Raw genomic sequence first — 113593 nt, forward strand, 5'->3', positions numbered from 1 at the left:
ATGCCCTCGCGGAACGCAAGTCGGACATCGTCAACGCCGTCGCCTACACCAACGCAGCCACCGGATCGGTTGCCGAACTGCTGCACCAGATCCGGCCGCCGACCCGACAGGTGCTACGCGAAACCGACCGCGTCGCAGCTAATGTGCTGCGCGACCACGAGTATTTCGATCAAATACTCAACACGCTGCCGGACAGCTACCGGATGCTCAACCGCCAAGGTATCTACGGCGACTATTTCAGCTTCTACTTCTGCGACGTCGTGCTCAAGCTGAACGGCAAAGGCGGCCAACCGGTCTACGTCAAGGTCGCGGGACAGAGCAGCGGGCGGTGCACACCAAGATGAGGATGAAAAAGCCTTTCTCGCAACGAAACCCGTTGGTGCTCGGCGCCCTCGGCATGCTAGTGGTCGTTGCGATCACCGCCGCCGCGTTGGGCAACCAGATGCTGCCGGTAGTCAAGCAGAGCAACGACTACGCGGCGTATTTCGTTGACGCAGGAGGATTGTTCGAAGGCGCGATCGTGCAGATCTCAGGCTTTCCGGTAGGGAAGGTCTCCTCGATCACGCTGCGGGACAACGGTGTTCTCGTCGGCTTCGATGTACCCAAAGACATCCACATGGGTGACCGAAGCGAGGCTGCGATTCGGACCAAGGGACTGCTGGGCACCAAGGAACTCGATGTCACACCACGCGGCGACGGCGAGCTCACCGAGCCGATTCCCATGCAAAGGACGACCTCGCCGTACCAGTTGCCCGAGGCGCTCGGCGACCTCGCCACCACGATCAGCGGCCTGAATACCAACCAGTTGTCCGACTCGCTGGCCACCCTGGCCCAGACGTTCTCCGACACACCACCGCAGCTGCGGGAGGCCGTACAGGGTGTCGCGCGGTTCGCCGGAACCCTGAACAACCGCGACAAGCAACTACGCAACCTGCTGGAGAACGCCGCCAAAGCCACCGGTGTGCTGGCCAGACGAACGGACCGGATTGTCAGCCTTGTCCGCGACACCAATGCGCTGCTCGCCCAGTTGCGTACGCAAAGCGCCGCGCTGGATCAGCTGGCCGGCCACATCTCCACGCTGGCAACGCAATTGAAGGCGTTCATCGCCGAGAACCGCCAGCAGTTAAAACCAGCGCTGGACAAGCTCAACGGTGTCCTGACCATCGTCGACAATCGCAAGGATCGAATCAAGGAAGCGATCAAGGGGCTGAGTACCTACTCCATGTCGCTGGGTGAAACGATCTCCTCGGGGCCGTTCTTCAAGGCCTACGTCGTGAACTTGCTGCCCGGCCAATTCGTCCAGCCCTTCGTCGACGCCGCATTCTCCGATCTGGGACTGGACCCAGCGACGTTGGCGCCATCTCGGCAGAGCGATCCACAGACCGGTCAGCCTGCCACACCGCCCCTGCCGGTGCCCTACCCGCGCACCGGCCAGGGAGGTGAGCCGCGCCGCACCCTGCCCGACGCCATCACCGGCAACCCCGGCGATCAGGGCTGCGGGCCGCCCGGATTGGCATTGCCCGGCCCCACCGGGTGTTACCCCTACGTCGAGCCGCTGCCGGCGCCGCCGCCGGGCGGGCCGCCTCCGGGGCCGCCCGGCCCGGCCCCGACCCAAGCCGCTGCACCTACCGGAGCCCAACCGTGACAGAACGAATCCGCGGCGCGCGGCCCATGTTGGTGACGGTACTGGTCGGTCTGTTGATCGCCGGGGTGGTGCTGGTGATCGACATCGGCGACCACACCGCGAAGACGATCGTGGTCGGATACTTCGACAACAGCACCGGCCTGTTCGTCGGTGACGACGTCCGCATTCGAGGGGTCCCGGTCGGGAAGGTGGACAAGATCGAACCAGAACCACTGCGCACCAAGATCACCTTCTGGTTCGACCGTAAGTACAAGGTCCCGGCCGACGCCCACGCGGTGATCTTGTCTCCGCAGCTGGTGACCGGCCGCGCCATCCAGCTCACCCCGCCCTACGCAGGCGGGCCGGTGATGCGCAGTACGACGGTCATCCCCCAGGACCGCACCGCGGTACCGGTGGAGTGGGACGCCATTCGCTCGCAGTTGGAGCGCTTGACCGACATGCTGCAACCCACCGAGCCCGGGGGAGTCAGCACGCTCGGTGCGTTGATCAACACCGCGGCCGACAACCTGCGCGGTCAGGGACCCGCCATCCGGGAGACGGTCATCAAGTTGTCGCAGACGGTGTCCGCGCTGGGCGATCACAGCAAGGACATCTTCGGCAGCATCAAGAATCTCTCGACGCTGGTCACCGCACTTCAGGACAGCGGGCATCTGCTGCGCCAGCTCAATGTCAACCTGGCACAGGTATTGGGCGCGTTGGCCGATGACCCGACCGCAGTAGGACAGGCTGTGCATGATCTGGCCGCGGTGGTAGACGATGTACAGAGCTTCGTCGCAGAAAACCGGGAACCGATCGGCGTTGCCACAGAAAGGCTTACGTCGATCTCCAACGCCGTAACGGCCAGCCTCGAAGATCTCAAGCAGACGCTGCACAGCATCCCCACCGTGATGGCCGATTTCAACAACATCTACGAACCTGCCAACGGATCGCTCACCGGTGAACTGATGATCAACAACTTCGCGAATCCGATCCAGTTCCTCTGCGGCGCAATCCAGGCGGCCTCCCGGCTGGGGGCCGAACAGGCCTCGAAGCTGTGTGTGCAATATCTGGCGCCCATCGTGAAGAACCGGCAGTACAACTTCCCGCCCCTGGGTGAGGACCTACTGGTCGGAGCGCAGGCGCGGCCTAACGAGGTGACCTACAGCGAGGACTGGATGCGACCGGATTTCGTTTCACCAGAACCGATTTCGCCTCCGTCGAATTCGCACGCGCCCGCAACCGCCGGCTTGCCGGCCGAGGCGCCCCCCGCCCCGCCGACCTTCACCGATCCTGCCGCCGGCCTGGCCGGTTTGATGGCTCCCCCACGAGGAGGCTCATGAAAATGCCTCCGTGGCAACGTATCGCGGCCGGGATCCTGAGCGTCGCGGCGATCGCCATGACATCGGGCTGTGGCTGGCGCGGCGTGAACTCGTTGCCGCTGCCCGGCACCGAGGGCAACGGCCCCGGGGCCTACGACGTGCAAGCGCAAATGCCCGATGTGAGTAACGTCCAACCGAATTCGCGAGTCCGGGTGGGCGACGTGACGGTGGGTCACGTTTCGAGGATCGAACTACAGGGCGAACACGCGCTGGTCACCATGCGGCTCAACGGTGACGTAGTGCTACCGGCCAACGCGACGGTGAAGATCGGCATGACCACCATCTTCGGTTCCCTGCACCTCGAACTGGCCCCACCCACCGACCAGCCGTCCCAAGGACGGCTGCACGCGGGCTCGGTGATCCCGTTGTCGCGTGCCGGCGCCTACCCGACTCCCGAACAGACGCTCGCCGCGCTGTCACTGGTGTTGAATGGCGGCGGGGTGGGCCAGGTGGGCGACATCACCGAAGCGCTCAGCACGGCCTTTCGCGGGCGTCAGGGTGATCTACGCAACCTTGTGCAGCAATCGAACACCTTCGCCACGAACCTCAACCAGCAGAGCGCCGACATCATTGCGGCCACCGACAGTCTCAACAATCTGGTCGGAACCTTCGCCGAACAGCAACCGGTGCTCGACCGAGCGGTCGCCACCATTCCCGACGCGTTGGCCGTACTCAACGACCAACGCGGCAACTTGGTCGAAGCCGCCGGCCAACTCGGCAAGTTCAGCGCCCTGACCACCCTGACCGTCAATGAGAGCAAGCAGAATCTCGTCGCAGAACTGCAGCAACTCGGTCCGGTACTGGAGGCATTGGCCAATGCGGGACCGAGTTTGACCAAATCGCTTGGCCTGATTCCCACTTACCCGTTTCCCAACGCCGACATCGCAAAGTGGCAGCGCGGCGACTACGCGAACCTGACCGCGGTGATCGACCTGACCCTCAGCCGCCTCGACGCCGGCCTGTTCACCGGTACGCGGTGGGAGTGCCACCTGACCTGGCTGGAGTTGCAGTGGGGCCGCACCATCGGGCAGTTCCCCAGTCCGTGCATGGCAGGCGGTCCGGGCAACGTCAGCAATCCGCTCACCGCGCCCTATCACGTGGACCAGGGGCGATGACGTGCACTTGAATCGACAAGCACGGATTCAGCTGGCCATCTTCACAGTGGTAGCGCTCGTCGCGCTGGCGCTGATGACCGTGCATTACATGAAGCTACCGGCCAAACTGTTCGGCATCGGGCACTACAAGATCACCATGCAACTACCGGTCACCGGGGGGCTGTACGCCAGTAGCAACGTCACCTACCGGGGAATGGAAGTGGGGCGGGTGGAGTCAGTGCACCTCACCGATTCCGGGGTGGTCGCGTCGCTGTCGTTGCGGTCCGGAATCGACATACCCAGTGACTTGCGGGCCGAAGTGCACAGCCAGTCGGCGATTGGCGAACAGTACGTGGAGTTGTTGCCGCGCAGCAGTTCTGCGCGACCACTGCGGGACGGCGACGTGATCGCACTGCAGGACACCTCGGTGCCGCGCGATATCAACACTCTGCTCGACAGCCTCAAGACCGGACTGCAAGCAGTGCCTCGGGCCAACTTGCGCACCGTCGTCGACGAGTCCTACGCCGCCGTCGGAGGACTCGGGCCCGAGCTGACCAAGATCGTCCAAGGTGGCACCGACCTGTCCATCGAGGCCCGCGAGAATCTGGATCCTCTTCTCGCGCTGCTCGACAACGCCAAACCCGTGCTGGACTCGCAGACCCAAAGCTCGGGAGCAATCCAGGACTGGGCCGCGCACCTGGCCACCGTGACGCGCGAGCTGCAGACCCATGACAGCGATGTAGCCGTCGTAATCGACCGGACCGCACCGGCATTGGCCGAGGCGCGCCAGCTAGTCGACCGGCTCCAGCCCACCATCCCGATCCTGATGGCCAACCTGCTCAGCGTCGGCAAAGTTGGACTGGCCTACCACAACGATCTCGAGCAGATCCTGGTGCTGCTGCCGCAACTGGTGTCCATCGAGCAGGGCTCGCTGGCCGCGAATGTCAACACCAAACAGGCGTACCAGGGTGCTTACCTGAGTTTCAACCTCAACCTCAATTTGCCGCCTCCGTGCACCACCGGATACCTGCCGGCGCAGCAGCGCCGGAGCGCGGCCCTCACCGACTACCCGGATCGCGTCCCCGGAGATCTGTATTGCCGTGTGCCGCAGGACTCCCCGTTGGGCGTGCGCGGTGCCCGCAACACCCCGTGCGAGACGGTGCCGGGCAAGCGCGCGGCGACGGTCAGAGAATGCGAAAGTGACCGGCAATACGTGCCGCTCAACGACGGATTCAACTGGAAGGGCGATCCGAACGCCACCTACAGCGGGCAGGGCGTGCCCGAGCTGCGGCCGGGCCAGCCGACACCGCCGCCCATCGCCGTCGCCTACTACGACCCCGCAACCGGCGCCTATGTCGGTCCCGACGGAAATCTGTATCAACAATCCGACCTCGCCCAAACCGCGCCGAAGGACAAGACATGGCAAACGATGCTGCTTCCGCCGGGATCATGACGCTGACCGCGGACGCCGAGGACAGTGCACTCGACGACTACGTCGCCGAGGAAGACACGAATGACGTTGAGCCACCGGCGTTCAGCGGTAGACCGTTTCGACGACGACGGCACCCGGTGGCTTTCGGAGTGGTCGCCGTTGTGGCCTTGTCCTTGCTGGTCGGCTGGCTGGGATGGCAGAACTGGCAGGCTCGGCACGCGCAGCAGGCACGCGCCCGGTATCTACAGACCGCCCGGCAGGCGGCACTGAATCTCACCACCATCGACTGGCAACACGTCGACGCCGACGTGCGCCGCATCATGGACAACTCGACCGGGGAGTTCCAGGACGAGTTCGCACAACGGTCGGCGCCGTTCATCGAAGTGGTGAAGCAGGCCAAGTCGTCGTCGGTGGGCACGGTGACCGAAGCCGCGATGGAGTCCCAGACGGCGGAGGCGGCCAAAGTGATCGTCGCCGCGTCGGTCAAGACGTCCGATGCCAACGGGACTGAACCGGTTCCCCGTGCGTGGCGGATGCGCATCTCGATCCAGCGGATCGGCGACCAGTTCAAAATCTCGAGGGTGGAGTTTGTGCCATGACACTGGTGAAATCTGTTGAGCCCGAGGCCGACGACGAAACCGTCGATGTCGAAACGGCCCAGCCTGAAGATCGGGCGCGGCGGCGAAGGCGGCGCCGGCCTGGGTGGAAGACGACGGTGACCTACGCGGTACTACCCGCGCTGACGATGCTGCTGGCTGTCGGCGCGGGATACCTGAAATGGCAGACCGGCGTTACGGTGCAAGACCAAGCCGCCCAATCCGAAGCGGTCCGTGCGGCCACCGACGGGACGGTCGCGATCCTGTCGTATCGCCCAGAGACGGTGCAAAAGGACCTCGACGCCGCCCGCAGCCGGTTGACGGGCCAGTTCCTCGATGCGTACACCTCGCTGACCCGTGCGGTGGTCATCCCCGGCGCTCAGCAGAAGCAGATCGCTGCCACGGCGACTGTTCCCGCCGCCGCTCCGGTGTCGGCCACGGCAACGCACGCCGTCGTGCTGGTATTCGTCAACCAGACCGTCACCGTGGGTGACAACACGCCCGCCACCTCGGCCTCCCGTGTCCGGGTAATCCTCGACAAGGACGACAACCATTGGCTCATATCGCATTTCGACCCGCTGTGACGCTGACAGCCCCTCGAAGGATACGAAGGATCAGGATGTCGAGCCGGACACTGGCGACCGTGGCAACCGTCTGCATCCTCGCCTCTGTAGCGCCATGCGCGCGCGCCGACGACGACAACAACACATTGGTACCGAACAACAAGCGCCTCAACGACGGTGTCGTCGCCAACGTCTTCACCGTGCAGCACCAAGCCGGCTGCACCAACGACGTAAAGATCGATAAACGGCTGCAACTTGCTGCGCAGTGGCACACTGACGACGTACTGCACAACCGCGATCTGGACGGCGACATCGGTTCGGACGGGTCCACCGCGCAGTCGCGGGCCAATGCCGCCGGGTACCGCGGTGCGGTGGCGCAAACGGTCGCGATCGTTCCCGCCTTGGCCATCAACGGAGTTCAGGTCATCGACCAGTGGTACTACGACCCGATCGACTACGCAGTGATGTCCGACTGCGCCTACACGCAGATAGGCGTCTGGTCGGCGAACAGTCTGGACCGCAGCGTGCTGGTGGCCGTCTATGGAGCGCCCCGGTGAGCTGACGCCTTTGCCCGGCACGGGGGAAGGCCGCGGAATGGGGACGGGCGCGAACGACTGCGTGTTACGGTCGCCTGGTTGGGGCGCCCGACTGGGAGGCGTAATTGGTCCAAGACCTCGCGCGTATGGCAGCGCAGGAGGCGGCCGCGGTAGCGGCGGCCGTCGATGTTGCGGATCTGGCCGAGCGCATCGGTTTGCGCGCGGTCGAGGTGATCGCCGAATTGCATGTCCCCGGGGATAAGCCCCTGGTGCAGCTGACCATCGAAGCCGCGCTGAGCAACGTGCATGCGGTACTGCGCGGCTTCTCCGCCGCGGAGTTGGCGGCGGCCGCCCAGCCCCCCGAACCCACCCTGCGTTGGGTGTCGACACTGGCCCAGCGCGGCATCTCGGTAGCCGCGATCCCACGCTGCTACGTGATCGGACTCGGGCTGTGCGATGCGGCGCTCCGCGAAGCAGTACGCCGCTCGGATGCTCCCGAGAAGGTCAAGTGGCAGCTGGCAACCTCAGCCTCGCAGTACCTGTTCGGTTTTTGCGAGAAAGTGTCGGGTGACCTCGTCGACTACTACGAGCGCGAACGGGAGTTGTGGGTGCGTGGCGCGGACTCGGTGCGCGCCGAACTGGTGATGGCGATCGTGTCCGGCCGTCCCGTCGACCTGCACGCGACCAGCGCGGCGCTCGGGTACAACCTCGACCGGGCCCACGTCGCCGTGGTGGTGTGGAGCGACCCACTCAGCCAGGACAAGCCGCCACTGCAGGCGCTCAAACGCGCCGCGGCCGAGATTGCGCACCACCTCAACGGCATGGAGTTGCTTGCTGTCCCCGGCGGCGCATCCGTTGTGTGGGCGTGGATCAGCGGCCCGAATGTCACTGATCGCTCGCCCGTGGAGTTGTCGGTGGATGCCCCGTTGATGGCCGCGGTCGGCGGAGTCGCCCACGGGCTGGACGGCTTCGTCCGGTCCCACCGGCAGGCGTGCGACGGTCTACGCATGGGTGCGGTGTTGTCTCGCCCCGCAGGCTCGGTCACTGTATACCGAGACGTCGCGCTCGACGCGCTGCTGACACAGGATCTGGCTGCGGCGGGGTTGTTCGTCCGGGACGAGCTCGGAGAACTCGGCTCGGACTCCGAGCGCAGTCGCCGGCTCCGCACGACGCTGACCGCGTTCTTCGAGGAAGGCCAGAGCTGGGGGCGAACCGCTGAGCGTCTGGGTGTGCATCAGAACACGGTGATGTACCGGGTGGCGCAGGCCAAAGACCTGCTCGGACGTCAGCTGACCGAACGCCGATTGGAGTTGGAGGTGGCGCTGCGCCTGGCCGAGGCCGAGGCCAATCTGAGCCCGGGCGCGCTGGCCAGTGCGGGGTTACCCGAGCCGCAGCGGTCGGTGAACGGCCTGTGATCTGACTCCGGGGGGGCTGGATCTCATTCCGCCGTAATGGAATTCGCGGTCCAGATCGACGGCGTACAGGGCGCGGCTGCCCGACCGCTCAGCGAAAGCGGACGTTCATCGTCGCCAGGCCGAAGATCTTTCTGCCGCCGGACTTCGCGCCGAGGATGATGACCCCTTCGCGCGTGGCCGGATCCAATGCCTTGACGCGCCCGCTGAATTCGATGTCGCAGCCCTCGGCGGCCGACACTATCGCGGGCTGCGACAACCGCACCGCGTAGCGGGTGACCGCGCCCGGGTCGCCCGACCACGCGGAGTGAAAGCCGGCGCCCAAACCCATCGTGAGCATCCCGTGGGCGATGACGTCGGGCAGCCCAGCCAGTTTGGCGAGTTGTTCGTCCCAGTGAATCGGGTTGGCGTCGCCGGCGACGCCGGCGTAATTCACCAGGTCGCCACGCGACAGCCGGGTGTGGTGCGCCGGCAGCTCGTCGCCGACTGCGAGATCGTCGAAATTGCGGCTGCCGGGTCTGCGGGCGCTGTCCTCGGCGATGCGTACCTCGCCCTGCGGGCGCACCGTCTTCACGTAGGCGGCGTTGGTTTCACCGATGTCGAGAATGTTGAAGTCGTGCATCATCGCGTTCTGCACGGCCTCCTTGGTGGTCGCACCGATGTCCTCGGCGGTGACCCCGACCACGGTGGTGTGCAGGGTGTGCACGCGCTCGCCGGCGGCGTCGGTGAAGGTGTTGGTCACGGTGATCAGGTCCCTGCCGGCGACCCTGCGTACCGAGGTCAGTTCGACGTCGACCACCAGTTCGTCGCCCTCGACGATCGGACGGTGTTGCTCGAAGACCTCTTCGGTCTGCACATAGGTGTCGTAACCGATGACCACCGATTCGAACATGCGGCGATTGCAGGCCATGCCCGGCGCCGAGGTGAACGTTATCGGCGCCACCAACCCCGAATAGCCCAGCTCCGCGGCGGCGCCGGCGTCCCAGTGCGCGGGGTGGTAGTCCTGTACCGCACGGGCGTACTCACGTACCTTTTCCCGGCCTACCAAGTACGTGCCGTCCATCTGGTAGTGGTGGCCGACCCGTTCTTCGAGGACGGACGCTTCTGCTGCTGCGGTCATGGATTGTCCAACTTTTCTATCGGCCTGTTCACTGTGCACGGCTGGGGCCGACCACAGCACAGTAACGCGCGGGACCGTTGGTGCTGCTTTCCGCCGCGGATGACGCAGCCGTGAGATGGAAATCGGGCGCCGTCGCGAACAGTTCGATGTGGACCAGGGCCAGGCCGTTCGCCCGGCTTCGGTTGCGTTCGTGTGGGGAGTCGGACCGCTTCGCGCCGGCAAACTCATCGCCGACGGCATAGCCCGGCAGATGAACGGGTAGAACGGTAAACGCCGTCACATCAACGCAGATGCCACGAGGGAGCGCCACCATGCAGTCAGTCAGCGGACTCAATGTCCTGGTCACCGGCGCCGCCATGGGCCTTGGCAAGTTGTTCGCCACCTACGCCGTCAAGGAAGGCGCAGCGTCGGTAGTGCTGTGGGACGCCAACGAGGCCGCGCTGAAGGACACCGCGGCAGAGCTGGAAGCGGCCGGCGGCACGATCCATTACGAGATCGTGGACGTGACGTCGCAGGAACGGGTCGCCGAGGCCGCAGAGCAGGCGCGTAGGACCGTCGGCACGGTGCAGGTGCTGTTCAACAATGCCGGCATCGTGCGCGGCAACGGGTACTTCTGGGAGAACGAGCCGCGCGACTTCATGCCCACGATGGAGGTCAACTCCATCGGCCCGATGCTGGTCGCCCGGGAGTTCCTGCCGGCGATGATCGAGTCCGGTACCGACTGTCGCCTGGTCAACATCGCGTCCTCGGCCGGCCTCAACGCCATCCCCCGCATGGCGGCCTACGCCGCGTCCAAGTGGGCGGCGATCGGCTTCTCCGACTCTGTGCGCCTCGAGCTCGAACAAGCGGGCCACGACCGGGTCAAGGTCACCACCGTCTGCCCCACCTACATCAACACTGGCATGTTCGACGGCGCCAAGGGAATCCTGTTCACGCCGATGCTCGAGCAGGAGGACGTCGTCGACCAGACGTGGGCGGCGATGCTGAAGGGCGATCCGTTCGTCGTCATCCCGTGGACCTCGAAGTTGAACAAGGTGCTCAGCGCGGTGCTGCCGATCCGGGCGCGGGACGCCTACCTGCGGCGGGTTGGCGTCTACAACTCCATGGACGAGTTCACCGGGCACTGAAGTTTGCCGGGCGAATCGCCGGGCTAATCAGCGATTCCACGTACACCCCGGTGCCCAGGAGGTCCGATGCTTCACCAACTCGTATTGGCTGCCCAGGACAATCCCCAGGCGGCGGGTTTCATCCTCAAAGGCATCAAGGGCATCTTCGTGGCCATCGGCAGCGTGATCGCCGCGATTGTCGTCGCCCTGATCGCCGGCATGAAGGGGCGCAATCCGCTCGGCTGGGGGCTCCTGGGGCTGTTCTTCAGCATCCTGACGTTGATCGTGATCATCGTCATTCCCAGCAAGAAGAGTTAGCGCCGGCCCCGCCGGTAACCGCTGAGCAGCGATTACGCCGTTCCGTTACCAATTCTTGACGTTCGGCACTATTTTGCTTTCGTGATGTTCTCAGCTGCCGGGGCTCTCGCCCGTACCTTCGTTCCGTTGCTGGCCGTTGCGGCCCTTGTCGTAGGCATCGAGTCGGTGCACAGCGCGCCGGCGATGCGGTTGGTCGATTCCGGGAACCCGTTGGCCGGTCAGCCCTTCTATGTCGACCCCGCCTCGGCGGCCATGTCGGCGCACAACGCCAATCCGGGTAGCGCACAGCTGGCCGCGATAGCCGGGACGCCCCAGGCTTACTGGCTTGACCAGGCGTTCCCGGCCGGTTCGGTCGGTGGCAGGGTCGCCAGCTACGCCGGGGCGGCGCAGGCCGCCGGCAGCATGCCGATCTTCGCCCTCTACGCCCTGCCGCACCGCGACTGCGGAAGTTACGCGGCTGGCGGGTTCTCGTCGGGCGCGGACTACCGCGCCTGGATCGACAGCATCTCCTCGGGCCTGGGTGGCTCACCCGCGGCGGTCATCATCGAACCCGACGCCCTGGACATGGCCGACTGCCTCTCGGCCGACCAGCGCCAGGAGCGCTTCGATCTGATCCGCTACGCGGTCGACACGCTGACCCGCGACCCGGCCGCCGCCGTGTACGTCGACGGTGGCCACTCGCGCTGGCTGAGCGCCGAGGAGATCGCCAACCGGCTCAACCAGGTCGACGTGGGCCGCGCGCGCGGCTTCAGCCTCAACGTCTCGAACTTCTTCACCACCGATGAGGAAATCGGCTACGGCGAGGCGATCTCGGGCATGACGAACGGCGCGCACTACGTCATCGACACCGGGCGCAACGGAGCCGGCGCCGCCGGTGATTCCGCCGCCAACTGGTGCAACCCCAGCGGCCGGGCGCTGGGCACCCCGCCCACCACGGCGACCGCGGGCGCCCACGCCGACGCCTACCTGTGGATCAAGCGTCCCGGTGAGTCCGACGGATCCTGCAACGGCGGCCCCTCGGCGGGCCACTTCGTCAGCCAGTACGCCATCGAGCTGGGCCAGAACGCCGGGCAGTAGGTACCCGCTGACGTCCCCGCAGCCGGACATCGATCTCACCGACGGACGTTTCTACGCCGACGGCGGGGCGCGTCGCGCGTATCGCTGGATGCGCCAGAACCGACCGGTATTCCGGGACCGCAACGGGCTGGCCGCGGCGGCAACCTACCGGGCGGTGATCGAGGCCGAACGGGACCCGGGGCTGTTCTCCAATGCCGGCGGTATCCGGCCGCACACTCCACCGCTGCTGCACATGATCGATATGGACGATCCCGCTCATCTACTGCGCCGCAAGCTCGTCAATCACGGATTCACCCGGAAACGTGTTGCCGCACAAGTTGATTCGATTCAAGCAATGTGTGATGCGCTGGTCGACGCGGTCTGCGAGCGCGGCACGTGCGACTTCGTGGCAGACATCGCCGCACCGCTGCCGATGGCGGTGATCGGCGACATGCTCGGCGTGGCGCCCGCGGAGCGCGACATGTTCCTGGCCTGGTCCGACGACATGGTGGTGGCGTTGAGTTCGACGGCGTCACCGGAACTGCTGGCCCGTTCGGTGGCCTCGCTGACCGCCTACAACGAGCACATGCACGCACTGATCGGTCAGCGCCGCAGCAATCCCGGCGACGACCTGGTCAGCGTTCTGGTGGCGGCCGAGGTCGACGGGCGCCGGCTGTCCGACGACGAGATCGCCGCCGAAACCCTGCTGATCCTCATCGGCGGGGACGAGACCACCCGGCACACATTGTCCGGCGGGGTTGCCGCGCTGCTGCAGCGGCCCGAGCAGTGGGAAGCGCTGCGCGCCGACCCCAAGCTGCTCGGCGGCGCGATCGAAGAGATGCTGCGCTGGACGTCGCCGGTGAAGAACATGTGCCGAATCCTGACCGCGGACACCGACTTTCACGGCACCCGGTTGCACGCCGGGGAGAAGATCATGCTGCTGTTCGAGTCGGCAAACTTCGACGAAGCGGTTTTCGTGGCGCCCGACGATTTCGATATCCACCGAAACCCGAACAACCACTTGGCATTCGGCTTCGGCACCCATTTCTGCCTGGGCAATCAGCTTGCTCGAATGGAGCTGACCACCATGGTCGGCACCATCCTGCGCCGCCTGCCGGATTTGTCCCTGCCGGACGGTGCGCAGCTCCCGCTGCGCCCGGCGAACTTCGTGAGCGGGCTCGAGTCGATGCCGGTCACCTTCTCACCTGTGTTCGCCTGAGCAACCTCGCCGCGGGCATGTGGTAAGGCTTAACCCACCATGGCCGGCAGAAGCGCACGTCGTACCAACGCACAGCGGCTCGGTGGTGTGCTCGAGAAGGTCACCAGGCAAAGTGGGCACCTCGCGCCCACACCGGACTACGGATCCTGGGTGCTGGGTCGCGTCTCCGACAGCCCGCGCCGTCGCCGGATCCGCATCCAGGTGGTGCTCACCACGTTCGTGTTGATCGCCAACCTGATCGGGATCGGGGTCGCGCTGCTCGTCGTGACGGTGATCTTCCCGTCGCCCAGCGTTTTCGACCACCGGGTCTGGTGGATCACGTTCGTGGTCGCGCCGGCCTACATCGCCACCGCGCTGCTGGTCGGCGTGATCTGGGCTACTAATCGAGTGATGAACAACGTCCGTTGGTCGATCGAGCAGCGCGAGCCCACCGTGGAAGACCAGCGCAACACGTTTTTCGCGCCCTGGCATTTGACGCGGGTGCTGCTGATCTTGTGGAGCGTGGGGGCGGCGCTGCTCACCTTGCTGCACGGTCTGGTGGATGCCGAGTACGTTCCGAAGGTCCTGATCGGGGTCAGCTTCAGCGGGATCGTGGTGTCCGGCAGCTGCTATCTGTTCACCGAGTTCGCCCTCCGTCCGGTGGCCGCCCAGGCGCTCGAGGTCGGGCCGCCGCCGCGCCGGCTTGCCCCCGGAATCATGGGACGCACGCTGCTGGTGTGGGCGGTCGGTTCGGGCGTCCCGGTACTCGGCATTCTGCTCGCCGGGGTGCTGACGCTGACGCTGCGCAACCTCACGCCCACGCAGTTCGCCGTTGCAGTGGTGGTGTTGGCGATCTTCGCGCTGGTATTCGGGTTCATCCTGATATGGCTGCTGTCCTGGTTCACCGCGACCCCGGTGCGGGTGGTCCGGGAGGCGTTGCAGCGGGTGGAGCGCGGCGATCTCGACACCGACCTGGTGGTCTTCGATGGCACCGAATTGGGCCAGCTGCAGCGCGGCTTCAACCGGATGGTGCACGGCTTGCGCGAGCGCGAACGGGTGCGGGACCTGTTCGGGCGGCACGTGGGTCGCGAGGTCGCAGCGCTGGCCGAACAGGAACAGCCCGAGCTCGGCGGCGAGGAGCGGCATGCGGCGGTCGTCTTCGTCGACATCATCGGTTCCACGAAGATGGCCAATTCTCGGCCGCCGAAAGAGATCGTCGCGATCCTCAACCGCTTCTTCGACGTCGTGGTCGACGAGGTCGAGAAACACCACGGAATGGTCAACAAGTTCGAGGGCGACGCGGCGCTGGCCATCTTCGGTGCCCCCCTCTCACTGGAAAACCCTGACGCGGAAGCGCTTTCGGCGGCCCGCGCGATGTCCGCGCGGCTTCGCGACGAAGTGACCGAGTGCGAAGCGGGCATCGGAGTGTCCTCCGGTGTGGTGGTGGCCGGCAACGTCGGCGCCAAGGAGCGCTTCGAGTACACGGTCATCGGCGGGCCGGTGAACGCCGCGGCCCGGCTGTGCGAGCTGGCCAAGGAGGTGCCCGGCCGGCTAGTGGCCACGGCGAGCACGGTCGAACGGGCCGGCGAACCGGAAAGCGGCCGTTGGGAATTGGGGGACTCCACCACTCTTCGCGGCTTCGACGGGCCCACCCAGCTCGCCGTACCGGCTGATTAGACCCAGTCAGACCGGACGTCGCCGTCGACGTAGAGCCAACGACCCTTTTCCCGGGTGAACCTGCTGCGCTCGCGCATGATGTGCCGTTTGCCGCGGTGAACGTACTGAGCACGAAACTCGACAACGCCGTTGGTGTCGTCGCGGGTACCGGCCTCGGTGTCGACGATCTGCAGCCGCCGCCAGGCGACGTCGCTGTCCAGCTCGACCCGTCGCGGCCGCGTGCTCGGATGCCAGGTCGCCAGCAGGTAGCTTTCGTCGCCGACCGCGAACGCGGTGAAGCGCGAACGCATCAGAGCCAGGGCGGTTTCGGCGGCACGTTCGCCGCGGTGCAGTGGCCGGCAGCATTCGAAGTAGCCGGCACCCGAGCCACAGGGACAAGGTCCGTCGTCGGGCGCCCCCTGGTCCATCGGGCAATTCTCTCAGCCCCGACGATCCCGTTCCGCCGCGAGTGCCACGGCGCCGCCTATCGGCCGAGGCCGCAGCTGCGCTAAGCGCTGCAGTCGGTGAGTACCGGCGGGGAGAACGTCACCGAACCCACACCGCCGAGCGTCATACCGTTGTCCGCCAGAGTCATCGTGGTGGTGTACGGGCACGTCTGAATTCCCGTCAGCCCGGTCAGGAATTGGACTTCGTAGGCGTAGAGGAATGAACGCACCAGCTGATTCGGGTCCCACGGCACGTCCAGCGCGAACCCGAGGGATGACGCCGATCTCGCCCCGAGTATCCGCGGGCCTACCTCGCCGATGCCCGGTGTCAGTAAGAAGGGGCTGCCGTCGAGCTTGGTTCCCGACACGCTGGTGCTACGAATCCGGTATCCGGTCGCACCCGAGGGAACCAGCGGGCCACGCGAGATCCTGGTGCTGAACAGGATCGAGTAGTTGGTACCGCCCGCGATCGCGGTCGTGCTGAAGCTGGTCGACGTGAATTGCTGGGGCAGTTGCGCCGCGCAATTACCGACCATGCCGGACGGATCGCTGCACTCGGCGGGCTCCGCTGTTGCGACCGGCGCGACGATCGCGGCGCCCAGAACGGGTACCGACAGCACGGCCCCGCGCACGAATGCGCGACGGGAAACGGCGCGCCCGGAAATCCTTATCAAGGCAGCCTCCCATGGGTTCGGGCGGATCGGCGCCCACCGACGCGACGTGCCGCCATACCGAGAACCTACGCGCACCGGGCGCATCGCTCGACCGCACTGCGGGCAGGGACAAGAAGGGCACCGGCCGAGGCCCGAAAGACCGTGGGCTACGCTTCGCCGATAATCCGCCGCTACGACGCCTAGGCCGGTAACCCATGGATCTGCAGTGGTCAACGGACGAGCTGGACTTCCAGGCCGAGGTCCGGGCCTTCCTCGCCGAAAAGCTGACCCCCGAACTCCGCCGCGCGGGGCGACTGATGACCAGCGTCTACGCCGACCACGAGGCGAGCATGGCGTGGCAGGCGATCCTGCACGAGCGCGGCTGGGCGGCCCCGGCGTGGCCCGTCGAGTTCGGGGGCTGCGACTGGACCCTGACGCAGCACTACATCTTCAGCAGGGAGTCGACGCTGGCGGGTGCGCCGTCGCTGTCCCCGATGGGCATCCGGATGGTCGCGCACGCGATCATCCGGTTCGGCACCGATGCGCAGAAAGAGTATTTCCTGCCGCGGATCCTGACCGGCGAGGTCTTCTTCTGCCAGGGCTACTCCGAACCGGAGGCCGGCTCGGACCTGGCCGCCCTGTCGATGGCCGCCGTCTCCGACGGCGACGACCTGGTGTGCACCGGCGGCAAGATCTGGACAACCCATGCCAGGGAAGCGAATTGGATGTTCGCGCTGGTGCGTACCTCCCGGACGGGCAAGAAACAGCAGGGCATCACCTTCGTGCTCATCGACATGACCTCGCCCGGGATCGAGATTCGCCCGCTGGTGATGACCTCGGGCGAAGAGGTGCAGAACCAGGTGTTCTTCGACGAGGTCCGGGTGCCCAAGGCCAACGTCCTCGGGGAGATCGACGACGGCTGGACGGTCGCCAAGTACCTGTTGGAATTCGAGCGCGGCGGTGGCGCGGTGTCGCCCGCTCTGCAAGTGCTGGCCGAGGAGATCGGCACGGTGGCGGCGAGCCAGCCCGGACCCGGCGGCGGGCGGCTGGCCGACGATCCGGCGTTCGCGCACAAGTTGGCCGATGCGCGGATCCGCGCGGAAGTATTGGAGATCCTCGAATACCGGGTGCTGGCCGCGGTGGCGCAGGGGGGCAACCCGGGAGCGTCGTCGTCGATGCTCAAGGTGCTCGGTACCGAACTGAGCCAGGCGCTCACCGAACTGGCACTGGAGGCGGCCGGCCCGTGGGGTCGCGCCTATCAGCCGCACGTCACCGTGCCCGGCGGCCCCGTCACCGAATTCGAGCCGCCCGCCGACGGTTACGCCTGCGGCGAGCCGTGGCAGGCGGTGGCGCCGCTGCGGTACTTCAACGACCGTGCCGGGTCAATCTATGCCGGCAGCAACGAAATTCAGCGAAATATTCTCGCCAAAGCGGCACTGGGGCTGTAAATGGACTTCAATCTGAGCGAAGAGCAGGACCTGCTGCGCGATGGGCTGGGAAAGTTTCTCGCCGTGCGTTACGACCTGGAGAAGAGTCGCGCCGCGGCGAAGACCGGCGTCGGGTGGCAGCCCGAGATCTGGCGCGGTCTGGCCACCGAACTGGGCATCCTGGGGGCCACCCTTCCCGAGGATGTCGGCGGAATCGGTGGCGGCCCAATCGAACTCATGATCATCGCCGAGTCGCTGGGACACGCGTTGGTGATCGAACCGTACGTCGACACCGTCGTGGTCTGCGGTGGGTTGCTGCACCGCGCCGGCGGGGCGGCGGCGACTGAACTGCTGGGCAGGATCATCGACGGTACCGCGATCGTCGCACTGGCGGCCGCGGAGCCGGAGTCGGGCGACCGCTGGCAGGACGTGTCGACCCAGGCGGCACCCGACGGCGATGGTTGGCTGGTGAACGGCCGTAAGCTGATGGTCATGGCCGCTCCACTGGCCACCCACCTGCTGGTCACCGCGCGCAACCCGGACGACAATTCAATCTCGTTGTTCCGCACCGAAATCAATGCCCCGGGCATCGAAATCCATCCGTACCGCACCATCGACGACCGGCGTGCCGCCGACATCACGTTCAACGACGTGCGACTGTCGGGCGCGGCGCTGCTGGGCGATGCGGGCCAGGCGTGGCCCTCGCTGAGCCGGGCGCGTGACGAGGGCGCCGCGGCGGTCTGCGCCGAAGCGGTGGGATGTATGCGAAAAGTGCTGGCGGACACCGTCGAATATTGCAAGCAGCGCCAGCAGTTCGGGCAGCCGATCGGCAGCTTCCAGGTGCTGCAGCATCGCATGGTGGACATGTACATGGAACTCGAGCAGGCCGTCGCCGCGGTTTATCTCGCGGTACTCAAACTCGACGCCGACGAGGCGACCCGCGCCCGCGCGGTGTCGGCCGCCAAAGCGACCGTCGGCCGGGCCGCGCGGTTCATCGGCCAGCAGGCGGTGCAGCTGCACGGCGGCATGGGGATGACCGAGGAGTTGGCCATCGGCCACTACTTCAAGCGGCTCACCGCGATGCAGTACGAATTCGGCAGCACCGCCCAGCACATCGCGCGATACGCCGAGCTGACCCGAGCCTAGGACCTGGGCGTCCGAAATGCCGGAACCAGCTCGCCCGCAGCGGGTTTCGCTGCTGGGCAGGCAACTGACGGTGCTTGTCTCGACGTTCTACCGGCTGCTGCCGGGCCGGTTGTCGGACGCGGCGGCAGCCGTCACGGCTCGCTTTCTGTATTGGAAGGGGCACGCCCTGCATTCGCAGGTGCTGCAGGACTTCCGCGACAACGTCGACCCCACCGCGCAGCTCTCGTCGCGCAAATGGCACCCGGTCCGGGCCATGTATCGCGCCGTGGTCCGCAATGCCGCCGACGGCATCTGGTTCGTCACCGCATCGCACACGGCGGTGCTGCGCCGCTTCCGGCTCACCGACATCGGCCCCATCGCCAACGCCCTGGAGGTGGGGCGGCAGTCCGGCGTCGGCGTGATCGTCGCCTTCCCGCATCTGGGTTCCTACGCGGCGCTGCCGGTGGTGCTGGCTATCAACGGCGTGCCGACGACCGTGGTGGCGAACCGGCAGCCCGGGTTGATGCAGTGGGTGATCGACCGCGGGGCGCACAAGGCGGGTTTGGAGTTGGTTGCCGTCGACCGCGAGAAGGGCGCCAGTATCACCGCCGAACTGGAGGCCGCGATCCGGCGGGGTCGCGTCGTGGTGATCGCCGGTGACTACTTTCGCTCCCGCGACGAGGCCAGCAAAGGTGTCGAGGTGAACCTGGCCGGCACCCGCCGAACCGTCGGCGCCGGACCGGCGCTGCTGGCGCTGCGGACCGGTGCGCCGATCGTGCCCGGCACGGTGCTGCAGGACGGTTCGCGTCGCGAACCGGTACTGGGGCAGCCGATCTTCGCCGGCGGCCCGATCGGCCGCGACGACCCGCGGCTGGGCGACCTGGTGCAGGTGACGTCGCAGCGCATCGCCGACGCGATGGCGCAGTTCATCAAGCGCGCTCCGGATCAGTGGGTGATGCCCGGTGGGCTGGTGTCGAACTCGATGGGCCGCCGGCCGCACCGCCCCGCTGCGTGAGAAGGCCAACCCCTGCTGCGTCGAGCGGCCCCATATTGCCGGTCGAGGGGGGGTTCGAGCGCACATTTGAGGACGCTCGGCCGAACCCCACGGCTCAGCGCGTGCTTTCGTCCGCGATCTCGTCGTGCGATTGCTGGGAACCCGGCGCGGCCGGGTCGTCACCCTGGTGCTCCAGCAATTCCTCCTGCTCCCGCTGCTCGGGGGTTGCCTCCCGGGCGTCCTTGGGCACCGGCGCCGGGCTGCCGTCTGACTGCTTATCCATGCGAGACCTCCTCGGGGCACTGGAAACGCTCCGGAACCAAATGCCCGAATAACAGCATGCGAAACGGGCTCGCGATCGCGGCGGCATTACGGTCGGAGGATGGACTTCGACGAGTATCGCGGCTACGACGCCACCGGACTGGCCGAACTCGTCGCCGACAAGCAGGTGACCGCGGCCGAACTGCTCACCCTGGCCAAAGAGCGCGCCGAAGCGGTGAACCCCCGGATCAACGCGATCGTGCGCGACATCGAGGCCGATCCCGCCGATCCGCGCACCGGTCCGTTCGCCGGCGTGCCCTTCCTGATCAAGGACCTCGCCCAGGACTATGCCGGGTTGCCCACGTCGCAGGGATCGCGCGCGCTGCAGTCGACGCCGGTGGCGCAACACGCGACCGTCGTCCGCCGCTGGATCGACGCCGGGCTGGTCATCTTCGGCAAGACCAACCTGCCGGAATTCGGCGCGAAGGCGATCACCGAACCCGTGGCGTGGGGGCCGGCGCGCAACCCGTGGAACCTCAACCGCACCCCGGGCGGCTCGTCGGGCGGGTCGGCCGCCGCGGTCGCCGCCGGCATCGTGCCGTGCGCGGGCGCCAACGACGGCGGCGGGTCGATCCGCATTCCGGCGGCCTGCTGCGGGCTGGTGGGTCTCAAACCGGGCCGGGGCCTGACCCCGTTGGGTCCGGCGAGCGGCGAGATGATGCACGGCGCCGCCGTGCAGGGCGTGGTATCCCGGACCGTGCGCGACACCGCGTCGATGCTCGATGTCATCTGCGGCGGCGAGCCGTCTGGTCCGTACCAGCCGGCCGCGCCCGCCGCGCCGTTCGCGTCGTGTGTGGGCGAGGATCCGGGCAGGCTGCGCATCGGGGTTCGGGTACCGTCGGCGATCAATGCCAAACCGCATCCGGAAGCGTTCGCGGCTGTCGAGGCGGCGGTGGGTGCGCTGTCCGAACTCGGCCACCACGTCGACGAACTACCGCAGGCGCCCTTCGACGACGCCGCCCTGGCCCGCGACTTCCTGCTCACCTGGTTCGTCTACCTGGCTTGGGACGTCGATCAGGCCAAGCGGCTGACCGGCGCCGGCGACGAGGCGTTCGAGCGCGACACGCTGATCATGGCGGCGCTGGGCCGCGCCACCAGCAGCGTCGATTATGTGGACGCGGTCGAGCGCCGCCACGAGCACACCCGCCGGCTCACCGACTTCTTCGAGTCCTACGACCTGCTGTTGACACCCACGTTGGCGACGCCACCGCCCGCGATCGGTGAATTCGATCTGCCGATCGCCCTGCAGCGGGCCTCGGACGTACTGATCAAGACCAGAACCGCCAGGCTGCTGCGCTACACCAAGATCATCGACGACATGGTCGAGCAGAATCTCGGCTGGGTCCCGTACACGCAGCTGGCGAATCTCACTGGGCGTCCGGCGGTCTCGCTCCCGCTGCACTGGACCACCGACTCGCTGCCACTGGGTGTGCAGTTCGTGGCCCCGTTGGGTGGCGAGTCGCTGCTGATCCGGCTGGCGGCTCAACTCGAGCAGGCCGTCCCGTGGGCTGAGCGGTCTGCGCCGATCTGAGAACGGTTACGCCTCCGTGGCCGATGCGATATCGGCGTTAAGTTCAGGTTCGCCGTCGACGGGGTATGTCTCCGAAATGCGTTCGCTGGGGGCAGTCATGGGCGAAGTCCGCGAGATGAATTGTGTCGGCGCCGCCGACGCCACCACCGCGGGCAAGTTGCGCCGGGACCTGCAGCGGTGGCTATCGGACGTGATCGACGAATCGGCCGAAGTCACCGACATTGTGCTGAGCGTCAACGAAGCGTTGGCCAACTGTGTCGAGCATGCCTACCGCACCCACGACCGGGTGGGCCAGATCAGGATGCAAGCCAGCTACGACCCCTCGGTGCGGCAGCTGCGTATCTGCGTCAGCGACCGCGGGACTTGGCGCCCCCCGGTATCGCGGCCCCGCACTGACGCCATGGCGTCGCGCGGCATCACGCTGATGCACGCCCTCGCCGAGCGGTGCACCATCAACGTGTGCCCGGAGGGAACGACGGTGTGCATGGATTACGCCCCGCGCGCTGGAACGGACACCTCGGACGGCTAGCCGGCCCGGCGCGAGCGGTAGCCGGGAAGCTCGCGTGTCGGGTCGGTGATTCAGTGTTTGAACTAAACCTGGTTGTGACCGATTAGTCTGCTACCGATGGCGTCGGTAGCGGCGCCATGCGAAGCGACGCTTCGTCCTCGACCTCGGTGGTAGCGATTAAGAGTCAGCAGTGACTACGGTTTTCAGCCGGTGGCGGCGGGGTGATCAGTTCGACTGGCTGTCCGGCTACCTGGCCACGCGCGGGATCAGCGGCGCCACCCGGGCCGTGATGGCGTTCATCGCGGCCTCGATGGTGTTGTGCCTGGTCGCGCTGCTGGTCGGTTCGGACGGTCCGCGGGGGCAAGTGCCGGTCACGATGACATGGATCGCCGTCGCCGCCGGGGTAGGAGGGGCGCTGCTGTGGGTCTGGCGCTGGCCGAACCGCGCGCAGTCGATCATCTTCGCGGTCGCCTGTAACAGCGCGGTCGCGTTGGCCTGCCTGGCCCACCCGAATCCGCTGGCCGCGCTGATCGGGTGCATCGCCTTTGCGACCTTCGGCGCCTATATAGCGTTCTTCCACACCACGGCGTTCGTGCTGTACAACTTCGCGGTGGCCGCCGGCGTCGGGGTCTACGAGGCGAGTCGGCTGGCCCGGTCGGGGCACTTGGCGCTGGCCGGGGTCGACCTGTGGCTGGTGCTCGAGGTCAACATCGCCCTGCCCTTGGCGATCGGCATCCTGGTCCGCGCCTTGGCGGGCGACCTGCTGCGCGCGGACCGCGATCCACTGACCGGCCTGCTGAACCGGCGGGCGTTTCAGCACCACGCCCTGGGCATGATGCTGGCGCATCGCGGCCTCGACGGCCACCTGGTGGTGCTGGTGATCGACCTGGACAACTTCAAGGGGCTCAACGACCGGCGCGGCCACGCTGCCGGCGACAACGCCCTGGTCCAGGTAGCTCAGGCCCTGCTGGCCGCCGCCGACGGGCAGGCGGTGGTGGCGCGCAGCGGCGGCGAGGAGTTCCTGGTGGCCGGCACGTCGGTGGTATGCAACGCCGAGTACCTGGCGGAGCGCATGTGCAAAGCCATCGAAGCCTCGGCCGCAGGGGTGACGGCCAGCATCGGCACCGCCTGCACGCAGCTCGACCACACCCCGCCCGGTGACCAGCAGACACTGCTGGACGCATTGGTCAGTGCCTCCGACGCCGCCATGTACCAGGCGAAGCGTCGCGGCGGCAATCAGGTGCACCACCATCAAGTGTGTTGAACACCGGCGCCCCGTGCCCGCGGCCGGATGGTTGTGCGCTGCGGTGCCGCGGGCATGTGCGACGATCGCATGCGTGGCTGACACTGTCGTCGAGATGATGAACGCGGGTTTGGAATCGACCATTCCGATCGCCGCCCGAATGGGCTTGCGGGTGGTCGAGGCCCGGCGCGGTTTCGCCGCGGCCAGTGTTCCGGCGGAGGGCAACGGTAACCACTTCGGGGTGATATACGCCGGTGTCCAGTTCACCGTCGCCGAAATCCTCGGCGGCATCATCGCTTTGACGAGTTTCGACGCGAGCAAGTACTACCCGCTGGTGAAGAACGTCGACATCAAGTTCGTCGGCATGGCCACCAGCGAATTGCGCGCTGAAGCGACGATCGACGACGAGACGATCGCGCGGGTGGAGGCCGAGGCCGCCGATCGGGGCAAGGCCGATTACACCCTCGATGCGGTGGTCACCGACGCCGCGGGCAACGTCGTCGCCACCACCCACGGTCTGTATCAGCTTCGCGCACAACGTAATTGACGTCGGTTGGCTAGCGGGACGCGGTGCTGCCCAGGTGATCGTCCACGCACCGGATGAAGGCCTGGCAGGCGACCGAGCGGAGCTGAAGTTGCGGGGCCACCAGATGTACCTGGCGGTGCATGTCGGCGCCCGCCACCGGCCGCAGTGCCAATGCCGGATCGGCGCCCGCCCGACTGCGGGCCACCGATTCGGGTAGCAGGGCCACCCCCAGGCCGTTGCGGACGAATTGAATCACCTCGTCCACGCGGGTGACCTCGAAGGCCACTCGGCGGGGAACGCCGGCGAAGCCGCGATCCGTCTCGTGGCGAAGTCCGTACCCGGGCGGAAAATCGATGAACGGTAACCCGGCCAGATCGACCACAGCTACCGACGGATGGTTGGTCAGCGGGTGACGAGCGGGAAGCACCGCGACCAGAGATTCGCTGAACAGGTGAGTGAAGGTCAGCCGGTCGTGGGCCCGGGAAACGTTGGCGCCCACGATCGCCACGTCGAGTGTGCGCTCCCTGACCGCCTTCACCAGTACGTCGCTGCCCCCGCTGCGCAGCGTCACGCTCACGTCGGGGAAGCGGGCGTGAAAGTTCGCCATCAGCGCCGCCACATCGAGGCCCTCCGACGGAACCTCCATCATCCCGACGGTGAGTCGGCCGACAACTGTGCCGCGCAGCGCTTGCGCGTCGAACGTGATCTGGTCGATGCCGGCCACGACTCGATGCAGCAGCGGCAGCAGCGACTCGCCGGCGAGCGTGAGTGACACCGTCCGTGTCGTCCGCTCGAACAACTGCACGCCGAGTTCTTGCTCGAGGCGGCGCACCTGCTGACTGAGCGCGGACTGGACGACGAACATCTTCTCGGCCGCCTTGGTGAAGCTCTTGGCCTCCGCGAGAGCGACGGCGTACCGCAACTGTTGCAGATTCACAACTCATCACCACACATGATGAATCAGATCATATCTATTCGTTGGACTCCTAGGTGGCCGGTCGAGCAGGATGGGTCCATGTCAGGGCACGGCCGGGAAGTGGAGTTACGCGCGCAACACCCGTTGGCTGCCCACGATTGCTCCGTGGCAGCCGTGCGCGACGCAATCACGGCGGAGTTCGACACGTTGCCGTTTCTCGGCGAGCTGGAGTGTTCACATCAGCGGGTCGTCGCCGGTTCGGTCGCCGAGATCGTCTTCACCTACACCGTCGGACGTTCCGGAATCGCGGACAGCGGCTGGCTCAAGTTGTGTTTCCGCTACTACTCCGACTGGGATCTACAGACGTCCGAGCCCGACGGCCGCGATTACGCGTCGGCCCGGCTGGTGCACCGGTCACTGATCGGCGGGGCCTCGGCGGACGGAGCGGCCACCGTCCAGCAGTTGCAGACCCGCTACGACGTGAAGGGCGGGGAACGGCCGTTCCAGAAGTCGTTGCTGATTCATGCGGTCGACGGCTACCTGCGGCCGGGCGATGTAGTCGAAATCCGTTGGGGAGATCGCCGTTTCGGCGGCCCGGGCACCCGCGTGCAGACGTTCGTCGAAGACGCGTTCGAGGTGCAGCTCTTCGTCGATCCGCTGGGCACCTCACGCATGGCCCGCGCGGCGGTCAACCGGATCGCCGTCGTACCCGGCGAGCCCCATCACCTCGTCGTGCACGGTCCACGGTTGGTGCGCCGCGGCACGACGTCGGTCCAGCTGCACGCCCACCTGGAAGACCGGTGGGGCAATGCGTGCAACGGGATCGCCGCCACTGTGCGTGCCAGTCGGGACGGCACTCTGCTTGCCGACGGACCCACTGCGGCGACCGGCTGGGCCCGTGCTCGCCTTGAGATCCCCGCTGTCCCCGGCGTCGTCGAGGTCGTCGCCGAAACCGGGGACGCGGTGCTCAGCGAATCGACGAGGATCGACGTCGTCGACGACTTTCCCGGTTCGCGCGCGTACTTCTGCGACCTGCACGTGCATTCCAACGACACCGTCGGCACCCAGGACACCGACTGGAACCTCAGGTACGGACGCGATATCGGGGCGCTCGACGTGCTGGGCTATACCGCCAACGACTTCCAGATCACCGACGAGTCGTGGTTCGACGTGGTGGCCGCGTGCAGATCGGCTTCCCAGGACGGCACTTTCGTGTGCTTTCCCGGCGTCGAGTGGTGTGGAACCGCCGGCGCCGGTGGTGATCACAACGTTGTCTTCCTCGGCGAGGACACCACCTTGGCGCGCTCGCTGGAATGGCATCAAGGGATGACGGGCAACGCCCCCACTCCGCAAACCTGGCCGGTGACCGAGTTGTTCGCCGCCTACGAAAAGGACCCCGAGTCGTATCTGTTGATCCCGCACGTCGGCGGTCGTCGCGCCATCCTCGATTGGCATCACCCTGATTTGGAACGCCTCATCGAGGTCCATTCGACGTGGGGCAGCAGCCCCTGGTTCCTCCAGGACGCCCTGGCGCGAGGTCTTCGGCTCGGTGCCAGCGCGGCCAGTGACGAGCACCGCGGCAGGCCCGGTGGCGGTGCACCAGGAGCCAACATATTCGGCGGCTTCGGCGGCCTGACCGGCGTGCTGGCTCCCACGCTGACGGCGGGTGACGTCGGTCGTGGGCTGCGGGCGCGACGCACCTGGGCTACCACCGGTGTTCGGGCGGTCGGGCTGCTGCGCAGCGGGGGACACTGGATGGGCGACGAAATCCATTGTGACACTGATGAATTGACCGCCGGTTATGCGCTGTACGGCACCACGGGGTGGGACGAGCTGACACTGTACGACAGCACCGGAGCGGTGTGGCGCCGCGATTTCCACACCGAGGCAGGTTTGTCGGAAAACCTGGTCAGAATCCGCTGGGGGGGTGCTCGGCACCGCGACCGGTACCGGTGGGCGAGCTGGCACGGCGGCATCTCGATCGCGGGAACCGCCGTGCACGATATAACGCCTTGGGCCGCAACGCATCCCGAGCAGACCATCGAGGTTGCCGGGAATACCGCCGAATGGCGGACCATGACCTATGGTTCCGACATCGGCATCGTGGTCCGACTCGACGACCTGCGCCGCGCGCGTTTGCAACTGGAAACGACGGTAGTGGAGGACAACCTGACCGCAGGCGTCGAACTCAGTGGCGCCGACCTGATCGCCGAGGGATCTCGCGACCTGACGGTGGGCGGACTCAACCTGCGGATCCGTTTCGAACGTGTCGCCGAACCCACTTCGCTACCGGACACTGTCGTCGGCGAGCTGAAGCTGCAGCTTCCACTGGGCAACAGCGCCGTGTATGCGCACGCACGTCAATTCGACGGACATCAAGTGTGGACCAGTCCGTTGTTCGTGACCCGTGCCGGTGAGAAGGCGCGTTGATCCGGCGCACTCTGACCCGTCGGCTGCATATCGACCTGCAGCGTGTGACGTGCGCGGCCTGTACCGCGCCGACGCCGCGCAGCTGACCACTTTCCCCTCAGATCGCTTCGACCTGCCGAGCGGCGGCGCCACCGCCGATCTCCGCATCCCATTAGGAACCCCATGGCACACCATCGATTCATCATCAAGGCGCTGGCCGCCGCGGTCCTGCTGACCACGATCGGCCTCTCGGACGGATGCTCCCGCGCATCCAACTCCTCGTCCTCGGGCTTGCCGTTACGCCTGGGATATCTGACGCGGATCACGCACGCGTCCGCGCTGGTCGGCATCACCGACGGACTGTTCGCCACCGAACTCGGGCCCAAAGTCAAGCTCTCCACCCAGCCGTTCAGCCAGGGCACCGAGGAGGTGACTGCACTGCTGTCCGGACAGCTCGACGCGGCGTACATCGGGCCCAATCCCGTGTTCAACGCCTGGCAGCGATCCGGCGGCACGGCGATCAAGATCGTGTCCGGCGCGGCCAGCGGCGGCACGTCGATGGTCGTCAAGCCCGGCATCAACTCCGCTCAGGACCTGCGCGGCAGGACGGTCGCCGACCCCGCGCTCGGCGGAACCCAGGACGTCAGCCTGCGGGACTGGCTGGCAAGAAACGGTTTGAACGTCAATACCCAAGGCGGAGGGGATGTTTCGATCAAGCCGACCAGCCCCGAATCGGCCATAGTGCAGCAGTTCGTCTCCAACCAGATCGCCGGCGCCATCGACTCGGCACCGTTCGACGTGCAGCTGATCAAGGCCGGCGGGGTGCGACTGTGGTCGGATCCCAACACCATCACGGTGCTGGTGGTACGCCAAGACTTTCTGGCTGCGCACCCGGACGCCGTTGCCGCGCTACTGCGTGCGCAGGTGCAGGCCAACGACAGGATCGCGCGTGATCCGGCGGCGGCCGCGCGGTCGGCCAACACCGCGTTGACCCAATCGCTGGGCAAGGGGCTGGAGCCCGACGTGTTGACCGCGTCGTTCCAGGAGACGACGTTCACCAACGACCCGGGCATGGCCTCGCTGCGCGACCAGGTCAACAAAGCGGTGGCGATCGGCTTACTCAAGCCGCTGGACATCAACGGCTTGTTCGACCAGGGGCCACTCAACGCGGTGCTCGCCGCATCCGGCCGGCCCCAGGTCGCCACATGAACCGGCTCTCTCACCGCACCGGTCTGGCCGTGGTCGAGTCCGCATCCCCGCCCGCCGTGCAGTTGCTCGACGTCACCAAGGGATACCGAACGGGTTCATCGGCGACGCTGGCCCTCGATCGGATCTCACTGTTGGTGCGCAGCGGCGAATTCCTCTGTGTCGTCGGGGCATCCGGCTGCGGCAAGAGCACCCTGCTTTCGCTGATCGCTGGTCTGGACCAGCCGTCGGGCGGGCAGATCGCCACCCGGGGGCGCCGGGTGGCGCTGATGTTTCAGGAACCGGCGCTGTTTCCCTGGCTGACCGCGGCCGGCAATGTCGAGCTGGTGTTGCGCGCGCGCAATCAGCCACGCGCACAACGTAAACAACGAGTGGCGCAACTGCTGGCGACGGTGGGGCTCAGCGACTTCGCCAGGAGCCGACCGCATCAACTGTCCGGCGGGATGCGGCAGCGCGTTGCCCTGGCCCGCGCGCTGGCCCAGGACGCGGATGTGCTCTTGATGGACGAGCCGTTCGGAGCGTTGGATGCGCTGACCCGCGACCGGCTGCACGCGGAACTCGAACACATTGTCGCAGCAAGGGGTCTGACTGTTGTCTTCGTCACGCACAACGTTCGGGAGGCGGTGCGGCTGGCCGATCGGGTGGTGGTGCTCAGTGCAAGACCGGGGCGCATTGTGGCGGAGTTCGAGGTCCCGGTGACACGACCGCGCGAGATCAACACCGCAGCGGTCGCCGAACTCGCTGCACGAATCACCGCACGGCTTCGCGAGGAAGGAGAAAGCTCCGATGGTTGACGCGATGACGCGTGGACATGCCGCAGCGGTGTACGCGTTGCAGGGCAATTGGTTTCGCGGAATGATGTCGTCGCTGCGCGCTAAATTGCTTGCCGTCGCGCTGATTTTGGTGACGTGGCAGATCCTTTACCTCAGCGGCTGGAAATCGCCGGTCGTACTTCCCGGCCCGGCGGCGGTGGTGGCGAACCTGTGCCAGCAGGTGCAGGAACCCCTGCTGTGGCAGGCTGTCTGGACGACGCTGAACCGGGCGCTGCTCGGATTCGGCCTGGCCCTGCTGATCGGAGCAATTGCCGGAGCTCTGGTTGCACGAAATGGTCTGCTGCGGGCCGCGCTCGGCCCGATCATCACCGGCTTGCAGACCATGCCCGCGATCGCGTGGTTCCCCTTCGCCATCATCTTCTTCGGGCTGAACACGTCGGCGATCCTGTTCGTGATCGTCATCGGCGCGGCCCCCTCGGTCGCCATCGGCGTGATGGCCGGCGCCGATCACATCCCGCCGTTGCTGCTGCGTGCCGCCAAGACGATGGAACTGACCGGCGTCGCGCTGTACCGGCACGTGATCGTGCCCGCCTCACTGCCCATGTTCGTCAGCGGACTTCGACAAGGGTGGGCATTCGCGTGGCGCAGCCTGATGGCCGGTGAGCTGGTGGTGCTGGTGAGCAACACCGCCTCGATCGGCGTGCTGCTGGAGAATGCCCAGAACATGGCCGACATGCCGGCGGCGATCGCAATCATGATCGTCATCCTGCTGATCGGCATCGTGATGGATTCCGCCTTCGGCGCCGCCGACCGGCTGATCCGTCGCCGCTGGGGACTGCTGGTGACCGAGCATGGCTGACCCATTCCGGATCTGGGCGTTCGGCGATGCCCATGTGGGAACGGACAAGGCCCACGGCAGAGCGAGCTTGGCCGAGGCGATCTCGCAGTCCGAGTACGGCGGCAACGAAGGTGGGCCGCCGTTCGACTGGGACATCGCGATCGACGTCGGTGACATGTCGGGGGCGCATCATCAGCTACCCGACGATGCCGAAGGTCGGGAGTTGCGCAGGCAGTTCGCGGTCCTGCGGCGCCACCGCCGCGAGGACATCTACAGTGTGTGCGGCAACCACGACCGCAGCGGACTCGACGAACCCGAAGCCTGGTGGTGGCGCAAATGGGTGGATCCATTGGGCGAGCACACCGAATTTTCCGGGGTCGACCCGCGGGCGCGACGCTACCCCGTCCAGGGTGCCTGGCAGCACTACTCGTTTCGCGTCGGCAATCTGCTGTTTCTGATGCTCAGCGACCGCAACGAACCCACCCAGACCGTTGGACGCGGAACTCTGGGCGGCAATCCCGGCGGCGTGGTCAGCGGCGAGACGTTCCGTTGGTGGAAGCGCATGGTGCTGACCAATCCCGACGCGATCGTCGTCACCGTGCACCACTACGTCCTGAAGGACACCACGGTCGCGTCCGGCGAATGGGAAGGAGTGCGCAAGGGACCCGAGGGACGGTGGCGCGAGCACTACCACCGCCCTTTCGAGCAGGGCACCCCACAGGGGGCCTCGTATCTGTATTGGGTTGACAGCCGGCCGGATTCCGGGGTGTTCGAGCGTTTTCTCGCCGAACACCCAGGCCGGGTGGCGTTATGGATCGCCGGACACACCCATACCAATCCCGACGACGACTTCGGTGGCAAGACCCACATCGAACGGCGTTGGGGGACCTGGTTTGTCAACGCGGCTTCGCTGAGCCGCCACCACATGCCGATCACCACGCTGCCGTTGAGCAGACGGTTGACCTTTGTCCCCGGAAGTCGTGAGGTGCGCATCCAGTGCTATCTGCACACCAGCCAGTACGCTCCGCAGGGGTGGTATCCGAAGGCGGAGAAGACCGTCACGCTCAGCACCGAATTCGCCGGACCCGTCGCCGAACCCGTCGCAGGTGCACTGCGCTGAGTCATGATTGACCCGTGCCGGTACGGAAGCTGCGTGACGTCCTGGGTGTCGGTGACTTCGAGCGAACCTTCGAAACGGAGTTGGCCGCACGGTATGAAATCGTGAGGCTGCCCGGCGGAGAACACCGGGCCGCGTATCTGGCCGAGCATGGCCCCGGCGTTCGCGTCGCGCTGACTTCCGGTCCCCCGGGCCTGGATGCCGACACCATGGCCGCGCTGCCCGATCTCGAGGTGATCGTCAACAACGGCGCCGGGGTGGATGCCATCGATCTGGAGGCGGCTCGCCGCCTCGGCATCGGCGTGAGCAACACCCCAGACGTGCTGTCCGACACCGTCGCCGATACCGCGCTGGGCCTGATCCTGATGGCGCTGCGCCGGTTCGGTGCCGCCGACCGGTACGTGCGGGCGGGCCGTTGGGCCGCCGAGGGCCCCTTCCCGTACGCGCGGGACGTCAGCGGGGTCCGAATCGGAATCCTCGGCCTGGGCCGTATCGGCTCGGCCATCGCGACCAGGCTGGCCGGATTCGGTTGCGCCATCGGGTATCACAATCGCCATCGGATCGACGGGTCGGCGTACCGGTATGCCGATTCCCCGGCGCAGTTGGCGCAGTGGGCCGACGTGCTGGTGGTTGCCACCACCGGCGGTCACGGCAACCGCAACCTGGTGGACCGCGCCGTCCTGGACGCGTTGGGCCCCGAGGGCTACCTGGTCAACATCGCCCGCGGCAGCGTCGTCGACGAGGACGCGTTGGTGGAACGGCTGACCAGCGGCCGACTGGCCGGCGCCGGACTCGACGTCTTCGCCGACGAACCCAACGTGCCGCCCGAATTGCTCGACTTGGACAACGTGGTGCTGTTTCCGCACATCGGTAGCGCCACCGCAGAGACCCGGAAAGCGATGGCACTGCTGGCAATCCGCAACCTGGACAGCTACCTGGAAACCGGTGAGCTGGTGACGCCGGTGCTACCGCCACGTCGGTGAGCACGCTTGCCCGAGCCCATCTATGGGTACCCGCCGGGCGAGAACGGATTCGCGGAGGGACGAGATGTCGATATCGGCGGACTGTCCGAAGCGAATGACATTCGGACCCTGCGGCGGCGTGCGACCCGACGGCCAATGCGAAATGCGGGCTGGCGACTGCGCATTCGAGGACGTGGTGCCGTGGACGGGCCCGGTGCCGCGCGCCCGACGCCGTGCGGACGCGGTGCGTGCCCCGTTGATTCTCACCGATTTCAGTTGCACCCCGTTCGATCGCGACGACATCGCCGCGACCGCCGCGCTGCTGGCGCCCGCGTGCGACGCGGTGCTGGTCGGGGAGCATCAGAACAAACCGGATTTTCCGCCGACCCTGATGGGCTCTTTGCTGCTCGACGCCGGCGTGTCTCCGTGGATCACTTTGTCCTGCCGCGATCGCAACCGAGTGGTCCTCGAGCAGGAGCTGAAAGGGTTGCGCAGCATCGGGGTTGACACGGTGCTGTGCGTGACCGGCGACGGACGCGGCTACGACGTACGACCGGACGTCACCCAGACATTCGATCTCGACGGGCCGCGGTTGGTTGCGCTGGCCGCCTCGGTCGGCATGATCGCCGCGGTGCCCGAGACGCCGACGGCTCCGCCCGTTCCGCAGCGACCGGCCCGGCTGGTGCACAAGCAGCGGGCCGGAGCCGACGTGGCGGTGCTCAACCATGTTCCGTACCCGGACATGATCGCCGAGTTCATGAAGTCGGCCCGCTCGGCGGGGCTGTCGATTCCAGTGATCGCGGCCGTGGCGGTGTTCACCGACAGCGTTTCAGCGGCCGTGTTGGAAGGCCTGCCCGGCCTGCGGCTCGACCAATCGGTGACCAGGCAGGTGCTCAACGCCGCCGATCCGGTGGCCGCGGGAATCGCCGCCGCGGTCGAGGAGGCGCGGGCACTGTTGGCCATCGAGGGTGTCGAGGGCGTCAACGTTTCCGGGTTGGCGTCGTCGTCGGGTGCCCGGGTGGGCGCCGAGATCAAGGCGGAGGTCGGCAGGCGAATCAGGGAGGAGGTGGCGTGACCGAGGCGATGGCGGCCGAGTTCGACACGGTCGCGGAATGGACAGCGCAGGTGGCGGTGGATCTCGGACCCGACCACTACGTGCCCGCGGGTTGCCGGGGAAGCGGGAGTCCCGCCGCACTAAATTGGCTGCTCGAGCACATGCGGCTGCCTGCGGACGGGATGCTGCTGGACTCCGGCGCGGGGGTGGGAGGACCCGCGGCCTACGCCGCGCGTGCCCGCTCGCTGCGCCCCGTGCTCGTCGAACCGGAAGCCGGAGCCTGCCGCGCGGCCAAGCGGCTGTTCGGCTACCCGGTGGTGCGCGCCTCCGGATCGGCGCTGCCGATGGCCGACTCGAGCGTGGATGCCGCCTGGTCGCTGGGGGTGCTGTGTACGACGGCCGATCAACTCGATTTCCTCGTCGAGTTGCGCCGCGTGGTCCGGCCGGCCGGGCCGATTGGATTGCTCACCTTCGTCGCCCGCCGGGAATTGCCGGATGGGCAACTCGACGGCAACTACTTTCCGACCGCAGACCGGCTGCGCGAACTCGCCGACAACGCTTCGCTGCGCATCGAGCAATGGCTGACCACGGCGGACCTGCCCGCCATTCCCGACGGCTGGAACGACCGCGTCGACACCGTCACCAGTGTGCTCGGCGAGCGGTACGGGCATACCGAAGCGTGGCAGCTCGCCGAGCGGCAGAGCTCGGCGATCGGCGGGCTGCTCGAAGACGGGTCCCTGACCGGCGAACTGCTGGTGCTGCGTCGCCGGTGAGTGTCACAGCCGACCGAGCAGTTCGGCTTTCTTCGCGGCGAACTCCTCGTCGGACAGGATTCCCCGTTGGTGCAGCCCGGCGAGGGATTCGATCGCCGCGACGATGGCGCCGGGATCGGTGCCCGACGCGGTCGCGGGGGACTGCTGCGGTGGCGCGGTTTGGGGCGCCGGGGCGGGGGAGGCGTGCCGGGGAGCCGCCGGGGCGGCATGGGCCGCCTGGGCGGCGGGGGCAGCGGGGGCAGCCGTCGGCGTCTCGGCCACCTGCTGCGCACCGAGTTCACGCAGACTCGACACGTCGAAGGTGCCGAATTGGCTGGTGAACTGCACCGTGCCGGTGCCACGCCCCTGCTGTTGTTGCACACCGGTGATCTGGTGGTCACCAGTGTCGAAAACCCTTACCGCGCCGTTGATTTGGATGGCCAGACGCCTGGTGTTCGGGAACACCGCGTACCTGGTGTCGTTCTGCCCGCCGGCCGAACTGGGCACGCCCAGGTCCGCCGGCCACCAGTTCGACGAGGTGAACCCGGCCTGGGCGCCCGTGGCTGAGCCACGAAACACGGTGGTGGTGGCGATCAGCTGGGACAGCTCGTTGCACAGCGCGTCGACGCGCGCTTTGAGCGCGTTGTCGAACATGTTGCCCACCATCGTCATCCCGCCCCGCATCCACTGCCCGGTCCCGCCGAGCTCGGGGATGGAGAACTGTGCCATGGTGCCGCCGCCGGTGTGGATGGCGAACAGCATGGCCAGCACCGCTTCGCGGGACAGTCCGTGGCGCTGGGCGATCTCGGTGATGGCGCTTTCGGCTTCCGGGGTGACCGTTGCCTGCATAATCGTGAATCTTTCGTCTTCGTGCGTGGTCGGGGATTCGCTGTGAAGCCTAGATACCCATTTCGCTGACCGCACACGCCACCGAACTCAGACGGCTGATTTCTCCAGCACATGGACGCCGCAGGCCGAGCCGAGGCCGATCACGTGGGCCAGTCCGACCTTGGCGTTCTCGATCTGGCGGTCGCCGGCCTCACCACGCAGGTGGTGACAAACCTCCCAGATGTTGGCGATACCGGTAGCCGCGATCGGGTGACCTTTGGACTGCAGACCACCGGAGACGTTCACCGGCGTCGAGCCGTCGCGCCAGGTGGCGCCGGACTCGAAAAACGCTGCGGCGCCACCCTCTTCGCACAACATCAGGTTGTCGTAGTGCACCAGCTCGGCGGTGGCGAAGCAGTCGTGCAACTCCACCAGGTCCAAGTCCTCGGGGCCGATACCGGCCTGTTCGTAGGCGGTTTTGGCGGCGTTGCGGGTCAGCGTGTTGACGTTGGGCAGCACCTGGCAGCCCGGTTCGTAGGGGTCGGTGGTCAGCACCGACGCGGACACCTTCACCGCGCGGCGGCGCTGTTCGAGCGACAGCGACTTCAGCGTCTCCCCGTTGCACACGATCGCGGCCGCGGCGCCGTCGCAGTTGGCCGAGCACATCGCCCGGGTGTTCGGATAGGCGATCATCACGTCGTTCATGATCTGCTCGAGGGTGAACCGTTTCTGGTATGCCGCAAGCGGATTCAGCGTCGAGTGGGCGTGGTTCTTCTCGCTGATCCTGGCGAACAGTTCGAAACTGGTGCCGCCGTACTTGTGGCCGTACTCGGTGCCGATCTGGGCGAACACCCCGGGCATCGCCTCGGTGCCGATCCGCCCGTCCACGGGTGCGACCGCGCCATAACGGCCCTTGGGCGCCCAAACGTCGGAGTCTGCCTTTTTCGCCCCGCCCGCGCCGAGCAGGCCGGCGCCGGAGAGCTTCTCCACGCCGACGGCCATGCCGTAGGTGACCTCGCCGGCTTTGACGGCCATGATGGCGGTCCGCAGCGCGGTCGCCCCCGTCGCGCACGCGTTGGCCACGTTGTACACCGGGATGCCGGTCTGGCCTATCTGTTTCTGCAGCTGTTGACCGATCCCGGCGTTGGCCGCCATCAGGTTGCCGGCCGCCAGCACGCCGATGTCGGCCATGGTCAGGCCGGCATCGGCGAGCGCCCCGGTGGCGGCCTGTGCCGCAAGGTCGACGGTGTCCAGATCCGGGTGCTTTCCGAACTTGGTCATCGTGATTCCGAGGATCCAGATTTCGTCGCTGGCGCCCATCATCGCTCCTTCGTCAGATGTCGAGATCTATGCGGGCTCGAACCCGAAGCCGATCGCCTCGGTGCCCGCGGAATCGGTGCCGACCGGATAGGTGGTCAGGCGCACCTTCATCCCGTCGCGGACATGCTGGGGATCGGGTTCGACGTTCACCAGGTTGGCGCGGACCTGCGTCCCGTCGCAGTCCACGACGGACGCGACGAAGGGCGTGGGGATCCCCGGGGCGGCGAAGGTGACGATGGTGAAAGTCCGTACCGTGCCCTCGGTTGCGACCGGGACGGTCTTGAACTCGTTCTTGAAGCAGCCGGCGCAGGCATTGCGGCGGTCGAAGTACCGGGCGCCACAGCCGGCGCATTCCTGTGCGACGAGATGAGGCTCGCCCTCGTCGAGCACCAGATAGTCGACCAGCGGGATTTGTGTAGCCATGAAAACCTCCGTCAACGTCCCGGGTCGACCGTGCCGGTCATTCGCCCGAATGCAGCGTACAAATCGTTGCGACCAGCGATACCGGCGCCCCGGGACGCCACTCCGACGCGACTGGACGAATTGCATAAAGCGTCTAGTCATGCTGTATAATCAGCGGGAATCGCGTGTGTGGCGCGGACCAGTCGCGACGATCCGTGGGATCCGAACGCTTACCGGAACGCGAGAGGCTGGGGATGGATGACAACGTGGCACGGGCCGGCGTCTTCCACGGGATCGACCGTGATGTCCTGGCTGAACTCGACAAATCGCTGCCGTGGGTGACGTTCGCCCGGCGACAGACGATCTTCGTGGAAGGTCAGGCGGGCGACTGCCTGTACATCATCGCCGAGGGCAAGGTGAAGATCGGCTGCAAGGGCCGCGACGGCCGTCAGACCCTCATCACCCTGCTGGGCCCGTCGGACATGCTCGGTGAACTGTCGATCTTCGACCCGGCGCCGCGATCCTCCACCGCCGTAGCCCTGACCCGGGTGCGCGCCGTCGTCATGGCGGGCGACACGCTACGGGCGTGGGTCGGGGAGCGTCCGGAGATCGCCGACCAACTGCTGCGACTGCTGGCCCGCCGGATACGGCGAACCAACGATATCGTCTCGGATCTGGTCTTCAACGACGTACCGGGGCGGGTGGCGCAGCAATTGCTGTTGCTGACAAAGCGATTCGGTGTCCGCGCCGGAACTTCCTGGCGGGTCGACCACGGGCTGTCCCAGGAGGAGATCGCCCAGCTGGCCGGCACATCACGCGAGACGGCGAACAAGGCCCTGACGGATTTCGTCGAGTCGGGTTGGATCACGATCGAGAGCAAGTCCGTCCTGATCCACGATTTCGAGCAACTGGCCGCCCGGGCGAGCAGCACCGTCTCGCCGGTGCGCGGTGCTTGAGGCGAACCGGGCGAGCGCCGTTAAGTCTTGACCGCCGTCAGGTAGCCCGAAGCCTCGCCGAATGACGCAAGATCGTCGTCGGGAACCGTGAAACCCTCTGCGGCATAAGCCTGTTCGGTGGTTTTGACAGTCACCCGCCAGCCGTGCCCGGTGAGGTAGTCGGCGGCCGTGTTGCGGTCACCGGTGTAGAACAGCGAGGCCAGATCGATGTTCGAGCCGATCCGCCGCGAGCGCTCGGTGAGCTTATCGGCCCAGTTCGGCGCGATCCGGCTGAAGTCCATGTGCTCGGTTGCCAGCCGGCTGCCGGGCGCCGACAACGCGGAAACGTTGTCGAACAAGCGATCCTGCGCCTCGGCGGGCAGATAGACCAGCAGGCCCTCGGCGATCCAAGCCGTCGGCCGGCCGGTGTCGAATCCCGCTTCCCGCAAGGCCGACGGCCAGTCTTCGCGCAGATCGATCGCCACCGTGGTGCGCAGCGCGGCGGGTTCCGCACCGAGGTCGGCCAGCGTGCGGGTCTTGAATTCGACGACCTCGGGCTGGTCGATCTCGTACACGGCGGTGCCGGCCGGCCACGGCAGTCGATAGGCTCGCGTATCCAGGCCGGAGGCCAGGATCACCACCTGCCGGACTCCGGCCTGGGTCGCCTCGATGAAGAAGTCGTCGAAAAACCGGGTGCGGACGGTGATCTGTTCGGTTATCGCCGTCCGATTCAGCAGCGGATCGTCGGCGCCGTCGATCTCTCCGTCGACAAGCTTGACGAACGTGTCGACGCCTACCGCGCGCACCAGCGGGGCAGCCCACGGGTCGTTCAGCAGTGGCTGTGGGCCCTGCGATGCGATGGCACGCGATGCGGCGACCGCCGTCGCGGTGGCGCCCACGCTCGATGCCAGATCCCAGGTGTCGTTGTCAGTTCGGGCCATGATCCCACCCCTCTCGCGGACAGTACCGCTTAGTTAGCTCATTTAACTTCTCTTTCCACCCTACGCCGGTGTGCGCCGGCGCGTGGTCTGGTGCCAAGGTGGTCAGGTAGACAAGGCACACAGGGAAGGCTTGCAGTGACGTCCAATCTGTTGTCCCGGCGCGATCTCGAGTTCCTGCTCTTCGAATGGCTGGCAGTGGAGAACCTGACCACCCGGGACCGCTTCACCGAGCATTCCCCGCAGACGTTCGACGCGCTGCTCGACCTCTGCGAAGACCTGGCGACCCGCTACTTCGCGCCGCACAACAAGAAGAACGACGCCAACGAGCCCACGTTCGACGGCGAACGGGTCACCGTCATACCCGAGGTGCAGCAGGCGCTGGAGGCCTTCGCCAAGGCCGACCTGCTGGCCATGAGCATGGATCATGCGCTGGACGGATGGCAGCTGCCGACGGTCGTCGCCGGGGCCGGGCTGGCGTTCTTTCACGCGGCGAACGTGGCGACGGCCGGGTACGTGCTGCTCAGCCTGGCCAACGCGAACCTGTTGGCGCACTACGGCACCGCGGACCAGATCGAGCGGTTCGTCAAGCCGACGCTGACCGGCCGCTTCACCGGAACCATGTGTCTGTCCGAGCCGCAGGCGGGTTCGTCGCTGGCCGACATCACCACCCGCGCCGAACCGCAGGACGACGGCAGCTATCGCCTGTTCGGCGCCAAGATGTGGATCTCCGGTGGAGATCACGAACTCTCGGAGAACATCGTGCATCTGGTGTTGGCCAAGATTGCCGGTGCACCACCCGGGACCCGAGGAATCTCGTTGTTCATCGTTCCGAAATTCCTTGTCGGCGAAGATGGTTCGGTCGGTGAGCGCAACGACGTCGTACTCGCCGGACTGAACCACAAGATGGGCTTTCGCGGCATCACCAACACCGCGCTGAACTTCGGCGAGGGCCGTCATCAACCCGGCGGTCGACCGGGAGCAGTGGGTTACCTTGTCGGGCAAGAACATCGCGGCTTGACCTACATGTTCCACATGATGAACGAGGCACGGCTCGGCGTCGGGCTGGGTGCGATCGCCCTGGGTTACACCGGGTATCTGAAGGCGCTGCGGTACGCGCGGGAGCGTCCACAGGGCCGGCCGGTGACCGCGAAGGACCCGGCACTGCCGCAGGTGCCGATCATCGATCATCCCGATGTCAAACGAATGTTGTTGGCGCAGAAGTCTTATGTGGAAGGGGCGCTCGCGCTGGCACTCTACTGTGCCCGCCTGGTAGACGTGCAGGCCAGCCCGGAATCGGGGGCCGAGTCCGAAGCTGCGGGGCTGCTGCTGGACATCCTGACCCCGGTGGCCAAGAGTTGGCCCTCACAGTGGTGCCTGGAAGCCAACAACCTGGCGATCCAGGTACACGGCGGGTACGGATACACCCGCGAGTACGACGTAGAGCAGCACTACCGGGACAACCGCCTCAACCCGATCCACGAAGGCACCCACGGCATTCAGAGCCTGGACCTACTGGGCCGCAAGGTAACTCAGCACGGCGGCGCCAGTCTGGTGGAGCTGACGAAGGTCGTTTCCGCGACGGTGGCCAGCGCGGCCGCGCTGGCCGGCGAGGCGGCCGACCTGGCGACGCAACTCGACCGGGCCTGGCAGCGCCTGGTGGACGTCACCGCGTCGATGTTCGCAGCGGGCGATGTGGAAGCGGCCCTGGCCAACAGTGCGGTCTACCTCGAAGCCTTCGGGCATCTCGTCATCGCCTGGACCTGGCTCGAACAGCTGGTTGCCGCGCACGGTCGTGACGGCGACTTCTACGAAGGCAAGCGGCAGGCGGCCCGCTACTTCTTCCGCTACGAATTGCCCAGAACCGGGCCGCAACTGGACCTGCTGGCCAGTCTGGATCGCACCACGCTGGAGATGCGGGACGCCTGGTTCTGAGGTCAGGATGAGCAGCATGTCGAACGGATTCGACGTACGCGGCCGCGAGCTGCGCGCCGGCGAACTCGCCGCTTGGCTGTCCGAACACAGTCTGGGTAATCGATTCGGCCTGGATGTGCTGGGCAGCACGCCGAACCACGACTCTGAAGCCGTCGCGCTGGCGATCGTCGCCGCCGACGGCGAGGGCCGCTACATCGAGGTCAGCACGCTGACCCCCGATGACGAGGCAGCGCTGTCGTCGTGGCTGGCCGATCTGGGGCCACCGAAGGCCGTGCACGACGTCAAGGCGGCGATGCACGCGCTGGCCGGCCGCGGGTGGACGCTGCGCGGTGTCACCTCGGACACCATGCTGGCGGCGCACCTGCTCCATCCGGAGCGCCGTGGCCCGGCGCTCAACGACCTGCTGATGCGCCACATGCGCTGCGCCTTGCCCGCCGCGGCGGCCGAACCGGACCGTTCGGATGCCGGCCCGCCCGAGGCGTTGATCCTGCGGACCTGCGCCGTGCTCGACCTCGCCGACGTGCTGGACGAGGAGTTGGCGCGTATCGACTCGTCCGCACTGCTGGGCCGGGTCGCACTGCCGGTACAGCGGGTACTGGCCGGTATGGAGCGCACCGGCATCGCGGTGGATCACGCCTCGCTGGCCCGCGGCGCAGCGGCCATGCCGCCGAATTCGGTTGCCCCCGATGGTCGTATCCATGCCACGTTCGATCAGACCGGCACGGTCACCGGCGCCGTCACGTCGACCGACCCCGACCTGCGCGCCGTCACCCGCGAGGCGTTGGTACCCGGACCCGGGTATGCCGAACTGATGAGCGCCGGCTACCGCGAACTCGAGAGCCGCATCATCGGCCAGCTGAGCGGGGGTGCGGACGATCAGGCCGACCAGGCGCGCGAGGCGGGTTACGCCGCCACGCTACTGGGCCGCAGGCGCTACCTGCCCGACCTAAACAGCCGCGACCCCGCGGCACGGCAGGCCGCCGAACGCGACGCGCTGGCGATGGTCGTCCAGGGCAGCGCGGCCGACATCGTCAACACCGCGATGGTCGACATCGACGAGGCGCTCACCGCCATGGGCCTGAGTTCCCGCCTGCTGCTGCAGGTGGACCAAACACTGGTCTTCGAGGTCGCCGACGGCGAGCGTGACGCACTGACCGAGCATGTCCGCGAATGTCTGGCCGGGTCGTACTCTTTCGATGCGCCGCTTGATGTTTCGATCGGATGCGGATTGACCTGGGCCGCCGCTGATTCCGGCAGGTTGGCGAGGTAATCCCCCGCACTTTCAACCTATACCGCAGGTGGGGGCTTGCGGCAAGACCCGGTTGATAATGCAAACTCGCTGGCCGAGAGCAGAACTGAAGCAACCGGGGGGTTGAAGAATGCGAGTTTGGCAGCACCGGGGTCGAGCGTGCGACCACGCGGTGATCATTGTCGGAGCGGGTCCGACCGGGCTGATGCTGGCCGGTGAACTGGCATTGGCCGGTGTGGATGTCGCCGTTGTCGAACGACGTGCAAACCAGGAGTTGGTTGAATCGCGGGCGGGCGGCTTGCATTCGCGCAGCTTGGAGATCCTGGATCAGCGCGGCATCGTCGACCGGTTTCTCAGCGTCGGCCAGGTATCCCAACTGGCTGGGTACGCGCAGATTCGCCTGGAAATCGGCGATTTACCAACTCCGCATCCGTATGGGCTTGCATTGTGGCAGCGGGAGATCGAGCGCATCCTCGCCGAATGGGTGGATGAGCTCGCGGTACCGATCCGGCGTGGCAGCGACGTGACCGGTGTCGCCCAGCACGGCACCGGGGTCGACGTTCGACTATGCGATGGAACCATGCTGCGTGCGCAGTACGTCGTAGGGTGCGATGGCGGTCGCAGTGCGATTCGCCGCGCCGCCGGAATCGAGTTTCCGGGTTGGGACCCGACGACGAGCTACCTGATCGCCGAGGCCGAGCTGGCCCCTGGTGCCCAACCGCCGTGGGGTATCCACCGCGACGCGCTGGGCATCCACGCGTTGAGCCGCACCGGCGACGCGGGACCCGCGCGGATCATGGTGACGGAGCCCAGGATCGGTGCTTCCTCCGGGCCGACCCTTGCTGACCTGCGCGAGGGCCTGGTGGCGGTGTTCGGCTCAGATTACGGAATCCACAGCATCCGTTGGATTTCCAGATTCAGCGACCTGGCCCGGCAGGCTGCGGCATACCGCGACGAGCGAATTCTGTTGGCCGGAGACGCCGCGCACGTGCACCATCCGATCGGCGGGCAGGGCCTCAACACTGGTCTGCAGGACGCCGTGAACCTGGGCTGGAAGCTGGCCCAGGTGGTCAACGGGGTGGCCTCCGATACGCTGCTGGATACCTATCACAGCGAACGGCATCCGGTAGCGGCGCGGGTGCTGCGCAACGCGGTGGCGCAGATGGCATTGCTACGCCAAGACGACCGCACCCGCGCCGTGTACGACACCGTGTCCGACCTGCTCTCAATCGACCAGGCCCGCAAACAATTCGGCGCGATGATGTCAGGACTCGACATACGCTACGACCTCGGCGAGGGGCACCCGCTGCTGGGCCGGCGCATGCCCGACCTCGAATTGCGCACCGGCGGCGGCCGAACGCGGCTCTTCACGCTGCTACACGACGCGCGGCCGGTCCTGCTCAACCTGGGCGACCCGGGCGAGGTCGGCCAAGCGTCGCATCGCGTGCGGCTGGTACACGCGAAAAGCGATGTAAATTGCGAACTTCCGGTGCTCGGCAGGGTCGAGTCACCCACCGCCGTACTGATCCGTCCCGACGGACACGTCGCCTGGGTGGGTATGGGCTCCGATCGCGGTCTGGTGGCCGCAGTCAGCCGTTGGTTCGGGACGGGCTAACCGGCGCCCATCTGATCGAGCACCGCGACCTCGACGGGCACCCCGGTCAGCCAGGACATGCCGGCCAGTGCCTCGAGGTCCGCGGGGTTGCTGGACGTCAGTTGGTTGACGTTGGCACCGCCGGCCCGGTTGGCCAATTGCCAGCTGCCGGTGCCCTTGTGGCCCCAGCCGTGGGGCACGGCGACGGTGCCGGGGACGAGGTCGGTGGTCACGGTGACCGCGATGGCGATCTGCCCGAAAGGCGAACGCACCGTCACGGTGTCGCCCTCGCCGATCCCCCGCCGCGCCGCGTCGTCGGCGTGCATGAGCGCCCGCTGAGACCGGTTGCCGCGCATCAGCAGTGGCGAGTTGTGCAGCCACGAATTCTCCGAGCGGGATTCGCGCATCCCGATGAGCCGCAGCGGGTAGTCCGGCGACCAGGTACGCCGCGACATCGCGACCAGCTCGGATTCGACGTCGTTGTGGTGCAGACGTATTCGGCCGTTACCGTATGCCACCACCTCGTTGAGCACGCCGGTGCGCAGGTGCGGTGCCACGACCACCCCGTGGGGATGCCGCTCGGCGAGGCGCCGGAAAGTCAGGCCACTGCGGCGAAGGCCGAACCTGTTCCCGCCTTCGGACATCCGAATCATCATGTCGACAACCGGTCGTGGCTGCATCTGCCTGCCCACGGCGGCCAGCGTGCGCCGCAGCGTGGACAGTGCGGCGAAGGCGGGGGTGCGGGCCGGTATCCGGCTGATCAGGTCGGTGATGATGTCCCATTCGGTACGGGCCTGACCCACCGGTTCGACTACCGCCTCGGTGACTTGGCGAAACGGTGTGGCCTGGAACGTCTGGAAGGTGAGGGCGAAGTCGTCGCGCTCGTACATGGTGGTGACGGGCAGAACGTAGTCACAGTGTGCGGTCGTCTCGTTGACGTACAAATCGAGGCCGACCATCAAATCCAGCTCGTCGACCGCGCGCTCCAGTTCGTCGCCGTTGGGCACCGACAACACCGGGTTACCCGCTCCGACGAACAGCGCGCGGATCTGCCGCGTGCCGGGAGTAGTAATTTCCTTGGCCATCAGCGCAGCCGGTTCCGCCCCGATTGCAGTGCCGAACCCGCCGACACGGGTGCGGTTGCGCTGGTAGGAACGCCGCAGCGACCAGCCCATCAGCTTCAGGCCCCACTTTTGTCCCGGCATGCCCAGGGTGCCGAAGACGCTGCCGCCGGGACGGTCGAGGTTGCCGGCGATCAGGTTGACCGCATCGATGAGGTAGGTAGTGAGCGTGCCCTGCCGGCCCACGCAGGTGCCCAGGCGCCCGTACAACGCAGCCCGCGGTGTGTTCGCCAGTGTCCTGGCCAGGTTTCGCACCGTCGCGGGAGGGATTCCGGTGCGGGACTCAGTTTGTTCGGGGGTGAACGGCGCAGCTTGCGCCCGCAACCAGTCGACGCCGTCGGCCCGAGTGGCGACGTCGTCGGCCAGTCCTTCGGTGAACATCACCTGCAGCAGGGACAGCAACAGGTACGCGTCGGAATCCGGAACGATCCCCAACCATTCGAACTGCGCCGCGGTCTCCGAGCGGCGAGGGTCGACCACGATCACCCGACCACCGCGCTTGACGATGTCGTGCAAGCGGTCATTGATGCGCGGCGCGGTCAGGAAACTACCATGCGACACAATGGGATTCGCGCCCATCAGGACCAGCAGATCGGTGCGCGTCAAGTCGGGGATCGGCACCGACATCGGCGATCCGTAGAGCAACTGGCTGGCGATGAGCCGGCTGCTGGTGTCCTGCGACGACGAGGTGAAGAAGTGGCTGTGCCGGCCGATGCCCTTGATGAACGACATCGCCCCGAACAGATGCGAGTAGCTGAACGCGGCCGGATTGCCCAGGTACCACCCGAACGCCCCGGAACCATGCCGGCGGTGGATCGCTGCCACCCGGGCGGCGATGTCGTCCAGCGCGGTCTCCCATGTCACCGGCTCGAAGCCGGAAGCGGTGCGGCGTAACGGGGTCTGCACGCGGTCGGGGTCGTTGACGACTTCGGTAAAGGCGATGCCCTTCTGGCAGGCGAAGCCGGCGGACAACGGATGCTGTTTGTCGGGTCGCAGCGACACCAGCTTGCCGTCCTCGACCGTGGCCACCATGCCGCACAAGGGTTCGCAGATGCGGCAGAACGTGGGTTTGTGGACGCCCTGGCCAGCCATCCTCGGAATCGTACTGTATGTATTACAGTATTTCCGCTGGTCCCGCCGGGTCCAGCGCCCCGGCGGCCAGCGCGGCCGCGTTGATCTCGACGAGAACCTCACGCAGGTGGTCGAGTTCGGTGAGTTCGACGCCGAGGCGTTCGACGACGGCCGCCGGAACGTGCAGCGCCTGCCGGCGCAGCTCGCGGCCCTGACGGGTCAGCTCCACCTGGGTGGCCCGTTCGTCGGTAGCGCTGCGGGTGCGAGTGATCAGGCCTTGGGCCTGCAGTCGTTTGAGCATCGGCGACAAGGTGGCCGAGTCCATCTGCAGCAGCGCCGCGATGTCTTTGACGGACAGCGGGTTTCCGTCGGACTTGGCGTTGTCCCACAGCGTGAGCATCACCAGGTACTGCGGATGCGTCAGGCCGAGCGGCTCGAGCAGCGGTCGGTACACCGCCAGGACGGCGCGGTTGGTGACCGCCAGCGCAAAGCAGACCTGACGTTCCAGCGACAGCGGGTCGATGTCGGCGACTTTCGCAGCCATGTGGGTGGCCCTTCTCACTGTCAGAACGGGCTGCTGTTCGCCTGCCACTCGGCCGACTCCGGTCGGGGTCCGTAGCGTCGCACGTAGTCCTCGTGAATACGAGCGTCCTTCTCGCGCTTGAGCACATCGACCAGGTTGGGGTCGAGTCCGTGCTGGAGCAACCGGTGCCGCCGCCACACCTTGTTCAACGCGAATGCGATCAGCAGGGCCCAGATGTAGATCGGGACCGTCATCTCCGTGTGTACGTACAGCGACGCCGGCAGGAGCCAGAACGGGGCGAGCACGAAGAGCGGCGGAATCGCCATCCGGATCATGTGACGGCGAACGGCACCCTTGCCGGACAGGTCATTTGCCACCCAATCCCCCATGGAGTCGGGCAGCACCCGCCCGTATGAATACCCGAGGTATTGCCAGAAATTGGGGCGGGCGGAGGCCATGATCGCTCCTGCGGCTCGGTGACGGTGGATACCACTCATTGTATGCCATTAGTTAGGGCACTAACTATATTGCTCGCGTCACATGCCTAGTAGACGTCGCGCAGGTAGCGGTGATCCTTGATCAATTGGTTGACATACGCATGGGCCGCGTCGGTGTCGAGATTGCCGCACCGAGCCACGATGCCGTGCAGCGCCGCGTCGACGTCCTTGGCCATCCGCTCGGCATCGCCGCACACGTAAACATGTGCGCCGTCTTGCAACCAATCGAAGAGTTCAATGGCGTTCTCCCACATACGTTGCTGCACATACATTTTCGGGCAGCCGGCACGGCCCTCGCGGGAGAACGCCAGGTCCAGGCGGGTCAGCGTGCCCGAGTCGCGGAACCCCTCCAGTTCCTCGCCGTAGAGAAAGCTGGTGGCGCGTCGACGATCCCCGAAGAACAGCCACGACCGTCCCGTCGCGCCTGCTGCTTGGCGCTCTTGCAGAAACGCGCGGAATGGGGCGACGCCCGTGCCGGGACCGATCATGATGATCGGCACGTCGCCGGCGGGCAGTCGGAATGTGTGGTTGGGGCGTAGGTGGACTTGCACCTCGCCGCCGCGGTCCGATAGAAACGTCGACGCCACCCCGCCGTACTCGCGATCGGCTAGGTGATAGCGCACGGTGGCCACCGTCAGGTGGATGTGGTCGGGGTGGACCAGTGGGCTGGAAGCGATGGAGTAGTCGCGGAATTGCAGCGGACGCAGGGTGTCGAGGACGTCGTCCACCGACAGCCCGCCGAGCCGGATCAAGTCGAGCACATCCTTGCCGTACCACCACGAACCGGGGATGGGGACGGCATCAGCGCTGAGCGCGACCGCCGCGTCGAGGTCCGGTATGCGCGCGGCCGCCAGCGTGCGCAGCGCCCGCGACGGTGTCCGGATTTCCAGCGCCCCGCCGAGCAGCGCACCGAGCGGTTGGTCGCCGTCGAGAACCGGGTAATCGGCACCGACCCCGAGTTCGGCGAGAATCGCTTTGACCAGGCTGGGATCGTTGGTGGCGTGCACGGCCAGCGAATCGCCTGCGGTGTAAGCGATCTCAGATCCGGTCAGGTCCAGCTCATAGTGGCGGACTTCCTTGTCCGAACCCGGCGCGGTGAGTACCCGGTTGACAACCAGGCGCGCGCTGACGGGTGCATGGCTGCGGTCGCGTCGGCTCGTCTCGACGGCTTCCGAGACTGGCGGCTCGGGTCCGGACACCACCGTGCCGGCGTCCTCGGAGGCCAGCAATTTGACCAGGTCGGCGGTCCACGCGGCGGCGGGTTGCTCGTAGGGACCGTCGATGTCGACGCGTTCGGCCAGTCGGCTTCCGCCCAGGGTCGCGAGGCGCTCGTCGAGCAATCGGCCGGCGTTGCAGAACAATTCGTAGCCGCTGTCGCCCAACGCCAGCACCGCGAACTTCAGATGCTCGAGCCGGTCGGCGTCATCGGCGCTGATGGCCTCCCAGAATAGTGTTGCGTTGTCCGGGAATTCGCCTTCCCCGAAGGTCGAGGTGACCACCACGAAATGGGTGGCGGACTGCAGGTCGCCCACCTCGATCTGGTTGAGTTCGATCGCGGTGACGCCGGTGCCGACTGCGTCCTCGAGCGCCTCGGCGAACGACAGGGCGGCGTCCTCGGCGTTGCCCATGTCGCTGCCGTACCCGATGACGATCGTGAAGTCTGCGGCCATGCCCGGTAGCCTATATTAGGTAAGGCTAACCACACTAGGCCGGGTTACGCCAGGTCGGCGGCTACCTGCTCCAGGGCCTTCAGATGGGCGTCGACGCCGACCAAGCCGGCGCGCATGGTGTTCACCGAGACGTGCGTGGCACCCGCGGCCTGCCACGCGGCGAGGTCGGTGGCCGCCTTATCGCGGTCGCCGGACCAGCTGACCCGGCCCTCCATCCCCAGGTCCGCGGCGGTCCGGCCGGCCGCCGCTGCGGCACGCTCCACCCGTTCCCGCGCCTGGTCGAGCGATGGCCCGGGCTCCAGCATCGGGAACCAGCCGTCCGCGAGCCGCCCGGCGCGCTCGTAGGCGCGATCGCTGGCCGCACCGAACCACACCGGGATGGGTTGCTGGGTGGGCAGCGGCGCCAAGCCGGCGCCGGTGACCGTGTGATACTGACCTTCGAATGTGACCGTTCGTTGCGTCCAGAGCTGTCGCATCAATTCGACCTGCTCCTCCGAGCGCCTGCCGCGGTTGGTGAAACGCTCGCCGAGGGCCTCGTATTCTACTGTATTCCAACCTAATCCGACGCCCAGCCGAAACCTGCCGCCGGTCAGCAAGTCAACCTCGGCCGCCTGCTTGGCCACCAGCGCCGTCTGCCGCTGCGGCAGGATTATGACGCCGGTGACGAGCTCCAGCGAAGTGATCGCGGCCAGATAACCGAAGACGACGAACGGCTCGTGAAATGTCGAGTCGATGTCGTACGGGCCCTGCCAGCCCTGGTGCACCGTTGGGTCGGCGCCCAGCACATGGTCGTAGGCGAGGATGTGGGTGAACCCCAGTTCCTCGACGCGTTGACCATAGGCACGGATAGCGGCCGGATCTCCGCCGAGTTCGGTTTGCGGTAAGACGACTCCAATACGCATTCCGCGTGCAACCTCGTCGCACCGCATATCCTTCCCGCGCAACCCAAGTACCCCCCGCGCAACCTCACTGGGGCGGCCTGCGCGCGAATTGCGGCGCACGTTCGGACCGTAGACCAACCCCGACGGCGTAGGCGGGCACCGCCGACAGCGCCGGAAACCGGCCGAACACCGCGGCGACCGCACGCTGCGCCCGCGGAGATAACTCCGGCACCTCGCCCTTGAGCACGATATTGCTCAGCGCCCGGTGCGCCAGGAGCTGGATGGACTGGGTGACGACCGCCGGCAGGTTGCGCCGGCGCTGCACGGCGGCCAAGTCGGATTCGCGTACCCGATGGGCGGCCAGCGGCGCGGCCAGAATGCCGGCGGCGGCCACCGCGTCGGCCACGGCGAGATTGATGCCGACCCCGCCGGCCGGCGACATGGCGTGGGCTGCGTCTCCGATGCACAGCAATCCGGGCCGGTGCCAACGACGCAGCCGGTTGACCCGGACGTCGAGGATCTTGACGTCGTCCCAGGACTTCAGGGAGTCCGCCGACGCTTCGGGCACGAGCTCGGCGACCTCGGAACGGAAGGTATCCAGTCCGCGGGCGTGCAGCTGCTGCTCCCCGCCTTTAGGTAGGAAGCAGCCCGCCTGGAAGTATCCTTCGCGCGGGATGAGGATCAATGCCCGGCCCGGCGAAACACGCGGTGTCAGTTGGTAATTGATCTCGGCGACGGCGTCGAGCCGAAACCAGCCCACATCGAACGGTACGGCGAATTCCCGGGGAACCAGGCCGGCTTCGCGGCGCACGTCGGAGGTACGGCCATCGCACGCGACCGTCAGATCGGCCCGAAGTTCGCCGTCGCCGTCGGGACCCCGGTAGCGCACACCGGTGACCGTGTTCCCGTCTTTGAGCAGTCCGGTCACCTCGGTGCTCATCCGCAGCGTGAACGACGGCTCGGCTCGACCTGCGTCGGCCAGCAAATTGAGCAGGTCCCACTGCGGAACCAGTGCGATGTATGGATGCGGTTGCCGCAGCCGGCGGAAGTCGACGACCGTGACGGTGCGGCCACCGAAGTCGAAGGCCGCCTTTTCCAGTTTGCTGTGGCGCAGTGCGTCGAATCGGGGAAACAAGCCGAGGTCGTCGAGCAGGCGCAGGGTGACCGGGTGGACGGTGTCGCCACGGAAGTCGCGCAGGAAGTCGGCGTGCTTCTCGAACACGGTGACCTCGATGCCGGCCCGGGCCAGCAGCAGTCCCAGCACCATGCCGGCTGGTCCGCCGCCGGCGATCGCGCAGGTCGTCGTTGCAGTTGGCGTCATGGCTCGTTCCATTTCTCTCGGGTTGCGGCGGCACGGACGAACGCGTCGGCGAATACCTCGCACACCACGTCCAGGTTGGGCAGGTCGATGAGGTCGGTGCGCTCGGCCAGTGGGCGCATGAACAGGTGAATCATCATCGGGGCCATGAGTTGCTGAATCAGCAGCGGCAGCGGCAGATCACGAAGGCGCCCCGCGGCGACTTCGGCGGACAGCCATCCGCCGAGTAGTCCCAGCATGCGCGGAAAGGCATGGCTGGTAAGGGCTTTGACGGCGGGGCTGGACGGGCGTGCGAAGACTTCGGCGAACATGGCGGGCACCACGCGCGGGCGCCGGGCCAGCGCACGGGCCAGCACGGTGTAGAGGCCCAGTACCCTATCGCGCAGGCCGCCTTCGGCCGGCCGGGCGAAGAATTCCTCGAGGTCCGCGACGGGACTGTGCCGCTCGAAGACCGCACGCAGCAGGCCGTCGCGGGTGCCGAAGTTGGCGTAAAGGCTGGGCACTGAGCAATGTGCGCGCAGTGCGATAGCTTCCAAAGTGGCTGCCGCCAAGCCGTTTTCCTCGATGAGCGCCGCGGCTGCGTCCGTGGCGCGAATGCGGATCGGAACGCCGCCGGGGTCCACGCCGCGGCTACGGACGGCCTCGTCCAGTGTGGCGCGCGAACCACCCAACCGGCGCAGCAAGGTGCTGCGCGACATCCCGGCGTGCCGGGCGATTACCGCGACCGGAATGTCGGCGACGCCTTTGCCGAGCTCCTCGGATGCGCGCAGCGCGGCTTCGATCGCGGCCCTGGGAATCGGCGCGGTCGGTTCGGGTTCGCCGCGCATCGTTGCACCCACTCCATCGAATGAAACACAAATATATTGTGCTCTTATTAGAGTATCAGACTTATCTGGTCGGAGGCGCGGGCGTCCGTCGGGCCTATGGTCGGATGGTGACGATCAGCTACGACGATGCGCTGCGCGTGCAGATCCGAGCGCGGTTGGCTCAGCACGACCGGCGCGTGGTGACCGATCCCACCAAGCGGCATGCGGCTGTGGCGGTGGTGCTCGTCGACTCCGAGTTGGGTGAGGACCGGGTGGATCCGGCGCCGGTGGATGATTGGATCGCCGATCGGCCGATGCCCGGCGGGCTGGACGGCCATATGGTCGACGTGGCAGGAGGCGCCTCTTTTCTGTTGTGCCGCCGAACATCTCGGCTGTCGTCGCACGCGGCGCAGTGGGCTCTACCGGGCGGCCGGCTCGATCCCGGTGAGACCGCGATCGATGCGGCGTTGCGCGAATTGGACGAGGAGCTTGGAGTCAGGCTTTCCGAATCGTCGGTATTGGGCCTGCTCGACGACTACCCGACGCGGTCAGGTTACGTGATCACCCCGGTGGTGCTGTGGGGTGGCGGCCGGGTCGAACTGCATCCCGCTCCCGACGAGGTGGTGGCGGTCTACCGGGTGGGTTTGCACCAGTTGCTGCGTGAGGATTCCCCGCGTTTCATCACGATCCCGGAGAGCCCGCGGCCTGTCGTCCAAATCCCGCTCGGCAACGACTTGATCCACGCCCCCACGGGTGCGGTGCTGCTGCAGCTGCGGTGGTTGGGTCTGGAGGGTCGGCACGACCCGGTCGACGAGCTCGAGCAGCCGTTGTTCGCCTGGAAATAGGCGGCGACACCTAGTTTGTCGCTGGTGGTGGTTGGGGTTGGAAGGGTGGGTACCACCACCAGCTGGCGCGTTCGCCGGTGGTTCCGATGCAGGGTTTCACCACAGGTGGTGGAGTGGTGGGGGTCCGGGCCAGCGATCCTGCGGGCAGGGTCGGTGTGGGCGGGGCCGGTCAGGGTGATGACGCCGTGGTGGTGCAGCCGGTGGTGGTACGGGACAGACCACAGCTCCTCACGCTCGATCTCAGCCACGATCTGCACCACCCGCCCATCGATGGCATTGCGCTGCCCGGTCAGCTCCGCCAACTCCTCAAACAACCCCTCCAAACGCTGCGCAGGAGTGACCGCCACAGGCTCAACAAGGGTCGACGAAGACATAACCCCATCAAAACAGGGGGCACCGACAACCAAGGCTGAGCTGCATCTGAGCCGCGCACCAGGTACGTGCCGTGGCCCTCGACGACCAGATCGCCGCTGAACCGCAGGACTTCGCTGACCAGACCGTCGTCCTGGTTCCGGTCTGGTGGCGCAACCCGGTGAGCAATGTGTGCGGTGGGATCTTGACGAACGACCCGAGCTCCCGCGCGGTCCGCCCGGGACGCCTGACCGGGTTGCGGCGGCCCGCGGCAGCACCGCCGACCGGGTGCTGTAGAAACACTTTGTGCAGGCCAACCCGCAGGACGGCGCCTCGACGCGGCGTCGCCGTACTTCGTTCGCGACGAAAACAGTTATGTACCAACGGCAATCGCACGAGGCGGCTGGGGTCCCTCGCTCAGTGGCCACGTCGTCGGTGGACTGCTCGGCTGGGCGGCCGAACGCGCCGTCGACGATCCGCAGTTCCACCCCGCGCGCTTGACCGTCGACCTGCCCCGGCCCACCGTGTTCCAGCCGATCGAGGTGCACACCCGGGTGCTGCAGGATCGCCGCCGGCTGAGACTCATCGAGGCGGTGCTCACCCAGGACGGCAACACTGTGGCACAGGCGAGCGCGCTGTTCTTGAGGCGTGGCCCACAACCGGATGGCGAGGTGTGGTCGATGCCGGTGCAAATGCCGGCGCTGCCTGCCGGAAGAGACGACGTCCAGTCGTTGTTCATCCGCACCTACGGCTGGGGTAGCGAGATTCAGAATCCCGATCCCGGCTGGACGGACGAACTGGGGCCGAAATACACCTGGCTGCAGGAAACCCGACCGCTGCTCGACGCCGAACCGATGACCGCCTTCACACGGGCGGCGATGGCCGGCGACATCACCGCCTCGATCGCCAACTGGGGCAGCAGGGGTTTGCAGTTCATCAACGTCGACTACACCCTCACCTTGAGTCGGCTGCCGCGAGGATCCGAGCTCGGGCTGGCCTCGGTTACGCATTACAGCGAAGACGGCGTAGCCACCGGGTCGACGGTACTCGTCGACCGCGATGGCCCGATCGGCAACGGCGTTTCGATCGCCATCGCCCAGTCCGGCTTTCGCCCAAGCTCCGGACCGGTCGTAGCTTGACGACGATCTTGGCAGGTAACGTCCAAATCAGCTTTGGCGGTGCTGGTTTCGGCGTAGCCGCAGCGCCCGGCCGGCCGCGACGACCGTCGCCAGCACTGCCAGGACGGCAAGCACGGCCGACGCAGCAGACAACCCGATCTCGGTCAGTAGTAGCGGCAATCCGAAGCCAATGTAGGTCACCGCGTAGAAAGCGCCCGTCAGCGCGCCCCGATTGTGTTGTGGCGCTGCGGCTTCCAAGTCGATGAGACCTTCGCGAAGACACAGTCCTGATGCACAGCCGAGCAGCACCAGCAGCGACAATCCCAGAGCCACGGGAATATTCGGCGGTGCCGCGGCCAGAGTGGCGTAGCCGAGCGCGGCAAGCAACGCACCGGCGGTCCCGGCTTGCGGACCCCACCGCCGCCCCCGGGCGACCAACTGACTGATACCGCTCACTCCGTTGGTGATCAAAGCGGCAATCCCGGCCACCATGGTGGCGGCCAGCCCGGTGTGAATCCGAGTGGGAATCGTGACGAAAGCGAGTGTCGCCGAGGCGAACACCCACGGTGCCAGCGGCATCGCCCAGCTCAGCGCCAGGCCGGTGCTCTGGCCTTCGCCCGGTCCGGCGGGGCGGCCGCGCACCGGTCCGGGCGATGCGGAACGACGCAGCGCCAGCGCGACGACGACGATCGCCGTCCCAACCAGGCCGGCGGCCGTTGCGAACGAGACCCCGATCGCGGAGGGGCAAACAGCGGTGATGACACCGGAGACGAAAGGCCCCACCGCGAATCCGGCAATCAACACCGCTCCGGCAACGGCCGCGCCTGGCGGACCGTTCAGATCCGAAGCCCACGCCGTGCACGAGCTCATGGCGAGGCCCACTCCGACACCGACGACGAGGCGTCCCGCCAGCAGCACGTCGGACTGCTGTGACAAGAGCATCGGGATCGTTCCGGCCAGGACGGTTGCCGCCCCCGTCAGCGCGATCGACGGGCGGCCGAACGCATCCGAGGCGCGCCCACCGAGCAGCAAGCCAGGCAGCAGACCTACCGCGTAAATCCCGAATATCGCGTCCAGCAGGGACGCACTGAGGTGTTGCGCGTCGCTGATCGCCGGAATCAAGGCCGCAAAGTGGTTGGCGGCCCAGCCGGTTGCCAGCAGAATAGCCAGCACACCGGCGAATACCTCCGGCTTCCCGCGGGACTGCCTAGGCTGTTCGCCTTCCGGTGCTGATCGAAGCGGAGGCGCGTCGGTGCACACCCCGTTCGATTTCATCGGTCCGTTCCCTCCCTGGTGGCCCTCCGGCGTCCGCCGGTGGAAAGACAGTGCAACTCCAACCGATATTCCCGGTCGAGACCTATCTCACTCAGGCCGGTTGGATTGCAGGCACAACACGGTCCATAGCTGCCACAGGAAGATCGCATATACCGACCCGCGTTCCCAGACGCCGATTGCGGATATGTGCATCGATCCGCCCGCTGCGCCGACCGCGAATACCGATAAGCAGATAAACCCGAGTACGGCAATCACTTTCGATACGACGCGGTAGCCGCCGCGCCGGCGGGCCGGGGCTATCGCGGAGGAACCTGCCAACGTGGCGGCGTTACCGGCGGTCAGGGCCAGCGCCGCGCCTATGCCATGTAAGCCTCCACCGGGGAACGCACCCACCAGGGTGTTGCCGACGGCGTTCGCCGCGGCCAGCGCCAGGAATACGCGAGTCGTGCTGCGACGGAAAGACCCCGAAACGAGTACCGCCCCCAGCAGATAGGCCACGCCCTGCAGATAGAACCCCAGGTGCATCAGGTACGTGAGCGGCCCGTGGGCGCCGAGTTCGCTGATGTAGTTGTCGGCGTAGCTGTAGTGGGGTTGGTACCCGCGCGCGGCGGCCGCTTCGAGTAGCAGGAACCCGGCCACCCCGATCAGCCACACAGCGCCGCCGCAGATCCGCCTCCCGGCGGACAGTTGCGGCGCGGGCCGGCTCAGTTGGCTATCTCCACATGGATGTTCCTGGCCCCCACCACATTTCGCAGTCCGGAGCAGTTCACGCACCCGATACATCCAACACAGTCGGTGCAGCGCACGCACGCAATGCATCCGACACACCGGAGGCACGCGATGCAGCCCAGGCACGCCACGCAGTCGCGGACGGCCACACATATCAAGGCGAGCAGACTGGTGATCACCCCGACGCTTCCCGCGGTGGCCGCCGATGCCGCGACCGCGATACTGCCGGCGGTCGCGACCGAGCCGGCGACCGCGATCGACCCGGCCGCAGTCGTCGAGCCGGCGACCGCGACGCTTCCCCCGACGGCCGCGGACCCGGCGACGGCCGCGCTGTCCTGCACGGCGATCGATCCGACAATGGAATCAGTGTCGTGCGAATCCCAAGGCAGTGCCATGGAAGTCATCATGGCAGTTCGGCAACCGAAGCTGAAGCCCGCGCCGGCCGGTCGCTGCGATATCGACCGTCGGAGTGGGATCATGGGTGCCGGCCCAGGACCTGCCCGGAAAGGTTAGCCACGTGGACCTCGATCGCATCACCCACCCGCTGCGACTGGCGCGCGGCTCGCATCAGCCGGGATCGGCTAAAGGCTGTGCCATGAACGTCATTTCGTTCATCAACGGTGACGAGCAGATCACCGATTTCCCGGCGACCTCGGCCCGCCCGCTGGCCGCGTTCGTACACTTGTGCAACGACCAGCTCGCCGGGCCGGATGGCTACCTGGCGCCGGACGACGCCGTCATAGCCCTGGATCTGGGCTGGCTGACCGTGGGAACCGCGTGTGACGGAGCCGTCGCCGACCGCGTCGTCCGTGCCTGGGTGTCCAAGCTGTTGATGAGCCCGCCTTGGGGCGTGATCCGCTACGCCGGAGGTGCCGCAGCCGAGGTGATCTCCGGGATCGGGGAGTTGCATCGCACGCTGGCGCCGGGTGAGCTGCCCGACATCGCCGTCTGGGACGGCGCCGCCCGCGCCGCGCGCGAGATCAGCGCGTCGATGGCCCCGGGGGCGCAGCGCTACGCCGTTCGGGCCGCATACCAGTCGACGGCGTTGGCCGACACCGACAAGTGGGAGACGCTGGATGCGGTGACCGGTAACGCCTTACGCGCCCACCGGTTGGCCAACCTGGACGGGGGAGCGGACCGGATCGTGGCGGTGACCCGGCACGCCATCCGGTCCTGGCGGCGCCTCGCCGGACTCAGCGTCGTCGGCAACGGCTCCGTCCCGGTTGCGACGGCGGCACGCCGCAAGGGTGCCGCGTGGCAGGTGGCATGACCGCGGTCAGCGGATGGCCAGCCCCGTCAGCGCCCGCGAGATCACCAGACGCTGAATCTCGCTGGTGCCCTCGAAGATGGTGAAAATCTTTGCGTCGCGGTGCATCCGCTCCACGGGGTAGTCCCGGGTGTAGCCGTTGCCGCCGAGAATCTGGATGGCTTCGTCGGTGACGTAGACCGCCGTCTCACTGGCCACCAGTTTGGCCATCGAGCCCTCGGCGGAGTCGAAGTTCTGGTTGTTGCGCGCCATCCATCCTGCCCGCCACACCAGCAGCCGGGCCGCGTCGATGCGGCTCTTCATGTCGGCCAGCTTGAACGCCACGGCCTGGAACTCACCGATCTTGCGGCCGAATTGCTCACGCTGGCAGGCATAGTCGAGCGCGTACTCGTAGGCGGCGCGGGCCACGCCGACGGCCATGGCGCCGACGGTGGGCCGGGTGCGCTCGAAGGTCTTCATGGCCGCCTGACCGCCCGCCGAGGCGCCGGATTTCACTCGCGCGATCCGCTTTTCGAACTTCTCGCGGCCACCGAGAATCGCGTCCTCGGGCAGGCGCACGTTGTCGAGCACGACCTCGGCGGTGTGCGACGCGCGGATGCCGTGCTTTTTGAACTTCTGCCCCTGAGCCAGGCCTTTGGTGTCCGGTCCGATGACGAAGCTGGCCTGGCCGCGGGTGCCGAGCTCCGGATAGACCGAAGCGACCACGATGTGCACGTTGGCGATGCCGCCGTTGGTGGCCCAGGTCTTGGTGCCGTTGAGCACCCACTCGTTGCTGGCCTCGTCGAAGCGGGCACGGGTGCGGATGCCGCCGACGTCGGAGCCGGCGTCAGGCTCCGACGAGCAGAATGCACCGAGCTTGGGTTCGGCCGCGGTACCGAACATCTCGGGCAGCCACTGGCCGAGTTGTTCGGGTGTCCCGTTGCCCGCCAGCGCCGCCGCCGCCAGTCCGGTGCCCATGATGGACAGCGCGATTCCGGCGTCGCCCCAGAACATCTCCTCGAACGCGGTGAGCATGCCCAGTCCGGTCTCTTCGGCGGCCTGCTGGGCGAAGAAGTCCGGGGAATACAGCCCTACCTTGGCGGCCTCCTGGATGACCGGCCACGGCGTTTCCTCGCGCTCGTCCCACTCGGCGGCCGCCGGGCGGATGACGTCGGCGGCGAACTTGTGCACCCAGTCGCGCACCTCGATTACATCGTCGGAGAGCTGCATCGAGAATGTCATCTGTTATCTCCTGAAATAGGTTGGCGTGACGTCGTTTTCGGAGTTCTATATTGTGTGAGCACACTGAGCGTCTGATTGACCCAGGCTTCGAAATAGCGGTCTTCGTCGATGTTGCCGGGTAGTCGCCCGGTGAGCGCTTGCAGCGTCGACGCATAGGACAATGACCCGATGGCGGCGGCCGCGGCCGCTTCGGGATCGGGGATGCAGGTGCGACCGGAGCGATTGGACGCGGCCAGTTCGTCGGCGAACCGCTGGTAGGCGTTGTCGGTGATCACCTGCCAGGTTTTCTCGTCGAGATCGCCGAGCTCCTCAGGTTCGCGCAGCATGACCTTGAGCAGGTCTTCGCTCTGTTTGAGGTTGCTCCAGATCAGCTCTCCTGCGGTGCGCACCGCGTGTTCTACGCTTTCGGGTTCTCTTGCGTCGTACTGCTCGCGTGCGGCAACGACGCTGCTGATGCGGTGCTCGACCGCGGCTTCCAGCAGTTCGCGCTTGGAGCCGAAGTGCTTGTAGAGCGCGCCCGAACCCGGTGCCAGGCCGGCAGCACGTTGAATGTCGGCGACCGACGTCGCCGCATAGCCCTTGGCAGCGAACAACTTCAACGCCTCTGCCAACAGCCGGTCGCGTCCGCGGGCAGCTTCGGCAGGCATGGTGAGAGAGTAATCACTCACCAACGCAGGAGGCAAATTTCGCCGATGTGGGTTGGCACACACTGCCGCGGCCGGCTGCCTACACCGTGCTGGACCGGACACCGCTAGATGTTCACCAGATCACTCGATGGTTCGTCGTTCAACACCGATTGGGCTAGCAGTTCGCCCAGCAGGGGGCCGAACTTCATCAGGTTGCTGCCGACGAACGCGGTCACGGCGCCACGGCGCGTGAGCCGCCAACCGTCACCGCCGGCGTCGAGCCATGATGCGCTCGCGGTGACGCAGTCGACCCGGCTCACCGGGGTCAACGAGGGGAACAATGTTTGCACCACCGCCGGATCCGGCACATCCTGGCCGAAGGCCCAGAGTCCAGTGCTGCCGACCGGCAGTCCGTAACCCTCGGGTGCCGAAAGGCAGGCGGCGCCAACGGCATCGGCGCCTTGATAAGTGAAACGAGTGTGGGGCGCGAACTCGATGCCGAGCGAGCCGAACAGGGCCGTCGTCTGTACCCCGGCGCAGATCAGGATGTGATCGGCACGAAGGAAAGTCCCGTCCGACAACGCCGCTGAGCCGTCGTCGGCGACCGACATGACCTCGTCGCGCCGGATGGTCACCCGCCGCGACAAGGCCACCAAGGCCCGACGGATCCAAAGGCTGCCGCCTAGAGGGTCGAAAATCCCGGTCTGCCAGGGTGCTTGAAGGAACGGTATGCGCGCGGTGATGCCGTCCCGATCGAGCCGGGAAAACGTGGCTCCGGCGGCGGTCATCGCTGCCGCGGTGTCGTCGCAGTCGCCCGCCGCGACGAATCCCTCGGTCCCCAACAAGCGGCCGATGCCGAACTCGGATTCCCATCGCCGCCAGCCGACACGGGCTTCGAGGGCGAGCCGGCACAACGTCGGGCGCCGGTGGGCGATCCGGAAGATCCGGGCCAGCCCCGCCGACTGCTCGGCGAACGGTTCGCCGCGCTCCAACACCACTACATCGACGCCACGTTGGGATAGCGCGTAAGCCGTTGCAAGCCCGCATATTCCGGCACCGACGATAACGATCATCGTTAGAAGAAAAACCCGGCATGCGGTGCGCGGGGCACCGCGAAGAGCCGATCGGCGGCCACCAGTGCCGCGGGTTCGCCGACGTGGGCCAGCCCGGCGACGGCGAGCGCCTGCCAGGGCGTGCCGCCCAGTAGCACCGCGGCGAGCCCGGCCGCGTCGACGTGCAGCTGGGGGCGCTGGTCGGTCGGTTCCGCGCCGTCGGGCGTGACGGCGTAGGTCGCCGAATTATGCTGCAAGATCGGGTCATTGACCGCGATGGTGATCCGGTCGCCGTCGGCGTACCGGCGAGCGGCCAGTGCCGCACGGACATCGACCACGCGCAGCCAGGTTTCGTCGTAGACTGCGGTCACCTTCGCGGCGCGCCGATCGAGCAGCAGCAAGGGCAGCGGATCGTCGAGCGGCAGCATCCAGAACACCACTCGGTCAATAAGATCCAGGCCGAACAGAAACCGCAGCAGGCCCAGGTACGCATCGGCGGTGGGGGCAAAGAAGTCCTCGACCACGATGGTGCGCTGGTCGCTGACGAACCACCTCTCGGTGTTGATCGGGCGGTACCGGGCGAAGCCGGATTCGGCCCCGGGTTCGCCGTGCACCGCCACATACGCAGGCCCCGGAGCCGCCTGGTGGCGCAGGCGCAGGCTGCGCCACCACACGGGTGACCGGTCGACGGTGCCGGGCCGCGACGGACGATTCTGAGAGTAGATGCGCGGCAACACTTCCCAAGCCTCGGCGGGATCGAGCAGTCGCACCGGTCCGCCGGATCCGACGCCGGCACGCAGCGCCGCCCGTGCCGTCACCACCTCCACGCTCTGGGTCGAACTGGCCACGCCGTAGCCGTAGCGCTCGTAGATCGTCGCTTCCGAGGCCCGTAGCGACGCGACCACCTCACCGCGGGCGGCGAAGTCCCGCAGTTGATGCTGCACCAGCTCGGAGGCGATGCCCTGGCGGGTGAACGACGGCAACACCCCGATGTGGGTCACCGCGGCGTGCTCTACGACGGCGCCACCGGGCAGGGTCAGCCCTCCGGAAACGGCGTCGGCGGTGCCGACGAGCCGTCCGTCGACGAACGCGCCGATGGTACGGCCGGGTTCGAGCAGGGTGGTGATCTGGCCGGGCTGCAGGCTCAGCGGCGGGAAGCCGATCATGGCGGTGCGAAACACGTTCGACGCGGCGATCAGATCTTCCTCGGCGTCGAGCACGCGGATGTCGGTGGTCACCCCGCCATCATGACCTGCGTTGCCGGCGGCGCCGGGTCGCGGGGGGACCGCGGTCCGGGCGATTCCGGGCGGGCCTTACGTTGGGAAAGTGGTCGACGGTGTTGATGCTCGCGCGGATCCGGTGTCGGCCGGACGTGTGGGTCGTCCGGCGCCGCTGATCGCCGCGATGTGCCTGGCGGTGCTCACCGTCGCGGTGCTGCAGACCGCGGTGGTTCCCGTGCTCGGCGTGATCGCCCACCAACTGCAGGCCACGCCGACGGCGGTGAGCTGGGTTGTCACCGCCAATCTGCTCAGCGCCGCCGCCGCCACCCCGCTGGTGGGCCGGTTGGCGGACCGCTACAGCAAGAGAGCCGTGCTGCTGGCGGTTCTGGGCGTCGTTCTGGCCGGGTCGTTGCTGGCCGCGGCGACGACCTCGCTTGCGCTGCTGGTGGCCGGCCGGGTGTTGCAGGGCGCCTCGTTTGCGCTCTACCCGGTTGGTGTAGCGATTCTGCGCGCCGAGTTCCCCGAGCCGGTGGTGGTGCGAGCGCTCGCGGTGCTTTCGGCGACGCTCGGGTTCGGCGGCGGGATGGGGCTGGTGGTGACGGGGCTGCTGATGTCCGGCAACGCGGGCTACCACCGGGTGTTCTGGCTGGCAACGGTGTTCGTCGTGGTGGTCATCGGTGCGGTGGCCGCATTGGTTCCCGGCCGGCCGGGTGCGGGGGACGGCTCCATCGACTGGCTGGGCGCGGCGGGCCTGGCCGCTGGACTCACCGGCGTGATCCTGGTGGTGACACAGGGCAGTCACTGGGGGTGGTTCGCCCCGCGCACGATCGTGGTGGCATCGGCGGGACTCGCCATCCTGGTGGCGTGGTGGCAGTGGGAACGCCGTCGGCGCCACCCGCTGGTGTCCACCGCGATGCTGACCCGACGGACGATGCTGCTGACGAACTTGTCGACCGTTCTTGTCGGAGTCGGCCTGTACATTTCGTTCCTGGGCTTGACGCAGTTCGTTCAGATGTCGCGCGCGGCGGCGGGTTACGGCTTCTCGGCGACGGTGCTGTACTCCAGCGTCGTGTTCCTGCTGCCCGGAGCGCTGGCCGGGATGGTGATGGCCACCGCCAGCGGCCGCTTCATCGACCGCTTCGGTGCGCAGTCGGTCCTGGTCGCGGGGGCGGTGGTCGGTGCGCTCGGGTTCGCGTTGCTGGCCATTGCCCACGACGCGAGGTGGCAGGTGATCGTGGCGGGGGTGTGTATGAACGTCTACGTCAGCCTGGCCTACGGTGCGTTGCCTGCCGTCGTCGTCAGCGAGGCAGGACCCGACGAGACCGGGGTTGCCACCGGCATCAACGCGATCGCCCGCACGATCGGCAGTTCGATTGCGGCGGCAATGGTCGCGGGGGTGCTCGCGGCGTCTCACGGACGGCAAGGAATGCCCACCGAGTCGGCGTTCGTGTCGCTGTTCGTCCTGGGGGCGGTGACGGCCGCGGCGGTGGCCGTGCTGATCGCGGTGTCGGGGGTGCGAAGCCGTACGGGTGGGTCTTCGGCCGGTCGCGTGGACGCCCAGGCGCTCAATCACGAGTGGGGCTGATGGCGCGCCTGGTGAGCTTGGTGCCCGGCCTGTACCGATCCGGTCCACCGGGTGAGCGCGGCCGCCCATCCGGGTCACGCGGGTCGCCGGCCGATGCGATGTAGCCGTCCGGCCGGATCGAGATGGACGACGCGACGCTGACCGAATGGTTGCGGCCGGTGCTCGCGCACTACCTGGCCGGCAGCATTCAGCGGAGCTCGAAGTGGGCCGGCTCCGGTTCGGCCAGCATGGCCGTCAGCGTCTTGCGGTCATACGGCCAGAGGTCGACGGTGTTGTTCTCGGTCAGGTACCACGAGTTGCAGCCGGTGCTCCAGACGGTCGGCGTCATCGCTTCTGCCACAGCGGCATTGAACTCGTCGGTGGCATCCTCGGTCACCTCGATCGAGGTCGCCGCGCCGTCGCGCAGCATCTCCAGGAACTGCGCGATGTAGTGGGCGGTTCGTTCCGCCGAATACTGCAGCGAGATCGATCCGGTGGGAGAGTTGGGACCCAGTACCGTGAACAGGTTGGGAAAGCCCGGAATCGCCGTCATCCGGTAGGCCCGCGGGCCGCCGGACCAGGCCTTGTCGATGGTGAGGCCGTCGCGGCCGGTGATTTGAATCGGCCGCATGTAGTTGTGCGTCTGGAATCCGGTGGCCAGTACGATGACGTCGGCCGGCCGCTGACGTCCGTCCGCGGTGCGGATCCCGCTGGGGGTCACCTCGACGATGCGGTCGGTCACCAGCTCGGCATTCTCGGATTGGATTGCACGGTAATAGGTTCCGGACACCACCTGCCGCTTGCACAGTGGCTGGTAGTCGGGGGTTAGCTTGTCCCGCAGCTGCCGGTCGCGGACCTGCAGCCGCAGGGACAGCCGGGCGTAGGCCTGCACCGCGCGGCGCCGCCAGGACGGACGGGTGGTGACGTCGGCGAGGATTCCCGAAACCCAGAGCAGCGCCTGATACATCCGGTCGTGCGCAGTGGGATGACGTTTGAGTGCGGCAGCCAGTAATGCGCTCTGCCGCAACGTCATCGGCGCCCAGAGGATCCATTGTGGCGACCGGACGTAATGCGCGATGGACCGCGCGTCGGGCTGCAGAGCGGACACGATCTGTACGCCGGTGGATCCGGTTCCGATGACGGCGATGCGCTTGCCGTCGGTGTCGATCTCGGGGTCCCACCGTGCGGTGTGCACCACCGGCCCGGCGAATTCGTCGAGACCGGGGATGTCGGGCAAGGCGGGATGGTGCAGCACACCGGTCGCACACACCACGACGTGGGCGTCGATCTGCTCACCGCCAGCCGTGGTCAGGACCCATTGGGCGGTGGGCTCGTTCCATTGCGCGGCAACGACTTCGGTATTCAGCCGGATCCGGTCACCCAGCCCGAGGGTGTCCACCACGTCGCGGTGGTAACGCTGGATGTCGGCGCCGTCCGCCCAGATGTGAGACCAGTCCGGCTTGGGGGCGAAACCGAATTGGTAGATCTGGGAAGGTACGTCGCAGGTCAGGCCCGGGTATCGGTTCCAGTGCCAGACGCCCCCGACGTCGGAGGCCTTCTCCAGCACCGTGACGTCGGTGAAGCTGCGTTGGGTGAACACGTGCAGCGCGGTGATGCCGGCGAGCCCGGCGCCGATGATCACCACCCGCGGCATGTTTGTCATTGTCGCAGTGTTGACACGCGCCGATCCAAGATGGTCAACGCGCGCTCGGCCCAGCGCACGTTTTCCTGCTCGAACGATATTCCGCGCAGCAACGTCAGATAGGGGCCGATTCGCTCGGCGTGCTGCAGGTGGTCCTCTTCGGTGCGGTCGCCCAAGATGCGGGTGCGTAACCGCTCGTAGCGTTCGAGCTTGGCGGTGGACCACGCCAGGCGTTCGGCGATGAACTCGCGCACGGCCATGGTGCTGCCCGCGTCGGCGGCCTGCACCTTGACCAGCAGCTCGTCACGCATCACCAGGGGTTTGGGCGGGCGCGCGGTGAACTCGTCGATTGCGCGGTGGCCGGCGTCGGTCAGGGAGTACATCCGCTTGTTCGGGCGACGATCCTGCTGGACGAGGCGGGCTCGGATCAAACCCTGCTCGGCGAGCCGATCGAGCTCGCGGTAGAGCTGCTGCGGAGTGGCCATCCAGAAGTTGGCGACCGAGGCACCGAAGTCCTTGGCCAGGTCGTATCCCGAGGACTCACCCTCCAGGAGTGCGGCCAGCACGGCATCGCGCAACGACATCCAGGGATCGTACAACGAAGCACCTATTCAAAAAAGTGATTATTACCGCATGGACATATGGACCGTCGGCCTCTAGCGTCTGAGCTTGTTATTCATTGAGTTGACTACGCGAGGTTTCTTGTGACTTCTGAGCACCCATTCCGCAAGGCGGTCGAGTCCGGCGAATCGGCGGCCATCGAGGCGTTGCTGGCCGACGACATCGTTTTCACCAGCCCCGTGGCTTTCAAGCCGTATGTCGGCAAGCCGATCACTGCGGCGCTGCTGCGCGGCGTGGTGCGGGTCTTCGAGGACTTCCACTACGTGCGTGAAATCGGCGACGGCAACGGACGCGACCACGCCCTGATCTTCGAGACCGGGTTGGTTGGAGTGCCGGGCGTGCGCGTCACCGGCTGCGACTTCCTGCACTTCAACGACGACGGCCTCATCGACGACCTGATGGTGATGGTTCGCCCGCTGTCCGGCGCGAAGGCGCTTGCCGAAGCGATGGGCGCGCAGTTCGGACGGATCGAGCAGGAGGCGATCGAGATCGCCGCCACCCTGGGAGCCTGATCATGCGAATCGGACTGGCCATCAACTACGCGGGTGGCTTCAAGGAGGTGGCCGCCGAAGTGGCCGACCTCGAGCGGGCCGGCCTGGACATCGTATTCGTCCCGGAGGCCTATTCGTTCGACGCGGTGAGCGCGCTCGGTTACCTCGCCGCAAGTACCGAACGGGTCGGCTTGGCGTCGGGCATCTTGCAGCTCTTCACCCGCACGCCCACCCTGACCGCCATGACTGCGGCGGGCATCGACTACGTCTCCGGTGGCCGATTCACCCTGGGGCTGGGCGCTTCCGGGCCGCAGGTCATCGAGGGCTTCCACGGCGTGCCGTACGACGCGCCGATCGCCCGGACTCGCGAGGTCGTCGAGATCTGCCGTCAGGTCTGGCGGCGCGACACCGTGCAATATCAGGGCGACCACTACACGATTCCGCTACCCGCCGAGCGGGGAACCGGCCTCGGAAAGCCGCTCAAGTTGATCAATCACCCTGTCCGGGAACGTATTCCGGTGCTGATCGCCGCGCTGGGACCCAAGAACGTCGAGCTGGCCGCCGAGATTGCCGAGGGCTGGCAACCGATCTTCTTCCTGCCGGAGAAGGCGCAAGACGTGTGGGGCGACGCGCTCGCCGCCGGTCAAGCCAAGCGTGACCCCGCCCTGGGCCAGCTTGAGGTGTTCGCCGGGCCGGCGCTGGCGATCGGCGAAAACGTCGAGTCGCTACGCGAATTCGTCAAGCCACACCTGGCCCTCTATATCGGGGGCATGGGCGCCAAGGGCAAGAACTTCTATCACACCCTGGCCACCAGGTACGGCTACGCGGCGCAGGCCGACCGGATCCAGGAGCTGTACCTGGCCGGTGACAAGGAGGCTGCTGCCAAGGCGGTGCCAGACGAGCTGGTGCGCGACGTGAACCTGATCGGCACAAGGGAATTCGTCAAGGATCGGGTGGCGGCGTACCGCGCGGCCGGCGTGACCACGCTCAACGTCATGCCGATGGCCGCAACCTCGGGTGAGCGGGTGAAGCTGATCGAGACGTTGCGCGAGTTGGTCGACTGACCGACCGCGGCGGCTAACCCAGCTCGTTGTAGGACTGCCCGAGAAAACGTTCCACCATCGCGCGTTCGGCCGCCGGATCCTTCAGCGGCCAGTACCACAGCGACATGAAGACGTGGATGAGCCACTGGGTGGCCAGCGGGTCGGGGTCCTGTTCGCCGAGCATCTCGGCGGCGAACGCAGCGATCACCGGCGACGTGGTGATCCATTCACTGCCGACCGGCAGCTGGGTCGAGGGAAGCTGCACCAGCGGATAGGACCTCAGCCGTTGCAGCGCAACAATAGTGGCGGTTACCACGCGATCGCGGCCGGTGCGGCCGTCGATGGCTTCGCGCACGGTCTCCAGGACGCGGTTGGCTTGCATGCTGATGACGCCCTCGCGAATCGCCGCCTTACCGCCGGCCCGGCGGTAGATCGTTGCCGGTGAGCAATGGACCTTGGCAGCCAACGCCTCGATGGTGAACGCTTCATAACCCATCCGGCCGATGAGGTCAGCGGCCGCGGCGAGAATCCGTTCGGAACCCGCGTCGTGCCGGTTGCGTCCCAGCAGCCAATCCGCACCCGCCATCACGGACACTCGGCGGCGGTTGGGCGGGGCAACAGAAAGCGTCCAATTTTTCGCACCATGAGAATTTTATACGAGCTTTTCTCGCCGAAACGGCTGTTGGGGATGATCGGGTGAGGAGCCGTATCCGGACCGTCCTGCCGGTCAGTTTTCAACTTCGCGCGCCACTATTGCTGCCGGCGCCGACCTCACTCAACCTGTACGGATGACTGTTCTGGCTGACCCGGGCGCGTTCTTCGGCCCGGCGGCGTTGCAGAATCCCTACCCCCTCTACGAGCGGATGCGCGCCGAAGCCCCGGTGCACCAAATCGGTGACTCCGCCTTCTACGCGGTGTGCGGCTGGGAGGCACTGATCGATGCGGTCAATCGCGTCGAGGACTTCTCCTCCAACCTCTCCGCCACCATGGTGTTCCAAAAAGACGGAACCGTGACCCCGTTTCCGATGATCGAGGCGGGTAGCCCCAGCCACGCGCTGGCCACCGCCGACGATCCGGCGCACGCGATGCACCGCAAAATCCTGCTGCCACACTTGACCGCCAAACGCGTCCGCGTCATCGAGGGATTCACCGACCAGCTTGCCGATCGCTTGTGGGACCGGAATTTTCACGACGGGCGTATCGAATGGATGAGCGCGATGGCCAATCGGCTTCCCATGTTCGTGGTCGCCAACCTGCTCGGCCTGCCCGATGCCGATGTCGACGACCTCATCCGGCTGGGCTTCGCCACCACCACGCTGCTGGATGGTGTCGTGACGCAGGAGCAGCTTGCCGCGGCCGGCGCCGCGGCCTTCGAGCTCTCCCGCTACGTGATGGACCACTTCGAAAAAGCCTGCGACACAAATGAACCCGGTCTGATCCCGGATCTGGCGGCACGTCACGCCGCCGGCGAGCTGGACCAGACGGTGGCGATGGGCATCATGCTCACCCTGTTCAGCGCGGCAGGCGAGTCCACCGCTGCCTTGCTCGGCAGCGCGGTGTGGATTCTCGCCGAACGCCCTGACATCCAGCGGCAGGTCCGCGAGCACCCAGAGCTGCTGAACGCCTTCATCGAGGAGGTGTTGCGCTACGAGCCACCGTTCCGGGGCCACTACCGGCACGTGTGGCGCGACACGACCCTCGGCGGTGTGGCCGTGCCGGCAAACTCACACCTGCTGCTGATGTGGGGTGCGGCCAACCGGGACGCCGCGCAGTTCGATGCGCCGGACGAATTCCGGCTCGACCGCGCCGGCGGCAAGGGCCATGTGTCGTTCGGCAGAGGGACGCACTTTTGCGTCGGCGCGGCACTGGCGCGGATGGAGGCTCGGGTTGTGCTGCGAATGCTGTTGAGTCGCACCGAATTCTTAAACGCAATCGATGTCGGAAACTGGTTGCCCAGCATCCTGGCCCGGCGGCTGGATCGGTTGGAGCTCGCTGTCCGCTGACGTCAGCGACCGGCCAGCTCGGACAGGAATGCGAATCGCTCCCGTAATTCGTTCTCGTCGATCCCGAAGTCGGCCGGTTCGTAGCGGTGGCGGGCCACCTCGGCGCGGTCTGCCGCACGATAGGCGTTGACGAACCCGGCCAGGTCGGCCGGCGGTTCCATGCCGGCGGCGTGATAGATCACTCTGAGGGCTGCCGCCGGATCGCCGATGAACGCGCGGTAGTCGAAGTCGACGAACGTTGCCGCCCGGGCATCGGGGGAGGCGCGGAAATCCGTGGCCCGGCGGAACCACAGTTCGCTCTGGTCGATCTGCTGACGGGCGACGTCGACGGCATCGACATCGTCGCTGTAGGTCGAGCGGTACACCGCGAACAAGCTCGATCCGGACGTCAGCGTCTCGACGATGTCGCGGTGTACCTGCACCACCACCGCCCCCGGGAATGCGGCCACCAGGTGCCGCAGTTCGGCGGTGTGCGCCGGCGCTTTGAGGACGAAGCGACGACTGTCGTGGGTCGCGTTGAGCTGCAGCACTTCCCGATAACGCAGGTAGCTCTGCCCGAGGTTCTGTCCGGCCAGCCAAGCCGCGTAGCTCGGCAGCCGCAACATCGAGGTGAAACCCCAGTTGCGCAGGTCGGTGCCCATTCCCAGCACGCACTCCTCCGGCAGGTCAGGACCCGACGGATGCACGAACGCCATGTCCGGGTTGAGCGTGTGCAGCAGCTGGCTGGCCCCGGCGGTGGGGTAGGGATCGGCGGGCCGTTCGGCGCCGGCGAACAACCACGGCGAGACGAGTTCGGCGGGCAGCGGCGCATGCAGGCGGGGGTCGCTGCCCAGCAGCCGGAACAGAAACGTCGTCCCGGTTCGCCAGCCGCCGACGATGACGATCGGCGGAAGAAGTTGCGTGGCAACCACTTCGGGGTGATCTGCGCGGTACCGGGCGATCGTGGCGCCCGCCACCAGCCGTCCGACGGCCATCTGCTGCACCATGCGGACGCCGACCGCATTGAGACGGGCTTCGTGCTCGGCCGATCCCAGCAACGTCTCCAATCCTGCCTGCCATCCGTCGGCGAACGCGTTGGCATCGCAACGTCGACTGGCCTTTTCGACCACCGTTGCCACCTCGAGGCGGTACCGCTCGGGCTGCGCCGCCCGGTCCTGTTCGGCGGCGGCGTAGATGGCGAGTGCCTCCGGCGTCCGCGGCGTCGGCCGCCAGGTCATTGCCCGGCTCCGAGCTCGTCGATCCGCACCCGGCGGAGCGTGGGAAGCCCCGGCTCGGCGTCGGGCTGCAGGAATCGCAGGACGAACAAACCGAATCGTCGACCTCCGGTGTCGAGCCAGTCATAACCGGCGGCGCGTGGGTCACGGCCGGCGATCGCAAAGCGATACGTGCCGCCGGTGACCGAGCTGGTGGCCGCGGTGCGGGTCACCACCGAGTGGCGGTAGTCCAGCGAATTCAGGAAACGGTTGTACAGCACGATGTTCCAGTGCCGGCAGGTCACCAACGGGCCCTCCGCCACCAGTGCCTCATCCGGCTCCAACTGCCAGGCCCCGCGCAGGTAGTGAATGCCCGGTTCGGTGAACGCCGCCCCGCCCGCCATCGCCGACCAGTGCCGCACACTGTTGGGCTCCTTGAGGTCGGCGTCGACCGCGAAACCGAGCAGCTGTGGTAGTTGGGTGACAAACGCACCGAGCCGCGACAGATCGCGGCCTAAACGGTCTGAAGCAGGTTGCGGCCCTGCCGGTCCGGATCCCAGGGCGGAGATCCGGCACCATCCCGGGTGCACCGGGTCCACGCGATCGTGGATGTAACGCACCCACACCGACGTCGAGCCCTCCGGCAGTGCCAGCCACGCACCGGCCCCGGTGTCGTTGCGGCACAAGGTGATATCGAAGTTGCCGTCCGGGTCCACTTCCAGACCGTCGGTGTCCACCCGCGCTACCGCGGTCGTCTTAGCGATGTCAGTTCCGGCGTAGACGGTGATCGACTGGTACACCGAGTCCGCGACGTTGCCGGTGATCCGGTAGCGACCGTCGTCGCGGAGATCGGTGATCCAGTAGCGGTAGTCCGGGTTGTCCATGAAGAACTTCTGGCGCCAACCGTTGAACGGCATGAGTTCGGGTGCGTCGCGATCGGATTCGATGCGGCCCAGCAGATTGTTCGCCGCCCGCAGCAACGCAAGCCGGGCGTCGGTGCGATCGATGTCGTCGAGCCCGGCGGTGGCCTCGTCGAGTGCCCGCCCCGCCGCGGCCAGCCCGGCCGCCAGGTCTTGCCAGCCGTCGTCGGTCACGAGCGGCCCCGGGCCAGTGCGAAGCGCTTCATCATGAAGTCGAGGAGCTCCGGGGAGAGCAGGTCACCGGCATTCTCGACCCAGCACCAGCTACGTGCCACCTGCTTGCCCGACGAGCTTGCGGTCAGGCGCCCGAAGAAGTGGATGTAGCTGCCCGCGGTGTCGAAGGTGAACGTGTAGGAGTCCGAGCCGATCGAGGCCGCCAATACGGTCAACTTGCCGTCGGCGGTGAAGGACGGTGTTGCGACGATGTCGTCGTGGACCGTCGTCACATCGGCCTTGAATTGATAGCCGGGCCCGAATGCCCGCCCGCTGCGACCTTGCCAGAAGCAGCCCCCACCCCACTCGCCGTCGTCGTACTCATGTAGCCACGACACCCACATGCCCTGCAGCTTTCGCGCGATCGGCAGTTCCGGATACACCAAACCCGTTGGGCCGTAAGCGTAGTCCTGGTGCAGGTAGCCCGATACCTCGACACCGTCGACGATCCCGTCGGCGACCAGCAGCTCGTGGCGATACCAGGCCTGGTGTTCGATGCCGTCCTGGGACGGCACCCCAACGGTGAAGATGTCGGACACCGGTCGACCGTGCATCTCCCAGCGCCCGCTGGCGTCATACCAGTGAAAGCCGTTGCTATCACGCTCGATTCGGCCGCTGTAGAAGCCCAGGGTCGTCTTGTCTCCGCTGTCCTGGTACTCCAGCGGCTCGAACCAGTCGATCGTCGAGTACTCATCGAACAGGTGCGGCGGATCCCCCTCGAACGACGTCACCAGCTTCTTGAAGCCGGTGATGGGCGACACCACGTGGGTCATCCCGGCCAGAAAGTCGTCGGTGCCGCGCAGACCCCAGTACTGCTGTCCGGACGCGTCGCTGACCACCGCCCCGATCCACATCCCGGCCAAGCCCACGTCGGGGGCCGGCACCCACCCACGCCGGTAATGGTCCAGGGTGGGCGCTTGGGCGCGCACAGTGAAGTCGATTGGATCAGCCATGCGAATCGTCCTTTAGGTGCCCGGTCCCGCTGGATTCACGTCACGGCGACACTAGCGCCGAAGCCGGGCGGGCGCACTAGTCTTCTCATATGGCTCCCAAGAACCGCGTCTCGCGTCTATTTCTGGAATGGCCCGTCGTCCGGCAGTTTCGCTCGGGGGATGTGTTCGGCCGCGGCCCGGCGGTGACCTCCAAGCACACCCGTTCCATCACCCCGCGCACCAGCACCGCCGATCGGGTAGTGCAGAGCGTCTGCCCGTACTGCGCGGTCGGCTGCGGGCAGCGGGTGTACGTCAAGGACGAGCGGGTGGTGCAGATCGAGGGTGACCCCGATTCGCCGATCTCGCGGGGCCGGCTGTGCCCGAAGGGGTCGGCCAGCGAACAGCTGGTCAACTCGCCGGGCCGGCAGATCAAGATGCTCTACCGGGCGCCGCGCGCCACCGAATGGCAGTCGCTGGATGTCGACACCGCCATCGACATGGTGGCCGACCGCTTCGTCGAAGCCCGCCGGCACGCCTGGCAGGACATCGACAAAAAGGGGCACCCGTTGCGGCGCACCATGAAGATCGCCGCACTCGGCGGGGCAACGCTGGACAACGAAGAGAACTACGTCATCAAGAAGCTGTTCACCGCCGCCGGCGCCATCCAGATCGAGAACCAAGCCCGTATTTGACACTCCGCCACAGTTCCCGGTCTGGGAACTTCCTTCGGGCGCGGCGGCGCCACCCAGTCACTGCAGGACATGGCCAATGCGGACTGCATCGTCATCCAGGGCTCGAACATGGCCGAATGCCACCCGGTGGGCTTCCAATGGGTGGAGGAGGCCAAAGCCCGCGGCTGCAAGCTGATTCATGTCGACCCGCGCTTCACCCGGACGTCGGCGTTGTCCGACAAGCACATCCCGATCCGGGCCGGCTCCGACGTGGTGTTGCTGGGCGCCCTGATCAACCATGTGATCAGCAACGACCTGTGGTTCCGGGAGTACGTGCTGGCCTACACCAACGCATCCACACTGATCAACGAAAACTACCGGGACACCGAGGATCTGGGCGGCCTGTTCTCCGGCTTCGACCCCGAGACCGGGCAGTATGACCAGTCCTCCTGGGCCTATGCCAAGCACGAGGACGCCGACCACGAGCACGGCGCCAGCGCCTCCGATCGGGCCGCCGGAGACGCCTACGGCATGGGCGGGCCGCCACTGGCACACGCGCGGGTGATACGCGACGAGACACTGCAGCACCCGCGCACGGTGTTCCAGATTCTCAAACGGCACTACGCCCGCTACACCCCCGAGATGGTGCGCGACGTCTGCGGCATCGGCATCGAGGACTTCGGTTACCTCGCGCGAGCCATCACCGAAAACTCCGGACGTGAGCGCACCACCTGTTTCGCCTACGCCGTGGGCTGGACCCAGCACACGCTCGGAGCCCAATTCATCCGCACCGCAACGATTCTGCAGTTGCTACTGGGTAACGTGGGACGGCCCGGCGGCGGCATCATGGCGTTGCGCGGGCACGCCACCATCCAGGGCTCGACCGACATCCCGACGCTGTTCAACCTGCTGCCGGGCTACCTGCCGATGCCAAAAGCCGGTATTCACAACACGTTGCGCGACTACATCGAGGCCACCGGACCGAAGACGCAGAAGGGCTACTGGGCCAACGCCGACACCTATATCGTGAGCCTGCTCAAGGCGTGGTGGGGCGATGCCGCCACCGAAGACAACGACTGGGCGTTCGACTACCTGCCCCGCCTCGATGGCCCGCACGGCACCTATCAGACGGTCATGTCGATGCTCGAGGACGAGGTGGACGGCTACTTCATCCTGGGCCAGAATCCGGCCGTCGGGTCGGCGCACGGCCGGATGCAGCGCCTGGGCATGTCACACCTCAAGTGGCTGGTGGTGCGCGACCTCAACCTCATCGAATCCGCCACCTGGTGGAAGGACGGACCGGAGATCGCCTCCGGGGAACTGAAGACCGAGGACATCGAGACCGAGGTGTTCTTCTTCCCCGCCGCCACCCATGTCGAGAAGTCCGGGACATTCACCCAGACCCAGCGGGTGGTGCAGTGGCGCCACCAGGCGGTCGAACCGCCCGGCGACTGCCAGAGCGAACTGCAGTTCTTCGTCGAACTCGGAAACCGGATCCGGCAGCGCCTGGCCGGGTCCACCGACGAACGCGACCGCCCGCTGCTAGACCTGACCTGGAACTACCCCGTCGACGAGCACGGCGAACCCGACCCCGAGTCGGTGCTCGCCGAGATCAACGGGTTTCGCGCGGACGGTACCCCGCTGTCGGGATTCACCGAATTGCGTGCCGACGGATCGACGGCCTGCGGCTGCTGGATCTACTCCGGGGTCTATGCCGGCGGCGTCAACAAGGCCGCCCGCCGGGTGCCGCTCGGCGGCCCGAGCCCGATGCAATCCGAATGGGGTTGGGCCTGGCCGGCCGATCGGCGCATCCTCTACAACCGCGCCTCGGCCGACCCGGACGGCAAACCGTGGAGCGAACGCAAGAAGCTGGTGTGGTGGGACGCCGAGCACAGCCGGTGGGTCGGACACGACGTCCCGGACTTCCCCGTCGACCGCGCTCCCGGTTCGCGGCCCGATCCCGACGTCGGCGGACCCGACGGGCTGGCCGGCGACGACCCGTTCATCATGCAAGCCGACGGCAAGGGTTGGCTGTTCGCCCCGAAGGGCATGGTCGACGGCCCGCTGCCCACCCACTACGAACCGCAGGAATCGCCGATCGCCAACGCGCTCTATCCCCAGCAGCAGAGCCCGTCACGAATCCTGTTCCCGCGCAAGGACAATCTGTGGGCTCCGAGTGGCGGCGAACCAGGCTCGCAGGTGTATCCGTACGTGTTCACCACCTACCGGCTCACCGAACATCACACCGCGGGCGGCATGAGCCGCTGGCTGCCCTACCTGTCCGAGCTGCAACCCGAGATGTTCTGCGAGGTCTCCCCGGAGCTGGCCGCCGACCGCGGTTTGCAGCCCTACGGCTGGGCCACCATCATCTCACCGCGCGGCGCGATCGAGGCCAAAGTTCTTGTGACAGAACGAATGACACCCCTGACGATCGGCGGACGCACCATCCACCAGATCGGGTTGCCGTATCACTGGGGCGTGGGCAGCGACGCCGTGGTGAGTGGCGACGGGGCGAACGACCTGCTGGGCGTGACGCTGGATCCGAACGTGCAGATCCAGGAGTCCAAGGCCGGATCCTGCGACATCCGTCCGGGCCGCCGACCCCAGGGCGAGGAACTGCTGCGCCTGATCGAGGAGTACCAGTCGCGTGCGGGCGTGACCGTGGAGACCGATAACGTTCGACTCACCGAGCGCAACCGGGAGGGCTGATGGGTCAACTGGCCGGACCAACCGACCCCACCGGCGATGCTCGATGGCCGGATCCCAAGCCGCGCAAAGGATTCTTCACCGACACCTCGATCTGCATCGGCTGCAAGGCGTGCGAGGTGGCCTGCAAGGAGTGGAATCGCAACCCCCTCGACGGCGACCTGGAGCTGCTCGGCTCCTCCTACGACAACACCGGCCAACTGGGCGCCAGCACCTGGCGGCACGTCGCGTTCATCGAGCAGGGCCGCGAGCGCATCGAGCAGGCGCGCGAATCCGGCCGGGCCCTGGTGGGTCTGGGTATGCCGGCCATGCCGGGCAAGCCGGACCTCACGCCGCCGGACACCCCGGAGTTCCGCTGGCTGATGGCCTCCGACGTCTGTAAGCACTGCACCCATGCCGGGTGTTTGGACGTCTGCCCGACCGGCGCGTTGTTCCGCACCGAGTTCGGCACCGTCGTCGTGCAGCACGACGTCTGCAACGGATGCGGAACGTGCGTGGCAGGGTGCCCGTTCGGGGTGGTCGAGCGCCGCAGCGACGGCACCTACCGAACCCCTGCGCAACGGTCCGGGCAACGCTCGGATCGACCGGCGGAGGAGTTCGTCACGGGCGTCGCGCAGAAATGCACCCTGTGCTACGACCGGCTCCTCGACGATCAGGAACCCGCCTGCGCCAAGACCTGCCCGACGACGTCGATCAAGTTCGGTGACCACGACGGCCTGGTGCAGCAGGCCCGGGAGCGGGTCGCGGCGCTGCACGCCCGCGGGATGACCGAAGCCCGGTTGTACGGCGCCAACGAAAACGACGGCGTCGGCGGCACCGGATCGGTGTTCCTGCTGCTCGACGAGCCCGAGGTGTACGGCCTGCCGCCGGACCCGAGGGTGTGCACCGCCGATCTGCCGCGCATGTTCAACCGGGCCGGTCTGGCCGGGGTCGGGATGGTTGCCGCGGCGGTGCTTGCGTTCTGGAGGGCCCGGTGAGTACGTCTGAGTTCGACAGTCTGCGGCCTCCGGAACCGACCGGCGGGAAACGGCGCCGGCGGGGGCAGGGAAAGCGGCGCCGCGACGAGTCGCTGATGGTCCCCGAGGCAGAGTTCACCTCGTACTACGGGCGCCCGGTGGTCAAGCCCGCGCCGTGGGAACACGAGGTCGCGGCGTACCTGTTCCTGGGCGGAGTGGCCGGTGGGTCCGGCCTGCTGGCGGCCGGCGCCCAACTGACCGGGCGCGCTACGCTGCGCCGCAACGCCCGGCTGTCGGCGCTGGCGGCGGCGGGAATCGGGGCGGCTGCGCTGGTCAAGGACCTCGGCCGGCCCGAACGGTTCGTCAACATGATGCGCACCATCAAGCTCACCTCGCCGATGAGCGTCGGCTCCTGGATTCTGGCTGCCTTCAGTGCCGGCGCCGGTGTGGCCGCCGCCGCCGAGATCGACCGCCTGACGGGCGAGCGCCTGCCGCTGGGTCCGCTGCGGCCAGTGCTGCGGGCGGTCGAAGGCCCTGCCGGGTTGGAAGCAGGATTGTTCGCGCCACCGCTGGCGGCCTACACCGCGGTGTTGCTCGCCGACACCGCGACTCCGACCTGGAACGCCATGCACGAGGACTTGGCGTTTGTGTTCGTCAGCTCGGCCAGCCTGGCCGCGTCCGGACTGGCGATGATCACCACCCCGGTCGCCGAGACCGGCCCGGTGCGCCGGTTGGCCGTGCTCGGCGTGCTCGGCGATGTGGTGGCGATGAGACTGATGGAACGCCGGATGGACCCGGTGGCCGCCGAACCGCTACATCACGGTGGCCCGGGGGCGATGCTGCGGTGGAGCGAGCGCCTAGCCGTTGCGGGTGCCGCGGGCACCCTGCTCGGCGGCCGGAATCGCCTACTCGCGGCTATGTCCGGCGCGGCGCTGATGGCGGCGTCGGCGCTCACCAGATTTGGTGTGTTCGAAGCGGGCAAAGAGTCGGCCCGCGATCCCCGCTACACGATCGAGCCGCAGAAGCGCAGGCTCGCGGCCCGCCGCGCGGCCGGCATCACCGGCGACTCGATCACCACCTCCGGCTGAGTTCCCGAGCGCGGCGGCTAGCGGATCTCGATGCCCTGTCCGCTCGCCGTGTGGCCGATGACCGGATGTCCCGGTAACTCGCCGACCACCAGCAGCCCGCCCGAGGTCTGGGCGTCGGCCAGCAACAGCAGATCGTCCTCGGTGACGCCGGGCGCCGCGCGCAGGTGCGGCCGCACCCAGTCCAGGTTGCGCCTAGTCCCTCCCGAGACGAAGCCGTCGCGCAGCGCGTCGGTGGCGCTGTCGAGCACCGGAACCGCGGCGCGCTCGATGACCGCCCCGACCCGGGAGGCCCGGCACAGCTTGTGCAGATGCCCCAGCAGGCCGAAGCCGGTCACGTCGGTGGCGGCTTTCAACCCCGCCGCCACCGCTGCCTCGGCTGCGTCGCGGTTGAGCCGGGTCATGGTCGCGATGGCTTCGGCGAAGGCTTCGCCGGTTTGCTTGTGCCGGTTGTTGAGCAGCCCGACGCCGATCGGCTTGGTGAGAGTAAGCGGCAGTCCCGGCTCGGCGGCATCGTTGCGCAGCAGCTTGCCGGGATCGGCGACGCCGGTGACGGCCATGCCGTACTTGGGTTCCGGATCGTCGATGGAATGTCCGCCGATCACCGGGCAGCCGGCCTCGGATGCCACCGCCAGTCCGCCGCGCAGCACCTCGGTCATCAGCTGCAGCGGCAGCAGGTCCCGCGGCCAGCCGACCAGGTTGATCGCGACCACCGGGCGGCCGCCCATCGCATAGATGTCCGACAGCGCGTTGGCCGCGGCGATCCTGCCCCAGTCGTAGGCGTCGTCGACGACGGGCGTGAAGAAGTCGGCGGTGGACAGCACGGCAAGATCGCCAACCAGGACGGCGGCCGCGTCGTCTCCGTCGTCCAGCCCGACGAGCACGTCGGGGCCGGCCTGACCGGTCAGGCCCCGGACCGCCTCTTCGAGTTCGCCCGGAGGGATCTTGCAGGCGCAGCCGCCGCCGTGCGCGTAGCCGGTGAGTCGCCTCATCAGCCCGACATTACGGCCACGCCGGCCGGCAGTTGACTCTGCGTCTGCGGCACAAAAGTGCGAGAAGAACCCGCCTTGAGCGCTGAGTCGACGGCGGCCCGGCTAGGTTGGACCCTGGAGGCGTTTGGGTTCCTGGTGGTCCCCCCGGTCTTCAAAACCGGTGAGGCCGAGTATCTCGGTCTGGCGGGTTCGATTCCCGTCCGCCTCCGCGACATTGCCCCGAGGAGGTCGAGACATCAAGTGACACAGCTCGACCCGCGCCGCCTGATTCCCCGCACGGATCAGCTGATGGAACTACCAGCGGTGCAACAAGCGCGAAAACGGCTGGGCGACACCGTCGTACGAACACTTATCCGAGACATCCAGGACCGCGCCCGCCGCGGTGACCTGCCACCGGACCGGGTGCAGGACGCGGTGCTGCAGTCCCTGACCACGCGGGCCACCACCTCGTTGACGCCCGTCCTGAACGCCACCGGCGTCATCGTGCACACCAACCTGGGCCGGGCCCCACTGTCCGTCGGCGCCCTCGAGGCACTCGTCGCGGCCAGCGCCTACGTCGACGTCGAACTCGACCTCGCCACCGGCGCCCGGTCCAAACGCGGCACCGCGACCCGCGAGGCATTGCTCGTCGCCTGCCCGGCCGCCGAGGACGCACTGGTGGTCAACAACGGTGCGGCCGCGCTGGTGCTGGCAACCACCGCCCTGGCTGCGGGTAAAGAGGTGGTGGTCAGTCGCGGGGAGCTGATCGAGATCGGCGCCGGCTTCCGATTGCCCGACCTGATCGCCTCGACCGGGGCCCGGCTGCGCGAAGTCGGTACCACCAATCGCACGCACCTCCCGGACTATGCCGACGCGATCGGCCCGCAGACCGGATGCGTACTCAAGGTGCACCAGAGCAACTTTCGCGTGGCGGGGTTCACCGCCGCAGTGTCCCTCGCTGAACTCCGCACCGTGACCACCGCCCGCCAGGTTCCGTTGATCAGCGACCTGGGCAGCGGTCTGTTGGCGCCGGACCCGGTGCTGCCCGACGAGCCCGACGCCGCCACGGCACTGACCGACGGCGCCGACATCGTCACTGCCAGCGGCGACAAGCTGCTGGGCGGCCCGCAGGCCGGCATCCTGCTGGGCCGGGCCGACGTGGTGGCCCGCCTGGCCCGTCACCCACTGGCCCGGGCCGTCCGCGCCGACAAACTCACCCTGGCCGCGCTCGAGGCGACGGTAAGAGCCGGCACTTCGCCGGTGACCCAGGCTTTGCATGCCGACCCCGCGGCCCTGCGCGCCCGCGCCGAACGATTGGCCGCGGCGGTCGCAGCCCCGGTGGTTCCGCACGACGGCCGGGTCGGCGGCGGCGGCGCGCCGGGTGTGCCGCTGCCGGGCTGGGCGGTCCGGCTGCCCGAGTCGGCGGCCGCAGCGCTGCGCACGGGTCGCCCAGCGGTATTGCCGCGGGTGCACGACGGCGCGTGCCTGCTCGACCTGCGCTGCATACCGGAGTCCGACGACGATCGCCTGTTGGCCGCCGTCCGCGCAGCCCTGGGTGCGGCCCCCTGACCGCGCACGTGGTTGCCACCGCCGGCCATGTGGATCACGGCAAGAGCACCCTGATCCGCGCCCTGACCGGCATGGAACCGGACCGCTGGGAAGAGGAGCGGCGTCGCGGGCTGACCATCGACCTCGGCTTCGCCTGGACCACCCTGCCGTCCGGCCGGGAGGTCGCTTTCGTCGACGTGCCGGGCCACCAGCGATTCCTGGCCAATACGCTGGCTGGCCTCGGGCCGGCACCGGTGGTGTGTTTCGTCGTTGCCGCCGACGAGGGCTGGCAGCAGCAGTCCAGCGACCATCGCGACGCCATCGCTGCCCTGGACATCCGCTACGGCCTGATCGTGGTCACTCGTGCCGACCGGGCGCCCGAGCGCGCCGACGGGGTGCTGGCCCGGACCCGCGAGGAGCTGGCCGAGACAGGATTGCGCGACGCTTCGGGCGTCGTGGTGTCGGCAGTGGACGGTACCGGCCTGGCGGACCTGCGCGTCGCGCTCGACCGGGTGCTCAGCGAAGTCCCTCCACCGGATGCCGCGGCGCGGGTGCGACTGTGGGTGGACCGGGCCTTCACCATCGCCGGTGCCGGAACCGTTGTCACCGGAACGCTCGCCGCCGGGACGCTCACCAGCGGTGAGCGACTGGAAATGCTTGGGATACAACGGAAAACGAGTGTCGCCGTGCGGGGATTGCAGAGCTGCGGGAAACCGTACCCGGTGCTGGAACCGGTGTCCCGGGCCGCCGTGAACCTACGCGGCGTTCCCCGCGACGTGGTTCGGCGCGGGGACGTGCTGCTCACCTCGGATGCCTGGCCGATCACCCGCGCCGTGGACGCGCGACGCACCACCGGCTGCCCGTGGACCGAAGCCCCGACGCAACTCGTGGTCCACGTCGGCACCGCGGCGGTGCCGGGCCGGCTGCGCCCGTTCGGCGACGACCACGGCCGGCTCGCCCTCGACCGGCGACTGCCACTGGTCCTGGGCGACCGGCTGGTATTGCGCGACCCCGGTACCCGTCGGGTACTCGGCGGGGCTTTGGTGCTCGACGCCGATCCGCCGGCACTGCGGCGTCGCGGTGACAGCGCGCGCCGGCAGCAGGCGCTGGCCTTGATGAGCGACAGTGGGGATCTCGCCGCCGAGGTGGCCCGCCGTGGTGTGGTGGCCGTAGCCCATCTGAGCCGGCTGGGACTGCGGACCGATGCGGTGCCGGACGGGGTGACGGTACTGGACGGCTGGTGGGTGGACACCGGCACGTACCAGGCTTGGCAGCAGCGACTGGCTGTCGCCGTCAAGGCGTTGCATGCACGGGATCCGTTGGCGGACGGTCTTTCTCGTGGCGCTGCTCGTGTTTCGCTCGGCCTGCCGGATGAGGCGCTGCTCGACGCGCTGGTACGCGACGCGGGACTCGAACAACGGGCGGGCCACATCCGGGTGCCCGGCGCCGGGGCGGATCTCGGCAACGCCGAGGCGGCGGTGCGCGAGCTGGAGACTCGGCTGCGGGCCGAGCCGTTCCGGGCGCCCGAGGCCTACGAATTGCGGGCGCTCGGCCTGGGTGCCCGTGCGCTGGCCGTCGCCGAGCGAACCGGTCGGATATTACGGTTGCGAGATGGCGTGGTGCTGTTGCCGACGGCGCCCGCGCTGGCGATGCGCGAACTGGCCCGCCTCGAGCAGCCGTTCACCACCAGCCAGGCGCGCCAAGCGTTGGGCACCACCCGTCGGGTGGCGATACCGCTGCTGGAACACCTCGACGCCCGCGGCTGGACACGTCGCCTCGACGCCGGACATCGCGAGGTGGTGCGATAGCCGCGTGCGGGTTTCACCGCAAGGATTATGGTTGGCCTCATGTGTTATGCGGTGCGGTGCCGTGTCTGCGGCAAAACGACGTGGGAAGGCTGCGGCGAGCACGTCGCTGAGGTGCGACGCTCGGTGCCGGCCGACCAGTGGTGCGACGGGCACCCCCCGGCCGAAGATCAGCGGGTGGCTGGCGGCAACACCGCGCGCTAAGAATCGGAAATCCCTGCACTGTCCGCGATTTTGCAGGCCATCCGCACGATGGCATCGATTCGCGTGGTAGTGGGCGTCCCAGCGGCGGCCTTGTTCAGCGGTTCGTCCATGGCGCGACGCATCACACCCTCGGCGATGATCGCCAGCTTCCACAGCCCCAGGACGTGCCAGAACTGTACAGCGGCCGGATCGCGGCCGGTCTCGTCCAGGTACCGGCGGGTCATCTCGGCGCGGTCCGGAAAACCGGGCAGCGTGGTCGGCTCGTAGTCGGCGCTCGTCGTCTCGCCGGGCTCCAACCAGTAGGTGAGCAGGCTGCCCATGTCGGCCAGCGGGTCGCCCAGGGTGGACAGTTCCCAGTCCAGCGTCGCCACCACCTCCCCGGCCACCCGGGAGGTGATCAGATTGCGCAGGTGAAAGTCGCCGTGCACCAGGCTGATTTCACGCTGCTGGGGAACACAGGCCCGTAGCCGGCGGGTGAGATCGTCGAGTTCGGGAACCTCCCGGGTCTTGGAGAGCTCCCACTGACCGGCCCACCGTTTGAGCTGACGCAGGGCGTAGGGCTTGTGGCTGGCCAGATCCTGCAGACCGACCGCCGCGAGGTCCACGGCGTGGATCTTGGCCAGGGTGTGCGGCAGCGACAGCGCGGTCCGCCGCCGCTGCTCGGGGGTCAGCGCTTCGGCGATCTCCTGGGTGTCGATCACCAGCCCGTCGACGAATTCCATCAGCACCAGTGGCACGTCGGTGAACTCCGAATCCGTTGTGACACCGAGTATCCGGGGAACCGGGACGTCCGTCCCGGCCAGTGCGGCGATGATGCGTGCCTCCCGGACCACGTCGTGGGCCGAGGCCAACAGCTGCCCCAGCGGCGGGCGCCGCAACACCCACGACTGACTGGCGTCGTCACTCACCCGGTACGTCAGATTGGACTGGCCCAGTCCGATCCGTTGGAAAGAGAGTCCGCCGGTGACATCGAGATCTAGGGTGTCCAGCCACCGCCGCAGGGCCTCGGCGTCGACACCGGGAACCTGCTCAGGCATGCGGCGTGCGGTACTTGCGTAACTCCTGGCTGGCGATGGTCCGTTTGTGCACCTCGTCGGGGCCGTCCGCGAGCCGCAACGTGCGCAGGTGCGCCCACGCCATCGCCAGCGGGAAGTCGTCGGTGACGCCACCGCCGCCATGCACCTGGATGGCACGGTCGACGATCTTGAGCGCGATGTTCGGGGCAGCCACCTTGATCGCCGCGATCTCGGTGCGGGCCTCCTTGTTGCCGACGGTGTCCATGAGGTACGCGGCTTTGAGGGTGAGTAGCCGGATCATTTCGATGTCGATGCGCGCCTCGGCGATCCAGTCGCGGATGTTGGCGTTGTCGGCGATCGGCTTTCCGAACGTGACTCGCGACTGGGCCCGCCGGCACATCAGTTCCAGTGCGCGTTCGGCCAATCCGATTGCACGCATGCAGTGATGTATGCGTCCCGGACCCAGCCGGGCCTGGCTTATCGCGAAGCCCTCGCCCTCGCCTTTGAGCACGTCCTTGCTGGGCACGCGGACGTCTTCGAAGTCGATTTCGGCGTGCCCCTCGCGGTCCTGGTACCCGAAGACCGACAGGTTGCGCCGCACCGTGACACCGGGTGCGTCGATCGGCACCACCAGCATCGATTGTTGTCGGTGCGGTGCGGCGTCCGGATCGGTCTTGCCCATCACGATAAGCACCTTGCAATTGCGATGCATACCGTTGGACGCGAACCATTTTCGCCCGTTCAGCACAAAGTCGTCACCGTCTCGGACCATCGACATCTCGACGTTGGTGGCGTCCGAACTCGCCACGGCGGGCTCGGTCATGGCGAACGCCGAGCGGATCGTGCCGTCCAGTAACGGCTTGAGGTACTTCTCCTTGTGCTCGTCGCTGCCGAACAGCGTGAACACCTCCATGTTGCCGGTGTCCGGTGCGCTGCAATTGCACGCCTCCGAAGCCAGGTGGCTGCGCCCCATGATCTCGGCCAGCGGGGCGTACTCGAGGTTCGTCAGTCCCGGCCCCCACTCGGGATGTGGGTGAAACAGGTTCCACAGCCCCCGCTTTCGCGCCTCGGCCTTCAATTTCTCCAAAATCGGCGGGTGGTAGTGCGGGTCGCCCGCATCCCGCATCTGCTCGTCGTACACGGCTTCGGCCGGGTACACATGCGAGTCCATGAACTCGCGCAGATCCGACTGATACTTCTGGGCCCGATCGGAGATGTCGAACAGTGACATGAGAACCTCTGCCATCGATAGAAGGTGTCCAGCGCCGCCGGGGTGCAAAGCCGGGTGATCCCTTCCTACACCGACGCGATAATGCGGATACGGGGACCCTGGTGCGCTCAAGTGGTGCCAATGCACACCTGGTACCTCGGCCCTAGTGGATGATCACCCCACGGATGTTCTTGCCGTCACGCAGATCCTGGTAGCCCTGGTTGACATCCTCGAGGGTGTACTTGGTGGTGACGAGCTCGTCGAGCTTGAGCTGCCCGGCATCGTAGAGCCGCAGCAGCCGGACGATGTCGTACTGCGGATTGGCCGATCCGAAAAGCGTTCCCTTGATTGTCTTTTCGGTGAGCGTCAGCATGGCGCCGGAGACGTGAATGGTCGCCTTGGCGGGATCGGCGAGTCCGGTGACGACCACCGCGCCGCCCTTGCCCACCACGTCGAACGCCGCGGAGACGACGTCTTCGTCGACCGTTCCGACCGTGACGATCGCCTGGTCCGCGCCCTGCCCCCAGGACAGTTCGACGACCTTCTCGGCCGCGGCGGCCGCGCTGTCGAAGGCATGGGTGGCACCGAACTTCAGTGCGGTCTCGCGTTTGAAGGCGACCGGGTCGACGACGACGATGTACTTGGCCCCGGCGTGCACCGCACCTTGCACCGCGTTGATGCCGATGCCGCCGATACCGTAGATGACGGTGATGTCGCCGGGGCGAACGTTGCCGGCGTAGGTGGCGCTACCCCAGCCGGTCGGCACCCCGCAGCCCACCAGCACGGCGGTCTCCAAGGGCAGCCAGTCATCGATTTTGACCACCGAGTGCTGCGAGATCGTGGCCTTCTTGGCGAATGTCCCGAGCATGCACATGGCGCCGAATTCCGTTCCACCACTGCGGAATCGGAAGCTGCCGTCCGGCATGCTGCCGTGCAGGATGGTGGCGCCCAGGTCGCAGAGGCTCTGCCTGCCGGTCGAACAGTACCGGCAGGTCCCGCAGCTGGGGATGAAGCTGCACACCACATGATCGCCCGGCTTCACCTTGGTGACGCCCGGGCCGACGTCCTCGATGATGCCGGCTCCTTCGTGCCCACCGACGATGGGGAAACGAGGTGGCAGGTCACCGTCGGTCAGATGCAGGTCCGAATGACACAGTCCGGCCGCGGTGTAGTTGATGAGTACCTCGCCGTCGCGTGGCCCCGCCAAGTCGAGTTCGACGATCTCGAAGGGCTTGCCTGCCTCGAAAAGCACTGCGGCGGTGGTCTTCACTGGAGCCTCCTGCGGCAAGCCGACACAATCAAGTCGACCTGGAGTCGAGTCTGATGCTAGGGCGGCTGGTCGGCCGCTGTCAACGCTTTTGCCGTGTCCGACCCAGTGGACCTACCTCGACCGGCGGGCCGCCCCGACGACGCCCAATCGCGTTGCAAGGCCGTACCTTCCAGGTCGATGCCGGATGAGCATTGACAGTCGCACGCCGCCACGCCTAACTTCGAACGCGAATCGTATTCGAAGCAACAGGAATTCGGCGGTGCGGGTCGCCGAACGGGTGAGGCGCGAGGTGGCTACCCGTCGCCGATGGCAGACGAACCATGGTGTTACTGCGCCGATGGCGGTGGGTGGGAGCAGACGATGAGAGAAGTCATTCCGGCGTGGATGCAGCCGATCTACGACGAGTACCACTTCGCCCCCGCGGTGATCGACGGCGGGCTGCTGCGCTGCTCGGGGATGATCGGCTTCCACCCCGATCTGAGCGTTCCGGACGATCCGACAGTGCAATTCACCCTGGCCTTCGAGAATCTGCGCGGCCTGCTGGCCGAGGCGGGGCTGACGCTTGCCGACGTGACGGAGATGACGACCTACCACGTCGGTCTGCGGGCGCACCTGCATGCTTTCGCCGCGGTCAAGGACACGTTCGTATCCGCACCGTATTCGGCGTGGACAGCGGTCGGCGTCACCGAACTCGCCTCCCCGGGGGCTCTGGTCGAAATTCAGGTCACTGCACGGATGCGCCGCTGACGCAGGCGAAGTCAGCGCTGCGCGTAGTCCTGCAGGTAATTCGTCAGCGCCCGTTCGCCTTCGGCGAGCACAGCGCGGTCGCGACCCGGCCCGGCACGATGTGACAACTCCAGGACGTGGTCCCCGAGTTCGACGGCGATCGTCGTGACCAGCGGATCGGTGCCGGGTTGCAGCAGGCCCCACTCGATCAACGCCGCGTGCAACGCCGACGCGAATTGAGCCCGGCGCTGTTGCGGATCGGCGATCAGGCCGCTGGACCGACTAAGGTAGAACAGCCTGGCCAGCTGCGGATGGGTCTCCAAATACTCGCGGTGGAACTCGAACAGCGCGTGGATCACCTCGCCCAGGCTGCGCGGTGCCAGCGTGGCCAGCACCAGGGCGCCCTCGGCGTCCCGGCGATCGAGTAAGTCGGCCAGGATCTCTTGCAGCATGGCGTCCCGGTTCGGGAAGAACTGGTAGACGGTGGCGACCGGGATACCGGCGCGCTCGGCGATCGCGCGGGTGGTCACCGCCTCCTCACCGCCGGTCTCGAGCAACTCCAAGGCGGCCGACAGCATCCGCGCCACCCGCTGTCGGCTGCGTTCCTGCACCGGCTGGCGGCGGCGGAGGTCGTTGTGGGTCGCCACCAGCTCATCGTCGCATACGTCGAACATGAACATCATTCATGTTAATGTTCCGTTAGGTTTGGCTAACCAATCCGGAAGGGCGTCCGATCATGCTGACCGTCGACCCGCGGCACCGGCACATGACGACGGCCGCAATGCTGGGCGCGGGCGTGCCGGCCGGCATCCTGGTGACGGCCACCTCGTGTCTGTTGGCCGCGCTACGCCCCGGCTTCGATGTCAGGCACCATGCGAACAGCCTTCTGGTGCTTGGTGATTGGGGCTGGGTGCAAACGCTGGACTTCATCGTCTACGGCGTCTTGCTGGTGGCGTTCGGTATAGGTATCGGACGAGCGGTGTGGCCGCAGCGCTCCGGCATCATCGCCGCCGCCGGAATCGCCGTTTACGGCCTGGGTGCCGGTGTCGTCGTCGGATTCAACGCGCCCACGCCCGCTTTCGGGTTCCCACCGGGAAGTACGACCGGCTACCCGGGCTACGACACGGTCGACACGTCCACCAAGATCCACGGCATCGGCGGGATGATCGGATTCCTCGCGGTGACGGTCGCCTGCTTCGCGTTCGCCCGCTACTTCGCCCGAACCGGCCGGCCCGGTTGGTCGGTGTTGTCAGGGTTGGTTGCAACCGCGGTGCTGGCCGTCTGCGCTTACCTCGGCGCCAGTGCGTCCGCAGCTACCGACACGTTCAACTATCTACCGACCTGGGTGGTCAGCGTCATGCTGTGGCTCTACGTGTCGGCGGTTGCGGGCAGATTACTCGCCGACTTCCGCGGTGGTAGGCGATGACAGCGCCGGTCTGGATGGCCTCGCCGCCGGAGGTCCATTCGGCGTTGCTGTACAGCGGGCCCGGGGCCGGTGCGCTGCTCGCCGCGGCGAGCGCATGGACGATGCTCGCTGAGGAATACGCCGGTGCCGCAGCCGACTTGGGTGCGCTACTGGGTTCCGTGCCGGGCTCGGTGTGGCAGGGTTCGACCGCCGAACGGTATCTGGCCGCTCATGTGCCGTATCTGGTCTGGTTGACCGCCCAGAGCCGCGACAGCGCCGAGACCGCCCTCCAGCATGAGGTTGCCGCCGGTGCGTACACGATGGCGTTGGCCGCGATGCCGACTCTGGCCGAGCTGGCCGCCAACCACGTAGTGCACGGAATTCTCTTGGCCACCAACTTCTTCGGCGTCAACACCATTCCGATCGCGCTCAACGAGGCCGACTATGCGCGGATGTGGATTCAGGCCGCGACCGTGATGAGCACGTACCAGGCGGTCACCGAGTCCGCGCTGGCGTCGGTACCGGCCCGGACTCCGGCACCGCAGGTGCTCAGCAACCCAGCGGCCGCGACCAACCCGCTGGCACAGATCTGGAACACCATCGTCGACTTGCTCGAACCCACCTTCCTGACTTTCCCGGCGGGACAGGAGACGATCGAGTTCCTGCGCAACCCGGCCCTGTTCCTTCAGGGGTTCCTGCTCGACTTCGCCGCCAATCCCGTTGTCGCGCTGACCACCTGGGGTCCGACGCTGTTCCTGATCAGCTACAACTTCTGGGGCTGGCCGCTCTGGTGGACGCTGTACGGCATGATTCTGTCCTCGCCGTTGTGGATGGCCGCCGCCGTCGGCCTGGCCGGTCTCAGTGGGTTGGCGGGGTTGGCCGCACTGGGCACCGATCCAGTCCCGGCTGAGGCCGACATCGGCGCCTTGCCTGCAGAAGCCGCGACACAGACCTATCCCGCCGTGGTGAGTGCTGCGGCGGCCCCCGGGCCGGCAACGGGCTCGGGTACCAGCACGGCTCCAGCGTCAGGCGGTGCCGGCACCATCGCCGCCCTCGTAGCGCCCGCCCCAGCGGTGCCGTATGCCGTCGCCGGCATCGATCCCGACGACGGTGTCGGGCCGACCCTGACCGACCGCACGGGCGTGCTGGCACCGGCTCCGCAGCTGGCGGCGGTCACGCCCGCGGCGGCGTCATCGAGCGCGGCGCAGCGGCGCAAGGCCCGTCGTCGCCGCGGCGCGGACGTCAAGGACCGCGGGTACGTCTACGAATTCATGGAGTCCGACGAGCCGACGCACTCCGACCCGCCCGAAGTCGGGATTCGACCCAGCGGACAGGGGGCGGGCACTCCGTTCGGATTCACCGGCACGCAGCCCAGCACCCGAAGCGCCGCGGCAGCCGGAATGGCCTCGCTTGCCGACGACGCTTTCGGAAACGGCCCCACCGAGCCGCTGCTGCCCACGACGTGGCACGGCGAGGCCGAACCGCCGGATTAACGATCCGGTCCCATCACGCGGTGCACGATCCTGACTTCATCGTGTGGTCAGGTCCAGGGCGATGTCGACCAGCATGTCCTCCTGCCCGCCGATCATGCCGCGCCGCCCGGCTTCTTCGAGCAGAGTACGGGCATCGATGTCGTAACGCGCAGCGGCGATTTCGGCGTGCCGAAGGAAGCTGGAGTACACCCCTGCGTACCCGAGGGTGAGTGTCTCGCGGTCGACGCGCACCGGCCGCTCCTGCAACGGGCGGACCAGGTCGTCGGCAGCGTCCTGCAAGGCATGCAGATCACAGTGGTGGTCCCAGCCCATCTTGTCCGCGGCGGCGACGAACACTTCCAGTGGTGCATTGCCGGCGCCGGCCCCCATCCCGGTCAACGAGGCGTCGACGCGGGTGGCGCCGTGCTCAACTGCGACCATCGAATTGGCCACCCCCAGCGATAGATTGTGGTGCGCATGGATGCCGATTTCGGTTGTGGTGGCGATTTTTTGGCGCAGCGCGTCGACGCGCTCGGCGATGCCGCGCATGGTCATGGCCCCGCCGGAGTCGACGACGTAGACGCAGCCGGCACCGTAGCTCTCCATCAGCTTGGCTTGTTCGGCCAGTGCGCTCGGGGTGGTCTGGTGGCTCATCATCAGGAAGCCCGCGGTATCCATACCCAGTTCGCGGGCGGCGCCGATGTGTGGCGCCGAAATGTCGGCCTCGGTGCAGTGCGTGGCGATCCGCACCACGCTGGCACCCGCGCGGTGGGCGTCCCGAAGATCGCGCACGCTACCGATGCCGGGCAGCAGCAGGGTCGCGACCCTCGCGCGCCGCACCACCGACGCCACTGCCTGGATCCATTCCAGGTCGGTGTGCGCGCCGAAGCCGTAGACGCAGCTCGATCCCGCCAGTCCGTCGCCGTGGGCGACCTCGATGGAGTCGACACCGCTCGCGTCGAGGGCAGCGGCGATGGCCACCGCCTGATCGAGGCTGTATTGATGCCGGACGGCGTGCATGCCGTCGCGCAGCGTCACGTCGCTGAGGTAGAGCTGTCCAATCATATTGTGGCTCCGACTGTTCGAGTGTCGTAGCTGGCGAGGCGCTCGGCGGTGGCTTTGGCTGCCGAGGTCATGATGTCCAGGTTGCCGGCGTAGCCGGGCAGATAGTCGCCCGCTCCGGTGACTTGCAGTAGAACCGTCACCCGGGTTCCGACGAACTTGCCGGTCTCGGGAATGCATAGCGGGTGATCGGCGGTGAACGTCTCGAACTGCACGCCCTGGGCCAGCCGGTATCCGGGTACGTAGGCGTTGACGCGTGCCACCGTTTCTACGATCGACGCTTCGATGGCCGCGTTGTCGGTGTCGCCGTCGACCAGGCAGTACACCGTGTTGCGCATCGGGACCGGCGGCTCGGCCGGGTTGAGGATCATGACGGACTTGCCGCGTTGCGCGCCGCCGATGGATTGCAAAGCCGCCGAGGTGGTTTCGATGAATTCGTCCAGGCTGGCCCGGGTGCCGGGTCCGGCGGATCTCGAGGAGATGGACGATACGACCTCGGCATAGGACACGATGCCGTGTCGCGCGATCCCGGCGACGATCGGCACTGTCGCCTGACCACCGCAGGTGACCATGTTCAGGTTGAGTACGTCCAGGTGGTCGTCGAGGTTGACCACCGGCACGCAGTAGGGACCGACGGCTGCCGGGGTGAGGTCGAGCACGCGTACACCGGTCGGTTGCAGCGCGGCCCAGTTGACGCGGTGGCCAGCCGCGGAGGTGGCGTCAAAGACCAATCGGACATCGCCGAACTGAGGCATGGCCAGCAGGCCGTCGATGCCGTCGGAAGTGACCGGCACACCGAGACTTCGGGCGTGGGCCAGCCCGTCGGAATAGGGGTCGATGCCAGCCAGGGCGGCAACCCTCAGGGGCCCGGCGCCTTGCTGGATCTTGAGCAGCAGGTCGGTTCCGATGTTGCCCGATCCGATGATCGCAACCGGCCAGGTGAGGTCATTCATGGCTGCTCCGCATTCGCCTATTGACTCCGTAATGATCGTTACATTACCGTAGGGATCACTACGGAACAAGTGTCCTCGATGACACCGGCGGAGGGGGTCAGCAGTGCGCGATGACGGATCACCGATCACCACGGGAACGGATTGCGACGTGGCGATCGTCGGGTATGGGCCGGTCGGCGCCACCGCCGCCAACCTGCTGGGTCAGCTCGGACTCAAAGTCGTTGTGATCGAACGTGATCCAGACATCTACAACCGGGCCCGCGCCATCTCGACCGACGAAGAAGTGATGCGCGTCTGGCAATCGGTGGGACTCGCCGACCGCTTGCAACAGGACATGCTCGGCAACCGGCCGTTGGCCTTCGTCGATGCGACGGGCGCGCCGTTCTACGAAACCACCATCACCGGTCGCGGATGTGGGCATCCGCCCCAGCAGTTCATCTACCAGCCGGCCGTCGACGAGGTGCTGCGTACGGGCGTGGCACGGTTCGCCGGTGTGCAGGTGCTGCTCGAGCACGAGTGTCTGCGGGTGGCGAACAAGGACGATCACGTCGAGTTGATGCTCGCCGACCTGCGCCGGGATGCCTTCAAGCGGATCCGCGCCACGTATGTGATCGCCGCCGACGGTGGTTCCTCACCCACCCGCGGGCAGCTCGGCGTCGGATACTCCGGAAAGACTTACAGCGAGCGGTGGGTGGTTATCGACACCGAAGTCATCAAGAAGTGGGATGCCCACGACCGCTTGCGGTTTCACTGCAATCCGGCCCGGCCGACCGTGGACTGCCCCACCCCGCTGGGCCACCACCGATGGGAGTACCCCGCCCGAGGCGGTGCAGACGACAAGCAGCTCACCAGCGACGAGGCCGTCTGGCGGGTGCTCAACGAGCAGGGCATCACCGAAGAGCACGTCAAGATCCTGCGCGCGGTGATCTACCGGCACCATGTTCGGGTCGCCGACCGCTGGCGGGTGGGACGGATTTTCCTCGCCGGAGACGCCGCGCATGCGATGCCGCCGTGGATCGGCCAAGGCATGGCCGCGGGAGTGCGGGACGTGGCGAATTTGTGCTGGAAACTCGCGGCGGTACTCCGGGGCCAGGCGTCCGATTCCCTGCTCGATTCCTATGAGACAGAACGCAAACCGCACGTTACCGAGGTGACCCGCCGCGCGGTGCTGATTGGCCGGATCATCACCGAGCGCAACCCGGTGCTGGCCACGATCCGCAACCACCTACTGCGCATCCTCACCAAGTCGGCGGCGATCAGCCGGCAGGGCCAGAAGCTCTACTGGATCCCCGAAGCACACTATGCGGACGGGTTCTTCGCCGGCGCCGGGCACCGGGCGGAGGGCCGCCAGATCATCCAGCCGTGGGTCATCGACGACGCCGGCATGAAGTGTCGCCTCGACGACGTGTTGCAGCGCCGCTGGACGCTGCTGCACGTCGGGGCAGTGCCGACGGGCGCGCAGGCCTGGTTGCAACGCGGTGTGACCGCGATCCCGGTCCGCGACACCACCCTGACGGCCTGGTTTCATCGGCACCGGGCCAGCGCGGCAATCCTGCGTCCGGACGGATTCGTCTACACCGCAGCAGGTTCCGGCACGGCGTTGGCGTCGCCGCCCCCGCGCCTGAACTGTGCCCCACCAGCCGCCGTCGCTACGGCGGCGCCGATCCGCAGGGAGGTTCCCGCGTGAGCACCAACCAGCTCTCCGAACAGACCGTCACCGTCAGCGGCAAGCCGATCTTCTTCGCCGAATCCGGTAGCGGCCCAGTCGTCGTCGCGCTACACGGTGGCGGCCCCGGTGCCTCCGGCGTCTCGAACTATTCCCGCAATATCGACGCGCTCGCCCAGCGGTTCCGGGTGATCGTGCCCGACATGCCCGGCTACGGCCGATCCACCAAGACGCTGGACCAAGGCGATCCGTTCGGCTACCTCGCCGACATGATCCGGGGCCTGCTCGATGAACTCCGACTCCCCACAGCGCATCTGATCGGCAACTCCTACGGGGGCGCGGCCGCGCTGCGGCTCACGCTGGACACCCCGGAGCGGGTCGACAAGCTGGTGCTGATGGGTCCCGGCGGTATCGGAACCACCCGGGGTCTGCCCACCGCGGGATTGAACAGCCTGATGTCGTACTACGGCGGCGAGGGCCCCAGCCGCGAGAAGCTCGCCACCTTCATCCGCACCTACCTTGTCTACCAGGGTGATTCGGTGCCCGAGGAGTTGATCGACCTGCGGTATCAGGCGTCGATCGACCCGGAGGTGGTGGCCAACCCGCCGCTGCGCCGCCCGTCCGGGCCGTTCGCGCTACGCACGCTGTGGCGGATGGATCTGACCCGCGACTCCCGGTTGAAGAACTTGCAGACACCCACGCTGGTGCTGTGGGGCCGCGACGACAAGGTCAACAAACCCGCGGGAGGTCCAATGCTGCTCAACGCCATGCCAAATGCCGAACTGGTGATGACCTCGCACACCGGTCACTGGATGCAATGGGAACGCGCGGAGCTGTTCAACGAGCTGGTTTCCGATTTCCTGCAACCGGATTCGAGGCTCGCCCATGCCTAGCGTATTCGGCTGGGTACGTCTGGGCTACCTCGTAGTGGAAACCGAGAAGTTCGCCGACTGGCGACGGTTCGGCCGTGACGCCATCGGCATGCACCTTGACGAAGTATCTTCCGAAGCAATACTTTTCCGGCTCGACGAGCACCAATGCCGCTTCCTGCTGCAACGCGGACCAGCCGAGGACGTCGTCGTCCTCGGCTGGGAACTCGACGACCACGCCACCTTCGACGAGATCCGCTCGCGCGTGAGTGGGCACGGGGTGCCCGTCACCGACGGCAGCGCGGACGAGGCGGCAGTGCGGGGGGCCGAGCGGCTGGCCCGGTTTCCCGGGCCCAACGGACTGACCCAGGAGATCTTCACCCGCGCCACCGCAGGGCGGACCCCGCCGCAACTGCGTGCGCAATTCGTCACCGGCGCTTCAGGATTGGGCCACGTCGCGCTGACCAGCAAGAAGCCGCACCTGGTCCGAGGCTACTACGACACGGTGTTCGACGCCCGACTCACCGACTTCATCGACGAGACCATCAGCGGGTTGAAGTTCAAGATCCGGTTCCTTCGGGTCAACGAACGTCATCACTCGGTGGCCATCGCGGCGGTGAACCGGTTGCCGCTCAACCCGATCCGCACCCGAGTCCAGCACTGCAACATCCAGGTCGCCGAGCTCGACGACATGCTCGGCTCCTACCAGCGGGTCAAGGAACTCGGCTTCGGTATGGCGCTGGGCGTCGGCCAGCACACCAACGACAAAGAACTGTCCTTCTACGCGCTGACCCCGTCGGGATTCGAATGGGAGGTCGGCTGGAATCCGATCGTCGTCGACGAATCCAGTTGGGAGCCAACCACACATCAAGGCATCAGCATCTGGGGCCACACCCCGGAAGCGCAGACCATCGTGGACCGGCTCGCGCAGTTCAAGGTCGGGGCGCAGTCGTTGCTGCACCGGGAGGACACCGTGCCTGCACTGGCCGGGGCCGGGATACCCGACTGAGTGACGCTGCTACCCGCGAGCGCAAACCCCGCTGCTCGGGTTAGGACCCGAAATCAGCGGCCAGCGTCTTGTTGAGCGTCTCGCTGGGCCGCATCACCGCTGCGGTCTTTTCCGCGTCCGGGTAGTAGTAGCCGCCGATGTCGACCTCGTCGCCCTGGGCTGCGTTGAGTTCGGCGACGATCTTCTCCTCGTTCTCGGCCAGCGCTTCGGCGAGGGGTCCGAAGTGTTTCTTGAGTTCCGGGTCGTCGTCCTGCGCGGCCAGTTCCTGCGCCCAGTACATGGCCAGGTAGAACTGGCTGCCCCGGTTGTCCAGTTCGCCGGTCTTGCGCGACGGGCTCTTGTTCTCATCCAGCAGCTTGCCGATCGCCGCATCGAGCGTCTTGCCCAGGATCTTGGCCCGCTCGTTCTTGGTCTTGATGCCCACGTCCTCGAAACAGGCTCCCAGCGCCAGGAATTCGCCGAGCGAATCCCAGCGCAGGTGGTTCTCCTCGACCAGTTGGTGGACATGTTTGGGCGCCGAACCACCGGCACCCGTCTCGTACATGCCGCCGCCGGCCATCAGCGGAACGATCGACAGCATCTTCGCGCTGGTGCCCAGTTCCAGGATGGGGAACAGGTCCGTGAGGTAGTCACGAAGGATGTTGCCGGTGACCGCGATGGTGTCCTGACCGCGGACCACCCGTTCCATCGTGTACCGCATCGCCCACACCTGGGGCAGGATCTGGATCTCAAGACCCTCGGTGTCGTGGTCCTTGAGGTACTTCTTGACCTTCTTGCGCAACTCGGCCTCGTGCGGCCGCTCGGTGTCCAGCCAAAAGACCGCTGTCATACCGGAGTTGCGGGCGCGGGTGACGGCCAGCTTCACCCAGTCCTGGATCGCCGCGTCGGTGACGATGGGCATCCGCCAGATGTCACCCTCCTCGACGTCCTGGCTCAGCAGCACCTCACCGCTGTCGATGTCGACGATGTTCGCCACCCCGGCTTCCGGGATCTCGAACGTCTTGTCGTGGCTGCCGTACTCCTCGGCCTGCTGCGCCATCAAGCCCACGTTGGGCACGGTGCCCATGGTGGTCGGGTCGAACTGGCCGTGGGTTTTACAGAAGTTGATCATCTCCTGGTAGATCCGGGAGAAGGTGGATTCCGGGTTGACGGCCTTGGTGTCCTTGGTCCGTCCGTCCGCGCCGTACATCTTGCCGCCGAGCCGGATCATGGCGGGCATCGACGCGTCGACGATCACATCGCTGGGTGAGTGGAAGTTCGAGATGCCCTTTGCCGAATCGACCATGGCCAACTCCGGACGATGTTCGTGGCAGGCGTGCAGGTCCCGGATGATCTCGTCGTGCTGCGAGGCGGGCAGCGACTCGATCTTGTTGTAGAGGTCCACCAGGCCGTTGTTCACGTTAACGCCCAGTTCGTCGAACAGTGCCTGGTGCTTTGCGAAGGCGTCCTTGTAGAAGACCTTCACCGCGTGTCCGAACACGATGGGGTGGCTGACCTTCATCATGGTCGCCTTGACGTGCAGTGAGAACATCACGCCGGTCTTGTGCGCGTCCTCGATCTGCTCTTCGTAGAAGTCGCACAGCGCCTTCTTGCTCATGAACATGCTGTCGATGATGTCGCCGTCCCGCAGCGACACCTTCGGCTTGAGCACGATCGTCTGGCCGCTCTTGGTGACCAGTTCCATCCGGACGTCGCGATCCTTGTCCAGCGTCATCGACTTCTCGCCGTGATAGAAGTCGCCGTGCTTCATGGTGGCGACATGGGTGCGCGACGCCATCGACCACTCGCCCATGCTGTGCGGGTGCTTGCGCGCGTACTCTTTGACCGCCTTGGGCGCGCGTCGGTCCGAATTACCTTCCCGCAGAACCGGGTTGACCGCGCTGCCCAGGCAATTGGCGTAGCGCTGCCGGATTTCCTTTTCCTCGTCGGTCTTGGGGTTGCCGGGGAAGTCCGGAATCTTGTAACCCTTGCCCTGCAGCTCCTTGATCGCCGCGAGCAACTGCGGGACCGAGGCGCTGATGTTGGGCAGCTTGATGATGTTGGTGTCGGGTTCCTGGGTCAGCTTGCCCAGTTCGGCCAGGTTGTCCGGGACGCGCTGGTCTTCGTCTAGGTAGTCGGGGAACTGGGCCAGGATGCGGGCCGCGACGGAGATGTCGCTGGTCTTGATCTTGATGCCGGCCGGCTCGGCGAAGGCACGCACGATCGGCAGGAAGGCGTAGGTCGCCAGCAGCGGCGCCTCGTCGGTCAGCGTGTAGATGATGGTCGGCTGCTCGGCGCTCATGCGTGTTCTCCCGGCGTCAGTGTCGGTCAAAATGTGCGGGGCTCAGTTCATCGCCAGCCACACCAGCGACCCTAACGTACGGCGTCGATCGGGGTCCGAGTCAGACGCAGTATTCAAACGCTGTATGCCAAGCTGCCCGTGCGGTAGTTGACTCGACTACCAGCTGGTCGCGCTGACCAGGCCATTCGGCGCGCGGCGTGTGTCCAACCTCACTTCCGGCGACCAGCCGGATATGCGGCGGCCGAGCGAATGGCTCACCGCCGTCGGCGCTGGGCTGCCGGCGCTGTCCCGTCGCGCCGGGCGCACCAGAGAGAATGGGCCGATGCGGTCACCGAACCAACGGGTTGTCATCGGGCGTGTGCTGTTGATCGTGGCGCTGTTGGTGGCGGGGTGCGGCGCGAGGCCCACCACCCCAACGACCGCCCCGGCCGCGCCGGGCGACTTCATCGGCCCGGTCGAGATCGGCAACGGACGGCACCTCTTCCTGGAGTGCCGTGGGCAGGGCACGCCGACCGTCATCCTGGAATCTGGCTACCACAACTCCTCGGATCCGTGGAGTCAGTCCGACGCCGCCGCCCCGGCGACCGGGCCCGCCGTGCTGACCGCGCTGGCCCGCGAACATCGGGTCTGCGCCTATGACCGGCCCGGCACGTTACGCAACACCAGCCCGCTCGCCATCACCGACCGCAGTTCACCGGTACCGATGCCGCGCACCGCGAACGACGTGGTCAGCGACTTGCATACGCTGCTCGACGCGGCGCACGTGCCCGGCCCCTACATTCTGGTCGGCCACTCGCTGGGCGGCCTGTTCGTCCGGCTGTACGCGCAGACCCACCCGGAACAGGTGCGGGCGGTGGTCTTCGTCGACGCGTTCGGCGTAGAGATACCGAGCTTGATGGGGCCCGACTGGCCGGCCTATCGCCAGGACCTGGACCAACCACCGGCCGAACTCACCGATACCAAGTCGTTCGAGACCGTTGACATCGATGCCAGCCTCGCGCAGGTCGCAGCGGCGGCGCCGTTTCCGGCCGTCGCGACAGCCGTACTGACCCGGACCGAGCCGTTCCGGATCCCATCGGACGTCGCACCGGACAAGAGCGAGAAGCTCGAACGGGCCTGGCGTGATGCCGCCGCACGCCTGGTCGAGCTCCGGCCGCAGACCCCACATATCGTGGCGACCGGCAGCGACCACTTCATCCAGGTCCAACAACCCGACCTGGTGGCCGCCGCCGTGGGTCTGGTGATTCAGCGCTCGGCCAGTCGCTGAGCCGCCGCATGCGTGCCGGCGCGGCGGCCGGCGAACACGCAGTCGGCCAGCGACAGCCCGCTGACGTAGGAGTTCGAACAGATCCCGGTCGCGGTACGCCCCGCGCTGAACAGGCCGGGGATCGCCGCACCTGACTCGTCGAGCACCGCTCCGGTGCCTTCATCGACGCGGATTCCCCCCAAGGTCAGCATCGGGGTGGGGTTGAGCAGGTTGGGCCGGATCGAGATGTTCAGCAGGGTGTAGGGCGGTTTGCTGACGCGGCGCACGAAGTCTGCGGGTTTCCCGGCCGGGTCCGCGGCCCCGGTGTCGATGGCGTGGTTGTGCGCTTCGACGGTGGCCACCAGGCCGTCGGGGTCCACACCGGCGCGCTCGGCGACTTCCCGCAGTGACGCGCCCCTGGTCGAGTCGAGCAGCATCATCGCCGCGGACTGGGCCCGCTGAAACCACAAGGGCTGCTTGATCATTTGCCGCCGTGCTTCTTTCAGCAGGGCGGCGTCCACCAGGATCCAGCCCTTCCCGCCGTGGTGTCGCACCATGGCGTGGCCGACGGCCGCGCCGTAACGGCTTTCGTCGATGATGCGCCGCCCACGCTCGTCGACGATGACCGCGCTGATGAAAGCGCTTGGGGGCGTGATGAATCGCCACGCGGAGACGTTGTCCATCCGCTCGGTGACGGCACCGACGCTCTGTGCCAGGGCGATGCCGCTGCCGTCGTCGCCACTGGTGCCCAGCTGCAGGCCGCCGGTGTACTGTGGCGCGAACTGCTGGATCCACTCGGTATTGCCCATATATCCTCCGGCGCAAAGGATCACACCTCGGCGCGCCTCGATGCGCAGCGGCCGCGCGTAGCGGTGCTCCAGCTCCCGGAGTCGCCGCTCGGTCATGTTGCGCAGCGGTGGATAGTAGATACCGGGCTTGGTCGACACCGCCGCCAGTTGTGCATACAACTTCTGGATACGCGGGGGCGCGTCGCGCATCGTCGTGGCGGCCACCCCCACCACCCTGCCGGACGGATCGCGCAGCAGCTCGGTGACCTTGGTGTGCGGGTGGAACCGGACACCAAGGGCAAGTGCGGTTTTCGCCAGCGGTGCATACATCAGTTTGCCGGAGGTGCCGTTGCCCTTCACCCGGTGCCCGCGCTGGACGGGTGGGGTCTTGCTGCGAAAGGCCCCGGCGTTCTCGCTGCCCGAGTGATACAGGTAATAGTGGTTATTCGGATACGACGTCTTGTACGGGCACAGCGTGGAGTCGAACGGTACGCCTCGGTCGCTGAGCCAGCGGATCATGTCGGGGCTGCCGGTTACGAACGACTCCAGCGTCTGCGGGCTGACGGCGTCGCCGACTTCCAGGCGCAGGTAGTCGTGCATCTGCTCGTAGCTGTCGCTGACGCCGGCCTGCTGCTGCACCCAGGTGCCTGCCCCGGCATAGATGATGCCGCCCGAAATCGCAGTCGAGCCACCGCCGTTGGCGCGATCCAGTGCGACCACTTCGGCGCCGGCCTCCCTGGCCGCGATCGCCGCGCAGGTGCCCGCGGCGCCGAAGCCGACCACCACCACATCGGTGGACTCGGCAGATGGCGAATAGCCGGCCATAGCTGTGCCCCAATCGTGTTTGCGGGTAACGACTTTAGCGGCCCGCGGTCTCGCACACGTCGACCACCACCGCGGTGACGTTGTCGGGCCCGCCGGCCGCATTGGCGGCTTCGATCAGCGCCGCGCACGCTTCGGCAGGGTCGGGATGAGTGTCCAGTAGCTGCGCCAGGGAATCGTCGTCGAGAACACCGTGCAAGCCGTCGGTAGACAGCAGGATCCGGTCGCCGGGCGACAGCTCCACCGCGGTGGCGTCGGGTAGTGGCCGCGGATACATCGCCACGTGCCGGGTCACGATGGCACGGGCCGGGTGGCGTTCGGCCTCTTCGGCCGACACCTCACCCGCGTCGATGAGGTCCTGGATCACGCTGTGGTCGCGCGTCAACTGCTGTACCCGCTGGTCGCGGAACAGGTAGGCGCGGCTGTCACCGAGGTGGGCGACCAACGCGCGGGAGCCGGTCACGACCACGGCCACCACCGTGGTGTTGGATCCGGCGGCGCGCGGATCGGTGGCGGCGAAGGCGCGAAAGTCGTCGCAGTATTCGACGAGCGCGCGGCCCAGTGCCTCCGGTTCGGCTCCGTCGTCGGCTGGCTTGAGGTGGCGGGCGACGTACGTCGGCAGCAGCTCGACCACCAGGCGCGCGGCCAGCGCACCGTCGGTGCTGCAGGCGACCCCGTCGGCAACCATGAACAACCCCAGCTCGGGGTCGGCGCCCCAGTGATCCTGGTTGTTGGCGCGCAACCGGCCGACGTCACTGAGGCCGGCGAACCGGACCGTTTCACTCACGGGTACATACTGTCCGCGAACAGACACAAAAGCACCTCATTTCGGCAGGAAGTGGGACTAATCGCCGGCGCCGGACGCGTCGACTCTGCGGGCAGGGCACGGAAGTGCGAGTGCGGACCGCCGCCAGCGCAGTGTCAACCCAGCGGCCCCACGCCCGTGGACTGATGGGACGCTATCCGCCGGTCATCCGCTGCGACTCGGGCAGGTCGAGGTAGCGTTCCAGGTTGCGGTGCATGTTGATCACCCGGCGCTCCTCGTTCGACAGCACCAAGTGGGTCAAGCCGGGCTGGTGCAGACCACGCTGTAGGCCCGGCAGCACCTTGATGTCCTGGGTCAGCACGATGCCGGGTTCGGCTTCGTCGGCCGACATCCGCATGTCGGTCGGCTTGTTGTACCCGGCGCCAGGCGCCATCCGGGTCATCAGGAACATGGTCAACTCACCGTGATCGGGGTCCGGTCCGGGTCGTGAGGTCATGATCGTCAGGTGGTCGGCGTTGACCAGGAACGTCATGTTCGGGAAGACGTTGTACTGGTGCAGCCGGGTGACCCGGTCGGTGTCGGCCCAGTCCAGGTCGACCCCGCGGCCCGCCGCGAACTGCCGGGTGCGTTCGGCGATCAGGTCAGGCACCGTCTGACCCGGCCGACGGTCCGGGGGAAGCGGCGTGCCCTCGGCCGCGCCCATCAGCATGCCCTGGGTGTAAACGTAAGCGTCCCAGACCTCCTCGTCGCTCAACGTGCCTTCGAAGCGCGGACTCGGCACGCCGTAGGGTTGGTCGGATTTGCCGGTGTGCACCCAAATCTGTTGGGGCGCATGAATATCGTCGACACAGCGCAACAACTCGGGATGCAGCGTCTGAATGTGGTAGGTCTCGCTGTAGCCGTCGGCGATGGTCTTCCAGTTCGCTGCGACGTCCACGGTCAACGTCGCATAGCAGCGGAAGTCCTCGATGTGGCACCATGCGATGTCGTCGGGAATCGCGTCCAGGTAGTCGCGCAACGGCATCGCGTCGAGGTCGAGGTTGACGAAGACCATCCCGGCAAAGGTATCCACCTGCGTCGGCAGCAACGGGAATTCGGACAGGTGCAGCGAGCCGAAGCCCTTGCGGTTGGGCACCCGCTTGAGTGTGCCGGCCAGGTCCCAGGTCCAGCCGTGATAGCCGCACTTGAGTTCGCGCAGCCCCGAACCCGAGCCCGCGCACAGCGAGTTGCCGCGATGGCGGCAGGCGTTCTGGAAGGCGCGCAGCTCCCCGTCGTCGCCACGGACTATCAGGACTCCGATTGGGCCGCAACGGTATTCGAAGTAATCGCCGGCGTGCGCGACGTGGTCGACCATGCAGGCCACCTGCCACACCTTGGGCCACATCCGCTCGAACTCGAGGGCAGCGAATGCCGGGGAGTAGTACCGCTCGGCGGGCACCAGGGTCGGTGATGCGGGTGGGGTGCCGATCGCGTCCTTGTGGACGTGGGCGCGGGACGGGTTTCCGGCGAGCGTCATGGCGCTAGCGCGCTCCGCGCACCAACCGGCCCGGACGCGCTCCGGTGTCGACGTCCTTGCGCCTGGTGACGGTGCCGCTGACGATCGTCGCCTCGTAACCGCTGGCCCCCTGCAGGATCCGGCGTCCGCCGGCGGGCAGGTCCCAGGCCATCGCCGCGGGGTGCAGCCTCAGCGCGTTCATGTCGATCACGTTCAGGTCGGCCTTCTTGCCGACCTCGATGGTGCCGCGGTCGGTGAGGCCGAACAGGTGCGCGGTGTCGCGGGACTGCTTGCGGATCACGTACTCCAGCGACAGCTTCTCGCCCCGGCTCCGGTCGCGCGCCCAGTGCGTCAACAGGAAGGTGGGGTAGGAGGCGTCGCAGATCATGCCGCAGTGGGCGCCGCCATCGGACAGGCCGAGCACCCCGGCCGGGTGCAGCATCATCTCGCGGATTGCGTCGTGGTTTCCGTCGGCATAGTTGAACAGCGGCAGCATCAGCATCGCCGTCGCGTCGGACTCCAGCATCAGGTCATACAACGTCGACATCGGGTCCTCGCCGCGGGCGGCGGCGATCGCAGCGACGGTGCGATCGGGAGTGGGCTCGTAGTCCGGCGGGTTGCCCAGCGCGTAGAGCCGCCCCAACGAGTACTGCACCATCGCGAACATGCCGTCGAACAACACCGTCGAGTCGATGGGCAGGTCGTCCTCGGCCAGGATCGCGGCCTTCACCGCGGGTTCGGCCAGCCGCTGGGCCAGCTCCTCCCGGCTGCACTCGGCCTTCAGACGACGGTAGGTGGGCCGGTGCGTGAAGCCGTGGTGGCCCTGGAAGCCGATCATCATGCCGAACGGGCGCGCCGCGATCTGCGGGTACAGCCGGCTGCCCTCGGCATGCGCGGCCGCCGACACGTCCAGCTGCTCGCGCCACAGGTTCGGGTCGGCATCGACCTGGATCAACGCGAACGACACCGGCCGGTCGATTTCGCGGCTGAGCCGCCGCATCCACTCCAGCTCCTTCTTCGGCCCGACGATGTCCTCACCCGCCGCGCCCTGCGGCGCCAGCTCGAACACCGCCTGGCCGCCGGCCGCCATGGCGCGACCCAGCCCGAACAGCTCCTCCTCGGCGGCGAAGGTTCCGGGCACCGGCTCACCGTCCATCGCGGTGTGGGCGATGGTCCGCGACGTGGAGAAGCCGAGCGCCCCCGCTTCGACAGCTTCGCGGACCAGCCGGCTCATCGCCTCGATGTCGTCGGGCGTGGCGGGTTCGTTGCGAGCGCCCCGCTCGCCCATGGCGTAGGCCCGGATTGCGCCGTGGGCCACCTGGCTGCCCACGTCGATGGCGAACTGCTGCTTGCCGATCGTGTCGAGGTACTCGGGGTAGGTCTCCCAGCCCCAGGTGATGCCTTCGGTCAGGGCGGTGCCCGGGATGTCCTCGACACCCTCCATCAGCTTGATCAGCCAGTCCTCGGTGCCGGGCCGGACCGGGGCGAAGCCGACGCCGCAGTTGCCGGTGACCACCGTGGTGACCCCGTGACCGCTGGACGGCTCCAGCAGGCTGTCCCAGCTGACCTGACCGTCGTAGTGGGTATGGATGTCGACGAAACCGGGGGCCACCACCCGGCCGGTCGCGTCGATGGTCTCGGCCGCTGCACCGGCCAACTCCGCAGAGTCCGCGCCCCGGCGCAGGACTTCCACGATCTTGCCGTCCTTGATGCCGAGGTCGGCGCGGAAGCGTTGCGCGCCGGTGCCGTCGACCACGGTGCCACCGACGATTTTCAGGTCGAACATGAATGCCTCCAGGGCAGCAGAGCAGCGGATCAGGGCTGAATGGTTATTACGCTACGGGCGGTAGCGTATGTGTTGACGGTAAGCGCCCGGCTCCGCGTAGTCAATGACGCGCTCAGACCCGCAGGTCACGACACAGTCAGGTGATTCCAGGTCAGGCTTACCCGGGTGCCGTGCGGTGTGCCGTCGATGCGTCCATGGTCCCGTCGACGCCCACCTCGGAGTAGGCGAATTCGGCGGCGTTGGCCAGCGCTTCGCTGACCGCCAGCACCAGATCGCTGAACCGCTCGGCGCCGAGCGTGAAGTGCCGATCCAGCCAATTGCGGAATTCGGTCCGCAACCGGGCCGCGCTGGACGCGTCGGCGGCGACCTGTGCCCGTACGAATCGACACCGGTCATCGTCCGGTGTCGTCACAGCGACGCGCCGATCAACGCGTCCGGCCAGCCTCCATTCGCACCTGGTCAGGCACCCGTGATCCAGTTGAGTGCGCTGTCCAGCGTGCGGTGCAGGGGAAGCACGCTGTCGATTCCCATCAGCTTCAGCGGCCGGCTGGTTGCCGGGCCGTCGGCGACCACCGCCATTCGGGTGGGCGGCTCGAGTTCGGCCTGACCGTTCACCAGCACGCTCATCCCCGCGGACGCCAGGAACTCCACCTTGGTGAGGTCCACGATGAGCGCCGCCGGTTTGGTGCTCAGTGCGGCACGCATCGCCTCGGCCAACTGGGGCGCGCTGAGCATGTCCACTTCGCCCGAGACGGCCAGCACGACAGCACCGTCTGTCTCGCGTTGCTCGACACCGAAGGTCGTTCGGTTGATTGGATCGCCGGGTTGATCGACCATAGCTCTATCTCAAATCCGTCCTTGCGGGGACAACAATAAGTTTTCAGACAACCACGCCAAGTCCGGGGCTGTTGATTCAACCCGCCGAAAACCGCCTGGATCTTGCGCTGCCGGTGCAGCGCTGCGGCAGCCAACAGAAACCAATCCTAGGCCACGCGCGAAAAAACCCCGACGGGCGCCATTCCGGCAGGTAAACATTCTGCCATCAGTTCGCAGCCGCCGCCTTCCGGCCAGGGTGAACCCTTGGCGGTCCTTTCGCTGGTGCGGTTTGTGGGCGTTGGTAGCGTCTACGAATGCTCTTTGCTGCCCTGCGCGATATGCAATGGCGGAAGCGTCGCCTGGTTATCGCCATCGCCAGCACCGGACTGATCTTCGGCATGACGCTCGTATTGACCGGACTCGCGAATGGTTTCCGGGTCGAGGCGCGTCACACCGTCGACTCGCTGGGAGTCGACGCCTTCGTGGTCAGGGAAGGATCGGCCGGACCGTTTCTCGGTTCGACCCCCTTTCCCGACGTCGACCTGGCCCGGGTGCGGTCCGATCCCGGCGTTTCGGCCGCGGCCCCGTTGGGCTGCGTCGGAACGATCATGCGGGAGGGCTCGTCGACGCGGAACGTCACCGCCTTCGGAGCGCCCGAACACGGGCCCGGCATGCCGCAGGTTGCTCAGGGACGGGCGCCGTCGAAGCCGGATGAGGTTGCCGCGTCGAGCACCCTGGGCCGGCATCTAGGCGACACCCTGCAGGTCGGCGCCCACGTCTTGAAGATCGTCGGCATCGTGCCCAATTCGACGGCACTGGCCAAAATCGCGAACATCTTCCTGACCACCGAGGGGCTACAGCAGGTCGCTTACAACGGACTGCCGATGGTCACCTCGATCGGCATCAACGGCACCCCCCGCGCACTGCCGGAGGGGTACCGGACCTACGACCGTGACGGCGCCGTCAACGACCTGATCCGCCCGCTGAAGGTGGCGGTGAACTCGATCACGATCGTGGCGGTCCTGCTCTGGATCGTGGCGGTGCTCATCGTGGGATCGGTGGTGTACCTGTCCGCCCTCGAACGGGTGCGCGATTTCGCGGTGTTCAAGGCGATCGGCACCCCCACCCGGTCGATACTCGCCGGGTTGGCGCTGCAGGCGCTCATCGTGTCGCTGCTCGCGGCGGCAGTCGGCGTCGTGCTGTCGAAGCTGCTGGCGCCGCTGTTCCCGATGGTGGTGGCGGTCCCGGCGCTCGCTTACCTGTTGCTGCCGGTGGTCGCGATCGCGATCGGGCTGCTGGCCAGCCTGGCCGGACTGCGGCGGGTGGTCGCCATCGACCCTGCGCTCGCGTTCGGGGGAGCCTGACTCTTGGCCGACCTCAGCATTCAGAACCTGGTCGTCGAGTACTACCGCGGCGGCTACGCCCTGCGGCCGATCAACGGCTTGAATCTCGACGTGGCATCCGGGTCGCTGGTGATCCTGCTGGGGCCCAGCGGCTGCGGGAAGACGACGCTGTTGTCCTGCCTCGGCGGCATCCTGCGGCCCAAGGCCGGGGCCATCAAATTCGACGGCGTCGACATCACCACTCTCGAGGGCGCGGCGCTGGCGGAGTATCGGCGCGACAAAGTGGGCATCGTCTTCCAGGCGTTCAACCTGGTGCCCAGTCTCACCGCGCTGGAGAACGTGATGGTGCCGTTGCGGGCGGCCGGGATGTCGCGAGCCGCGTCGCGCAAGCGGGCCGTGGAACTGCTGGAACGCGTCAACCTCGGCGACCGGATGAAGCATCGACCGGGCAACCTCAGTGGCGGGCAGCAGCAACGCGTCGCGGTCGCGCGGGCGATCGCACTGGACCCGCCGCTGATCCTGGCCGATGAACCGACTGCGCACCTGGACTTCATCCAGGTCGAGGAAGTCCTGCGACTTATCCGTGAACTCGCCGACGGCGACCGCATTGTGGTGGTCGCTACCCACGACTCCCGGATACTGCCGATGGCCGACCGGGTCATCGAGCTGACTCCGGAGTTCGCCCATTCGAACCGGCCACCGGAGACGTTCGAGCTGAAGGCCGGGGTGGTGCTGTTCGAGCAGAGCACCATGGGTGAGCTGATCTACGTGGTGGCCGAGGGTGAGATCGAGTTGGTGCGCGAATTGGCCGACGGCGGTGAAGAATTCATCAAAGTCGCCGGACCCGGCGAGTACTTCGGTGAAATGGGTGTGCTGTTCCACTTGCCGCGGTCGGCGACCGCGCGTGCCCGTACCGACGCCAAGGTCGTCGGATACACGGTGACAGCGTTCCGGGAGCGTCTGGGTGCGGGCGGCCTGCGTGACCTGATCCAGCACCGCGAACTCGACAGCGACTGAACTCGCGCGGAAACTGCGACGACTCCGAGTTCGTCGCCGCGGACGCGGCTCTCGTACTCCCTTGTGGCTTAGACAATTTGGCTTCGAAGCGCCCGTCGAACAGCAGGTGGACATCGACTTGATGTACGCCAGCCAGCTGTTGTGGCTGCCGCCGGGCAGCATTCATGAAACCGGCCTCATCGTTTCGCCGATACCGGGGCGTCCGACCGGCGCCGCGATGGCGCGGGTCGAGAACGACGCGGTCTTTCTCACTGCCTTCGGCATGTGTGGCAACCATCCGCCGGCTGATCTCGATGGGGTGTACCGGTTCATCGAGGGGATGGTGCCGCCACACCTGCTGGCGGCGCTACGCTGCGGCAAGCCCGTCGGCCCGGTCGCACGCTACCGGTTTCCCTGCAGTCGCTGGCGGCGTTACGACAGGCTGCGCCAGCTGCCCGACGGCCTGCTGGTTGTCGGCGACGCGGTGTGCAGTTTCAACCCGATCTACGCACAGGGCATGACGGTCGCGGCATTGGAGGCATTGGCGCTGCGCGACTGCCTGTCCCAGGGTGAAAACGACCTGCCGCGCAGGTTCTTCCGGGCGGCTGTCAAGCCCATCGGCCAGGCCTGGCAGCTCGCCGTGGGCGGTGACCTCAACCTTCCCGAAGTCCAGGGCAGGCCGCCGGTGATGACGCGGTTGCTCAACGGTTACGTCGACCGCGTCCTGGGTGCGGCGGAAGTCGACGCCGAGGCCTTGCTGCAATTCGTTCGGGTGGCTTGGCTGGTCGACTCACCGGTTAAGCTGTTGCGGCCCAGTATGATTCGTCGATTAGTCAATACAGGCCGGCGGGCTGCGCGGTCAGCGGTGGTGTTGGGCGAAGAACTGCCAGATGGTGTCGGTGGCGTCCAAGGCCGTTGAGGGTTCGGGGAGGCCGAGCCGTTCCAGGCCGCGACCGCGGACACCGCCGGGCCACTGGTGGCCGGCGTCGGCCAACGAGATCAGTTCCACCGTACGGTCTTCGGGGCACTGCGCCGTTTCGGTGGTCACCTCTGCGCTGGTGGTAGAAGTGGGAGCGCCGCAGTTGTCGATGGCGCGCCAGGTGGCGGTCACCGAGGGCACCGGCGGTCCGTCGACGCGGGGAGTCCCGTCGGGCTTCGATGACTTACCCGGCCCGCCCTGGTACGGCACGCTCTGGTCGGCGGTGCCGTGGATCTGCAGCACCGAGGTGGGCCGCGCCTGAGAGCAGTCGGTCATCAAAGTGCCCGCCACGGGTGCGATGGCGGCGAATAAGTCTGTGTCGCAAGCCAATCGGAGATCCATCATGGCGCCATTCGACATGCCGGTGGCATAGATGCGGGTCGCGTCGATGGGCATCTGACGTTGGATCGCCCCGACCACCGCGGTGAGGAAACCCACGTCGTCGAGGTTGTCGCGGGACGGTCCGCCGCAACAGGATCCGGCATTCCATGCCCGGCCCTGACCGTCGGGATAGGCGACCACAAAGTGGCCTTTGTCGGCTTCGGCGTCCCAGTGGTACGCGCGCTCGGCCTGGGCGCCGTTGCCGAACCCGCCGTGCAGCATCAGTACCAACGGCGCCGGACCGGTCAGTCCCGGGGGCCGGTAGAGATTGAACGTTCTGGTGGCGCCGCCGACGTCGATGTTCTGCGAGGACTGCCCGACCGGGATCGTGCCGGACTCCGGTGCCCCGACCGCGTGGCCGCCGTCGAAACACCCGCCCAGTACGAGCACCAGGACGGCAAGAACGACGACATTGAAGACTTTCGTGCACCGCGACGCCATCCGCCCATGGTGGCACCGCGCCCAGAGTTTGACAAGTTACTTGTCAAAATATGGCTGAGTGGCACACTCTTCAGCCATGCGACGTCTTGTGGATGCTCCATGGCAACCGACAGTGCCCGCCCTGGTGCAGCGGCTTGCCGCGGCGGGCGGCCCACGGTTGAGGGCGGCATTTGCGGCCGCTGGACTGGACGGAATCCGACCGGCTCAAGCCGTCGCGCTCGTGCCGCTGGCCGCCGGCGGAATGCATGCCTCCGATCTGGCGGACCGGCTCGGGGTGAGCCGCCAGGCCGTGGCGCAGGCGGTCACCGCGCTTGAGCAGCATGACTACGTCACCCGACTGGCCAACCCGGACGACGCGCGCACCCGCGTCATCGAACTGCGCCCGCGCGGCCGGCAGGCGCTGCGCGTAATGCGTTCCAACGCAATCGAATTGGAGCGGCGCTGGGAGCAGATACTGGGACGGCGCCGACTCGACGAACTGCGCGAGACGATCGAAATGCTGCTGGCCGCGCCGGACTCCGAGGAGCCCGACGCGGCCGCGTCGCCAACCTAGACCTCAGCGGGTGCGCCCGCCCCGGCCAACGCCCGGGCGGCGACCAGTGCGGTCAGCATGACCGACACGCAGATCAGACCCTCGTCCTTGAGGCCCCACTTCACCGCGGCCAATACCGCCGCCCCGGCCACACACAGCAGCACGCCGACCCCGGTGCCGCGCCACGCCGACGTAATGGCCGGTGACCCGTCCCAGCCGGGCAGGGGGTGGTTCTCCAAACCGCGTAGCGCGACGAACAGCACAGCCACCAGGCCGAACACGACGAAGAGCTGCGCGAAAGTCACGGCCAGGAAGTCCGGCTGGGTGGGGTAGCGAGGGTGTCCCAGGCTGTCGAACAACAGATGCACACCCAACAGGGCCGGCATGTGCCACAGGTACAGCGTCATCGCCCCGGAGTTGCCGATCGTGGTCAGCCACCACACCCGTGGCCGCTGTGCCCACCGGTTGATCGCGGGGGCCGCCGCGATCGCCAACGCGCTCAACACGATTGCATGCCCGGCCAGCAGCAGCGACGGGGGACTCATGTTGGCCAGCCGCTGACCTTCGATGCCGACCAGGCTCAGCTCGTAGGGCCCCCACGTCAGCAGCCCGATATCGGCGGCGAACAACGCTGCCGCGATACCCAGCGCGGCGCGACCGGTGATCAGCTGCCGGCGGTAGGCGACGCCGAACATGCCGGGAATCAGCCATGTCGCAAGGTTGAGATAGCCGAGCGGCGCCAGGCCCGACCAATGCAGCCGGACGACGTCGATGACCGCGACCATCGTGTACACCGTCGCGACCGCGGCGGCGAGCCGGACCGGTGTGGTGATCAAGGACAGCGCCGGTATCGCGGCCAGCACCAACACGTACACGCCGAGAAACCACAGCAACTGAATGCTGACGCCGGCGACGATCTTGTAAACCCACAGCGGCGCCACGTGATCCAGCGCGGTCAGTGCGACCGCCCAGAACGCGAGGTAGTAGAAGACCGGACGGAACAACCTGGTGCAGCGCTTCATCAGCCAGCCGCCCCAGTTCATGCCCGGCCGCCAGGACTGTACGCAGGCCGCGGTGCCGGCGAAGAAGAACAACGGCATGATCTGGAAGACCCAGGTCAGCGCCTGGAACACGGTGGAAGTACTGAGCAGGTTGTCCCAGACGAGCAGGCCGCCGCGGATCATGCTGGTCGCCATCACGGTGTGCCCGAGCACCACGCCGACCAGGGCGGTGATGCGGATGACGTCGATGGCGCGGTCGCGGTCGTTCGGGGTGCGTGCTTGCAGGTCGGTGGGGCTGGGAAAGCCCATCGGATTCGGCATTCGACCAGCATCGCCGCTGCCAAGGCCCGTCGGCGTGCGTAGTTCTACGCGTTGCGCCTGCGTATGGCTACCGCAGCCGGTCAGGCCTAGGTCTGATGAGCCAGCGTGAACAATACGTAGGCGCAACACACCAGGAAGTTCAGCGAGACCAGCACCAGGCCCGCGCAGAGCAGGGCGTGCCGGCACCTGCGCTGCAGCCGGTTCACCTTCGCGCTGTGCTTTTCGCGGTTGAACGCGGTGGCTATCAACGCGAAGTTGACGTCGGTCATCTCACGCTCGGCCGCCGGCGACCCGGTGACCAGTTGCTGCAGCCGTCTCGGCGGGATGTCCACGCCGACCAGCGCGAAGTTGCGGCACAGTCGACGCGCCTGCCGGCGGCCGAGATGATGACCTCGCAGTTGCAGCTGCTGCGAGAGTTTCCGTCGTTCGTCACCAAAAGGGTTTGACGGCGTCGTCACAAGCGGGAATTCTATGGCCTTCGTCACGTTTTGTGGGGCCTTAGCGCATTTTCGTGCTAACGCAATTGCTCGGTCGGCACCGCGTAACGCTCCTGGTAGGCGGCGACCCGCTCGCGCACCTCGGCGGCGTTCAGTCCGGTGTCCGACCAGGTGTAGCGTCCGCGCCCGCCGTCACCGGGATGGGCGGCCAGAAATTCCCGCATTCGGTGCTCGGCTGCTGGCTGCAGTTCCCGGCCCAACCGCTGGTAGATCCCGCCGATCGTGGTCCACGGATCCCTGACGAAGTCGGCGTAGTGGACGTCGATCACCTGCTCGGCAGGCACCCGGCCGCTGTCGCGCAGCGCCATCTCGCGGTCCAGGCCCACCACGATCTCCTCGTAGGACTGGGCCGCGCACTCGACGATGTCGGACTCGTCGCTGCCCATCCGGCGCAGGTGATGAGTCAATGCGGCGATCGACGAGATGACGTTGAGCGGGTCGCGGTGGGTCTGCACGATCAACGCGTCCGGATACTCGGCGAGCAGCGCGTCCAGCTGCCACAGATGAGCCGGCGACTTGAGTAGCCACTGCCCTGGTACGCCGGATTGCAAGTGTTGCAAGAAGATCCGGTGGAATCGGTAGGCACCGGCGTGGTCGGCCTCGTACAGCAGCCAGCGAAAGTAACCGGGCAGCCGGTACTGCACCGAATAGATCATGCTGACGAATTCGCTGGCGGTGATGCGGACACACTCCTGGCCCACCAGCGCGCCCATCGGATGAAACGCCAGGAAGCCGGGGATGATCTGCTCGGACAGTTCGAGGCTGGCCTGGGTGGCCGCGATGCGGGGGTCGTCGTGGTAGGTCTCGGGCTGCGGGACCGGACAGGGCGCGTCGACCTCCCAGGTCAGCGGTGGGCGCAGGTCGGGATCCTGGGCGAGCAGATCGTAGAGGATGGTGGTGCCGGTCCGCGGCTGCCCGACGATGAAGATCGGCGCCTCGACCGGGTGGTCGGCGATATCGGGATTCTTTGTGCGCCAATCGATTACATCGAGACGGTTCTTCAGCGCGCGGATCAGGTCGAGGTAGGCGATCTCGACGCCGATGGGCGACAGCCGGGCCTCGTTGACGAGTTCGTCGGCGAGCCGTTCGAGGCCGGACTGCCAGCCGTCGGCACCGAAGTCGTGGTGACCGGTCTCCTCGCAGGCGGTGGCGGTGAGCCGGTCCGGGCTGAAGCGCTCCCGCAGTGTCATCGGCGTCCGGCTCCGTCGAGCACCGACACGGTGACGTCGGGCGGGTTGGGATTGTCCAGCCAGCGCAGCACGACGAATCCGCGATGGCGGCCCCCGGTGTCCAACCAATGACCAAAACCCATGTCGCGCTGGGCGATTGCGATTCGGACGCGGCCGTCCGGGCCGGGCTGGACACCGAGGTTGGTCACCGAACTGTGCCGGTGCTGCGGCTCGAGGCACTCGTGCCACATGCTTTCCAGGGTGACGTTCCAGTACCTGGTGTCCGGCGGTTCGATGTCGAGCACCAGGGCCTGATCCGGCTCCAGGCGATAGGTCCCGATCATGTACAGGTTGTCCGGCGTGGTGTCGGCCGCGCCGAGGTCGGCCGCCTCGGCGGTCAGCAGGGTGTTCGGCTTGTCGAGCAGCTCCGGCTTGATGGTGCGGTGCAGCGTGGTCAGCTTCATCAGTGACCACGCCATCGCGGTGAACTGCTCTGCCAGCGCGTCGTCGGTCAGTGGTGTCAGCGGGTCCGGATCGACGGCCTCGATGCGCAGCGTGGCCCCTTCCTCGCCGTCGCGATCGCCGATGTACTCCCGCACGACGATCGACGACGCGTCCCCGGGGATCTGCAGCCACTGCGCGCCATCGGCGTCCGCGGGCCGCTCGGCGGACAGGACTACCGCGAATTCTCCTGCGGTCACCCGCAATTCGGTGTCGCTGAGATAACCCGACATGCGCCGTGGAGTCAGACCGGTGCCGGCCAGGATCTGCATACCGAGGTAGGCGCTGGTGCCGCGGGTGCCGGTGATCCGGTAGCGGCGGTCGCCCCGGATCATCGCCAGATAGTAGTTCCCGTCGGGGTTGGGGCCGCCGATCATCCGGTTCGGCGAGCACATGTCGAAGAACACCGGGCGACTCGGGTCGGCTTCGACAGCCATCTGGGAGCATAGCGAGGACACCCGCGCGATCACGCGCAGCCCTTCGAGCAGTTCGCGGTCGGTTTCGGCATCCTCGGTCACGATGCCGGTGACGGTGGCGACCATTTCCTGGAAGAACCGCCACGCTTGGGACGCCTGCGGCGCCTGGGCTTGAGTCACAGTCTCATACTTAGACCATGTCCCAGCCGATGGCCAGCGTCCCTACCGCGCTGGACGATTGGCTGGCTCATGGTAGTTCGCTGCCGGAGCGGGTGCGCCGGGGCCTGGCCGCCATCGCGATCCGCTAGCCGGGTGATCGGCCGGCTTACCTAGGGTGTGCTCAGGTGCCGCAATCGGCTGGTGCTGCGATAGGGAGCGGATCTTTCGTTGAGTGCCTTGGTGGCCGAATGCGTCTCGGTCGTGTTGCTGGCAATGGTGTTGCTGGCGGCGGTGATCCGCCCCTTCGGCTGGCCGGAGGCCGTGGTTGCGGTGCCCGCGGCGGCGATTGTGATCGGCGTCGGCGCGGTTTCGGCAGCGGACGCCCGTAGCGAGGTACTCGACCTGGCGCCGGTGGTCGGCTTTTTGGCGGCGGTGCTGGTGCTGTCGCAGGCCTGCGCCGACGAGGGACTGTTCGCCTGGTGCGGAGCCCGGATGGCCCGTGCCGCCGGAGGTGGGTCGCAGCGGTTACTGCTCGCGGTGTTCGCCGTGGCGTCGCTGGTGACGGTGGTGTTCAGCCTGGATGCGACCGTGGTGTTGCTGACGCCGGTGGTGGCGGCCACCGCGACGCAGCTGCGGGTGCGCGCCCGCCCGCATCTGTATGCGTGCGCCCATCTGTCCAACAGTGCCTCGTTGCTGCTGCCGGTTTCGAATCTGACCAATCTGCTGGCGTTGTCGGCCAGCGGCCTGAGCTTCACCCACTTCACGGCGCTGATGGCGCTGCCCTGGATCGCGGCGATCGGCGTCGAATACCTGGTGTTCCGGCGCTATTTCGCGACCGATCTGACCGCCGCGGCGCCTCAACCACCTGGTCCGGACGCGTCCGTGCAAGCCGCCCCGAAGTTCGCGATCGTCACCGTGCTCGCCACCCTGGCCGGCTTCGTGGTCACC

The 113593-nt window shown here is 67.1% G+C and carries 107 protein-coding genes, 1 tRNA gene and 2 pseudogenes (2 of these 110 only partly in view); 59 read left to right on the forward strand and 51 right to left on the reverse strand.

Annotated features, from left to right (window positions below; translation table 11 throughout):
- The 9 genes from MKCMC460_RS02130 to MKCMC460_RS02170 form a co-directional block, all read left to right on the forward strand.
- On the forward strand, window positions 1–344 hold the final stretch of the coding sequence (locus MKCMC460_RS02130; RefSeq protein ID WP_236979555.1) for a virulence factor Mce family protein. Its footprint begins 688 nt before the window's first position; only the last 344 of its 1032 coding nucleotides appear in the window; its start codon lies beyond the left edge, outside the window; its stop codon occupies window positions 342–344.
- Window positions 345–346: 2 nt separating this feature from the next.
- Entirely contained in the window at window positions 347–1645 is a 1299-nt protein-coding gene (locus tag MKCMC460_RS02135; RefSeq protein ID WP_370653057.1) for an MCE family protein, read from the forward strand.
- Window positions 1642–2964, forward strand: coding sequence for an MCE family protein (locus tag MKCMC460_RS02140; protein WP_236979557.1), 1323 nt, complete (start codon window positions 1642–1644; stop codon window positions 2962–2964). Before MKCMC460_RS02135 ends, MKCMC460_RS02140 begins: the two co-directional genes overlap by 4 nt.
- A gap of 2 nt (window positions 2965–2966) precedes the next feature.
- A complete protein-coding gene (locus MKCMC460_RS02145; protein WP_236984542.1) occupies window positions 2967–4118 on the forward strand; it encodes a virulence factor Mce family protein in 1152 nt (383 codons plus the stop codon).
- Window position 4119: 1 nt separating this feature from the next.
- A complete protein-coding gene (locus MKCMC460_RS02150) occupies window positions 4120–5550 on the forward strand; it encodes an MCE family protein (protein ID WP_236979558.1) in 1431 nt (476 codons plus the stop codon).
- Between the two features lie 2 nt (window positions 5551–5552).
- Complete coding sequence (locus MKCMC460_RS02155) at window positions 5553–6128, forward strand: tetratricopeptide repeat protein (RefSeq protein WP_370653134.1); 576 nt, start codon at window positions 5553–5555, stop codon at window positions 6126–6128.
- The gene (locus MKCMC460_RS02160; RefSeq protein WP_370653058.1) at window positions 6125–6709 is read left to right on the forward strand and encodes a hypothetical protein; all 585 of its coding nucleotides are present in this window, start codon (window positions 6125–6127) and stop codon (window positions 6707–6709) included. The genes MKCMC460_RS02155 and MKCMC460_RS02160 overlap by 4 nt, the downstream gene beginning before the upstream one ends.
- Before the next feature lie 35 nt (window positions 6710–6744).
- Window positions 6745–7245 (forward strand): CAP domain-containing protein, encoded by a 501-nt coding sequence (locus MKCMC460_RS02165; protein WP_236979562.1) that lies wholly within the window; start codon window positions 6745–6747, stop codon window positions 7243–7245.
- A gap of 125 nt (window positions 7246–7370) precedes the next feature.
- Complete coding sequence (locus tag MKCMC460_RS02170) at window positions 7371–8639, forward strand: CdaR family transcriptional regulator (protein WP_236979564.1); 1269 nt, start codon at window positions 7371–7373, stop codon at window positions 8637–8639.
- 88 nt (window positions 8640–8727) lie between these two features.
- Here MKCMC460_RS02170 and MKCMC460_RS02175 read toward each other — a convergent pair whose 3' ends face one another.
- Window positions 8728–9756 (reverse strand): fused (3R)-hydroxyacyl-ACP dehydratase subunits HadA/HadB, encoded by a 1029-nt coding sequence (locus tag MKCMC460_RS02175; RefSeq protein ID WP_236979571.1) that lies wholly within the window; start codon window positions 9754–9756, stop codon window positions 8728–8730.
- Window positions 9757–9784: 28 nt separating this feature from the next.
- Entirely contained in the window at window positions 9785–10069 is a 285-nt protein-coding gene (locus MKCMC460_RS02180) for a hypothetical protein (RefSeq protein ID WP_236979573.1), read from the reverse strand.
- On the opposite strand from MKCMC460_RS02180, the gene MKCMC460_RS02185 reads away from it, so the two are divergent.
- From MKCMC460_RS02185 to MKCMC460_RS02205, 5 genes are all read left to right on the forward strand, one after another.
- Window positions 10068–10883 carry an SDR family NAD(P)-dependent oxidoreductase gene (locus MKCMC460_RS02185; protein ID WP_236979580.1) on the forward strand — a complete coding sequence of 272 codons (816 nt, stop codon included), beginning with the start codon at window positions 10068–10070 and terminating at the stop codon, window positions 10881–10883. The genes MKCMC460_RS02180 and MKCMC460_RS02185 overlap by 2 nt on opposite strands.
- A gap of 66 nt (window positions 10884–10949) precedes the next feature.
- Complete coding sequence (locus tag MKCMC460_RS02190) at window positions 10950–11180, forward strand: deoxyribodipyrimidine photolyase (protein WP_236979582.1); 231 nt, start codon at window positions 10950–10952, stop codon at window positions 11178–11180.
- 84 nt (window positions 11181–11264) lie between these two features.
- Entirely contained in the window at window positions 11265–12257 is a 993-nt protein-coding gene (locus MKCMC460_RS02195) for a glycoside hydrolase family 6 protein (protein ID WP_236984544.1), read from the forward strand.
- Between the two features lie 7 nt (window positions 12258–12264).
- Entirely contained in the window at window positions 12265–13455 is a 1191-nt protein-coding gene (locus MKCMC460_RS02200) for a cytochrome P450 (RefSeq protein ID WP_236984546.1), read from the forward strand.
- 39 nt (window positions 13456–13494) lie between these two features.
- Window positions 13495–15111, forward strand: coding sequence for an adenylate/guanylate cyclase domain-containing protein (locus MKCMC460_RS02205; protein ID WP_236979584.1), 1617 nt, complete (start codon window positions 13495–13497; stop codon window positions 15109–15111).
- Here MKCMC460_RS02205 and MKCMC460_RS02210 read toward each other — a convergent pair.
- Window positions 15108–15518, reverse strand: coding sequence for a YchJ family protein (locus tag MKCMC460_RS02210; protein WP_236979586.1), 411 nt, complete (start codon window positions 15516–15518; stop codon window positions 15108–15110). The two genes, MKCMC460_RS02205 and MKCMC460_RS02210, sit on opposite strands and share 4 nt — an antisense overlap.
- An 80-nt stretch (window positions 15519–15598) precedes the next feature.
- Window positions 15599–16210: a hypothetical protein gene (locus tag MKCMC460_RS02215; RefSeq protein WP_238305275.1), complete on the reverse strand. Its 612-nt coding sequence runs from the start codon at window positions 16208–16210 to the stop codon at window positions 15599–15601.
- Window positions 16211–16404: 194 nt separating this feature from the next.
- Between MKCMC460_RS02215 and MKCMC460_RS02220 the strand changes: the two genes are divergently transcribed.
- Genes MKCMC460_RS02220 through MKCMC460_RS02230 form a run of 3 tightly spaced genes read left to right on the forward strand, consistent with a single transcriptional unit; the run spans window position 16405 to window position 19756 of the window.
- Entirely contained in the window at window positions 16405–17637 is a 1233-nt protein-coding gene (locus tag MKCMC460_RS02220; protein WP_236979590.1) for an acyl-CoA dehydrogenase family protein, read from the forward strand.
- A complete protein-coding gene (locus MKCMC460_RS02225; RefSeq protein WP_236979592.1) occupies window positions 17638–18762 on the forward strand; it encodes an acyl-CoA dehydrogenase family protein in 1125 nt (374 codons plus the stop codon). It begins immediately after the preceding gene.
- A 16-nt stretch (window positions 18763–18778) separates the two neighbouring features.
- Window positions 18779–19756, forward strand: a complete 978-nt coding sequence (locus MKCMC460_RS02230; RefSeq protein WP_236979594.1) for a lysophospholipid acyltransferase family protein — start codon at window positions 18779–18781, stop codon at window positions 19754–19756.
- A 94-nt stretch (window positions 19757–19850) separates the two neighbouring features.
- Here the strand turns inward: MKCMC460_RS02230 and MKCMC460_RS02235 are convergent, their stop codons facing one another.
- Complete coding sequence (locus tag MKCMC460_RS02235) at window positions 19851–20018, reverse strand: hypothetical protein (RefSeq protein WP_236979596.1); 168 nt, start codon at window positions 20016–20018, stop codon at window positions 19851–19853.
- Between the two features lie 99 nt (window positions 20019–20117).
- On the opposite strand from MKCMC460_RS02235, the gene MKCMC460_RS02240 reads away from it, so the two are divergent.
- The 4 genes from MKCMC460_RS02240 (at window position 20118) to MKCMC460_RS02255 (ending at window position 23885) form a co-directional block, all read left to right on the forward strand.
- On the forward strand, window positions 20118–21587 hold the full coding sequence (locus tag MKCMC460_RS02240) for an amidase (RefSeq protein ID WP_236979598.1): 1470 nt from the start codon (window positions 20118–20120) through the stop codon (window positions 21585–21587).
- A gap of 97 nt (window positions 21588–21684) precedes the next feature.
- A complete protein-coding gene (locus tag MKCMC460_RS02245) occupies window positions 21685–22116 on the forward strand; it encodes an ATP-binding protein (RefSeq protein ID WP_236979600.1) in 432 nt (143 codons plus the stop codon).
- A 169-nt stretch (window positions 22117–22285) separates the two neighbouring features.
- On the forward strand, window positions 22286–23359 hold the full coding sequence (locus MKCMC460_RS02250) for a diguanylate cyclase (RefSeq protein WP_238305276.1): 1074 nt from the start codon (window positions 22286–22288) through the stop codon (window positions 23357–23359).
- Window positions 23360–23432: 73 nt separating this feature from the next.
- The gene (locus MKCMC460_RS02255; protein ID WP_309297863.1) at window positions 23433–23885 is read left to right on the forward strand and encodes a YiiD C-terminal domain-containing protein; all 453 of its coding nucleotides are present in this window, start codon (window positions 23433–23435) and stop codon (window positions 23883–23885) included.
- 10 nt (window positions 23886–23895) lie between these two features.
- On the opposite strand, the gene MKCMC460_RS02260 is transcribed toward MKCMC460_RS02255, so the two are convergent.
- Entirely contained in the window at window positions 23896–24801 is a 906-nt protein-coding gene (locus MKCMC460_RS02260) for a LysR family transcriptional regulator (protein ID WP_236979612.1), read from the reverse strand.
- A gap of 78 nt (window positions 24802–24879) precedes the next feature.
- Between MKCMC460_RS02260 and MKCMC460_RS02265 the strand changes: the two genes are divergently transcribed.
- The 9 genes from MKCMC460_RS02265 (at window position 24880) to MKCMC460_RS02300 (ending at window position 33912) form a co-directional block, all read left to right on the forward strand.
- Window positions 24880–27210 (forward strand): hypothetical protein, encoded by a 2331-nt coding sequence (locus MKCMC460_RS02265; protein ID WP_236979614.1) that lies wholly within the window; start codon window positions 24880–24882, stop codon window positions 27208–27210.
- Window positions 27207–27296: a putative leader peptide gene (locus MKCMC460_RS31665; RefSeq protein ID WP_370653059.1), complete on the forward strand. Its 90-nt coding sequence runs from the start codon at window positions 27207–27209 to the stop codon at window positions 27294–27296. The genes MKCMC460_RS02265 and MKCMC460_RS31665 overlap by 4 nt, the downstream gene beginning before the upstream one ends.
- 76 nt (window positions 27297–27372) lie before the next feature.
- Window positions 27373–28398: an ABC transporter substrate-binding protein gene (locus MKCMC460_RS02270; protein ID WP_236979621.1), complete on the forward strand. Its 1026-nt coding sequence runs from the start codon at window positions 27373–27375 to the stop codon at window positions 28396–28398.
- Between the two features lie 56 nt (window positions 28399–28454).
- Window positions 28455–29189: an ABC transporter ATP-binding protein gene (locus MKCMC460_RS02275; protein WP_309297864.1), complete on the forward strand. Its 735-nt coding sequence runs from the start codon at window positions 28455–28457 to the stop codon at window positions 29187–29189.
- The gene (locus tag MKCMC460_RS02280; protein ID WP_236979625.1) at window positions 29182–30027 is read left to right on the forward strand and encodes an ABC transporter permease; all 846 of its coding nucleotides are present in this window, start codon (window positions 29182–29184) and stop codon (window positions 30025–30027) included. Before MKCMC460_RS02275 ends, MKCMC460_RS02280 begins: the two co-directional genes overlap by 8 nt.
- Window positions 30020–31126, forward strand: coding sequence for a metallophosphoesterase (locus MKCMC460_RS02285; protein ID WP_236979627.1), 1107 nt, complete (start codon window positions 30020–30022; stop codon window positions 31124–31126). Before MKCMC460_RS02280 ends, MKCMC460_RS02285 begins: the two co-directional genes overlap by 8 nt.
- A gap of 14 nt (window positions 31127–31140) precedes the next feature.
- Window positions 31141–32106 (forward strand): 2-hydroxyacid dehydrogenase, encoded by a 966-nt coding sequence (locus MKCMC460_RS02290; RefSeq protein WP_236979629.1) that lies wholly within the window; start codon window positions 31141–31143, stop codon window positions 32104–32106.
- Between the two features lie 64 nt (window positions 32107–32170).
- Window positions 32171–33160 (forward strand): methylenetetrahydrofolate reductase C-terminal domain-containing protein, encoded by a 990-nt coding sequence (locus tag MKCMC460_RS02295; protein ID WP_255731132.1) that lies wholly within the window; start codon window positions 32171–32173, stop codon window positions 33158–33160.
- The gene (locus tag MKCMC460_RS02300; protein WP_236979638.1) at window positions 33157–33912 is read left to right on the forward strand and encodes a class I SAM-dependent methyltransferase; all 756 of its coding nucleotides are present in this window, start codon (window positions 33157–33159) and stop codon (window positions 33910–33912) included. The genes MKCMC460_RS02295 and MKCMC460_RS02300 overlap by 4 nt, the downstream gene beginning before the upstream one ends.
- Window positions 33913–33915: 3 nt before the next feature.
- Here the strand turns inward: MKCMC460_RS02300 and MKCMC460_RS02305 are convergent, their stop codons facing one another.
- From MKCMC460_RS02305 to MKCMC460_RS02315, 3 genes are all read right to left on the reverse strand, one after another.
- Window positions 33916–34740: an SHOCT domain-containing protein gene (locus MKCMC460_RS02305; protein ID WP_238305277.1), complete on the reverse strand. Its 825-nt coding sequence runs from the start codon at window positions 34738–34740 to the stop codon at window positions 33916–33918.
- A gap of 87 nt (window positions 34741–34827) precedes the next feature.
- Window positions 34828–36039 carry a thiolase family protein gene (locus MKCMC460_RS02310; protein WP_236979644.1) on the reverse strand — a complete coding sequence of 404 codons (1212 nt, stop codon included), beginning with the start codon at window positions 36037–36039 and terminating at the stop codon, window positions 34828–34830.
- Between the two features lie 27 nt (window positions 36040–36066).
- Entirely contained in the window at window positions 36067–36462 is a 396-nt protein-coding gene (locus MKCMC460_RS02315) for a Zn-ribbon domain-containing OB-fold protein (protein WP_236979652.1), read from the reverse strand.
- Window positions 36463–36695: 233 nt separating this feature from the next.
- Between MKCMC460_RS02315 and MKCMC460_RS02320 the strand changes: the two genes are divergently transcribed.
- Entirely contained in the window at window positions 36696–37397 is a 702-nt protein-coding gene (locus MKCMC460_RS02320) for a Crp/Fnr family transcriptional regulator (protein ID WP_236979654.1), read from the forward strand.
- A 20-nt stretch (window positions 37398–37417) separates the two neighbouring features.
- Here MKCMC460_RS02320 and MKCMC460_RS02325 read toward each other — a convergent pair whose 3' ends face one another.
- A complete protein-coding gene (locus MKCMC460_RS02325; protein WP_236979656.1) occupies window positions 37418–38317 on the reverse strand; it encodes a class I SAM-dependent methyltransferase in 900 nt (299 codons plus the stop codon).
- 135 nt (window positions 38318–38452) lie between these two features.
- Here MKCMC460_RS02325 and MKCMC460_RS02330 point away from each other — a divergent pair, with 135 nt between their 5' ends.
- The 3 genes from MKCMC460_RS02330 (at window position 38453) to MKCMC460_RS02340 (ending at window position 43113) form a co-directional block, all read left to right on the forward strand.
- Window positions 38453–40249: an acyl-CoA dehydrogenase gene (locus tag MKCMC460_RS02330; protein WP_236979657.1), complete on the forward strand. Its 1797-nt coding sequence runs from the start codon at window positions 38453–38455 to the stop codon at window positions 40247–40249.
- Between the two features lie 16 nt (window positions 40250–40265).
- Window positions 40266–41519 carry a DNA polymerase gene (locus tag MKCMC460_RS02335; RefSeq protein ID WP_238305278.1) on the forward strand — a complete coding sequence of 418 codons (1254 nt, stop codon included), beginning with the start codon at window positions 40266–40268 and terminating at the stop codon, window positions 41517–41519.
- 109 nt (window positions 41520–41628) lie between these two features.
- A complete protein-coding gene (locus MKCMC460_RS02340) occupies window positions 41629–43113 on the forward strand; it encodes an FAD-dependent monooxygenase (RefSeq protein WP_238305279.1) in 1485 nt (494 codons plus the stop codon).
- Here the strand turns inward: MKCMC460_RS02340 and MKCMC460_RS02345 are convergent.
- The 7 genes from MKCMC460_RS02345 to MKCMC460_RS02375 form a co-directional block, all read right to left on the reverse strand.
- Complete coding sequence (locus tag MKCMC460_RS02345; RefSeq protein WP_236979661.1) at window positions 43110–45305, reverse strand: molybdopterin-dependent oxidoreductase; 2196 nt, start codon at window positions 45303–45305, stop codon at window positions 43110–43112. The genes MKCMC460_RS02340 and MKCMC460_RS02345 overlap by 4 nt on opposite strands.
- A 22-nt stretch (window positions 45306–45327) precedes the next feature.
- Window positions 45328–45828 (reverse strand): MarR family winged helix-turn-helix transcriptional regulator, encoded by a 501-nt coding sequence (locus tag MKCMC460_RS02350; protein ID WP_236979663.1) that lies wholly within the window; start codon window positions 45826–45828, stop codon window positions 45328–45330.
- Between the two features lie 20 nt (window positions 45829–45848).
- Window positions 45849–46265, reverse strand: a complete 417-nt coding sequence (locus MKCMC460_RS02355; protein ID WP_236979665.1) for a DUF5313 domain-containing protein — start codon at window positions 46263–46265, stop codon at window positions 45849–45851.
- 86 nt (window positions 46266–46351) lie between these two features.
- Window positions 46352–47974, reverse strand: coding sequence for a sulfite reductase flavoprotein subunit alpha (locus MKCMC460_RS02360; RefSeq protein ID WP_236979666.1), 1623 nt, complete (start codon window positions 47972–47974; stop codon window positions 46352–46354).
- A gap of 44 nt (window positions 47975–48018) precedes the next feature.
- Complete coding sequence (locus MKCMC460_RS02365) at window positions 48019–48876, reverse strand: LLM class F420-dependent oxidoreductase (RefSeq protein ID WP_236979668.1); 858 nt, start codon at window positions 48874–48876, stop codon at window positions 48019–48021.
- Between the two features lie 64 nt (window positions 48877–48940).
- Entirely contained in the window at window positions 48941–50176 is a 1236-nt protein-coding gene (locus MKCMC460_RS02370) for an FAD-dependent oxidoreductase (protein ID WP_236979675.1), read from the reverse strand.
- Complete coding sequence (locus MKCMC460_RS02375; RefSeq protein ID WP_370653135.1) at window positions 50173–50970, reverse strand: TetR/AcrR family transcriptional regulator; 798 nt, start codon at window positions 50968–50970, stop codon at window positions 50173–50175. The genes MKCMC460_RS02370 and MKCMC460_RS02375 overlap by 4 nt, the downstream gene beginning before the upstream one ends.
- A gap of 137 nt (window positions 50971–51107) precedes the next feature.
- On the opposite strand from MKCMC460_RS02375, the gene MKCMC460_RS02380 reads away from it, so the two are divergent.
- A complete protein-coding gene (locus tag MKCMC460_RS02380) occupies window positions 51108–51824 on the forward strand; it encodes a CoA pyrophosphatase (RefSeq protein WP_236979679.1) in 717 nt (238 codons plus the stop codon).
- 10 nt (window positions 51825–51834) lie between these two features.
- Here the strand turns inward: MKCMC460_RS02380 and MKCMC460_RS02385 are convergent.
- Window positions 51835–52036, reverse strand: a pseudogene (locus tag MKCMC460_RS02385) (hypothetical protein); the annotation flags it as partial.
- Window positions 52037–52198, reverse strand: a pseudogene (locus MKCMC460_RS31670) (hypothetical protein); the annotation flags it as partial. It lies immediately after the preceding pseudogene.
- A gap of 366 nt (window positions 52199–52564) precedes the next feature.
- On the opposite strand from MKCMC460_RS31670, the gene MKCMC460_RS02390 reads away from it, so the two are divergent.
- Window positions 52565–53314: a thioesterase family protein gene (locus MKCMC460_RS02390; RefSeq protein WP_236984548.1), complete on the forward strand. Its 750-nt coding sequence runs from the start codon at window positions 52565–52567 to the stop codon at window positions 53312–53314.
- Window positions 53315–53341: 27 nt separating this feature from the next.
- On the opposite strand, the gene MKCMC460_RS02395 is transcribed toward MKCMC460_RS02390, so the two are convergent.
- From MKCMC460_RS02395 to MKCMC460_RS02405, 3 genes are all read right to left on the reverse strand, one after another.
- Window positions 53342–54568, reverse strand: a complete 1227-nt coding sequence (locus tag MKCMC460_RS02395) for an MFS transporter (protein ID WP_238305281.1) — start codon at window positions 54566–54568, stop codon at window positions 53342–53344.
- 87 nt (window positions 54569–54655) lie between these two features.
- Window positions 54656–55222, reverse strand: coding sequence for a DUF998 domain-containing protein (locus MKCMC460_RS02400; RefSeq protein WP_236979683.1), 567 nt, complete (start codon window positions 55220–55222; stop codon window positions 54656–54658).
- Between the two features lie 50 nt (window positions 55223–55272).
- Window positions 55273–55692, reverse strand: a complete 420-nt coding sequence (locus MKCMC460_RS02405; RefSeq protein ID WP_236979685.1) for a hypothetical protein — start codon at window positions 55690–55692, stop codon at window positions 55273–55275.
- A 122-nt stretch (window positions 55693–55814) separates the two neighbouring features.
- Between MKCMC460_RS02405 and MKCMC460_RS02410 the strand changes: the two genes are divergently transcribed.
- Window positions 55815–56567, forward strand: coding sequence for a hypothetical protein (locus tag MKCMC460_RS02410; RefSeq protein ID WP_236979687.1), 753 nt, complete (start codon window positions 55815–55817; stop codon window positions 56565–56567).
- Between the two features lie 6 nt (window positions 56568–56573).
- Here the strand turns inward: MKCMC460_RS02410 and MKCMC460_RS02415 are convergent, their stop codons facing one another.
- The 4 genes from MKCMC460_RS02415 to MKCMC460_RS02430 all read right to left on the reverse strand — a co-directional run bounded on the left by MKCMC460_RS02415 (window position 56574) and on the right by MKCMC460_RS02430 (window position 60701).
- Window positions 56574–57785 (reverse strand): acyl-CoA dehydrogenase family protein, encoded by a 1212-nt coding sequence (locus tag MKCMC460_RS02415; RefSeq protein WP_238305283.1) that lies wholly within the window; start codon window positions 57783–57785, stop codon window positions 56574–56576.
- Entirely contained in the window at window positions 57782–58432 is a 651-nt protein-coding gene (locus tag MKCMC460_RS02420) for a TetR/AcrR family transcriptional regulator (RefSeq protein ID WP_236979691.1), read from the reverse strand. The genes MKCMC460_RS02415 and MKCMC460_RS02420 overlap by 4 nt, the downstream gene beginning before the upstream one ends.
- Before the next feature lie 104 nt (window positions 58433–58536).
- Window positions 58537–59484: an FAD-binding oxidoreductase gene (locus MKCMC460_RS02425; protein ID WP_236979693.1), complete on the reverse strand. Its 948-nt coding sequence runs from the start codon at window positions 59482–59484 to the stop codon at window positions 58537–58539.
- Window positions 59485–59486: 2 nt separating this feature from the next.
- Window positions 59487–60701 (reverse strand): GNAT family N-acetyltransferase, encoded by a 1215-nt coding sequence (locus MKCMC460_RS02430; RefSeq protein ID WP_236979694.1) that lies wholly within the window; start codon window positions 60699–60701, stop codon window positions 59487–59489.
- 166 nt (window positions 60702–60867) lie between these two features.
- Here MKCMC460_RS02430 and MKCMC460_RS02435 point away from each other — a divergent pair, with 166 nt between their 5' ends.
- Window positions 60868–62268: an MFS transporter gene (locus MKCMC460_RS02435; RefSeq protein ID WP_236984549.1), complete on the forward strand. Its 1401-nt coding sequence runs from the start codon at window positions 60868–60870 to the stop codon at window positions 62266–62268.
- A gap of 187 nt (window positions 62269–62455) precedes the next feature.
- On the opposite strand, the gene MKCMC460_RS02440 is transcribed toward MKCMC460_RS02435, so the two are convergent.
- Window positions 62456–63910, reverse strand: coding sequence for an NAD(P)/FAD-dependent oxidoreductase (locus MKCMC460_RS02440; protein ID WP_236979696.1), 1455 nt, complete (start codon window positions 63908–63910; stop codon window positions 62456–62458).
- Window positions 63907–64473, reverse strand: a complete 567-nt coding sequence (locus MKCMC460_RS02445) for a PadR family transcriptional regulator (RefSeq protein ID WP_236979698.1) — start codon at window positions 64471–64473, stop codon at window positions 63907–63909. The genes MKCMC460_RS02440 and MKCMC460_RS02445 overlap by 4 nt, the downstream gene beginning before the upstream one ends.
- Window positions 64474–64593: 120 nt before the next feature.
- On the opposite strand from MKCMC460_RS02445, the gene MKCMC460_RS02450 reads away from it, so the two are divergent.
- Together MKCMC460_RS02450 and MKCMC460_RS02455 are read left to right on the forward strand one after the other, a co-directional pair.
- Window positions 64594–65022 (forward strand): nuclear transport factor 2 family protein, encoded by a 429-nt coding sequence (locus tag MKCMC460_RS02450; protein ID WP_236979700.1) that lies wholly within the window; start codon window positions 64594–64596, stop codon window positions 65020–65022.
- A 2-nt stretch (window positions 65023–65024) separates the two neighbouring features.
- Window positions 65025–66065: an LLM class F420-dependent oxidoreductase gene (locus MKCMC460_RS02455; protein WP_238305285.1), complete on the forward strand. Its 1041-nt coding sequence runs from the start codon at window positions 65025–65027 to the stop codon at window positions 66063–66065.
- A 13-nt stretch (window positions 66066–66078) separates the two neighbouring features.
- Here the strand turns inward: MKCMC460_RS02455 and MKCMC460_RS02460 are convergent, their stop codons facing one another.
- A complete protein-coding gene (locus MKCMC460_RS02460; protein ID WP_236984550.1) occupies window positions 66079–66630 on the reverse strand; it encodes a TetR/AcrR family transcriptional regulator in 552 nt (183 codons plus the stop codon).
- A gap of 202 nt (window positions 66631–66832) precedes the next feature.
- On the opposite strand from MKCMC460_RS02460, the gene MKCMC460_RS02465 reads away from it, so the two are divergent.
- The gene (locus MKCMC460_RS02465) at window positions 66833–68047 is read left to right on the forward strand and encodes a cytochrome P450 (protein ID WP_236979704.1); all 1215 of its coding nucleotides are present in this window, start codon (window positions 66833–66835) and stop codon (window positions 68045–68047) included.
- Window positions 68048–68049: 2 nt separating this feature from the next.
- On the opposite strand, the gene MKCMC460_RS02470 is transcribed toward MKCMC460_RS02465, so the two are convergent.
- From MKCMC460_RS02470 to MKCMC460_RS02480, 3 genes are read right to left on the reverse strand one after another with little or no spacing between them, the layout of a single operon-like run.
- Window positions 68050–69264: a sulfotransferase gene (locus tag MKCMC460_RS02470; protein ID WP_236979706.1), complete on the reverse strand. Its 1215-nt coding sequence runs from the start codon at window positions 69262–69264 to the stop codon at window positions 68050–68052.
- The gene (locus tag MKCMC460_RS02475) at window positions 69261–70334 is read right to left on the reverse strand and encodes a DUF1214 domain-containing protein (RefSeq protein WP_236979708.1); all 1074 of its coding nucleotides are present in this window, start codon (window positions 70332–70334) and stop codon (window positions 69261–69263) included. The genes MKCMC460_RS02470 and MKCMC460_RS02475 overlap by 4 nt, the downstream gene beginning before the upstream one ends.
- Window positions 70331–71326: a hypothetical protein gene (locus tag MKCMC460_RS02480; protein WP_236979710.1), complete on the reverse strand. Its 996-nt coding sequence runs from the start codon at window positions 71324–71326 to the stop codon at window positions 70331–70333. Before MKCMC460_RS02480 ends, MKCMC460_RS02475 begins: the two co-directional genes overlap by 4 nt.
- A gap of 89 nt (window positions 71327–71415) precedes the next feature.
- Here MKCMC460_RS02480 and fdh point away from each other — a divergent pair, with 89 nt between their 5' ends.
- Genes fdh through nrfD form a run of 3 tightly spaced genes read left to right on the forward strand, consistent with a single transcriptional unit; the run spans window position 71416 to window position 76726 of the window.
- Window positions 71416–74685, forward strand: a complete 3270-nt coding sequence (gene fdh, locus MKCMC460_RS02485; RefSeq protein ID WP_238305287.1) for a formate dehydrogenase — start codon at window positions 71416–71418, stop codon at window positions 74683–74685.
- Window positions 74685–75659, forward strand: a complete 975-nt coding sequence (locus MKCMC460_RS02490) for a 4Fe-4S dicluster domain-containing protein (RefSeq protein WP_238305288.1) — start codon at window positions 74685–74687, stop codon at window positions 75657–75659. The genes fdh and MKCMC460_RS02490 overlap by 1 nt, the downstream gene beginning before the upstream one ends.
- Complete coding sequence (gene nrfD, locus MKCMC460_RS02495) at window positions 75656–76726, forward strand: NrfD/PsrC family molybdoenzyme membrane anchor subunit (RefSeq protein WP_238305289.1); 1071 nt, start codon at window positions 75656–75658, stop codon at window positions 76724–76726. Before MKCMC460_RS02490 ends, nrfD begins: the two co-directional genes overlap by 4 nt.
- 17 nt (window positions 76727–76743) lie before the next feature.
- On the opposite strand, the gene selD is transcribed toward nrfD, so the two are convergent.
- Complete coding sequence (gene selD / locus MKCMC460_RS02500) at window positions 76744–77715, reverse strand: selenide, water dikinase SelD (RefSeq protein WP_238305290.1); 972 nt, start codon at window positions 77713–77715, stop codon at window positions 76744–76746.
- Window positions 77716–77831: 116 nt separating this feature from the next.
- Here selD and MKCMC460_RS02505 point away from each other — a divergent pair.
- The 3 genes from MKCMC460_RS02505 (at window position 77832) to selB (ending at window position 81050) form a co-directional block, all read left to right on the forward strand.
- Window positions 77832–77924 (forward strand) — tRNA-Sec (locus tag MKCMC460_RS02505).
- A 31-nt stretch (window positions 77925–77955) separates the two neighbouring features.
- Window positions 77956–79263 carry an L-seryl-tRNA(Sec) selenium transferase gene (selA, locus tag MKCMC460_RS02510; protein WP_236979716.1) on the forward strand — a complete coding sequence of 436 codons (1308 nt, stop codon included), beginning with the start codon at window positions 77956–77958 and terminating at the stop codon, window positions 79261–79263.
- Between the two features lie 8 nt (window positions 79264–79271).
- On the forward strand, window positions 79272–81050 hold the full coding sequence (gene selB / locus MKCMC460_RS02515; protein WP_236979718.1) for a selenocysteine-specific translation elongation factor: 1779 nt from the start codon (window positions 79272–79274) through the stop codon (window positions 81048–81050).
- A gap of 197 nt (window positions 81051–81247) precedes the next feature.
- Here selB and MKCMC460_RS02520 read toward each other — a convergent pair whose 3' ends face one another.
- The 3 genes from MKCMC460_RS02520 to MKCMC460_RS02530 all read right to left on the reverse strand — a co-directional run bounded on the left by MKCMC460_RS02520 (window position 81248) and on the right by MKCMC460_RS02530 (window position 84747).
- On the reverse strand, window positions 81248–82288 hold the full coding sequence (locus MKCMC460_RS02520) for a phosphotransferase family protein (RefSeq protein ID WP_236979720.1): 1041 nt from the start codon (window positions 82286–82288) through the stop codon (window positions 81248–81250).
- Window positions 82281–83498, reverse strand: coding sequence for an acyl-CoA dehydrogenase family protein (locus MKCMC460_RS02525; protein ID WP_236984551.1), 1218 nt, complete (start codon window positions 83496–83498; stop codon window positions 82281–82283). The genes MKCMC460_RS02520 and MKCMC460_RS02525 overlap by 8 nt, the downstream gene beginning before the upstream one ends.
- A gap of 142 nt (window positions 83499–83640) precedes the next feature.
- Window positions 83641–84747 (reverse strand): NDMA-dependent alcohol dehydrogenase, encoded by a 1107-nt coding sequence (locus MKCMC460_RS02530; protein WP_236979722.1) that lies wholly within the window; start codon window positions 84745–84747, stop codon window positions 83641–83643.
- Window positions 84748–85053: 306 nt separating this feature from the next.
- Here MKCMC460_RS02530 and MKCMC460_RS02535 point away from each other — a divergent pair, with 306 nt between their 5' ends.
- Window positions 85054–85494 (forward strand): RidA family protein, encoded by a 441-nt coding sequence (locus MKCMC460_RS02535; RefSeq protein WP_236979724.1) that lies wholly within the window; start codon window positions 85054–85056, stop codon window positions 85492–85494.
- 11 nt (window positions 85495–85505) lie between these two features.
- On the opposite strand, the gene MKCMC460_RS02540 is transcribed toward MKCMC460_RS02535, so the two are convergent.
- Complete coding sequence (locus tag MKCMC460_RS02540) at window positions 85506–86156, reverse strand: TetR/AcrR family transcriptional regulator (protein ID WP_236979726.1); 651 nt, start codon at window positions 86154–86156, stop codon at window positions 85506–85508.
- A 53-nt stretch (window positions 86157–86209) separates the two neighbouring features.
- Between MKCMC460_RS02540 and MKCMC460_RS02545 the strand changes: the two genes are divergently transcribed.
- Together MKCMC460_RS02545 and MKCMC460_RS02550 are read left to right on the forward strand one after the other, a co-directional pair.
- The gene (locus MKCMC460_RS02545) at window positions 86210–86899 is read left to right on the forward strand and encodes a DUF998 domain-containing protein (RefSeq protein WP_236979728.1); all 690 of its coding nucleotides are present in this window, start codon (window positions 86210–86212) and stop codon (window positions 86897–86899) included.
- A complete protein-coding gene (locus MKCMC460_RS02550; RefSeq protein ID WP_236979730.1) occupies window positions 86896–88371 on the forward strand; it encodes a PPE domain-containing protein in 1476 nt (491 codons plus the stop codon). Before MKCMC460_RS02545 ends, MKCMC460_RS02550 begins: the two co-directional genes overlap by 4 nt.
- Before the next feature lie 36 nt (window positions 88372–88407).
- Here MKCMC460_RS02550 and dmpG read toward each other — a convergent pair whose 3' ends face one another.
- Both dmpG and MKCMC460_RS02560 read right to left on the reverse strand, forming a co-directional pair.
- Window positions 88408–89415, reverse strand: a complete 1008-nt coding sequence (dmpG, locus tag MKCMC460_RS02555; RefSeq protein ID WP_236979736.1) for a 4-hydroxy-2-oxovalerate aldolase — start codon at window positions 89413–89415, stop codon at window positions 88408–88410.
- Window positions 89412–90365 (reverse strand): acetaldehyde dehydrogenase (acetylating), encoded by a 954-nt coding sequence (locus MKCMC460_RS02560; protein ID WP_236979738.1) that lies wholly within the window; start codon window positions 90363–90365, stop codon window positions 89412–89414. The genes dmpG and MKCMC460_RS02560 overlap by 4 nt, the downstream gene beginning before the upstream one ends.
- Window positions 90366–90468: 103 nt before the next feature.
- Here MKCMC460_RS02560 and MKCMC460_RS02565 point away from each other — a divergent pair, with 103 nt between their 5' ends.
- The 3 genes from MKCMC460_RS02565 to MKCMC460_RS02575 are packed head-to-tail and all read left to right on the forward strand — an operon-like array spanning window position 90469 to window position 93909.
- A complete protein-coding gene (locus MKCMC460_RS02565) occupies window positions 90469–92052 on the forward strand; it encodes a bifunctional 3-(3-hydroxy-phenyl)propionate/3-hydroxycinnamic acid hydroxylase (RefSeq protein WP_236979740.1) in 1584 nt (527 codons plus the stop codon).
- Window positions 92049–92924 carry an alpha/beta fold hydrolase gene (locus MKCMC460_RS02570; RefSeq protein WP_238305291.1) on the forward strand — a complete coding sequence of 292 codons (876 nt, stop codon included), beginning with the start codon at window positions 92049–92051 and terminating at the stop codon, window positions 92922–92924. Before MKCMC460_RS02565 ends, MKCMC460_RS02570 begins: the two co-directional genes overlap by 4 nt.
- Window positions 92917–93909, forward strand: a complete 993-nt coding sequence (locus MKCMC460_RS02575) for a VOC family protein (protein WP_236979747.1) — start codon at window positions 92917–92919, stop codon at window positions 93907–93909. The genes MKCMC460_RS02570 and MKCMC460_RS02575 overlap by 8 nt, the downstream gene beginning before the upstream one ends.
- Window positions 93910–93949: 40 nt before the next feature.
- On the opposite strand, the gene MKCMC460_RS02580 is transcribed toward MKCMC460_RS02575, so the two are convergent.
- Entirely contained in the window at window positions 93950–96190 is a 2241-nt protein-coding gene (locus tag MKCMC460_RS02580) for an NADP-dependent isocitrate dehydrogenase (RefSeq protein ID WP_236979749.1), read from the reverse strand.
- Window positions 96191–96512: 322 nt separating this feature from the next.
- On the opposite strand from MKCMC460_RS02580, the gene MKCMC460_RS02585 reads away from it, so the two are divergent.
- Entirely contained in the window at window positions 96513–97457 is a 945-nt protein-coding gene (locus MKCMC460_RS02585) for an alpha/beta fold hydrolase (RefSeq protein WP_236979751.1), read from the forward strand.
- Here MKCMC460_RS02585 and MKCMC460_RS02590 read toward each other — a convergent pair.
- The 6 genes from MKCMC460_RS02590 to MKCMC460_RS02615 all read right to left on the reverse strand — a co-directional run bounded on the left by MKCMC460_RS02590 (window position 97436) and on the right by MKCMC460_RS02615 (window position 103930).
- Window positions 97436–99049 (reverse strand): FAD-binding protein, encoded by a 1614-nt coding sequence (locus MKCMC460_RS02590; RefSeq protein ID WP_236979753.1) that lies wholly within the window; start codon window positions 99047–99049, stop codon window positions 97436–97438. The two genes, MKCMC460_RS02585 and MKCMC460_RS02590, sit on opposite strands and share 22 nt — an antisense overlap.
- A 34-nt stretch (window positions 99050–99083) precedes the next feature.
- Window positions 99084–99833: a PP2C family serine/threonine-protein phosphatase gene (locus tag MKCMC460_RS02595; RefSeq protein ID WP_236979755.1), complete on the reverse strand. Its 750-nt coding sequence runs from the start codon at window positions 99831–99833 to the stop codon at window positions 99084–99086.
- A gap of 172 nt (window positions 99834–100005) precedes the next feature.
- On the reverse strand, window positions 100006–101328 hold the full coding sequence (locus tag MKCMC460_RS02600) for an SRPBCC family protein (RefSeq protein WP_236979758.1): 1323 nt from the start codon (window positions 101326–101328) through the stop codon (window positions 100006–100008).
- Window positions 101329–101332: 4 nt separating this feature from the next.
- Entirely contained in the window at window positions 101333–103093 is a 1761-nt protein-coding gene (locus MKCMC460_RS02605; RefSeq protein ID WP_236979760.1) for an amidohydrolase family protein, read from the reverse strand.
- Between the two features lie 157 nt (window positions 103094–103250).
- Entirely contained in the window at window positions 103251–103505 is a 255-nt protein-coding gene (locus MKCMC460_RS02610; protein WP_289624904.1) for an ATP-binding protein, read from the reverse strand.
- Window positions 103506–103552: 47 nt separating this feature from the next.
- Window positions 103553–103930 (reverse strand): STAS domain-containing protein, encoded by a 378-nt coding sequence (locus MKCMC460_RS02615; RefSeq protein ID WP_236979762.1) that lies wholly within the window; start codon window positions 103928–103930, stop codon window positions 103553–103555.
- Between the two features lie 293 nt (window positions 103931–104223).
- Here MKCMC460_RS02615 and MKCMC460_RS02620 point away from each other — a divergent pair, with 293 nt between their 5' ends.
- The 3 genes from MKCMC460_RS02620 (at window position 104224) to MKCMC460_RS02630 (ending at window position 107167) form a co-directional block, all read left to right on the forward strand.
- The gene (locus MKCMC460_RS02620; protein WP_236979763.1) at window positions 104224–105273 is read left to right on the forward strand and encodes an ABC transporter permease; all 1050 of its coding nucleotides are present in this window, start codon (window positions 104224–104226) and stop codon (window positions 105271–105273) included.
- Between the two features lie 3 nt (window positions 105274–105276).
- Window positions 105277–106269 carry an ATP-binding cassette domain-containing protein gene (locus MKCMC460_RS02625; RefSeq protein WP_236979773.1) on the forward strand — a complete coding sequence of 331 codons (993 nt, stop codon included), beginning with the start codon at window positions 105277–105279 and terminating at the stop codon, window positions 106267–106269.
- Window positions 106270–106375: 106 nt separating this feature from the next.
- Window positions 106376–107167, forward strand: coding sequence for a hypothetical protein (locus MKCMC460_RS02630; protein ID WP_236979775.1), 792 nt, complete (start codon window positions 106376–106378; stop codon window positions 107165–107167).
- On the opposite strand, the gene MKCMC460_RS02635 is transcribed toward MKCMC460_RS02630, so the two are convergent.
- Window positions 107108–108049 (reverse strand): PHB depolymerase family esterase, encoded by a 942-nt coding sequence (locus MKCMC460_RS02635; protein ID WP_236979777.1) that lies wholly within the window; start codon window positions 108047–108049, stop codon window positions 107108–107110. The two genes, MKCMC460_RS02630 and MKCMC460_RS02635, sit on opposite strands and share 60 nt — an antisense overlap.
- A gap of 76 nt (window positions 108050–108125) precedes the next feature.
- Between MKCMC460_RS02635 and MKCMC460_RS02640 the strand changes: the two genes are divergently transcribed.
- A complete protein-coding gene (locus MKCMC460_RS02640) occupies window positions 108126–108602 on the forward strand; it encodes a MarR family winged helix-turn-helix transcriptional regulator (protein WP_238305292.1) in 477 nt (158 codons plus the stop codon).
- On the opposite strand, the gene MKCMC460_RS02645 is transcribed toward MKCMC460_RS02640, so the two are convergent.
- The 4 genes from MKCMC460_RS02645 to MKCMC460_RS02660 all read right to left on the reverse strand — a co-directional run bounded on the left by MKCMC460_RS02645 (window position 108599) and on the right by MKCMC460_RS02660 (window position 112612).
- Window positions 108599–109891, reverse strand: a complete 1293-nt coding sequence (locus MKCMC460_RS02645; RefSeq protein ID WP_370653136.1) for an acyltransferase — start codon at window positions 109889–109891, stop codon at window positions 108599–108601. The two genes, MKCMC460_RS02640 and MKCMC460_RS02645, sit on opposite strands and share 4 nt — an antisense overlap.
- A 98-nt stretch (window positions 109892–109989) precedes the next feature.
- Window positions 109990–110361, reverse strand: coding sequence for a hypothetical protein (locus MKCMC460_RS02650; protein ID WP_236979779.1), 372 nt, complete (start codon window positions 110359–110361; stop codon window positions 109990–109992).
- A 56-nt stretch (window positions 110362–110417) separates the two neighbouring features.
- Entirely contained in the window at window positions 110418–111590 is a 1173-nt protein-coding gene (locus MKCMC460_RS02655; RefSeq protein ID WP_236979781.1) for a sulfotransferase, read from the reverse strand.
- Window positions 111587–112612, reverse strand: a complete 1026-nt coding sequence (locus tag MKCMC460_RS02660) for a DUF1214 domain-containing protein (RefSeq protein WP_236984552.1) — start codon at window positions 112610–112612, stop codon at window positions 111587–111589. Before MKCMC460_RS02660 ends, MKCMC460_RS02655 begins: the two co-directional genes overlap by 4 nt.
- 306 nt (window positions 112613–112918) lie before the next feature.
- On the opposite strand from MKCMC460_RS02660, the gene MKCMC460_RS02670 reads away from it, so the two are divergent.
- Window positions 112919–113593: the 5' portion of an SLC13 family permease gene (locus tag MKCMC460_RS02670; RefSeq protein ID WP_238305948.1), read on the forward strand. 543 nt of this gene lie beyond the right edge of the window; the window shows 675 of its 1218 coding nt (coding positions 1–675); it begins with the start codon at window positions 112919–112921; its stop codon lies off the right edge, out of view.

Origin of the sequence: Mycobacterium sp. 20KCMC460, from assembly GCF_022179425.1 — a bacterium.
Taxonomy (GTDB): domain Bacteria; phylum Actinomycetota; class Actinomycetes; order Mycobacteriales; family Mycobacteriaceae; genus Mycobacterium; species Mycobacterium kiyosense.

Bases quoted from the DNA above. Each gene is read 5' to 3' on its own strand.
- MKCMC460_RS02525 (WP_236984551.1), bottom strand. From the start codon at position 83,498: ATGTCACTGTTCGACATCTCCGATCGGGCCCAGAAGTATCAGTCGGAT.
- MKCMC460_RS02425 (WP_236979693.1), bottom strand. From the start codon at position 59,484: ATGATCGTTATCGTCGGTGCCGGAATATGCGGGCTTGCAACGGCTTAC.
- MKCMC460_RS02635 (WP_236979777.1), bottom strand. From the start codon at position 108,049: ATGGCGTCGCGGTGCACGAAAGTCTTCAATGTCGTCGTTCTTGCCGTC.
- MKCMC460_RS02365 (WP_236979668.1), bottom strand. From the start codon at position 48,876: ATGCGTATTGGAGTCGTCTTACCGCAAACCGAACTCGGCGGAGATCCG.
- MKCMC460_RS02395 (WP_238305281.1), bottom strand. From the start codon at position 54,568: ATGAAATCGAACGGGGTGTGCACCGACGCGCCTCCGCTTCGATCAGCA.
- MKCMC460_RS02580 (WP_236979749.1), bottom strand. From the start codon at position 96,190: ATGAGCGCCGAGCAGCCGACCATCATCTACACGCTGACCGACGAGGCG.
- MKCMC460_RS02480 (WP_236979710.1), bottom strand. From the start codon at position 71,326: ATGGCTGATCCAATCGACTTCACTGTGCGCGCCCAAGCGCCCACCCTG.
- MKCMC460_RS02320 (WP_236979654.1), top strand. From the start codon at position 36,696: ATGGATGACAACGTGGCACGGGCCGGCGTCTTCCACGGGATCGACCGT.
- MKCMC460_RS02660 (WP_236984552.1), bottom strand. From the start codon at position 112,612: ATGGTCGCCACCGTCACCGGCATCGTGACCGAGGATGCCGAAACCGAC.
- MKCMC460_RS02295 (WP_255731132.1), top strand. From the start codon at position 32,171: ATGTCGATATCGGCGGACTGTCCGAAGCGAATGACATTCGGACCCTGC.
- MKCMC460_RS02540 (WP_236979726.1), bottom strand. From the start codon at position 86,156: ATGATGTTCATGTTCGACGTATGCGACGATGAGCTGGTGGCGACCCAC.
- MKCMC460_RS02325 (WP_236979656.1), bottom strand. From the start codon at position 38,317: ATGGCCCGAACTGACAACGACACCTGGGATCTGGCATCGAGCGTGGGC.
- MKCMC460_RS02420 (WP_236979691.1), bottom strand. From the start codon at position 58,432: ATGCCTGCCGAAGCTGCCCGCGGACGCGACCGGCTGTTGGCAGAGGCG.
- MKCMC460_RS02655 (WP_236979781.1), bottom strand. From the start codon at position 111,590: ATGACACTGCGGGAGCGCTTCAGCCCGGACCGGCTCACCGCCACCGCC.
- MKCMC460_RS02310 (WP_236979644.1), bottom strand. From the start codon at position 36,039: ATGGGCGCCAGCGACGAAATCTGGATCCTCGGAATCACGATGACCAAG.
- MKCMC460_RS02445 (WP_236979698.1), bottom strand. From the start codon at position 64,473: ATGTCGTTGCGCGATGCCGTGCTGGCCGCACTCCTGGAGGGTGAGTCC.
- MKCMC460_RS02145 (WP_236984542.1), top strand. From the start codon at position 2,967: ATGCCTCCGTGGCAACGTATCGCGGCCGGGATCCTGAGCGTCGCGGCG.
- MKCMC460_RS02205 (WP_236979584.1), top strand. From the start codon at position 13,495: ATGGCCGGCAGAAGCGCACGTCGTACCAACGCACAGCGGCTCGGTGGT.
- MKCMC460_RS02315 (WP_236979652.1), bottom strand. From the start codon at position 36,462: ATGGCTACACAAATCCCGCTGGTCGACTATCTGGTGCTCGACGAGGGC.
- MKCMC460_RS02170 (WP_236979564.1), top strand. From the start codon at position 7,371: ATGGCAGCGCAGGAGGCGGCCGCGGTAGCGGCGGCCGTCGATGTTGCG.
- MKCMC460_RS02165 (WP_236979562.1), top strand. From the start codon at position 6,745: ATGTCGAGCCGGACACTGGCGACCGTGGCAACCGTCTGCATCCTCGCC.
- MKCMC460_RS02585 (WP_236979751.1), top strand. From the start codon at position 96,513: ATGCGGTCACCGAACCAACGGGTTGTCATCGGGCGTGTGCTGTTGATC.
- MKCMC460_RS02600 (WP_236979758.1), bottom strand. From the start codon at position 101,328: ATGACGCTCGCCGGAAACCCGTCCCGCGCCCACGTCCACAAGGACGCG.
- MKCMC460_RS02605 (WP_236979760.1), bottom strand. From the start codon at position 103,093: ATGTTCGACCTGAAAATCGTCGGTGGCACCGTGGTCGACGGCACCGGC.
- MKCMC460_RS02560 (WP_236979738.1), bottom strand. From the start codon at position 90,365: ATGAATGACCTCACCTGGCCGGTTGCGATCATCGGATCGGGCAACATC.
- MKCMC460_RS02280 (WP_236979625.1), top strand. From the start codon at position 29,182: ATGGTTGACGCGATGACGCGTGGACATGCCGCAGCGGTGTACGCGTTG.
- MKCMC460_RS02305 (WP_238305277.1), bottom strand. From the start codon at position 34,740: ATGCAGGCAACGGTCACCCCGGAAGCCGAAAGCGCCATCACCGAGATC.
- MKCMC460_RS02185 (WP_236979580.1), top strand. From the start codon at position 10,068: ATGCAGTCAGTCAGCGGACTCAATGTCCTGGTCACCGGCGCCGCCATG.
- MKCMC460_RS02535 (WP_236979724.1), top strand. From the start codon at position 85,054: ATGGCAGACGAACCATGGTGTTACTGCGCCGATGGCGGTGGGTGGGAG.
- MKCMC460_RS02220 (WP_236979590.1), top strand. From the start codon at position 16,405: ATGGATCTGCAGTGGTCAACGGACGAGCTGGACTTCCAGGCCGAGGTC.
- MKCMC460_RS02575 (WP_236979747.1), top strand. From the start codon at position 92,917: ATGCCTAGCGTATTCGGCTGGGTACGTCTGGGCTACCTCGTAGTGGAA.
- MKCMC460_RS02270 (WP_236979621.1), top strand. From the start codon at position 27,373: ATGGCACACCATCGATTCATCATCAAGGCGCTGGCCGCCGCGGTCCTG.
- MKCMC460_RS02435 (WP_236984549.1), top strand. From the start codon at position 60,868: ATGTGCCTGGCGGTGCTCACCGTCGCGGTGCTGCAGACCGCGGTGGTT.
- MKCMC460_RS02470 (WP_236979706.1), bottom strand. From the start codon at position 69,264: ATGACCTGGCGGCCGACGCCGCGGACGCCGGAGGCACTCGCCATCTAC.
- MKCMC460_RS02285 (WP_236979627.1), top strand. From the start codon at position 30,020: ATGGCTGACCCATTCCGGATCTGGGCGTTCGGCGATGCCCATGTGGGA.
- MKCMC460_RS02415 (WP_238305283.1), bottom strand. From the start codon at position 57,785: ATGACATTCTCGATGCAGCTCTCCGACGATGTAATCGAGGTGCGCGAC.
- MKCMC460_RS02225 (WP_236979592.1), top strand. From the start codon at position 17,638: ATGGACTTCAATCTGAGCGAAGAGCAGGACCTGCTGCGCGATGGGCTG.
- MKCMC460_RS02460 (WP_236984550.1), bottom strand. From the start codon at position 66,630: ATGGCGGGTGCGGATTGGCTGCTGGGACGCAACCGGCACGACGCGGGT.
- MKCMC460_RS02350 (WP_236979663.1), bottom strand. From the start codon at position 45,828: ATGGCTGCGAAAGTCGCCGACATCGACCCGCTGTCGCTGGAACGTCAG.
- MKCMC460_RS02245 (WP_236979600.1), top strand. From the start codon at position 21,685: ATGGGCGAAGTCCGCGAGATGAATTGTGTCGGCGCCGCCGACGCCACC.
- MKCMC460_RS02230 (WP_236979594.1), top strand. From the start codon at position 18,779: ATGCCGGAACCAGCTCGCCCGCAGCGGGTTTCGCTGCTGGGCAGGCAA.
- MKCMC460_RS02405 (WP_236979685.1), bottom strand. From the start codon at position 55,692: ATGGCACTGCCTTGGGATTCGCACGACACTGATTCCATTGTCGGATCG.
- MKCMC460_RS02620 (WP_236979763.1), top strand. From the start codon at position 104,224: ATGCTCTTTGCTGCCCTGCGCGATATGCAATGGCGGAAGCGTCGCCTG.
- MKCMC460_RS02190 (WP_236979582.1), top strand. From the start codon at position 10,950: ATGCTTCACCAACTCGTATTGGCTGCCCAGGACAATCCCCAGGCGGCG.
- MKCMC460_RS02160 (WP_370653058.1), top strand. From the start codon at position 6,125: ATGACACTGGTGAAATCTGTTGAGCCCGAGGCCGACGACGAAACCGTC.
- MKCMC460_RS02440 (WP_236979696.1), bottom strand. From the start codon at position 63,910: ATGACAAACATGCCGCGGGTGGTGATCATCGGCGCCGGGCTCGCCGGC.
- MKCMC460_RS02490 (WP_238305288.1), top strand. From the start codon at position 74,685: ATGGGTCAACTGGCCGGACCAACCGACCCCACCGGCGATGCTCGATGG.
- MKCMC460_RS02240 (WP_236979598.1), top strand. From the start codon at position 20,118: ATGGACTTCGACGAGTATCGCGGCTACGACGCCACCGGACTGGCCGAA.
- MKCMC460_RS02545 (WP_236979728.1), top strand. From the start codon at position 86,210: ATGCTGACCGTCGACCCGCGGCACCGGCACATGACGACGGCCGCAATG.
- MKCMC460_RS02195 (WP_236984544.1), top strand. From the start codon at position 11,265: ATGTTCTCAGCTGCCGGGGCTCTCGCCCGTACCTTCGTTCCGTTGCTG.
- MKCMC460_RS02135 (WP_370653057.1), top strand. From the start codon at position 347: ATGAAAAAGCCTTTCTCGCAACGAAACCCGTTGGTGCTCGGCGCCCTC.
- dmpG (WP_236979736.1), bottom strand. From the start codon at position 89,415: ATGATTGGACAGCTCTACCTCAGCGACGTGACGCTGCGCGACGGCATG.
- MKCMC460_RS02455 (WP_238305285.1), top strand. From the start codon at position 65,025: ATGCGAATCGGACTGGCCATCAACTACGCGGGTGGCTTCAAGGAGGTG.
- MKCMC460_RS02345 (WP_236979661.1), bottom strand. From the start codon at position 45,305: ATGGCTGGCCAGGGCGTCCACAAACCCACGTTCTGCCGCATCTGCGAA.
- MKCMC460_RS02355 (WP_236979665.1), bottom strand. From the start codon at position 46,265: ATGGCCTCCGCCCGCCCCAATTTCTGGCAATACCTCGGGTATTCATAC.
- MKCMC460_RS02360 (WP_236979666.1), bottom strand. From the start codon at position 47,974: ATGGCCGCAGACTTCACGATCGTCATCGGGTACGGCAGCGACATGGGC.
- MKCMC460_RS02645 (WP_370653136.1), bottom strand. From the start codon at position 109,891: ATGGGCTTTCCCAGCCCCACCGACCTGCAAGCACGCACCCCGAACGAC.
- MKCMC460_RS02265 (WP_236979614.1), top strand. From the start codon at position 24,880: ATGTCAGGGCACGGCCGGGAAGTGGAGTTACGCGCGCAACACCCGTTG.
- MKCMC460_RS02465 (WP_236979704.1), top strand. From the start codon at position 66,833: ATGACTGTTCTGGCTGACCCGGGCGCGTTCTTCGGCCCGGCGGCGTTG.
- MKCMC460_RS02175 (WP_236979571.1), bottom strand. From the start codon at position 9,756: ATGACCGCAGCAGCAGAAGCGTCCGTCCTCGAAGAACGGGTCGGCCAC.
- MKCMC460_RS02370 (WP_236979675.1), bottom strand. From the start codon at position 50,176: ATGACGCCAACTGCAACGACGACCTGCGCGATCGCCGGCGGCGGACCA.
- MKCMC460_RS02520 (WP_236979720.1), bottom strand. From the start codon at position 82,288: ATGCCTGAGCAGGTTCCCGGTGTCGACGCCGAGGCCCTGCGGCGGTGG.
- MKCMC460_RS02210 (WP_236979586.1), bottom strand. From the start codon at position 15,518: ATGGACCAGGGGGCGCCCGACGACGGACCTTGTCCCTGTGGCTCGGGT.
- MKCMC460_RS02590 (WP_236979753.1), bottom strand. From the start codon at position 99,049: ATGGCCGGCTATTCGCCATCTGCCGAGTCCACCGATGTGGTGGTGGTC.
- MKCMC460_RS02615 (WP_236979762.1), bottom strand. From the start codon at position 103,930: ATGGTCGATCAACCCGGCGATCCAATCAACCGAACGACCTTCGGTGTC.
- MKCMC460_RS02180 (WP_236979573.1), bottom strand. From the start codon at position 10,069: ATGGTGGCGCTCCCTCGTGGCATCTGCGTTGATGTGACGGCGTTTACC.
- MKCMC460_RS02550 (WP_236979730.1), top strand. From the start codon at position 86,896: ATGACAGCGCCGGTCTGGATGGCCTCGCCGCCGGAGGTCCATTCGGCG.
- MKCMC460_RS02235 (WP_236979596.1), bottom strand. From the start codon at position 20,018: ATGGATAAGCAGTCAGACGGCAGCCCGGCGCCGGTGCCCAAGGACGCC.
- selD (WP_238305290.1), bottom strand. From the start codon at position 77,715: ATGAGGCGACTCACCGGCTACGCGCACGGCGGCGGCTGCGCCTGCAAG.
- MKCMC460_RS02340 (WP_238305279.1), top strand. From the start codon at position 41,629: ATGCGAGTTTGGCAGCACCGGGGTCGAGCGTGCGACCACGCGGTGATC.
- MKCMC460_RS02640 (WP_238305292.1), top strand. From the start codon at position 108,126: ATGCGACGTCTTGTGGATGCTCCATGGCAACCGACAGTGCCCGCCCTG.
- MKCMC460_RS02335 (WP_238305278.1), top strand. From the start codon at position 40,266: ATGTCGAACGGATTCGACGTACGCGGCCGCGAGCTGCGCGCCGGCGAA.